Below are 112003 nucleotides of genomic sequence, written 5' to 3' on the forward strand. Positions count from 1 at the left end.
GGCATCTCCCGCCACTGGGCGCTGCAGCGGAACCGCCAGATCACGCCCTCGAACTGCTCCCGAAGCCGCTCGGGGTATGGTCCGAACCTCCCGATCGGCAGATAGGGCTCGATCAACTTCCACTGCTCGTCCGTCAGTTGCCTACGCGTCACGACCAACCGTTCTACCGGGTTCTGCCCTCAGGTGAGGGCAGAACCCGAAGACTGATCGCAACCTCACACAGGCCCTAGCACTGCGACCGCGATCGTTCGCCCGGGTTGCTTGATCACGCGGCGAGGACGGGCCTGCCGCCCCGGCGCAGGCCCTTCTCGCCGCGGATGCGGGCTCGCCCCTTGTGTTTGGGCGGCCGGGACGTCGTGGTGGCGGGCGTTGGCGTCGCGCCACCGTAGACAGGCGGGCAGCACACGGCTCTGGACCGTGTGGTTCGGGTGACTGGAGTTCGCCAGGGCGAACTGACGCAGTGCGCCCTCACCGGATGATCGGCGGCGTGCGGCGCCACCACGTGTGCCGGGGTCCAACGGGGTCTACTCAGGGCGCTGATCGCGCGCCACGCATACGGCTGCCGCCTGCACCGCCTCTTACTCCCGCTGGTTCGGTCCACTTTGCATCCCACGGGGATTAGGTGTCATTCCGAAACGTAAGCAAAGGACTTGGCACGTTGGCCTGATTGCGCCTTGGGATTCCCTTGAGTTTCCGGAGAGACTGCCCATGGCCCGGCAAGTCCCGTGCTCGATGAGGCGGCTACGAAGGACGGTTCCGCGGTGCCGGAAGGGCACCGGCGGGTTCCGCGGGCGTGCCGGGCGGGCGGATTTCCTTCCGAAAGGGGTACGTCATGAAGAGGCTCACGGCGGTACTGGCAGTATTCGGTTCAGGGGCACTGGCGGTCCTCGGCGTTCCCGGCACGACCGCTGCCGCTCCGGCGGCTGTGTCGTCCTGGACCCCGTACAACATCCAGAACTACAACAGTGAGCGGTGCATTCTCGGGCCCGGCCATGGAAGCGAGACCGGCCTCGCACAGGTGGAGTGTGCCGGGTATGCGGACCAGAAGTGGGAGAAGCACCAGTACCTCGGCGAGAGCTATTACTTCCTCGCCAACGTGAACAGTCGGCTCTGCCTGCTCGCACGATCCCAACAAGAGGCACGCCAGATAGACTGCGGGGCCGCCGGAGCGGATGCCGACTGGTACATCGACACCATCAATGCGGCCGACCCGCAGTGGAAGCGTCTCGTGAACAGGGCGACAGGCACGTGTCTGGTCCCCCAGAACACGAACCTGAACGTCCCGATCCTGCAGGCCACCTGCGACTACAGCACCAACCCTCCTGCCGATCAGCGGTGGCGATTCATCAACTTCTAGGATCCGAGCCCTGTTTCGCGTCGAGGCAGGGCTTTCCTCCCGGTACTGCGGTGCCGGGTCCAGGAGAGGACGACGAGCGATGCGCACTGGATCATCCCGAACAGCCCTCCGTCAGTGGTCAACCAGGTTGAAGAGCGGCCTGGCCGCGGCGGGACTGGTGGCGGTGTCCTCGGTCGGGCTGCTGTCCGCTCCGGCCCAGGCGGAGTCCATGCAGTGCACCGAACTGGTGTGTCTGTTCGTCACCGGCGGCCCTGACGGGTACGCAACGCATGCCTACAAGCGCAGTTCGGCCGCCGGCGCCTCCACCTTCGAGGGCTTCTTCGCTTTCAGCGGCCCGGGGCTCCACGCCGACACCGAGACCAAGCGGTGGTACGACTTCGAGAACACGAGTACCTTCGGCGGCCGTGGCGCGGGCCTCGTGTGCGTCCAGATGATGTACAAGCATCCGGACGGGAGCTTCGGCTACGGCTCCCAGCGGTGTGACCGGGTCTACTGAGCCTCGGGGCCCAGGTGCTCGCCCGGCGTCCCGCAGGGAGGCGCCGGGCGCGCGCGTTCCGGAACCGTTGGCGTCGAAACTGACCCGGCCATCGATGAGGCTCAGAGACCGGAGGAGGCTCCGGTGCTCCGGCTGACATAGGACCTCCATACGGCGGTGGGGCGCGGTGGCGGTGACAGCCTGCCCGTCGCCCCGGGTGCCGGGGGCGCCGAAGGTGAACTCACCGCCGTGCTTGGGCGGATGGCCCCCGGCAGGGTTGGTCAGGGCGAACTCGCGCAGGCAGTTGGATGGCGGTGGCGGCAGCCGGATCAGCGCCGGCTCCGGTCGCACCGCGTCCAGGACCTGCGCGAACGCGTCGCGGGCCAGCGAGTTGGACGCCGCCCTCGGTCCAGGGGCGGGGCGGGTGCGGGGCCGCGAAAAATTTCTTCGAACCCGGCTGCAACCCCCCGGCGGGATGGACGTCTATCAGGGTGAGAGGCGGGGAGAGCGAGCCGGCGGAGCCGGGGGGCTCGGGCCGACTCCTCGGGGCGTGACAGTAGGCGCCCGCTCATTCGATCACCACCATCACCATGTCCTTGGGGGGACTGTCACATGAACGCGTCCGTTATCGCCCGTATTGCGAAGATCGTCCCGCTGGCCGTTGTCGCCGCCGTCGGCGTCACCGCCTGCGGCCCGACCGAGGGCGGGGCCTCCGTCGCGGCTTCCGCTCCCACCTCCGCCCCGGCCGTCACCTCCTCGGCCACCCCCGGTGCGGGCGCCGTCCCGGCCGTCCCCGCCCCGGCCGCGCCGACCGCCGAGGCGGCCCCGACCGCCGCCACCCCGGCCGGGCAGGCCCCCGCCGCCGGGGCCGCAACGGCCAAGACCGACGTCAAGGCCGCCGCGAAGGCCGCGGCCAAGCCCGCCGCGCCGAAGGCCCCCGCCCCGTCCGGCGGAAGCGGTATCGGCATCACCTTCGGCGGCCTGAGCGAGGGCGGGAAGATCGGGCTGAACGACCTGGTCCCCTTCACCGTCACCTGGAAGAACAACGACGCCACCGGCACCCGCAGCGTGGCCCCGGTGGTGGCCACCCAGCAGTACGAGGGCGCGCCCTGCACCATGGTGCTCGCGATGGCGGACGGCACCCTGGAGCGCAAGGACGCCTCCGGCTGGAAGACGCTGGACCACCTCAGCCAGGGCGGCGGGATGGACTACGCGGGTACCGCCGACGACGCGGCCTTCACCCTGGCCGCCGGCGAGAGCCGGACCATCGAGTTCCGGATGCGGTTGTCCCTGGCCAACCGCCCGGGGCAGATCACGATCGAGGCGGACGCCCCCGTGCCGCACTCCAAGAACTACCTGGACATGGCGAAGGCCGAGCTGAACGCCACGGTCGTCGACAGCCACAGCCCGGAGATGCTCTCGGTGATGCCGCCGGCCAAGGGCGTGATCACCACGGACCCGATCCCGTTCAGCTTCCGGGTCTCCTCGCCGGACGGCACCGCGGGCCTGCGCCCCCGGGTGACCGTCTGGAGCTCCGAGGGGCCGACCCCGAACGACGTCACGGTGGAGGCCCGGGTCGGCGACGTGTGGAAGCCGGTCGAGCTGAAGGACGAGTGCGGCCTGGTCACGGTCGACCCGAACGTGCCGGGCGTCCGCGACGGCAACACGGTCGAGTACACCTTCCGGGCCACGTTCAAGGAGGCCCCGAAGTACGGCGCCGACGTGGACATCCGGGTGAGCGCGGAGTCGAACGGCCACCAGTCCGTCCAGCGCTCCGTCTTCCTGCGCGACGCGCGCTGACACCGCGCACCCGCGCACCCGCACCGCACTACCGCCCCGGCCTCCCACCACTCGGGAGGCCGGGGCGGTGGCGTTGGGGAAGAGGCGCCGGGACGCCGATGTCCCGGTGAGCCGGAGGGCTGCCGGTACCAGTCGTCTCCGCCGTCGGCGAGTGAGCGTCCGAGGTAGTCCCGGAGACCGCCGGCCACCCAGCGGCGGCTGTCGGTCTCGTGCTCCCAGACGAAGACGTCCGGACTCCGCGGCGTCCGCACGAAGGCGAACTGGTCGCCGCCACCGTTGTCCCCGAAGAACAGGAGTGCGTCGAACGGCATGTACAGCCCAGCGAAGGAACCGTCCGTACGGAAGTGGAGGTTCTGCTCGGCGATCTGCTCGACGCTCCAGACGGTGTCCACGCTGGTCCGCCCGACGATTCCGTTGCTCTCCAGCAGCAACTGCCTGAGCTCGGAGGGCAGTTCCTCCCCCAGCTTGCGCTCGGCCTCCGCCAGGACCGACGCGTCGGCGGGCTCCGCGAAACCGGCGTCGGGGAACGCCTCGCGGGCCGCTTGTCTCCAGGTGGTCCGGAAGCGTAGCCGTCCCGGACGACACGCCCGCTCAGCCGGGACCGGGTTCATCGTGGATGGTCAGCGATCCGGCGAGGTCGAGGTCGGCGACGGTGCCGTGCGCCCCGGCGCGGACGAGCAGCACGGCGCCGAGCGCGGTGCTCCAGAACGTCCTGGCCTCCACGGCGAGCGGCCGGCGGGCCGCCCAGCCGCGGCTGTCGACGAGCTGGCCGACGAAGCATTCGGACTGCCGGAACAGCAGCTGGAGGTGGCGGTCGACCACGGGGGCGAGTTCGGGCTTGGAGATCCCGGCGGCGAGTGCCCGCGTGACGGACGGGAGCGAGGGCATGGCCAGGACGGCGCGGGCGATGTTGCGCCGGAACGTCGCCGCGTCGGGGGCCTGGCGGCCGATGCGCTCGATCCGTCGGGCGTCGTGCAGCAGGCCGAGGAAGGCGGCGTGCACGAGCAGTGAGTCCTTGGAACCAAAGTGGTAGGTGACCTGGTTGGGGAAGACACCCGCCGCGTTCGCGATCTCCGCGACGCTCAGCTCAGCGCCGGGCCGCTCCTTGCAGAGCTCCGCGGTCGCCTCGATCAGCCGGGTCCTCGTCGCGCGACCGCGGTCCCGCGAGCGGCCCGGGGCCGGTCGGGCTCCGGTTCGCTTCTTCTCCACGCGCTCCGTCTCCTCCACGCGCCCCTTCTCCACTCGCTCGTTCTCCATCCCGAAATTGTATGTGATACAACTTGCCCCACATTCACTTGTATCGCATACAAGAAAGGCTGAGGAGCATGAACCGGACCGAAGTCGTCGTGACCGGACTCGGCGCGATCACCCCGCTCGGGGCCGACGTGGCGTCCACCTGGGAAGCCCTGCTCGCCGGCGCGTCGGGCCTCCGCGGGGACGTCCTGCGCGGGCACGAGGGACTCGGCCTCCCCGACACCGTCGCGGGGACGATGGCGGTCGACCCCGCCACGTTGCTGCCGCCGGTACAGGCGAGGCGGCTCGACCGCTCGCAGCAGGCGGCCCTCGCCGCGGCGGCCCAAGCCTGGGCCGACTCCGGAGCCCCGGAGGTGGACCCGGACCGGCTCGCCTCCGCGATCGGCACGGGCATCGGCGGCGTGGGGACGCTGCTGAAGGAGGACGACGTCCTGGAGACGGCCGGAGCCCGGCGCGTCTCACCTCGCACGGTGCCGATGCTCATGCCCAATGCGGCGGCGGCGCTGATCAGCATCGAGTACGGCGCGCGGGCCGGGGTCTTCACGCCCGTCTCGGCGTGCTCCTCCGGGGCCGAGGCGATCGCCCTGGCGGCCCGTCTCATCCGGGCCGGCGAGGCGGACGTGGTCATCGCGGGCGGGACCGAGGCCGCGACCACCCCGATCACCGTCGCCGGGTTCGCCCGGGCCCAGGCACTGTCGGGGCACACCGCCGATCCCGCCTCGGCGTCCCGGCCGTTCGCGGCGGACCGCAGCGGATTCGTCCTCAGCGAAGGCGCCGCCGTCCTGGTGCTCGAAAGCGCCGAGCACGCCGCCGCCCGGGGCGCGCGCGTCCACGCGGTGCTCGCGGGCGCCGGCATCGCCGCCGACGCCCACCACATCACAGCGCCCGCCCCCGACGGTGCCGGTCAGGTCTCCGCCATGCGCAAGGCCCTCGCCCAAGCCGGTCTGACTCCCGGGCAGATCGGTCACATCAACGCCCACGCCACCGGAACGCCGGTCGGCGACGCCGCCGAGGCGCGCGCGATCAGGGAGGTCTTCGGCCGCGCCACCGTGACGGCCCCCAAGGCCGCGCTCGGCCACCTCTTCGGCGCCGCCGGGGCGATCGAGGCGCTCATCGCCGTCCTCAGCGTGGAGCACGGCGTCATCCCGCCGACCCGCAACCTCACCGCGGCCGGCATCGGCCCCGACATCGGTCTCGACGTCGTCGCGGAGCGACGGGACGTCCCCCAGCAGGCCGTGCTCAGCAACTCCTTCGGCTTCGGCGGGCAGAACGTCTCCCTCGTCGTCACCGGCGCACGGCACCGCGCGTCCCGTACGGCCCCGGCCGCGCCATGACGGACACGGACGATCGCTCCGGCTGCCACGGGACAACGGGGTACTACGGGGTGCTCCGGCAGGACGCCTGCCGCCCGAGCCAGCCGGTCGCGGCGGAGAGTGACGGATCCCCCTCCTTACGGGTGTCCACGGCCTCGTCCGGCTCGATCGGCCCCGCGTGGATCCGGCCCGTGCGGTCCGCCTCGGCGGCGCCCGTGAGCAGGACGACCGCACCGTCCGACAACCGGTGCGCGGCGTTGCCGGTGGGCACCCCGTAGGTGCGCGCGCCGAAGCTGCGGGTGTCCGGGCGGCCGATGAACGCGATGGTGACGGCCTCGCCCGCGCTGCCCGTCCCCGGGCCGGTGAGGACGGCGACGGGCGCGCCCGGCCACGCGTCCGCGCCGTCCCCGGGGGGCTCCGCCTGCGGGGCCCCGTCCAGGAACGGCACGCCCCCGCGCACCGACCAGACGCTGCGGGTGCCGTCCGCCGTGACGAAGGCCCCCACCGGACCGTCCCCGAGCAGCGGAGCCGCCACGGCCAGCGGCGCCCACATCCCGCCGCCGCTCTCCCGGCGGAGGTCCACCACCCAGCCGCAGGCGCTCGCCCCGGCGACGGCGGAGCGGCCGCGGGCGACGTACTCGGCGTAGGTGCGCTCCGAGCCGTTCACCGCCGGAAGGTTCAACCTGGCGATGCCGCCCGGAAGTTGTTCGACCGTCGGGGCGTCGACCGTCACGGGGTCGGCGTCCACGGCCGCCGCCTCGCCGGGCGGGTAGAACCGGCTGTGACCGTCCCCGAGCGCCGCCACCGCACCGCCGACCGCCCGATGGGTGTCGGCCGTCGTCCGCGCCCCGGCCGCCCGCGCGAACGCCTCGCCCCGCAGCTTCGGCCAGTCCACCGTCGCGGTGTTCAACGACTCCCGCTGCAACAGGTCCAGCGCCTCCGACAGGTAGCCGTGCGCCTGCGCCGACATCCCCCCGGACTCCCCGGATCCCCCGGAACCTCCTGAACCTCCCGAAGCGCACCCCGCGACCAGCGCCACCGCGCCCGCCACCACCACGGCGATTCGCGCCGCTCTCATCCGCACCCCTCCCCCGGTTCGTACAGCTCCCATTCCTACCCCACGAACCGGCGAGCGGCGACGGCCGGGAGCCGCCCACGACAGCCGCTGTCTGGGACCCGCTGCCGCCCCTGCCGATCCCCGATGCCGTCCCGCAGGCCCGCCGGGTCCCGCCCGGCCGAAAACCATCGTGTGCGCAGGACCCCCCTAGATATCTCGGATGGACAGGGCGTCAGGCCGCGCGCGAGGCTTCCGGGAGGTCGGACCGGAACCATTCCCCCTACCGGAGGGATCCCCTCATGACAGCATCACCCAGGCGCCGACGGACCGTCTTCACCTCGGGGTTGGCCGCCCTCTTCGCCGTCGCCGGGTTGGGCCTCACCGCCGCCCCCGCGCAGGCCGACGCACCGCCGCGCGCCACCTGCAACCCCGAGATCGAGCCGGTCTGGGACGACATCGTGACGGCCACCGTCACCCCGGTGGTCACCGAGTTCACGTCCTTCAACGTCGTCCCCGGGACGACGGGGCAGCAGCAGCAACGGCTCTCCCAGGTGACGATGATCACCACCAAGATCAACAACAGTGCCGATTTCAACCTCAGCTACAGCTCCGCCCTGGCGCAGGTCAGCTTCAAGACCGGGTTCCAGGTCGAGACCAGCCGGGCCAACACCCGGACCACGGACACCTCCCGGACGGTGAACATCAACGCGCCGGGCAACTACGGGATCTTCCGCGGGTTCCTGCGCGTCGACGGCGAGTGGACCCGCTACCTGTGCGCCCGCTCGGGCCAGGGCACCGGGTACTGGATCAAAGCCAACCCGAACGGCACCGGCTACTACACGACGTACGGGGCGGCGAGCGAGGGCGTGGTGCTCTGCTCGTACCCCGAGCCGGCGGGGACCGTCCGCGAGGCGGCCCGCCTCGAACTCTGCAAGCACTGACCCGTGACCGCGTCCCACCCAGGAGGGAAGACCATGGCGAAGTCCGGCAAGCGCTCCACCCACCGACTCGGAGCCGTGCTCGGCAGCGTCGCCTTCGTCGGCTCGCTGCTGACCGTAGCGGCGCCGGCCGCGCACGCGGCGAATCCGCTGGACGGCTTCACCTGCGAGAGCGGCGGGTACCGCATCTTCACCCCGTACACCTATGCGAGCGACCGGATGGTGCTCGGCTGGTCCCAGGCGTCGTGGGACAACGGCTCGATCATCCAGGAGCCGTGGCAGGACGCCGCCGACCGGCAGTGGACACTGTGCGAAGAGAACAATCCGACCCGGACCGACGGCAAGTACTACAAGCTGATGGACCATGCGCGCCACTGGTGCCTCGGCATCGACCGAGCCATGACCGACGACGGCAACTGGCTGATCGACGAGCCCTGCAACTACTCGCAGAGCGAGATCTTCTTCATCCAGCCGGTGCCGGGCACCAACCTGAAGGCGATCATGGCCAAGCACAGCAACCGCTGGCTCTCGGTGGACGGCTCCAACTCCGGATCCCACGTCACCCAGGGCTCCTTCAAGGCCGACCTGTTCGAGCTCCACAAGGTCTGGTAGGCACCCGCCCGAGCGCCCGTGGGGGCCTTCCGGCAACGGAACCCGGCCGGAAGGCCCCCACGGGCTGCACCGGAATCACCGTCGGCCGATTCGGCGAGCTCAACATCTTCACCTGCCCGAACGATCCTGGACATCCGCACCGCTGGAGCATCCAGTAGCCCACGGGAGGCGGCCCGTCGGCTCGGACCTCGAGCGGCGCCGCGCTGTCTGCTTCGTCACTCCGGATACAGCGCCGCCAGGTGTGGCAGCCGTCGGCTCAGCTGGTCACCGTCGCCGAAGTCGAAGTTCCAGGCCGGGTCCAGCGGCGGGTACGGAACGGTGAGGGCCTCGTCGGGGAGGTCCTCACCGGTGGCTTCCCGGTAGGCGCTCCAGGCGATGCTCAGGGCTTCTTCACATTCGATGTCGATCCCGTCGGCGGCGTACGCCTGTACGGCCGGGAGCGCGGCGAGCCGGTCCGGGTCGGTGATGACGCTGTCGAAGGTCGTGCGGCCCTGTGTGATCAGCCAACCCCGGAAGTAGTCGAAACCGTCGTCGGAGCAACCGCCGTTGATCAGGTAGGCGGCGCCCCACAGCGGAGCCCGGTACGAGTCGGCCATCAGGTTCCGCAGGACCTGCTCGGCGGCGACGATCTCCCCGGCGGGGCGGAGCGCGAGTAGCGCGCCGGCCCGGATCGCGACCGCGTGGCCGTTGTCCGGGGCCGGCACTCGCGAGCGGGCTTCCTCGATCAGGTTCCAGAACTGCTGGGTCTCCATGGTGGTTGAGCATCGCACCGGACTCTGACAGCACGGCCAGGAGACGGACCGTGCCCGCCGCGACGGACCGCCCAACCAGGAGCGGACGCCTCTCCAAGGGCTCGAAGCCGTCCGGCCGGGCGTCCGGCTCCCGACGTCACGGGAGGCCGGCTCGTGAATCTCCGCCCGGTCCTGAGTCGTTGGCGACTCCACACCAGTGCCGCGTTGGAACGCTCCTTCACAGGCGGGGTGATGATGGCATGGCGCGGGTGGCGAGGTGGACCATGAGGCGCCCGGGCTACGGGTCGAGCCGCCGCTCGTACGGGCCCGCTCCGCCGGCGGGCGTCAGCGCAGTGCAAGGACCTGGCCGGGCAGGAGCAGGTCGGGGTCGTCGCCGATGGTGTCCTGGTTGAGTTCGTAGAGGGCGGGCCAGCCGCCGTCCGTGGCGAAGGCCTCGGCGATGCCGCCGAGGGTGTCGCCGGGTTCCACGGTCCAGGTGTCCGGGCAGTCCTCGTCGTCGTCCGTGCAGACCGGAGCGGGGGCGTCGGCGTGGGATGGCGGGGTGGCGGAGGCATGGGGCCGGGTGTGCGCCGGCCGGTGGCTGCCGGTGTGAGCGGCCGGGTGGTCGCCGCTGTGTGCGGCACGGGCTCCGCAGGCCGGCCACGGGGTCAGGCCGCGGCGCTCGGCGAGGTGTTCGGCCACGGCGATCTGCTGTTCGCGGGTCGCCCGGTCCGCGCGCGGCGCGTAGGCGAGGCCGCCGTTCGAGCGCCAGGTCCCGCTGTCGAACTGCAGCCCCCCGTAGTAGCCGTTGCCGGTGTCGGCCTGCCAGCGCCCTCCGCTCTCGCACCTGGCGACGGCATCCCAGTCCACTCCCGTTCGGACCCCCGCGCTCGCCGCGGCGGCGGACGCTGTTGCCGTACCGCCGGCGATGGCGACGGCGAGCAGGGACAGCAGAACGACGACCAGGCGACGGGCCACGGACAGCGGTGACATGAACGCTCCGTACTCCGGGAACAGGGACCGGGCACCGAAGTGCCCCTCCCACCCATGCACCTGACGCCCTCGACGAGCAGGAGCGCAGCGCCGATCTCGCTCGACCGGCGGCTCGACACCACTCGAACGCGCGACCAGGCTACCGGGCTACCGGGCTACCGGGCCGAGCGATCGCCCGAGGGGGGCCCGGAACGCCACCTCGGGCCGTCCGGGTGGGCCACTCGTGATCCACGGCGGGGCTCCGACCCGCGGCCGCGCCCTTGGGGCCAAGGACGGGGGCAGCGGTCGGGAGCCGGGCGCCGCCCGGGGCTCGGCTCTGCGGTCGGGCCCCGGGAACGGTGGATAGCACTTTTGCTGGCTATCCGTCAAAACCCTGACGCATTGGGCTTGTTCGGGCTCGTCGTTTACGCTGGGCGGCGGTTCGATCACGCAACTGGTGTGTCTGAGGGGGCTGAGACGATGGCAGGGTTCCGAGTGAATCCGCAGGACCTGCGCGACGCGTCGAAGAGCGGCTACGCGGTGGCGAAGGGCATCCAGCAGGACTGGGCGGAGGCGTTCGGCCACGCGCCGCCGGCCCTGGGCCTGCCGAACTGGTCTTTCGAAGGAGCGGCCCAGGCCGCCCTCCACGACCTGGGCGAGCACATCGACCGCATCACCACCAGAACCCTGGCGGAGGCGGCCGGCAACCTGTCCATCATCGCCAGGAGTTACGAGAACACGGACAACGGCGCCGCCTCGACGGTCGACGGCGCCGGTGCGCAGACCGGGACAGGGGGGCAGGGCTGATGCCGCACTACTGGGGAATGATCAAGGAAGCCGATGTCGGCACGCTCAGGACGGCCGTCCAGGTCCTGACGACCTTCGAGGGCAGGTACAAGCAGCAGGTCACCGCCTGGCAGACGATGCAGCGCACCCTCGCCTCCTCGTCCTGGCACGGCCAGGCGTCGGACGCGACCACCACCGCGCTCCAGAACCGCACCAACCAGCTGCTGCTCGTCGACCAGTTCATCGAGGACCTGCGCCGGATGCTGACCGACGGCATCGACAGCGTCCTCCTCCTGCAGGCACGCCAGCAGACGCTCATCACACGGGCGACCGGCAACTGCCTGGAGATCGTCGCCGCCGACGTGAACGCCACACCGGTGGTGCGCGTCCTGCCGCCCGACCAGCACTCCCGCAACGACCCCGAGTGGCGCAAGGAGGTGGAGGCCGCCCGGGACCGCCTCGTGACGGACATCGACGCCCTGTGCACCTCCGCCCGGGGCGACGACGACCGCCTCGCCCGTGCCCTGGCCGCCTTCGACTACATCGCCAAGCAGGACGGGGACTACTACCCGGAGAAGGTCGCCGAGATCACCAAGGCCGTCGCCGAACTCGACCGGATGCCGGGCGGCGGCGTAGGGAGCGGCGGCGGCAACCCCGAATCCAACCGGGCGTGGTGGGACTCCCTGCCCGAGGCCACCCGGCAGCAGCTCATCCAGGACCGCCCCGGCTGGATCGGGTCCCTGGACGGCGTGCCCGCCGAGGTCCGTGACCAGGCCAACCGGGCCTGGCTGCCCCAGCTCCGCGAGGAGATGGCGCGAGAACTCACCGGCCCCCCTTCGCAGAACATCACCCAGGCGAACCTGGACGGCCTCGACGCCCTCCAGAAGCAGATCGACACCCCCGGCGTACCGCCCCAGCTCCTGCTCAGCGTGGACGACCCCCGCTCGGTGTCCCACGTCCCGGGCGCCGTCCTCGCCTACGGCAACCCCGACACCGCCACCCACATCGCCGCCTACGTCCCGCCCAACCCGGCGGTGGGGACCCTTCCCGCGGACGCCACCGCCGCACGCAACCTGGCCGTCGCAGCCGGGAAGGCGGACCCGACGAAACCGACCGCGAGCATCGTCTTCACGAACCTCGGCCCGGCCGGCGACCCGTACCAGACCCCCACCGCCTCACTCAGCCCGCTGCGCGACGGCGGCCAGACCATCCACGGCACGTACAACGGACTGCGGGCCTCCCACCGCGACGGCAACGCCACCCTGAGCGAGGTCGCCGCCCCCGCCGACGGCTCCGGGTTCGCCGTCGCCAGCACCCCCCTCGCCGACACGGGCAAGCCCGGGTGGAACTTCACCCCCGACTCCATCGTCGCCAGGACACCGGGCGGCCCCGACGACCCGTCCTCCCGCCACACCGCCGCCAACGCCATCGTCGGGCGCCGGTAACGGCCCCGGGAACAACGGCCCGGGTGTCACACGGTCCGCCTATCCTCGCGGTATGAGCTTCAGGGGGTACTGGGTCGTGATGCCGGTGCCCGTCGACGTGGTCGCCGACGTGGCCCCGGTGTTCACGCCCCTGATCGACGCCCAGGCGGCGGCAGGCCGCGAGGGGCTGGAGCGGTGGCGCCACGAAAGCCCGGGACGACCGGACGTGACGGAGCTTCACGACCTGGCCGCCCCCTACCTCCTCGACGACCACCTCGACGTGCTCTTCGGGATCTGGGGCACCCACGAGGCGGCCGGCCCGTTCCTGAAGTCCTCCTGCCGCAAGGGCTACCCCGCCGTCGGCCTCGCCCACGCGCTCCGAGCCGAGCGGTTCCTCGCCCTGCCCGGCTGGTTCGGCCACTTCGTCCTCACCCTGCAGGAGGTCCGCGCCACGCTCCCCGCCGTCCAGGCCGCACTCGACCTGACACCCGACCAGCGCAGCACCGTGGAGCAGCGCCTGTACGACATCCTGGACGAAGTCTCGGAAGAGGACGCCGCCGCCCTGCTCGACGACCTCGTACCGGTCTGGCGAAGAGCCGCCGCCACCGGGCAGGGCCTCATCGGCGCCCAGGCCGTCCCCTGCTGAACACACCTGCCACCACCGGCTGTTGACAGGATCGGGCCGCATGAGCCACATGCGGTGCGGAGAAGGCCGCAGGCAAGCCTCCGCACTGGCGGGGCCGATGGGGCGTCGTGGTCGGTGCGGTGTGCGGACCGGCGGGCCACAGGTCCGCGCTGGCGCGCACCGCGGCGGGAGGGCCCGGCAGCGGTGCTGAGCCGCAGTCCGCCGACGGGCGCCTGTACCGGCAGCGGCATTCGGGGTCACCCGAGATCAGAGGTCGCCGCCGTAGATCGCGGCGTCGCCGGACCCCTCGTACGGGCCGTAGTCGCTGCCGGTGCGGGCGACGGTCTCCCGGGCCCCGCGCCCGCCGAGGAGCGCGGCCCGGGCGGCGAAGTCCGGCAGCAGCAGGCGCAGCGCCCGGCGTCCGTACAGCGCGGTCAGCAGCCCTGCCCCATCGGGCCCCGACGGTGTGCCACCTGGCGCTGCCGCCCCGTTCAGGGGGTGCCGGCGGCGCAGCTCGCGAAGCAGCCTGTGTCCGGCGAGGGTGCGGGCCGGAGCGCAGAGCAGCATGAGCGGTAGTACGGCCATGGGCAGGCCCGTCCACCAGGTACCCCGCGCGGTGGCGAGCGCGCCCATGGCGCACGTGGCAGTGGCCAGCACGCTGGATGCGGCCAGCCGGGCCGGACCGCAGCGCAGGCCGCGGCGGACCAGGTCGGTGCGGGTCTCCTCGCGGGCCCGCCGCACGGGTGGGGTGGTCACGGCGTCGGCCCAGGACAGGTCCCGGCCGAACGCCGTCCGCGCTGCCCGGTGCAGTGGAGTTGCGTCCTGCCCTGAGTGGGCGTGCACCACCCGCCGCAGGCGGCCGCGTCGGTCGGTGTCGAGCACCCCCGCGAGGTGCAGTTCGACGACGACCACCACCAGTGCGGCCTTCGATCCCCCACGGACCCCCGCGATCGCCGCGGCTGCCAGGCCGTCAGTCCTCCCCCGGGCCGGGTGCCATCGCAGCAGCGCCGCCCCGAGGAGCGCGGCCACCGCGCACACCACACCGACCGATCCCATCAAACCCCCCTGAAGCACGGACCACCCGACGGCCCTCCCCCGGCCACCGTTCCCGCAGGATGACAGAGCGGGAAGGCGACGCCAAGCGGCCGACCAGCCCGACCGCCATGCCACCGGAGCGCGATGAGAGCGCGGACGGCGATCCCGTCGAGCGTGCCGACGGCCTTCGTCTGTCCATGGGCCAGGCGGACGCGTGGAAGTCCCAGGGGTCGACGTCCTCGGTTCGGGCCACCCCGCGCAAGCGGAGCGAGCGATCGTACGGCGGGTGCACGCTGGAGATCGGCTACTTCCTCGGCCGGCGGCACCGATCCGCGGACGCCGGATCAGGGACGCCGGATCAAGGGCGCCGTCCTTCGGGAGGGCGCCCTCACGCCACCGCGCAGGTCCCCGCCGGACCGTGACCCGGCCTCAGCCGGTCCGCTCCGCTGCCCTGGCCTCCCCGCGCGACGGTGTCGTCGCCTACAGTGAGAGCTTCTTGCGGGCGGGGCCTGGTGGCGGCACGAGCAGGGAGGGGGCCGGAATGGAGCGACGCGTACGTCGGACCGCGGCGGCCGCGCTGTCCTGGGCGTTCCTCGCGGCCTGGGCCGTCTGCCAGGTCCTCCTCGGCACGGCGACGGGCGCGGCGCAGCCGGCCCCCGGCACGCCGCCCGCCGTCGCCGCCCCGGCGGCCCCCGCCGTCGCACGGCTCGGCCCGGCGGGCGCGGAGGTCCGGCGCGCTGCGGACCGCCCCCGCCACGACGTCGCCCAGCGGCAGACGGCCGCCGCCGAGGCCGGTGTCCGGCTGCCCGCGCTGCCGCCGGTCGCGCTCCCGTCCGCCCGGACGGACGCCCCCCGGCCCCGGCCCGGGATGTACGCCCCGGGGCCGCGCCAGGAGCGGGCGCCGCCGTCCGATCGCTACGACCCCCGCCACACCCGCGGTCCCCCTTCCACCCGGTCCAGCTGACGTTCCACCGCGCCCGCCGACCCGGGTGCCGCGGCCTGCCCGCGGCCCGGACGGGAGGGCTCCGGCCACCGTGCCCGGAGCGTTCCCGGCGGCGCGCCGTCCCCTCGCGTCCGCCCGTCCCGGGTGCGGCGTCCCCCTGCGGACGCCCGGCTCCCGCGGACCGCCCGTGGAGTACCCATGCCTATTCGCCGTGCCGCGTTCTGGCGCGCGCTCGTCGCGCTCGCCGTCGTCGGCGTCTCGTTCTACGTCGCCCTGACCACCCCGCCCCGCCTCGGGCTCGACCTGCGCGGCGGCACCCGGATCGTCCTGGAGACCCAGGACTCGCCCACTGTCCGCGCCGACGCGGACGCCACCGACCGGGCGCTGGAGGTGCTGCGCCGCCGGGTCGACGGTCTCGGGGTCGCCGAACCCTCGCTCGCCCGCGCCGGGGAGCGGCGCATCGTCGTCGAACTCCCCGGCGTCCAGGACCCCCGCGAGGCCGCCGGGGTCATCGGCCGCACCGCCCAGCTCACCTTCCACGCCGTCACCGCGACCGCCGACGGCCCGGCCGGCCCCCCGGCGGCGGACGGCTCCCGGGTCCTCGCCGACCCCGGCCTCCCCGGCGGCCACCTGCGGCTGGGGCCGCCGGTACTGACCGGCGACGGCGTCAAGGACGCCTCGGCCGTCCTCGACACCCGGACGGGCCTCGGCTGGAGCATCGACCTCTCCTTCCGCGGCTCGGCCGGCGACGCCTGGGCCCGGCTCACCGGGGAAGCCGCGTGCGCCGCGCCGGCCGACCCCGCCCGCCGGGTCGCCATCGTGCTCGACGACCGCGTCCTGTCCGCCCCCGGCGTCCAGGACAGCGTGCCCTGCGGGCAGGGGATCACCGGTGGTTCGACCCAGATCACCGGCGGTTTCTCGGCCGACGAGGCCCGCGATCTCGCCGCCCTGGTCAAGGGCGGTGCCCTGCCCGTACCGGTGACGGTGATCGAGCAGAGCACCGTCGGCCCCACCCTCGGCGCCGAGGCGATTCGGGCCAGCGCCCTGGCAGCGGCCATCGGCCTGCTCTGCACCGGGGCCTTCGTCATCGCGGTGTACCGCCTGCTCGGTGTGCTGGCCACCGTCGCCCTCGCCCTCTACGGACTGATCTCGTACGCCGCCGTGGTCGCGCTCGGCGCGACGCTCACCCTGCCCGGGCTGGCCGGCTTCGTGCTCGCCATCGGCATGGCGGTGGACGCCAACGTGCTGGTCTTCGAACGGGCCAGGGAGGAGTACACCGCTCCTCGGGCGGCCAGCCCCGGCAGGGAGCGGGACCTTCGGCGCCCGCTGCGCGTCGGGTTCGCGAAGGCATGGAGCGCGGTGGCCGACTCCAACGTGACGACGCTGCTCGCCGCCGGTCTGCTCTTCGTGTTCGCCACCGGCCCGGTCAAGGGCTTCGGGGTGACGCTCTCGATCGGCGTACTGGCCTCGATGTTCTCGGCCATGCTGATCACCCGGCTGCTCGCCGAGTGGGCGGTGCGCCGGCCCGCCGTCGCCCGGCGGCCCGCCCTGACCGGCATGGCCACCGTCGGCCGGCTCCGGACCCGGCTGACCCGGCGGCCGCCCCGGCTGATGCGCCACCGGCGGCGCTGGCTGGGCGCCTGCGCCGGGCTGCTGCTGCTCGCCGTGGCCGGGATCGGCGGGCGCGGCCTGGACTTCGGCGTCGAGTTCACCGGCGGTCGGGTGGCGCAGTACACCGCCGCGCAGCGGGTCGACGCGGACGCCGCCCGCGCGGCGGTGGTCGGCGCCGGGTTCCCGCAGGCCGTGGTTCAGACCACCGGCGACACCGGGGTGTCCGTCCGCACCAAGGAGACCGGCGACGACCAGCAGCAGCGCATCCGGGAGGCACTCACCGGCGTCACCGGCGAGCTGTCCGTGGAGCGCGACGAGCTGATCGGGCCGAGCCTCGGCAGCGAGCTGCGCGGCTACGCGCTGGCCGCGCTCGGGCTCGCGGTCGCCGCCCAGCTGCTCTACCTCACGATCCGCTTCCGGTGGGCCTTCGCGGCCGCAGCGGTGATCGCGATGGCGCAGGACCTGCTGCTCGTCCTCGGCCTCTTCGCCTGGCTGGGCAAGCCGGTGGACAGCGTCTTCCTCGCCGCGCTGCTCACCATCGTCGGGTACTCGGTCAACGACACGGTGGTGGTCCTGGACCGGCTGCGCGAGCTGCGCCGGACCGGGACGAAGGCGAGCTGGGCGGATCTCGCGGACCGCGCCGTGGCGCAGACCCTCCCCCGGACGGTGAACACCGGCATGGGGGCGCTGTTCGTCCTGGTGGCCCTGGCGGCCTTCGGCGGCGACTCGCTCGCCGACTTCTCGGTGGCGCTGCTGGCCGGGGTCCTGCTGGGCACCGCGTCGACGGTGTTCACCGCGATGCCGGTGGTCGTCCTGCTCCAGGAACGGTTCCCGGACCGGCCGCAGGAGGCCGAGGAGGCACCGGCACCTCACGCGGCGGGCGCGGCGCGGGCGCGCGACCACAACGGGGCGGTGGTCTGAACCGCGCCGTATCGACGGACTGAGGTCCGGCCATGACCGACTCGACTGGGGAATCCTCCGATCCGGACGGCTCAGCAGGATGCGAACGGGCACTGCTCCGTTTGCCTACCGACCGGCGATGGCTAGGTTCGCGCGACCAACAAGCGTGTGGTGCGACCGCCGACGTGCTCTCGCACTGCTGAGCCAGGCCCGATGAGGTCGGGGCCGGGGCTCGCTCCTATGCTTGCGGCACCGATGAAGGAGGACAGTGGAGTTCACCGCGCCAGTTCCGGAGCGAAGGCTTGGGCCGTATCCGTTGGACGAGGACGGAATCACGTCCCTGCTGACGCGTTATGGGTTCGGTGACTCCTGTCTCCGTCGCGTCATCCTTGATCAGGAATACGGTGCCCGGGCGGTACGAGGACGGGCCGTCAGGCTTGTGATCGATGCCAGGGTTGTCAGCGATGATCTGCGCTGGGAGCCCGTGTGCCTGGATCTCGTGGACGTGCGGCGGTTTCGCATCGACGAGAGCATCGGGTTCAGCTGGGTGCTCTACGACCCACCGCAGTTCACACACTTCGATGGACGGTTGCAGGTGGATCTCTGCTCCGAGCGTTTCGGCGCGCTGCGGCCGGCGAGTTCCGAGGAGGTCTTCGAGGGATCGGCACTGGTCTTCGAGGCAACCGGCGGCGCCTGGAGCGTCCTGCAGCCGTGGAGTCGGTGAGACCGCTCTCCAGGGCCTGTGTCGGATATCCGGCGCCAGCCGCGATTCAAGCGTCCGGCTGCGCCTGAGGAGATCTCGGTGCTGGGCGGGGCAGGCACCGGCGGCACACCAACTGCGGGGCATGCCCCGCCCGCGAAGCTGCCGCCCCGCCGCCCCGGTGTGACGACCAGGACGGCGGGGCGGCAGCAGTCACACCGCGCTCGGGGCGCCGTCGGGTCTCAGGGGCGGGGGGCGATCTTCAGGTCGCCCCGGGTGACCTGGCGGATGTGGGGGCCGGCCAGCAGGTCGTGCGGGTAGCCGAGTTCGATGCGGCCGGCCTCGTCGAGGCGGTCCGACTGGGCGGCGCTGAGTTCGACCTCCAGGGCGCCCAGGTTGTCCTCCAGCTGCGTGAGCGTGCGGGCGCCGACGACGGGCGCCGTCACGCCCGGCCGGTGCAGCGTCCAGGCGAGCGCGACCTGCGCGGGTGTGCGGCCCAGTTCGGCGGCGACCTCCTTCACGACCTCGGCGACGGCGAGGGCGCGTTCGGTGACCATGCCCAGCCCGGCGTTGAAGCTCCTCCGGGTGCCCTCCCCCGCGCCGGCGGCCGCCGCGGTCAGGTCGGCGCGGCCGTACGTGCCGGTGAGCAGGCCGCCCGCCAGCGGGGAGTACGGCAGCACGCCCAGGCCCATCTCCCGTGCCATCGGGACGAGATCGCGTTCCGCCGCCCGGTTGAGGAGGTTGTACTCGATCTGCAGGGCGACCAGCGGGGACCAGCCGCGCAGGTCGGCGACCGCCTGCATGCGCGAGACCTCCCAGGCCGGGACGTTGGAGACCGCCACGTACAGGACCTTGCCCTGCCGGACCAGGTCGTCCATGGCGCGCAGGATCTCCTCGACCGGCGTCGTGAAGTCCCACACGTGCAGGTACAGCAGGTCGAGGTAGTCCGTGTTCAGCCGCCGGAGGCTGGACTCCACCGAGGCGAACATGCTCTTGCGGTGGCTCCCCGTGGAGTTCGGGTCGCCCGGCCGGCGCAGCGTGGTGTACTTCGTCGCCAGCACCAGGCCTTCGCGGCCACCCCGGGTGAACTCGCCCAGCTGGCGTTCGGAACTGCCGTCGGTGTACGTGCTGGCGGTGTCGATGAAGTTGCCGCCGCGCTCGACGTAGGCGTCGAACAGCCTGCGCGCCTCTGCCTTCTCCGCGCCCCAGCCGAACTCGGTGCCGAACGTGGCCGTGCCCAGCGCGAGCGGTGAGACCCGCAGTCCGGAACGGCCCAGCAGCCGGTAGCTGTCGAGGGTGAGTGCCATGGTGACCTCCCGTGTTCGTGATCCGTCGTCGACAGCGAGTCTGCGGCGGCGACGGGGCGCGGATAAGGGAGGGGACTTCCTGGGAACATCTGTCCTACCCTGGCTGTTGCGCCGGTCATGACGACCTCCGCGCCGGACAGGACCCAGACCCAGGAGCTGGCCGCGTTCCTGCGCAGCCGGCGCGAACGCCTGGATCCCCGGGACGTCGGCCTGCCGGCGCGCCTCCGGAACCGCCGCACCCCGGGGCTGCGCCGTGAGGAGGTCGCCGAACTGGCCGGGGTCAGCGTCGACTACGTCGTCCGGCTGGAACAGGCCCGCGGGCTGCGTCCCTCCCCCGACGTGCTCCAGGCCCTGGCCCGGGCGCTGCGCCTGGCCCCCGACGAGCGCGCCTACCTCTTCGACCTGGCCCTGCGGCGGCCCCCCGGCGCCGACCGGCCCGCCACCGCCGCCGCGCCGCCGCTCGCCCGGCTGGTCGCCGACCTCGCACCGCTGCCCGCCATGCTCCTGAACCACCGCTACGACATCCTGGCCTGGAATGCCGAAATGGCGGGACTGATGGTGGACTTCGACGCCCTGCCGCCCCCGCAGCGCAACGCGATGTGGCTGTGCCTCATGCATCCGCGGGTGCGGGAGTTCTACCTCGACCGCGAACGCGTGGTGCGGGAGGGGATCGCCCACCTGCGCGCCGCGTGGGCCGCCTACCCGGAGGACCGGGCCCTGAGCGGCCTCATCGCCGAATTCACCGCCGGTGACGAGGAGTTCGCGCGCCTATGGGCGGAGCGGGACGTCCGGGTCAACGGCCGCGGCCACAAGGCGCTGCGACACCCCGAGGCCGGCGTGCTCACCGTGCAGTTCGAGACCCTCAGGCCGCTCCAGGACCCGGACCAGCTACTGGTGATCTACCGTGCGGCGGACGCGGAGAGCCAGGCGGCCCTGGACCGGCTGCGCGCAGCTGCCGCCGGGCCGCGGCAGGGGCCTGACGGGCTCTCGCACGCGCCCGGCTCCTCGCACCGGCCCTGACCGTCGGCCGCTCACCACGGAGCGGCAGAGGCGGCACCTGTACGTGGAGTCAGCCGAGGTCGAACTGCCAGTACGCGGTGTCTCGGAACCCGGGCGACTTCGGGGCGACCTCCACCGTGACCGGGCCTCCCGCCTTGTCGGGCTTCACCCGCACCGGCACGGTGCGCTTCTGCTCCGTGCCGAGGGGCGGTGTGAGGGCGGTGACGGTCGCGGCCTGGTCCAGGAAGGTCATGCTCGCAGCAGGGACGGGGGCGGAGCCGTAGGCGGAAGGGGTGGACAGCGGGCCGGAGTCGATGGCCTTCCCCGCCCGGACCACGACGGCGGCGGCACCACCGGTCGTGCCGACGCCGGTGTCGGGGGACGTCCCACCGGGGCGCAACTCCTCACCCGTGCCGTTGTCGTAGGTGATCGTGAGGCTGTAGCTGCCGTCGGGTTCCCGGCGGGGAGGGCCCACGGTGATCCTCAGTCCGTCGTCGTAGCGGGCGGTCCCGCCGGCGCCCAGGGGCTCGACGACGCTTCCGGGGCCTTTGACGTACCCGTGCTGGGTCAGGGAGTCCTCGAACTTGGCCAGCGCCATGGCTCCCAGGACGACCAGGGCGGTGAGGACCGCCAGCGCGACCCCGAGGACGGTGGCCCAGCGCGGGGTGTCGGAGGGCCGGGGGCAGGCGGGAGCCGCGTTCGTGTCCATGCGGGTCACGGTAGGGAAACAGCTGGTCGGAACGCATGAGCGGACGTACTCAAGGGCCCCTGAGTAGGCCTACGCGGTGCAGGTGCGGTCGCGGGCGGGGAGGTGTCCGGTGGCGAGGTAGGTGTTGACGGTGGTGTCGACGCAGGAGCTGCCGTGGACGCCGTAGTTGGCGTGCTGGTTGGCGCCCGCGAGGGTGAGCAGGCGGGAGCTGGGGAGGCGGTCGTGCAGGGCGGTGCTGCGGGTGTAGGGGACGCGGGGGTCGCCGGTGGAGGCGACGATCAGGGCCGGGGTGTCGTGGCGGACCCGGACGGGGGCTTCGCGGGGGCGGTCCCAGAAGGCGCAGGGGGTGATGTTCTCGGTCAGCGGGGCGAACAGCGGGTGGGCGGCGCGGGCGCGTTCGATGTCGTTCCAGTACGTCTCGGGGTCGTGCGGGGCGGGTGCGTCTCCGCACAGGATCGCGGTCTGGGCGCTGCCGGTGCTGGAGCCGGAGGGGGTGAACACGGAGCGCAGGAGGTCGGCGAAGGCGGGCGGCAGGGTGGAGGGGTGGCCCTGGGCGGCCCGGGCGAGCAGGGACATCTGCTCGGCCAGGGAGGCGCGCGCCGGGTCGGTGTCATCGGCCATCCCCGTGAAGAGCAGGGCGGGGACCTGGCTGTCGTCGAGGCGGAAGGTGTCGGGGGCGGTGCCCACGGTGAGCGGTTCGCGGGAGGAGGCGGCGATGACGCCGTCGAGGGTGGCGCGTACCTCCTCCCGGGTGCGGCCGAGGCCGTAGGTGGTGTCGCGGGCGGCGGTCCAGTCGGCCCAGTCGTCGTACGCCTTCTCGTTCTCGGCCTCGGTTCCCTTCATGAGGCGGGGGTTGTAGCGGTCGGGGTCCAGGGCGCTGTCGAGGACCACCCGGTCATAGCGGGTGGGGAACATCTGGGTGTAGGCCGTGCCCAGGTAGGTGCCGTAGGAGTAGCCCAGGTAGGAGATCCTCCGTTCGCCGAGCGCGCCGCGCACGACGTCGATGTCCCGGGCGGTGTTGCGTGTCGTGACGTGCGGCAGGACGTCGGCGTTGGTGGCCCGGCAGCGGTCCGCGACGTCTCTGGCCCGGGCGGTCTGGCGGTCGAAGCCGGCCCGGTCGGGGCCGGCCGACAGCAGGCCGGGCCCGGAGGGCAGACCGCAGTCCAGGGGGGTGCTACGGCCGGTGAAGCGCGGGTCCATGCCGATCACGTCGTAGCGGGTGCCGGTTTCCTTCATCACGGGGCGCACGGTGAGCCCGATGCCGAGGCCTGGGCCGCCCGGGCCTCCGGGGTTGACCAGGAGGGAACCGATCCGGTGGCGGGTGTCGGTGGCCTTCAGGCGGGACACGGCGACGGTGATGGTCCTGCCGCCGGGGTCGCCGTAGTCGAGGGGTACGGTCACGTCCGCGCAGCGCGCGCCGGCGGCGTCGAGGGCGCGGCCCGTCCGGTCCTCCCCGCCCCGAGCGCAGCCGTGCCAGTCCAGGCGCTGCTGGTAGTAGCGGCCGAGTCCGGCGGCAGGGGCCGCGTCGACGGCGGCGGCCGGCGTCGCGGCGAGGGCGGCGGGTGCGACGGCCAGGCAGGTGGTGAGGCCCGTGGCGAGGACGAGCCCCACGGCCGAGGCGCGCCGGACGGTGGTGCCGGTGATGGTCATGCTGCTCTCTCCCGGAGGGGTGACGGACGCGTCCGGCCCGGAGGAGGTCCGGGCCGTGCCGGTCGAGCCTCTCAACGCACCTGCTCCGAAGACATCGCCCTGTGACACGAAGTGGCGGTACGTCAGACGCACCAGGGCGGGCCTTCGGCATACGACCGGCGTACCATTCCGCCCGTGCCTTCCGCAGGGCGGACGCGGTACCGGAACGCGTCGAGGGGGCCGTCGGAGTCGATAGGTAGTAGTCCCGCCCCCTGGACGACTTCGGCGCCTTCGGCATCGTCGAGCGGTGGTGGAGTCGACTCAGCGGGCCGTCGCGGGAACGAGGTGGTCGAGGCCCTGGGCACTTCCCGTCGCCGCCTTGATCGAGCGGGGCAGCATGACGCGCTCGTAGGCGCGGACGGCGGCGCCGACGCTGGATTCGGTGACGAGGGCGTGGGCGAGGTCGGCGCCGTCGAGCATGGCGAGGTTGGCGCCCAGTCCGACCGGGGGCATCAGGTGTGCGGCATCGCCGAGCAGCGTCACTCCGGGCACGTGCGTCCAGGCGTGCGGGACGGGCAGCACGTGCAGGGGCCGGTTGACGAAGCCGTGGTCGCTGTCGCGCAGGATCCGCAGCAGGCTGTCGTCCCAGCCGTCGAACATCTCCGACAGGTGCTCCCGCACGGCCCGTTGGTCGCCGAGGTCGAGTCCGGCGGCCGTGTGCCAGTCCTGCGGCTCGCGCAGCGCGAGGTAGCCGCGGATGTGACCGTTGCTGTTGCGCTGGGCGACCAGGGTCCGGCCGACGCCCTTCGCCAGCAGCGATCCGTTGCCGACCAGTCGGGCGAGTTCGGGGTGGCGGGTGTCGCACTGGTCGAAGCCGGTCTCGACGAAGGTGACACCGGTGTAGTGGGGTACGGCGGGTGACAGCGCCGGGCGGACCCGTGACCAGGCGCCATCGGCACCGACCACCAGGTCGAACTCCTCGGACGTACCGTCGCCCAGCAGCAGCCGGCACGTGCCGCCCGCCAGCGGGGTGACCCCGGCGGCGGCACGGTCCCACCGCACCGTGTCCGGGGCGAGCGAGTCCAGCAGCAGGCCGCGCAGTTGGCCGCGGTCGATCTCCGGCCGGCCCCCGCCCGCGGTCGGCCCCCGCTGCGCGAGGAGGGCGCCGGTGGCATGGTCGAGCACCCGCCACTCGTCGCCCTCGGGGCGGGCGAGGGCATGGAACCGGTCGAGCAGGCCTGCCGACCGCAGGGCGGCCTGGCCGGTGTCGGCGTGCAGGTCGAGGGAGCCGCCCTGCGGGCGGGCGTCGGCGTCGGCCTCACGTTCGAACACCGTGACGGCGCGGCCGTGTTGCTGCAGGATCCGGGCACAGGTCAGGCCGCCGGGGCCGGCGCCGACGATCGCGATGCGGGGGGCACGGGCAGTGGGCATGGGTGCGTCCTTCCGGTGGTGGGCGGGTCGCCGGTCGGCCCGACACCACCAAGAAAGCACACTCGCTAAATAAGTGCAATGACTACACTTTCAGAGTGGATGCACTTCGGGCTATGGTGGTCGGGTGACCGAAGCGATTGGGCGCCGCGAGCGCAAGAAGGCCCAGACCCGCCAGTCCCTGGCCGACGCCGCACTCGAACTCTTCCTCGAACACGGCTACGACCAGGTCGGTGTCAAGGACGTCGCCGACGCCGCGGACGTCTCGGTGACCACCCTGTTCAAGCACTTCACCAGCAAGGAGGCGCTGGTCTTCGACCAGGACGACGACCTGGAGGCGGCCCTCGTCGCGGCCGTGCGCGAGCGGCCCCCGGGCCGCTCGGTCCCACAGGCGCTGCGCGAGCACCTGCTGCTGACCCAGACCCGGTTCGCCATTCACGCCGCCGACCCGCGGTTCGCCGACTTCACCCGCCTGGTGCAGGACACCCCCGCGCTGCGCGACTACTCCCAACGGATGTGGACCCGCCACGAAACGGCCCTGGCGCGGGCCATCGCGCAGGCCGTGGACGCGCCCGACGACGACGTCAGCTGCGTCGCCCTGGCCCGGTTCGCCCTGGCGGCCCGCAGCCTGATCCTGCAGCACCCCGAACCGCGCCGGGCCGCCGACGAGGCCTTCGCCCTGCTCGAACACGGCTGGGCGGCCTCCCATCCGAGCAGCTGACCCGATCCGCGAGAGCCCCGATGCGCGCGTAGGCGCCGCGTGCTCCCGGCCGCGGCCCCGGTGATCCGCGGATCGCACCGATTGTCGCGAAGCCTTGACACTGCGCCACGGGCTGAGAACCCTGGTGCTGTACTCCAGGGACGCGAGGGACACGGCATGCCATGGGTTGACGAGAGCAAACGCCACCGGGGTTTCCCGGCGGCGGTGTTGGCGGACGGCAGCGAGCCGGAGCCGCTGCCGGACGGGCGCACCACCTGGTGGCTCTACAACGGTGCGGACGGCCCCCGGGCCACCGCGGTGCGCGGTGGTTGCAGCTGCGGCTGGCGGGGCGAGCAGGTGCACCGGTTGGACTTCGGCGACGACTCGGCGACCGAGGCGGTGGGCAAGGACACCGGGCCGTTCGCGGACTGGGAGTCGCACGTCGACCTGGCCGAGGGTGTGGTGCCGCGCGAGGTCGAGGACCTGATCGCGGCGCTGGTCGACCGGATCTGCGACCTGACGGAGAGCAGGCCGTACGCCGCCGCCCGTGCGGCCGGCCGGTTCGAGCGCGCCGCTGCTTCGACCGCGCTGCTGGCCGGCCGCAGGGCCCACCACAACCTGATGACCTGGGAGTACATCGGCCGCGCCTTCGGCTGTGGGCCGGCGGAGGCGCAGGAGCGGTTCGGCGAGACGCCGCAGGACGGCGACCGGGACGACGAGGTGTAGGTCGTCGGTCGTCACGCATCGGGCGGGCGGTGCGAGCACCGGTGCCGGCTGCGAGCACCGGTATCAGCTGCGAGCATCGGTATCAGCGAGGACACCGCCAAGCGGGTGCCCGCGTCACCACGACGGGCACCCGCTCCTCAACCACCCCCGGTCCTGCCAGGACCGGGCTCCCGCCCCGATGCTGCCGCACCCCTGCCCGCGCGCGCCAGCTCCACCCCCCGAAGGGGTGACAGGTCCCAACCCTTCCGATTTTTTCTGCTCCGCAGGAGTCCGCCCTGGGGCGTCCCGGCCTGGGGCATCCCGGCCTGGGGGCGTCCCGGCGTGCGGCGCGGACCGCTTCCGGTCAGGCCTCCGGTCAGGCGTCGAGGACCTGGCCTTCGCGCTTGACGACCGGTCCTTCCGTCGACCACGGGAACTCGATCCAGTCGTCGGTCCGCTTCCACACGTACTCGCACTTCACCAGGGAGTGCGACTTCTCGTAGATGACGGCGGACCGGACCTCGGCGACGTGGTCGAGGCAGAAGTCGTGCACGAGCCGCAGGGTCTTGCCCGTGTCGGCGACGTCGTCGGTGATCAGGACCTTCTTGTCGGTGAAGTCGATCGCGGCGGGAACGGGCGCCAGCATGACGGGCATCTCGAGGGTGGTGCCCACGCCCGTGTAGAACTCGACGTTCACCAGGTGGATGTTCTTGCAGTCCAGCGCGTACGCCAGACCGCCCGCCACGAACACCCCGCCGCGGGCGATGCTCAGGACGAGGTCGGGCTCGTAGCCGTCGTCGGCGATCGTCTGCGCGAGTTCGCGCACCGCCCGCCCGAAGGTCTGGTAATCCAGGGTCTCACGCACATCAGTCACGACGATCAGTGTCCTTGGCCGTCGGCCGGGCCGCGAGTTCCGGCACGCTCTGGACCGGAAGTGTGGTGCTTCACACGTCGGCCGAACGCTCCGGTCCCCGGGCACGACGGCCGGCCTGCGGGGAGCCGGGCGGGTGCCGTCAGGTCCGGCGGGCGTGGGAGGCCAGGCGGTCGGCGAGGGCGGTAACGAGGGTGCGCAGTTCCTCCGGGCGCTCGATGACGAACGGCCGGTCGATCGCGGCGAGGACCGGCGGCAACCAGTCGAGGCGCTCCGCCCGCAGCTCGACGCGCAGCCAGCGCTCGGCGGTCGGGTCCCCGTCCGGTGTCGGTGCCGGGTCGTGGTCCTCCAGTGTCGCGACGCCGGCGGGCAGGTGGGCGCGGATCTGCTCGGCCGTGCCGTGGATGCGCAGCGTCACCTCGTGCCGGTAGTCGGCCGTGGCGAAGCCCGACAGCAGGCGGTCGGCCGGGTCGGGGCCGGCGGGCGCCTCGAACGTGCCGGGCAAGGCCCTCGCGTCCGCGACGCGGTCGAGCCGGAAGGTCCGGTCCTCGCCGATCTTGGGGTCCGCGCCCGTAACGTACCAGCGGTTCGCGTGGGCGACGATCCCGTACGGGTGCAGCGTGCGTTCGCTGGGCCGGCCGTCGCGGTCGGTGTACCTGAGGGAGACCGGCCGGCGGTGGCGCACCGCGTCGGCGAGGGTGAGCAGGATCCCGGCGTCCGGGGCGGCGTCCCCGCCTGAGCCGTCCGTGAAGGAGAGGGCGTCCAGGAGCGCGTCGAGCCGGGCCGCCACGTGCCGGGGCAGCACCCGGCGGATCTTGGCGGCCGCGGTCTCGCCCGCCGTGCGCTCGGCCGTCGCCAGTCCCGTCCGGCGTCCGGCGAGCAGTCCGAGCAGCACGGCGAGCGCCTCGTCCTCGCCGAGCATGAGCGGGGGAAGGCGGTAGCCCGGGGAGATCCGGTAGCCGCCGTACCGGCCGCGCACCGACTCCACGGGCACGTCGAGGTCGATCAGGTGGTCCACGTAGCGCCGCACGGTGCGCCCGTCGACGCCGAGGCGGTCGGCCAGTTCGGCCAGCGTCCGGGTACCGCCCGACTGCAGCAGTTCCAGGAGGGTCAGCACACGGCCGGTGGGTCGGGACATGTCCACAGCCTAGGCGGATAGTGGACAGGTTCTGTCCACTATCCCTCCTAGTCTGCGGAGCGCACGGCCGCTCAGCGGCACCAGCACTCAACCGCGCGACCGCGGGCGGCTCCGACCCCGTCCCAGGAGGACACCATGGACTTCGTTTCGATCCGCATCATCACCGGCGACGTCGCACGCCTGGTCGAGTTCTACGAACGCGCCACGCAGGTACGGGCGGAGTGGGCCACCGAGGACTTCGCCGAGCTCCGGACCGCGGGCGCCACCCTCGCGATCGCGGGCACCCGCACCGTCCCGCTGTTCGCCCCGGGCTCCGCCCGCCCGGCCGCCAACCAGAGCGTCATCACCGAGTTCCTCGTCGACGACGTGGACCGCGTCCACCGCGACCTGACCGGATTCGTCACGGACTTCGTCACCGAGCCCACCACGATGCCCTGGGGCAACCGCTCCCTGCTGCTCCGCGACCCCGACGGCAACCTCGTCAACTTCTTCACGCCCGTCACCCCGGCGGCCATCGCGAAGTTCACCCGCTGACGGGGCACCCCACCGCTACGCCTTCCCCGCCCGCCGAAGCAGGTCTTCGTCACCCGCGGCGCCCGCAGCACCGACGGCCGCCGCGCCGCGGGGCTCGCCGGTGTCCGTGCCCAGCCCCGCGAGCAGGCGCAGTCCGTCCTCGGCGGGGCTGCCGGGGGCCGCGGACAGCACCAGCAGCTCGATGCCCGGCTCGTCCGGCAGTGCGAAGTTCTCCTGGTGCAGTTCCAGCGGTCCGACCAGGGGGTGCCGGTACGCCTTGCGTCCGTGGGTGCGGGCGCGGACGTCCGCGCGGGCCCAGAGGCGACGGAAGCGCTCGCTGCCCATCGCCAACTCGCCGATGAGCGAGGCCAGTCGGGGGTCGTCGGGGTACTGGCCGGCGGCCAGCCGCAGGTGCCCGACCACGTCGAGGGTGCAGTTCTCCCAGTCGGCGTAGAGGCCGCGGTCGGCCTCCTCCAGGAAGATGTGCCGGGCGGTGTTCAGGCCCGGCATCGGGCGGCCGAGGAGGAGGCCGGCGAGGCGGTTCCCGGCGAGGACGTCCAGGCGGTGGTTCATGATCAGCGCGGGTGCGCCGGCCACCAGGTCGAGGACGCGCAGCAGTTCCGGCCGGACCCGGCTGCCCGGCGCCGTCGCACGGCGGCGGCGCTGCCGCGCGAGGCGGTAGAGGTGCCCGCGTTCGGTCTCGTCGAGGTCGAGGACTCGGGCGAGCGCGTCGAGGACCTGCTCGGAGGGCTGGGTCGCGCGGCCCTGCTCCAGGCGTACGTAGTAGTCGACGCTGACGCCGGACAGGTGCGCCACCTCCTCGCGGCGCAGCCCCGCGACCCGGCGGCGGCTGTCGGTGGGGATGCCGACGGTGGCCGGATCGACCCGGGAACGCCTGGTCCGTAGGAAGCCCGCGAGATCGTCCATGCCCCTCAGTATGGCCGCGGCGGGCGCCCGTTCGGCCGGCTCGGGTGCCCGTGAGGGTGGCCCTGCCGATACCAGGAAGTCCGGTCCGACGGAAACGGCGCCCCTGAACGCCGGGCGCCGCGGTGTCCAGGATCGGAGGCATCCGATCCGAAGGAGTCCCCCGTGAAGACGCTGATCGTCCACGCCCACCCGGAGCCGAAGTCGCTCAACAGCTCGCTGAAGGACCTCGCGGTGTCCACCCTGGAGACCGCCGGGCACGAGGTACGGATGAGCGACCTGTACGCGATGAACTGGAAGGCGGTCGTGGACGCCGCGGACTACGGCCCCGAGGCCTCGAGTCCTCTGAAGGTCGCCCTGGACTCGGGCCGGGCCTTCGAGGCCGGCACGCTCTCCCCGGACGTCCGCGCCGAGCAGGAGAAGCTGCTGTGGGCCGACACGATCGTCTTCCAGTTCCCGCTGTGGTGGTACACGATGCCCGCGATCCTCAAGGGGTGGGTGGACCGGGTGTTCACCTACCGCTTCGCGTACGGCGTCGGCGAGCACAGCGCCACCAGGTACGGCGAGCGCTTCGGCGAGGGCACCCTCGCGGGCCGGCGGGCGCTGCTGTCGGTGACCGTCGGCGGCCCGGAGTCGCACTACGCCGCTCGCGGGATCAGCGGCCCCATCGACGACCTGCTGTTCCCGTTCCAGCACGGCGTCCTCTACTACCCGGGCATCGAGGTGCTGCCGCCGTTCGTGCTGTACGGCAGCGACCGGATGACCGACGAGGACTACCCGGCCGTCGCCCGGGCCTGGGAGCAGCGCCTGCTCACCCTGGAGTCGACCGAGCCGATCGCGTTCCGGCGGCAGAACTTCGGCGACTACGAGATTCCCTCGCTGCACCTGAAGGAGGGGCTGGAGCCCGCGGGCCGCACAGGGTTCGGGCTGCACGTGCGCGGCTGAGGGCGGTCGACTCGGTCCCCCGACTCGGTCTGTCAGCTCGGTCTACCGACTCAGTTGGTCGGCTCGGTCCACCGACTCGGACCGTCGGCTCGGTCTGCTACTTCAGTCCGCCGGCTGGGTCGGACAACCCAGTCCGGCGGCTGGGTCGAGCAACCCAGTCCATCGGCTGGGTCGAACGACAAAGTCCGTCGGCTGGGTTGAACAACCCAGTTCTCCGACTCAGTCCGCCGGCGACCGCTCCGCGGGCCCCCGGCGCCGCGGGCCCCGGGCGGGACCGCCTCGCTGCTCGTACGTCCACACCGCCAGCTGCGTGCGCGAGGCGAGCCCCAGTTTGCCCAGGATGCGTTCGACGTGGTTCTCGGCGGTCCGCTGCGCGATGGTGAGGCGCGCCGCGATGTCCTTGTTGGTGAGGCCCTCGGCGACCAGTTCCGCGACCTGGCTCTCGCGCTTCGTCAGTCCCGGGACCCCGGCCGGGTCGTCGAGGACGTGGGCCATCGCCTCGTCCACGGTGGCGCGCGCTCCACGGCGGAACTCCCGGTCGAAGGCGGCCGCGCCCAGCGCCTCCCGTACCGCGGCGTCCAGGCGCAGGTGCTGGGTGCGCATGAACGGCGCCGCGCCGAGCCGCCCGCCCAGTGACTCCCACAACAGGTGCAGCACGCCCAGGAGCCGGGCAGTGCGCCGCGGGTCGTTCCGGGTGCTCCAGGCGATGACCTCCACGCACATGGCCACGTCCCACCAGTCCTGGAACGGGCGCAGCCGGGCGATGGCCGCCCTGGCGTGCGTGGTCGCGTCGGCGGGCGCGTCCGCGCGCAGGGCCAGCAGGGCGCGGGCGAGCAGGGCCATGCCGTGCAGCCATGACTCGCCGTGCGTGCGGGCGGCCGCCTCGACCTCGCCGCACGCCTCCTCGGCCACGGCGGCCTCGCCCCCGCAGGCGTGCGCGATGGCGAACTTGACCCGGCACTCGAGGGCCGCGTCGAGGCAGCCCAGCGCGCGGAACTCGGTGCGCGCCCGCGCGAACAGTTCGGCGGCGCTCGCGTAGTCCTCGCGCCAGACGGCGAGGATCCCGTGGTGGTGCCACACCCACGCCGACTCCCGCCGGTGGCCGCCCTGTTCGGCCGCCGCCTCGCACGCGGCGAGCGCCTGCCGTACGTCGGCGTCCGGGTCGCCCTGCAGGATGCGCAGGTACGTGTCGGTGACCCGGGCGTGGACGCGGACGGCGGCATCCGGGCCCGCTGTGCCGTCACCGTCGCCGTCACCGCCGTCCTGCGCGTGGTCGGCGGCGAGCAGCTGCGACAGCCAGTGGCGCCCCTCGGACAGCAGGCCCGCGGTCATCCAGTAGTGCCGGGGCGACACGGCCAGGGCCAGACCGGCTCGGGCCTGCCCGGGCCGCTCCAGGCAGAAGCCCAGAGCGGCGCGCAGGTTCGGGTGATCCAAGCGAAGGCGCGTGAACCAGTCGACCTGCCGGGGCCCGAACCACTCCCGCCCTGCTCGTGCGGTCAGTTCGGCGTACCGGTCCCGGTGACGGCCGCGCAGGGCGTCGAGCGAGCCGGACGCGGCCAGCCGCTGGTGCCCGTACTCCCGTACCGTCTCCAGCATGTGGTAGCGCGAACGTCCCTGCACGTGGCGGCAGTTGACGATCGACCGGGCCACCAGGCCGTCGAGGGCGTCGAACAGGGCGGCGGGCGGCAGTTCGGCGTCCGCGCAGACCCGTTCGAGGCTCTCCAGGTCGAAGCCGCCGCGGAACACCGAGGCTCGCGCCCAGAGCAACCGCTCGCGCCCCGTGCACAGTTCGTGGCTCCAGTCGATCAACGCGCGCAGGGTGCGCTGCCGGTCGGCGGCGACGCTGCTCCCGCCGGTGAGCAGCGCGAACCGGTCCGTGAGCCGCTCCAGGATCTCCTGCGGCGTCAGGCTCCGGATGCGGGCGGCGGCCAGTTCGATCGCGAAGGGCAGCCCGTCCAGGCGGCGGACGAGCTCGGCGACGGCGGCGGCATCCGGCCTGGTCAGGGTGAAGCCGGGCAGCACGGCGGCGGCCCGGTCGACGAACAGCGCGACGGCCGGATTGCCGTTCAGGTCGCGCAGGCCGTGACCCGCCCGCGTGTCCGGCACCGGCAACGGCTCCACGGGGAAGACCTGTTCGCCCGCGATGCCGAGCGGCTGCCGGCTCGTCGCCAGGACGCGCAGTCCGGGCGCGGCCCGCAGCAACGCGTCGGTGAGGCGGGCGCACGCGTCGACCAGGTGCTCGCAGTTGTCCAGGACCAGCAGGGCGCGCCGCTCGCGCAGCCGGGCGGCGAGGACGGCCGCCGCGTCGGCGCCGGGGTGCCCCGGATTCGCCACGTCGAGGGTGCCGAGGACGCTCGACGCGAGCAGCTCCGGGTCCCGGAGGTCGGCGAGTTCGGCGACGTACACGCCGTCGGGGAAGGCGGAGCGCGCCGCGTCCGCCGCCACGCGCAGCGCCAGCCGGGTCTTGCCCACGCCTCCGGTGCCGCTGAGCGTCACCAGACGCGCGCCGGACAGCAGCCGGGCGATCCGGGCCGTGTCCGCCCGCCGCCCGATCAGCGGCGTCAGTTCGGCGTCGAAGCCGCCGAGGCCGGCGAACGTCCCCGCGGCTGCCCCCGTTCCCATGGGTGGTCATCCTACGGACGCGCGCTGACGGTACCGGCACGGAAAGCGTGCGGGAATTGAGTAGTTCTCCCGTTGTCCCCCGCACGCACCCGCCCGAGACTCGACGACGCGGTATCGGACGGCTATGCGAGGTGTGTGGTGACGGCAGGCACGGCGGCGGGGTCGGAGCGGAGCGGGCGGCTGCTGGGGCAGCGGGTGTGGACCTACCAGGGGGCCTACGTACGCAGGCCGACGACCGCGCTGGTCGTGCTCCTCATCCTGTTCGGCGTGCTGTGCTCCCTCGTCGGCAAGTACTACGACGAGGACTCCTCGTTCCGCCTCGCGTTCTGGGCCCTGCCCGTGGCGGCCCTGGGGTGCCTCGCCCTGTGCGTGCGGCACGCCCGGATCCGGATCCGGGAGTACGAGCACGGCTTCGAGCTGCGCCGGCCGGGGCGCCGCACGCTGCGGTACGCGTGGCAGGAGATCGCCTCCGTCGAGTCGACCCGGGTGTCCGTCCACTTCAACTCGGCGCACTCGCACGACGTGCTCAAGACCGTGATCCGCCCTCACTCGGGCGGCCGGATCCGCCTCCGGGGCCTGGACTACATCAGGGTCCAGGAGGAGTGCGGCTTCTGGCGGATGATCACGAAGGCGCACCCCACCACCGGCGCGCGCTTCGTCTCGGACGCGACGCAGTCCGTCGCCGTGGCCCGTGCGCAACGCCTCCTGGACGAGCTCGGCGCGGGCGGGTCGTTCCGCTGGGGCGCCCTGACCTTCACCACCGAGGGGATGACGCTCTCCCCCTTCCCTGCCCCGATCGCCTGGTCCCGGATCGCCCTCGTCTCCGCGCGCCCGGCGGACGGTGTCCGGCTCGACGTCCGGGGACTGGCCTCGCACGTCGGCAGCCGGGCCCTGTCGGGGCGCGCGACGAAGGCAGGCTACCGCACCGAAGGGGACCGGCTGGAGGTGTTCGTGCCCGTCCGCCGCCCCGGATCGGACTACGTGGCGCTGAGCGTCCTGCTCGCCCACGGAGCCGCCCTGCAGAGCGGGCAGGACGAAGGACACGAGGGATAGCGAAGGCGGGCCGAGCCCCGGGCGGTCTACGGCCGGCGGCGGGTGGGCCCGGGCCGCAGGGCCTCGGCGGCGGCCGCCGCGACGGCCTCGGCGACCGTGGACAGGGCGGGCGAGTCCAGCTTCCACTGCTGCCAGTACAGGGGGACGTCCATCGGCCGGGCGGGTGCCAGCTCCACCAGCCGCCCGGAGCGCAGCAGCGGCTCGGCCTGCGGCTCGGGCACCAGGCCCCAGCCGAGACCGGCGGCCACCGCGTCCCGGAACCCGTCCGAGGCGGGCACCAGGTGGCGGATCCGCCCGGCGCCCGACCGCCCCCGGGTGAGGGACCGGACGAACTCGTCCTGGAGCTCGTCGCGCCGGTCGAAGGCCACGGTGGGGGCCCGGCCCAGATCCTCGGCCAGGTCCCTGGTGAGATGACGGGCCGCGAACTCCGGTGTGGCCACGGCCAGGTAGCGGGCCAGCCCGAGCCGCCGCACGGTGCAGCCGGCCACCGGGTCGGGCGAGGAGGTGACGGCGGCCATCACCTGGCCCTCGCGCAGCAGGGCGGTGGTGTGGGCCTCGTCCTCCCGGTGGAGCTCGAAGCAGATCGGCGGGTCCTGCGGCACCCGGGTGAGCGCGGGCAGGAACCAGGTCGCGAGGGAGTCGGCGTTGACCGCGATCGGGACCCGGGCCGGGCCCTGCTCGGCCGCCAGGCCCAGTTCGGCGCGGGCGTCGCGTTCCAGCCGGGCGAGCTGGCGGGCGAACCGGACCACCACCTCGCCGGACTCGGTGGGGCGCACCGGCTTGGTGCGCATCAGCAGGACCCGCCCGGTGCGCTGTTCCAGGGCCTTGACGCGCTGGCTGACGGCGGAGGGGGTCACGTGCAGGGCGGCGGCCGCGGCGTCGAAGGTGCCCTCGTCAACCACCGCGAGCAGGGTCCGGACCTGGTCCAGGGGAAGCTCGTCCATAAGTACGGCTAAGGTTACTTTAGAATCTTTAGCTGTACTCATCTATACGCGGTCCATACGGTCGGACCCATGACCAGCAGCACCATCGCCGCCGCACTCGCCGGATTCGGTACCGGACTCTCCCTCATCGTGGCCATCGGGGCCCAGAACGCGTTCGTCCTGCGCCAGGGCGCCCGCAGGCACGCCGTCCTCGCGGTCGTCGCCATCTGCGCCGTCTCGGACGCGGCGCTGATCGCGCTCGGCGTGACGGGGGTGGGCACGGTGGTCACGGCCTGGCCCGCGGCGCTGACCGCGGTGGGCCTGGTCGGCGGGGCGTTCCTGCTCTGCTACGGCTTCCTGGCGGCCCGACGGGTGCTGCGCCCGGATCCGGCGGCCGCGCTCACCGGCGGCGGACCGGAGACCGGGTCCGTCCGGCGAGCGGTCCTCACCTGCCTGGCGATGACCTGGCTGAACCCGCACGTGTACCTCGACACCGTGCTCCTGCTGGGCTCGCTGGCCTCCGACCGCGGCGACCTGCGCTGGGCCTTCGGCGCGGGCGCGGCGCTGGCCAGCCTGTGCTGGTTCGCCGCCCTGGGCTTCGGCGCCCGGCTGCTGAGCGGCGTCCTGTCCCGGCCGAGGGCCTGGCGGGTGCTGGACGGACTGGTCGCGGCGACCATGCTGGCGATGGGCGGGATGCTCCTCGCCGGGGCGTAGGGCGCCCTGACCTACCGGCCCCGGCTGCCACCCGCGTGGGTGGCCGGCCATGGTGGCATCCGACCCGACCAGGCCGGATGCCACCATTCGTCCGACGCCGCGCGGACCCGCGGGCGTACGCGCGGGTTCACGACGCGGGGCCGGGGCCGTGCCCGGGGGTCAGGGCTGCTGCGGGTCGGTCCGCGGGTCGGTCCGCGGGCCGAACCGGCCCGTCAGTCGGACCGCCGCGAGGGCGACCGCGTACCCGATGGTGAACAGCACCACCAGGAACAGGACAGCGGTCGCGTTCATGACGTAGTAGCCCGTCAGCGTGGGGGCGACCACGGGCGGCACCCCCAGGACGACGGCCGTCAGGGCCGCCGAGCGGACCGTACGGGTGGTGCAGGCGACGGCCGCGCCGACGACCACCGGGGCGACGAGGGGGAATCCGGTCCGGAAGAACACTCCCTCCCCCGGGCCGGAGACCAGGACGAGGGCGACGTCCGAGGCCGTGGTGGTGAACACGACCGCCCACGGTACGGCGGAGCGCGGTCGCGTGGTGCGGTCCGGCGGGGCGGCCAGCAGCACCAGGGCATTGAGGGCGAACAGCACCGTGTCCGGGCCGACCAGACCGTAGGTCAGCGGGCCCCGCGCGTGCGCACCGGGCAGTTCGGGGCCGGCGAGCAGGACGAGCAGCGGGGCCACGACGGTGGCCGCCGCCAGGGCGCGGGCCGCCGTCCAACGGCCGGTCAGCGCCGCGACGGCCATCAGCACCGCCGGGACGAGCAGCGCCATCGTGGCGCCGAGCGACCCGACGCGCATCCCGCCGTCCGGGTCGGTGGCGGCCCGGACCGCCCAATAGAGGTGCACGGCCGCGTAGCCGCCGGCCAGTGCGGCGGCGAGCGGGGCCGCGGTGGCCAGGGCCCGGCCCGCCGGCCGGTGGGAGACCAGGCCGAGCCGGACCCGGACCCCGTGCCCCGCCACATCGGCCACCTCACGCAGAGCGGCGAGCGGACTCGCGGTTCGGACGCGGCGCTCGGCGTGATCGGCGACCTCCGCCAGCGCGTGGGTGCCGTAGGAGGCCGGGTAGAGGGCGAGGGCGCGGCGCAGCAGGTGGGTCGCCAGGCGACCCTCCCTGCTCTGATCCTGGTGATTCTGGTGGTCCTGGTGCGCGGTCATGCCGGGCCTCCCGCGAGCCTGTTCCGGGTGATGGCGAGGCGGCGGTCGGCCTCGCGGAGGGTGGCCCGCAGCCGCCGGCTCTCGTCGGTGAGGGCCTGGGTGCCGGTCGGGGTGAGGGCGAAGACGCGGCGGGGTCGCCCGTCGACCGTCTCCTCCCGTTCGACCCGGATGAGGCCTTCGGCGAGCAGTCGGTCGAGCGTGCCGTACAGGCTTCCGGCGCCGAGCCGGACCCGGCCGTCGGAGATCGCGGCGACCTCGTCGCCGAGCGCGTAGCCGTGCCGGGGCTGGTCGGCGAGGGCGGTGAGCAGCAGGAAGGTGGGCTCCTGCATGGAGCGTTTCTTCGTCACGCCGATCACCATAGTACGGTCACCGTAGTGTCTGGAAGAGCGGGTGCGATCGAAGGCGAGGAAGGGGCGCGCACCGCCCATCCGCCAGGACCAACGCGCACCCGGGTAGCCGGTAAGGCTTGCCTTGCCATCGAGTCGGGCCCGCCTCTATGGTGAAGTCCTCAGAGGACCTGAAGACCTGGGGACCTGAGGACTACTTGGGGAGAGTGATCATGTCAGACCTCCATGCCCTGACGCTGGCCGAACAGGCGGCGGCGATCCGCGGGCGCACCGTCTCGCCGACCGAACTCGTCGACCACCACCTGCGCCGGATCGAGGAACTCGACGGCGTGCTCGGCGCCTACCGCACGGTCGACGCGCCCGGCGCCCGTCGGGCCGCCCGTGCGGCCGAGGCCAGGCTGGCCGCCGCCGGGGACGGCCCCGGGACCGGGGACGGCGCCGGGCTGCCGCCACTGCTCGGCGTGCCGCTGTCGGTGAAGGACACCTGGCCGGTCGGCGGGCTCCCGTTCACCGCGGGCTCCGCCGCCTTCGACGACCGCACCGCTCCGCAGGACGCCGCCGTGGTCGGCGCCCTCCGGGCCGCGGGCGGCGTACTGCTGGGCACCACCACGGCCGCCGAGTTCGGCTGCTCCGCCTACACGGAGACGGTCCACGCCACCGCGCGCAGCCCGTACGACCCCGGCCGCGGCGCCGGGGGTTCCAGCGGCGGGGCGGCCGCCTCGGTCTCCGCCGGCCTGGCCGCCGGGGCCCTGGGCAGCGACGGCGGCGGCTCGGTCCGGATCCCGGCCGCCGCCTGCGGCGTGGTCGGCCTCAAGCCCAGCCGGGGCCGGGTGACGACCGCCCCCGGCACGGACGCCTTCGGGCTGGCCACCGCCGGCCCGCTGGCCCGGACGGTACTGGACGCGGCCCTCCTGCTGGACGTCATGGCCGGCAGCGTCCCGGGCGACGGCAGCACTCTGCCCGCCTCCCCCGCCGGCCACTTCAGGGCCTGCGCCGAACGCGAGCCCGGCCCGCTGCGGATCGGCGTCCTGCCCCGGACGGACGGGTGGCACCCGGAGGCCGCGCTGGCCTCCCGCCGCACCGCCGACCTGCTCGCCGACCTCGGCCACCGGGTGGAGGAGGCCCCGCCGTTCGACCCCGCCGAGTACGTGCCGGACTTCACCGTGCTGTGGAGCGTGCTGGCCGCCGCCGTGCCCGTCCGGCCGGAGCGGGAGGACCGGCTGCTGCCGCTGACCCGCTGGCTGCGCGCCCGGGGCAACGAGCACAGCGCGGTCCGGCTGGCCTCGGCGATGGCCTCGCTGACCGCCACCGCCCGGACGATCTGCCACCGGTACGACCGATTCGACGCGGTGCTGAGCCCCACGACGGACCAACCGCCGCTGCCGGTCGGGTCGTTGGCCGACCCGGACGACCCGGAGCGGACCTACGCCCGGATGCTCGCCGTCACCCCGCGCACACCGGTGGCGAACCTCACCGGCCGACCGTCGATCAGCCTGCCGCTGCACTGGACCCCGGACGGACTGCCGATCGGCGTGATGCTGACCGCCCGGCTCCACCAAGAGGGCCTCCTGCTCTCCCTCGGCGCCCAGCTGGAACGGGCCCGGCCCTGGCACCACCACGCCGCCCGGCAGGCGGCCGTACTGGAGCGGGCGACCGGGCAGAACACGGCGCGGCCCGAGCGGGGGACGCGGTGAAGCGCGGACAGCTGGCCTTCCTGACCGGCACCCACATCGTCAACGACCTCTACCAGGGCGCCGTCCCGGCCCTGCTGCCCTTCCTGATGTCCCAGCGGCACTACAGCTACACCGCCGTCTCCGGCATCGCCCTGGCCGCGAGCGGCCTGTCCAGCGTGGTCCAGCCGCTGTTCGGCCTGCTGGTCGACCGCCGCCCCCGCGGCTGGCTCATCCCGGCCGGCTTCCTCACCGCCGCGGCCGGGATCACCGGCGCCGCCCTCGCCGACAGCTACCCGCTGACCTGGCTCTTCGCCGCGCTGGCCGGCATCGGCATCGCCGCCTACCACCCGGCCGCCACCAACCAGGCCCGGGTCGCGGGGGGACAGTCCCAGCGGGCGATGAGCCTGTTCTCCGTCGGGGGCACCCTCGGCGCCTCGCTGGCACCGGCCCTGGTCACCCTCGTGGTCGGCGCGTACGGCCTGGGCGGCAGCTGGCTGCTGGCCGTCCCGGCGCTGGTGACGGCCCTGCTGTGGGCCGCGCAGGGCCGCTGGCTGCGGTACCGCGGCCACACCCCGGCGACCCCGTCGGCCGCCCGGGGTGCGGCGACGAGCGCCCACCGCGACGACTGGCGGGCGTTCGGACGCCTCGCCGCGACCACCGTCGCCTGGTCGATCCCCTACGTGACCGTCACCTCGATGCTCGCCCTCCACATCCAGCGCGACCTCCACGGCTCGACGGGAACCGGCGCCGCGGCGCTGACCCTGCTCACCCTCGCCGGGGCGGCCGGCACCCTGCTCGGCGGCTGGCTCGGCGACCGGCACGGACGGATGACCCCGATCCGCACCGGCTACCTGCTGGCCGTCCCCGCCCTGGCCGCCGTGGCCTTCGCACCCTCCGTCGCGGTCGCCATGGCCGGCGCGGTGGCGTTCGGACTGGCCATGTTCCTGCCCTTCGCCCCGCAGGTGACACTCGCCCAGGACTACCTGCCCACCCGGCCCGGCACCGCCAGCGGGCTGACCCTCGGACTCGCCATGTCCGTGGGCGGCCTCGCCGCACCGGCGCTCGGCGGCCTGGCCGACGCCCACGGCCTGCGGACCGTCCTCGCCCTGGTCCTCGGCGTGCTGGCGCTCGGACTCGGCTCCGCGCTGCGGCTGCGCGACCGCGTACTGCCGGAGGCGGGGCCGGAGCAGGGGCCGGACCCGGCCCCGGAACGGGTGAACGAGCAGGCCGCCACGGGTGCGGCACCCGGAGGACGATAGGGTCGTCCTCATGACTGTTCGCCCGGTACGCCATCGCTCACTGGTGGAGGAAGCCACGGCCGAGCTGCGCCGACTGATCGGCACGGGCGAGTGGCCGGTCGGCAGCAAACTGCCCGGTGAGGTGGAGCTGAGCCGACTCCTCGGAGTCGGCCGGACCACCTCGCGCGAGGCCGTCCGGGTGCTGATCGCCGACGGCCAGCTGCGCGCCCGTCAGGGCTCGGGCACGTACGTGGCCGCCGCCGCCCCGGTCTCGGAGTTCGACCGGGAGCTGCGGCGCTCGGAGGTCTTCGACGTGTACGAGGTCCGGGCGGCGCTGGAGGTGGAGGCGGGCCGGCTGGCCGCGCAGCGGCGCACCGAGGCGGACGTCGCCGCGCTCCGGGCGGCGCTGGCCGCCCGCGACGCGGCCGCCGACCCGGCCGAGCTCGTCGAGACCGACCTGGAACTGCACCGCCAGGTCGTCCGGGCGGCGCACAACCCGGTGCTCATCCGCCTCTTCGACTCCTTCGTCGACGCGCTGCGCGAAGCGGCCGGCCACGTGGTGGCCGACAACCGGCTCCACGACGGCGTCGAAGCGGAGGGCATCACCCACGCGCACCGCACCCTGGTCGAGGCGATCGCCGCGGGTGACCCGGACGCCGCCGTCGCGGCGACCCAGGCCAACCTGGACCACACCCTCGACAGACTGCGCGCCACGGGCACCGGGCCGCGCTGAGCCGGCCGCACCCGCGCCCGCCCGCCTCGGGCCCGGAAGTCCCGTGTCCGGTCGTGCTGTCGTACGGCCCCCGGGTCCGGCGGTTCCTACCGACAGGAGCCGCCGGACCCGTCCTCGTCGCCGGGCCGAACCTGGCTCCCCCCTGAGGAGTTGCCCACCGAGGCCAGGTAGGCGGCGGTCAGCTCGGGGGTGGCCAGCCAGGCGGCGTAGTCGCGCGCTTCGGCGTAGGTGTTGGCGAGCCGGCGGCCGACCTCCGGGTGTTCGGCGGCGGCCGCGAACACCCCCTGGAGGTGGTCCGGCACGGTCAGCATCGCAGCGGTGAACTCGACGCTGTGGCGGGCCTGTTGCTGCCAGAACCGCTCGGCGGTGCGGCACATCCAGTCGGCCGTGTACGGGGCGTCGCCGTGCTCCACGACGGCCCGGCGGTAGGCCTCGGCGGCCCGGGCGGCGTTGTTGGCGCCCTGCCCGGCGATCGGGTCGGTCACCACCACGGCGTCGCCGAGGCCCAGCACGTGGACGGCGTCCACGCCCGAGCCGAGCTCCGCCACCGCGCGCCGGACCACCGGGGTGACCGCGCCGAACAGCCCGGCCCCGGCGTCGGTCGGCTCGGCCTCCGTCCAGAGCTCCGCCTCCCAGGGCAGGTACTCGGCCAACAGCTCGCGGATCCGCGCCAGTTGGACATCCGGCGGCGGGGCGTCGCCGAACGCGTCCAGTGGTCCGCCGGGCAGCGCCTCCCAGAGCAGGATGTCGCAGGAGCCGGAGAGGGTGAGCGCCGGCTGCAGGTACAGCTCGCCGAGGCCGGGCAGGGCGTTCATCCGGGCCCTCGGCCCGGCGGCCGGGTCCGGCGAGCCGACGCCGTGCGCGTACAGGCAGGACAGGGCCCGCTGCGGCCCGTCGAACGGCGAGCGGCCGGCGTCGCGTTCGAAGATCCCGGACAGGGCGCCGCGGCCGGCCGCGACCACGGTCAGCTCGTGCCGACGGGCCAGCTCGTGCAGCCCGCCGCGGTCCAGCGTGCGGTACTCGACCACGCCGCCGCGCTCGGCCAGCAGTTCCAGCCAGCCGGCCAGCTTGAGCCGCTGGTCCACCGACTGGGCGGGCTCGTCCAGCGTCATGGTGTACTCCAGCGCCCGCACGCCGGGGGGCGCCGCCAGCACCGCCTCCACCGAGGAGACGGCCGGCGCCTGCTCCGCCCAGAGGTCCAGCCCGGCCGCCGCCTCGATCCGCAGGGCGGGGCCGAACATCGCCTGGGTGGACAGCACCCGGCCGCCGCGCAGCTGCTCCGGGGTGCGCTCGGCGACCAGCGTCACCCGGTACCCGTCCGCCACCAGCCCGAGCGCGAGTTGGAGGCCGGCCTGGCCCGCTCCGACGACGGCGATCCGGCGCACGCTGCCTCCTGGTGGTCTGTTGACGGTCCGTCAAGCAGGCACAGTAGTCGAGCGGGCGCGCTCCGGTCACCGGTGGCGGGCGCATCCGTTCGAAGGAGGCGGCGGCGTGCGGACCGCGCCGCCGCCCCGGCCACCCGGGGTGCCCCGGGCCGGCTCAGCCGCGCAGGTGCGCGGTGAGCACCTCCACCACGTCCTGGGTCCGGTCGGCCAGGTAGAAGTGCCCACCCTGGAAGACCCGCAGGTCGAAGGGGCCGGTGGTGTGCCGCTCCCACTGGCCGACCTGGTCGACGGTGGCGTGCGCGTCGGACTCCCCCGCCAGGGCGGTGATCGGCAGCGACACGGTCGCGTCCGGGGTGCTGCAGTAGGTCTCGACGGCCATGTAGTCGGCCCGCAGGCTCGGCAGGACCAGCTCGCGCAGGCCGGGCACGGCGAAGATCCGGTCGTCCGTGCCGCCGAGCGCGGAGATCTCGGCGAGCAGTTCGTCGTCCGGCAGCTGGTGGACCCTGGTCGTCCGGGGCAGCGAGGGCGCGCGGCCGGCCGAGACGACCAGCCGGTCCGGTCCCCGTACGCCGTCGCGCTCGAAGCAGCGGACCGTCTCGAAGGCGACGGCCGCGCCCATGCTGTGCCCGAAGAAGGTGAGCGGCCGGTCCGCCCACTCCCGCAGCTCCCGGGCGAGCTGCTCGGCGAGGCCGGTCACCGAGCCGATCGTCGGCTCGCCGATGCGGTTCTGCCGGCCCGGGTACTGGACGGCGAGCACATCGGCGTGCGGCGCCAGCGCGTTGGCGTACTCCAGGTAGTAGCTGGCCGAGCCGCCGGCGTGCGGGAAGATCACGATCCGGGCGGGCGCGGAGTCGGACGGGTTGAATCTGCGGAACCACGGATTCTCGACGACGGCGCTGCTGGACATGCGGGGTGCGACCTCTCTCCGTGACGGACTCTGCAGGCCCCAGTCTGGCAGTGCCGGGCCCCGCCGCGGGGGCGAAGTGACGATCATGACCCTCCGGCAGGCCGGTTCTCGCCGGTGCCCCTCCGGCCGCCCGGGCCTGCCTGCCAGGAGGTTCAGGCCCGGACACCGGTCGCGGGGTCCGGGTCGGTGACCCAGCCCGCGGCCAGGAGCAGACCGGAGGTGCGGTGGACGGCGACGAAGCCGAACGGCCGTCCGAAGCCGGCCCGGACGATCCGCCGCAGGTACGACGGGCGCGGGCGCGCGGCGCCGCTCCCGGCGACTCCGAGGGCGGTCACCGAGGCGGCCCGGAAGCCGTCCGGGCCGAAGGTCGCGGTGGCGCGCTGCCGGGCGCCGTCGATGAACAGCGGTTCCGCTCCGCCGAGCCCGGGCAGGCGGTGCTCAGTCTCCGAGCGGGTCCCCAGTGTGGCCAGGCCGAAGAGGTCGGGGCGGGCGAGCAGATCGTGGTCGGCCCCGACGGTGAACCGCGGGACGTCCACGGCCAACAGGTCCTCCGGCTCGTACCGCCGGATTAGGTCGATCGTCAGGCCGGGGCCAGGGGCGCCGACGGGCAGGCGGTCGGCGGTGGTCCGGCGGTGGCGCCCGCTCAACGCCTCGATGCCGGTGGCCAGCACCCGGCCGGGCGACGCGCCGGGCTCGCCGAGCAGCAGATGGACACTGATGTCCCCGTACCCGTGCACCCGCACTTCGGTGACGAGCCCGGTCGGTGACTCCAGCACGGCGGCCCGGTCCAGCAGGCAGGTGTACCGCGACAGGTACCGGACGGGCCTGCCCCAGGCGTCCGCCGGACCCTCCGGCGGACCGTCGATCTCGTCGAACGGCCGGATCCAGTCGGTCCGGACGGTGAGCGCCGCGGCCAGCACCAGGCGGGTCTCCCGGTCCAACCGCACCGGCATGGCGTCGATCAGACCGCCGGTGGCCCGGGCGGCCCAGGCGTCCAGCCGCGCCTGGTCCTGCCGGACGTCACCGGAGAGCCGCCCGTGTACACCCGCTGGCAGCCCGGCCGGCCACTCCGGGCGCAGCCGCAGCCGCTCACCCGTCCAGAGCCCGAGGGCCGAGCCGACCGCCGGGATGCCCTCCAGCAGACCGAGGAGTTCCCGGGCCCGCTCGGCGGCAGCCTCCGGCGGCAGACCCAGGGCCTGCGTCAACTCGCCCTGGACGGCGGGGCTTCCGGCCGGCGCCAGCAGGCCGAGCAGCGGCCAGACACCGGCCGGCATCAGGACCGTCCCACCCTCCGGGTCGACCTGCCCGACCCAGCGCGCGCCCAGCGTGTTGACCACCCTCACGGCCTCGGCCTGGCTCATCCGCCCCCCTGCGCTCGATCGTCCGGCACGCCGCCGAGGGTAGGCCCGGGCCCGGGTGGGAGGCGACCGGTTTAACGCCACTCCCGGCCGCCAACGCCCGCCCGGCGAAGGCGGGTTCCGCCGCCCCGACTCCTTTTCCACTGCCGACCCGATCCGATCCGTGTCAGCATGGCCGCATGAGCGAACCCGACGACTGGATCACCATCGCGGCGTACGAGAATCTGCCCGGCCGCCCGACCCCGCCGGCCGCCCTCCGCGCTTGACTGCGCGACCGGGGCATCGACTGGATGCCCATCGCCGCGGAAGCGGTACGCAGTGACCTGCTCTGCGGGGTCGGACCGGACGGCCGTTGGCACGGCTGGTTCGAGGTCCGGGTCCACGCCGACGCCCTGCGGACGCTCGGGCTGCACCCCGAGCAGGCGTCCGCGGTCGTCAACGGACCTTCCCCGCCCGGCTGGTGGCACGCCGAGGCCGAGCGCCGGGCCCGTCGGTGACGGCGGCCGCCGGCCCGGATCAGCCCGCCGCGCCGAAGCGGACCGTCTCGGCGCGGGAGCGGGAGGCCGCGTCCAGCAGCAGGACGGACGAGGCCTCCGGGGTCGGCATCGGGCCGCCGGCGCGCACGTGCCGGGTGAAGGCGGCCAACAGCCGCTCCAGGCCGCGGCGGTGGCGGGCGAAGACCCGGCCGGAGGCGTGCCGGCCGCGGGCCCGCTGGCCGTCCAGCGCGGTGGCGGCGCCGACGTCCAGCAGCACCAGGTGCAGTTCGCGGCCCCGGCGGGCCGCCTCCCGGGCGAGCCAGCGCCGCATCCAGGCGCGGCTGCCGCAGTCGTGCACCAGCAGCGGGCCGCCACCGCGCACCGAGGAGCGCAGCAGCCGGAAGTGCTCCAGCCGGGCCCACGGCCGGTACACCGCGTACGGCAGGGCGGCGGGCATCACGGCCTCGCAGGCCTCGTGCACCGTCCGCGGGTCCACGGCCCGGACCGCCGCCCCGGACCAGCGCCGCAGCAGCGTGCTCTTCCCGGCCCCCGGCAGCCCGGACACCACCACGACGGCGTCGGCCGGGTAGGCGGTGACGAACCCCGCCCCGGCCTCGCCCCGCAGATCGACCACGCCGCGCGGCGCCACGACCGCATCCACCCCGCCGCCCACCAGTCCGAGCCCCCGTTCACGTCCGACCGGGAACCCTAACAACAACGCCCGGCCGGCCGCTCGGCGGATCCGGCCGGACCGGGCCTCGGCGTCGGGCGTGCGCGCCTCGCGGAGAGGAAGCGGGGGCGCCCTCCGGCCGGGGGCCGAGGGGACCCCGCAGGCCCGCACCGGTCCGTCGGCGCCCACCCGCACCCGTCGGGACTCCTGGGCCCCCGGCGACCGCAGTGCACCCGTGGGCCCGCCGTCCACTAGGCTGACGAGCCGTCAGACAGGAGGACGGGCCATGGCGGAGGCGGCTCCGACGTACACCGCGCTGGTGCTGGACGGGCTCGCCCGCGATCCCGCCCGGGTGGCGCTCCGGTACGGGGACGAGGAGTGGACCGGGCAGCGCTGCCTGGACCTGGTGCACCGCGCCGCCCGCGCGCTGGAGCGGGCCGGGCTCGGGCGCGGGGACGGGGTGACGGTGCTGGCCGGAAACCGGCCGGAGGCGCTGCTGGTGCGGCTGGCCGCGAATCTGCTGGGCTGCCGGGTGGCGATGCCGTTCCCGGACGGGCCGGTCGCCGAGCAGGTGGCGCTGGCGGAGTTCGCCGGGACGTCCGCGCTGGTCTTCGACCCGGTCCGGTGCGCGGCGGCGGCCGACGGGGTCGCGCGGGCCGTGCCGTCGGCCGTCCTCCTCTCGCTGGGCCCGTCGCCGCTCGGGCTCGGCACGGACCTGCTGGACCTCGCCGCGGCCCGCTCCCCCGCCCCGCTGGCGCCCCGTTACCGGCCCGAGGACGTGATGGCGGTGCGGTTCACCGGCGGCACGACCGGGCGCCCGAAGGGGGTGCTGCGCCGCTTCGCCCGTCCGCCGCGCCCGCCGCTGCTGGCCGGCTCGGTCTTCCTGCTGTGCACCCCGCTCTGCCACGGCGGCGGCACCACGGCGGACCTGGCGCTGGCGGCGGGGGGCACGGTGGTGATGCAGGACGGGTTCGACGCCGGGGCCGTGCTGGCGGCGGTCGAGCGGCACCGGGTGTCCCGGATGTACCTGCCGCCGCACCTGCTGTACCGGCTGCTGGACCACCCGCTGCTGCCGACGACCGACACCGGCAGCCTGCGCCGGGTCGGCTACACCGGCTGCGCGCCCTCGCCGCGGCGGCTCGCCGAGGCGACCCGGCGGCTGGGCCGGGTGCTGCACCAGACCTACAGCCTGACGGAGTGCGGGCCGGTCGCCCGGCTGGGCCCGGACGAGCACCTGGCACCGCGGCTGCTGACCACCGCGGGCCGCCCGTACCCGGACACCGGGCTGCGCGTCCTGGACGAGGACGGCGCCGAGCTGCCGCCGGACCGGACCGGGGAGATCTGCGTCCGGACGCCGACCGCGATGGCCGGCTACTGGCGCGATCCGGAGCTGACCGGGCAGGTGCTCCGGGACGGCTGGCTGCACACCGGCGACCTGGGCAGCCTGGACGCGGCCGGCTATCTGACGGTGGCCGGGCGGCGGGACCCGATGGCGGTCGTCGAGGGGCACAATGTGTTCCCCCGCGAGATCGAGGAGCCGCTGCGCACCCACCCGGAGGTCCGCGAGGCGGTGATGTTCACGACCACCGACCCGGACCGCCTGGAGCGGGTGCACGCCGCCGTCGCCCTCGTCCCCGGCTCGCGGCTGACGGCCGAGCAGCTGCACCGCTGGGCCCGGGCGCACGGCCTCGGCCGGTGCGCCCCGGACTCACTCCTGCTGCTGCCCGCGATCCCGCTGAACGGTCTCGGGAAGCCGGACCTCGCCGCCATGCGGGCCCAGGTGGACGCCGGGAGCGGACGGGCGGCCGCCACCGCGGGGGCGCGCGACGGGGTGTGACGCGCCCGACGAGTGCATCGAGCGCCTACGCGGGCGACCTCTCGTGCGCCACCCGGCGGGAAGAACCGTCCGTGGGCACTCGATCGTGCGGCCCGACCTGCCGATACATCCCCGGCAGCGCCGTGCACGTCGCTGTGGGCCGCACCGTCCCCCCAGGAGGCACTCCCTTGACCTGGCTACGCGTCCTGACCGCACTGGGCATCCTCGCCGTGGCGGCCAGTGCCCTGATCGTCTTCGCCCTCTGCACCGCCACCTCGCGCGGCGAGCGCGCCGCGGAGGAGGCGCCGCCCGACCTCCGGGCGGACGCCGAGGGCAGCGGCCTCTTCCAGCGGATGGGCGGCGACAGCTGACGCCGCGCCGCCCACCGCCGGTCAGTGCCCGGCGATGTCGTCCGGCCGGACCTCGATGTGGTCGGCGGCGAGATCGACCGCCACCCGGTGCTCCATGCCGAGCGACTCCAGGAACTTGACCGGCAGCTGCACCCGGCCGCTGCGGTCCAGCATCACGTACTCGCGCTCGTTCACCGACTCCTCGCCGTGCTCGTCCGTCACGGTGCGGCGCAGCACCTCGCTGGCGGTCCGCCCGTCCCGGATCGCGACCGTGCGACGGACCTCGCCCGCGACCATCGGGTCGTGGGTGACGATCACGACGGTGGCGCCCAGTTCGCGGTTGACGGTGCGGAAGGACTCGAAGATGATCCCGGCGGTCTCCGAGTCCAGCTCACCGGTGGGCTCGTCGGCGAGCAGCACCGGCGGGTTGTTGGCCATCGCCACCGCGATCGCCACCCGCTGCTGCTGGCCGCCGGAGAGCTCGTTGGGCTTGCGGTGGGCGAGCTCGCCGATCTCCAGCGCCTCCATCAGCTCCGCGACCCGGGCCGCCTGCTGCCGGGCCCCGCCGGCGCCCGAACGACGGCCGCGCAGCTGCATCGGCAGGGCGATGTTCTCGGCGGCGGTGAGGAAGGGCAGCAGGTTGCGGGCGGTCTGCTGCCAGATGAAACCGACCACCTCGCGCCGGTAGCGCAGCCGCTCCTTGACCGACATCTCCAGCAGGTCGCAGCCGGCCACGGTGGCGGTGCCGGCGGTCGGCACGTCCAGCCCGGCGAGGATGGTGAGCAGCGTGGACTTGCCGCTGCCCGAGGCGCCGACCAGGGCGACCAGGTCGCCCTGGCGGATGGTCAGCTCCAGGCCCTGGAGCGCCTGGACCTCGACCCCCTCCGCGCTGAAGATCCGGACCAGCCGGTCGCAGACGATGGCCGCTCCCTCGCCGTACGCCTTGGGCGAGGCGGCGGCGAGGGCCCGCTGCTGGAGCTCCTGGAGGCTGGGGGCCTCGGTGACCGTCCGCTCCTGGGGAGTGCTCTTCACCGGTGGTCTCCTGTCTCGACTGTCTGCTTCATCGCACCGCTCTCCACTGTCCCGGCGGACCGGGCCGCTGTCACGGCCCGTGCACCGCCCCCGCCCGCCGCTCCCGGCGGGTCCGCCGCTATCCGTGCCGGCCTCATTGCCGTTCCCCCGCTCGCAGTTCGGTGGCGATCTGGCGCCGGCCGGCGACCAGCGTCTCCAGCACCACCCCGAGGCCGACCACCAGGGCCAGACCGGCGGTGGGCAGCAGCACCGGCAGCACCGCCGGGGCCAGGGTCTCGCCGACGGTGGCACCGACCAGCGCCGAGAGGTCGAAGGCGCCCCCGAGCAGGGCGACCGCGGCCAGCGCGACCAGCCCGCCGCCGACGGCCGCCGCCAGGGTCTGCGGCAGCGCCTCGGCGATGATCAGCACCAGGCCCTGCCGGGGCCGCAGGCCCATGGTGCGCAGCCGGGCGAGCACCGCCGTACGGTCCGGCGCGGCCCGCAGCAGCGTCAGCAGCACGGCCAGCAGGGCGAAGCCGGCGGCGGCGAAGCCCGAGTACCAGAACAGCCGCCCGGCGGCGTGCTGCACCGGGTCGCCGGCCAGCTCGGCGATCTTCTCGCGGCTGCTGTGCACCACGTAGCCGGGGGGCAGGCCGGCGGTGGTCTTCCCGGCCGCCGTGGCCTCCGCGTCGATCAGCTTGGCGACGCGCCCCAGGAGCTCGCCGCTGCCGATGGCGCGCTCCCGCAGCAGGGCGCGGACCCGGTCCGGATCGACGTCGCCGACGGCGAACCACTTGTTCACCCGGTTCGACCGCTTGAGCTCCGGCAGGTGCTCCGCGGCGGGGCCGGCCGGCACCACGACGAAGGGCTTGCCGGGGTCCGGGAAGGCGGGCGTGGCGGTGACGATCCCCGCGACGCTGGTGGCCATCTGGCTGCCGGAGGGCGTGCGCACCTGCGGTGCGCCCGAGTCCAGGTGCGCGGCCAGGTCCCGGCTGAACAGCGCGGGGACCGGGCCGTCCTTGCCGCCCGGGGCGGCGGTCAGCCTGGCCGGGTCGTACCCGCCGACCCCGACGGTGCGGGAGATCTCCGCGTAGGCCTCGGGCTCGACCACCACCAGGACGGCCTCGGCGGTCTCCCGGTCGGCGCCGACGAAGGTGGCCCGCTCCTCGATCCACGCGCCGGTCGCCGCCCGGACGCCGGGCAGTTCGCCGGCCGTCTTGGTGAAGGCCTCCGGCAGGTTGGCGTAGAGCGGGACGGAGACGGACACATCGCCGCCGGTGGAGAGCCGCGCGGCACGCGCCCGGGAGTGGTCCACCGTGTCGAGCACGGTGGCCCCGAAGCCGGTGGCGGTGACGGCGATCAGCAGGGCGAGCAGCGGCAGCGCGGAGGGCCGCCGCCGGCCCGAGTTGTCGCGGGCGGCCCGGACCAGGCCGAGGAAGCCGACCAGGCCGCGGCCGCGGCCGGCGAGTGCGGCCAGCCAGCCGACCACGACCGGCTCGATCCTCGCCAGCAGCAGGCCGCCGGAGACGGCGAGCAGCAGCGGGGCGGCCACCAGCAGCGGGTCGACGCCGCTACCGGGGTGGCCGACGCCGCGACGTCGGACCTCGGCCACGGCCGCGGCGGTGACGGCCAGCACGGCGAGTTCGCCGACCATCCGGCGCCAGCCGCCGGCCGCCCGCGGGCGCGCCCAGAGCAGCGCGGCCCGGACTGGGAAGACCAGGATCGCGAGCAGGGTCACGGCGAGCGCCAGCAGCACCGGGGTACCCCAGCGCGGGGTGGGCAGCAGCACCAGCGCGAGGGCCGTGCCGAGCACGGCGGCGGGCAGCACGGTCACCGCGCCCTCCCCGAGCAGCCGCAGCAGTACCCCCGTGCGCGAGCCGCCGCGGGCCTGGAGCAGCCGGATCTCGGCCGTGCGCCGGTCCGTGCTGAGCGCCGCGGCCAGGCAGAGCACCACGACCGCGACGCCGGCGACACCGGCCGGCCCGATGGCGCCGAGCGGGGCCGCGGCCTGGTAGCGGGCGGTGGCCCGGGCGAGGACGTCCGGCATCAGCGAGGTGGCGTGCAGGTCGGCCCGGAGGGTGGCGTCGATCAGGGCGGTCATGCCGGGGCCGGCCGTGTACGAGCCGAGGACCTCGCGGGTGTGGTCGAGCTCGTCGGCGCGCAGCGAGCCGGGGTCCACGGGCAGCCGCCAGAAGTTCTGGCCGCTCGAACCCCAGCGGGCCAGCGCGGTCAGGCTGCCGCCGTCGACGAAGCCGCTGGTCCAGTACCACGCGTCCTCGCCCTTGACGCCCAGGCAGGCCCTGGACGGGCAGCCGAGTCCCTCCCAGAACGGGTCCTGGGGGTCGTTGACCCGGTAGAGGCCGGTCACGGTGGTGCGCAGCGCGACCGGTCCGTCGGTGCCGCTCTCGATGACGTCGCCGACCTTGATGTTGATGGCCTCGGCGGCCTGCTGGCTCAGCGCGATCGGCAGCGGGCCGTCGACCGGGGCGGGGCCCGGCCAGGTGCCCGCGGTCAGCGTCGCCCGGTCGGCGAGGCCGTGCAGGTAGAACAGGCCGAGCCCCGGGACGGCCCGGTCGGAGAGCCGGGTGAACCCCGGGTTGAACATCTTCCGCTCGGTCTTGATCCGGGTGCCGTGGACCTCGGCGGACGCGCTCAGCGGCAGCTGCCGTCCGATCTGCGCGTCGAACTTCCGCTGCAGGGCTTCGAGGGCGGCGCCGTCGTCGCCGGGGGCCAGCCCGGAGGTGACCTCCAGGTTGGTGACGTTGGTGCCCAGGCCGCGCGTGAACTCCTGGAGCGCGCTGTCCGCGTTCCGGTCCGCGATGCGCGGGAAGGCCGCCGCCAGGAAGACGGTGACGAGCGCGAGGGCCGCCGTGAGCAGCGCGGCCAGCGGCATCGCGCGCAGCCGGGTGCGGACCCAGGGCGCGGGCCGGTGGGCCCGCGCCGGTTCGGGCGCCGGCGGCGGCGCGGAGGTGGGCACGGTGGTGCCGGCCTTGGTGGTCACATCTCCTCCACGTGGCGCAGCCGCGCGGCCACATCTCGGCGCCGGCGGCCGATCAGGAAGGCCGACAGCAGCGGGACGACGGCGATCGCGCCCGCGAACAGCAGCGCCTGACCGAACGGCAGCTCGACCAGGGCCTCCGGCACCGGGCGGCGGGCCGCCGGGGTCAGCACCACGAAGGGCACGATCAGCCGGACGAGCAGGGCTCCGAGGGCGAGGCCGACGATCCCGCCCAGGCCGACCAGCACCGCGTTCTCGGCGGCGACGGTCCGGGTGACCTGCTTGCGCGGGGCGCCCAGGGCGAGCAGCAGCGCGGAGTCCCGGGAGCGCTCGTGCGCCGAACCGGCCACCGCGGCGGCGAAGCCGATCGCGGCGAGCACGGCGGTGACGATCGCGATGGCCATCAGCGCGCTCTGCGGGGCGGCGCCGACCGGGTCGCCGAGGAGGCCCTCGGAGACCTCCTCGTAGAGCGCGAGGTCCTGGCTGCCGGGCGCGCCGCGCAGGGCGGCGGCGGCCTCGGCCGGGATGCGGTCGCCCGGCCCCGTGGCGGGCAGCCACCACTCGGTGCGGGACGGCAGGTTGCGGTCCTGGACGGACAGCATCCGGGCGACCGAGCCGAGGTCCAGCAGCAGCGCCCGCTGGCCGGCCACCGGGAGGGCCTCGACCGCGCCGGTCACCTTGACCGGGACGACGACCCCGCTGAACGGCACCTGGAGGGTGTCGCCGACGGAGGCTCCGACGGACTTCAGGTAGTCGTGGGTGGCGACGCCGTTGACGGCGGCCGGCAGGGGCGCCCCGGTCGGGCTCAGCACCGCGCGGATCGGGTCTCCGATGCCGCCCGCGGGGTGGTAGCGGACCGTGAACAGGCTGTCGGCGGCGGCCGCTTCGGAGGCGAGCGCGGCCACCGGCGAGCCGCCCGCGCCGTTGCGGGACTCCGGCGGCTTGATGGTCCAGCCGGCACCGGACGGCACCGGGACGGCGGTGGACGGTCCGTCGGCGGTGTCCGAGACGGCCAGGTTCCGCAGGGTGACCTCGCCCTCGCTGCGGTCGCCGAAGGCGACGTTCGCGCCGACCACGGTCAGCGGGGCGGCGACCGAGCCCACCGGGGCGTCGACCAGCGCGCCGAGCCGGATCGAGGAGTGGACCTGGCCGTTCATCGGGAGCTCGCCGAACGGGACCTTGTGGACCAGGCCGAAGCGGTCGCGCAGCAGCAACCGGACCTCGGGCTGGATCGGGACGCTGGTGAACCGCGAGTTCTTCGGCTCCTGCTGGCTCACCGCGATGTCCGCGTCGATCCGCAGCGGGCTGCCGGGCAGCGGGATGCCGGCGGGGGCGGGGGAGGCGAGCGAGCCGAAGACCTCCGTGCCGGTGCGGCTGTCGAGCAGGTCGGAGCGGACCGGGACGCGTTCGGCGAAGGCGGCGGCGTCCACGGCCATCAGCTGGCCGGAGCCGCCCTGCAGCGGCTGCTCGTCGCGCACCACCGCGACCAGCCGGTCGCCGCCGGGCAGGCTGCCGTAGCGGCCGCCCTGACCCATCGGCGCGTTGTGCGAGCCGGAGATGCGCAGGCCGCCGGCCGTGGCGAAGGCCGCCTGGTCACGCTGGGAGGCGGTCCAGGTGGCGTGCTGACCGAGCGCCAGGACACCGGTGGCCACGGCCATGACGAGGAGCAGGACGGGGCCGGTGGCGCGGCCGGGCCGGCGGGCCAGCTGCCAGCCGACCATGGCGGGGCCGAGGCCGCTGCCCCGGGCCGCCGCTCGGGCGCCGAGCCGGGCGACGACCGGCAGCAGCCGCAGCACCACCAGGGTGCCGGCGCACAGGGCGAGGGTCGGGGTGGCGACCAGCAGCAGGTCCACGTCCAGCCGGCCGGTGGAGTCGGGGGACAGCCCGCCGCCGTACTGGTCGAGCTGCTGGTAGGCGAGCGCGGCCAGGGCGAGCACGGCGATGTCGCCGCCGTTGCGGGCGACGCCGGAGACCACCGCCTGGCGGCGGCCGGCCCGGCGGCGCAGGGCGGCACCGACGCCGCGCACCACGCTCGGCACGGTGGCCAGCAGGATGCAGGCGAACGCGCAGACCACGGCCACCGGCCAGAGCGACCAGCTGATGCCGGTGTCCAGGGAGACCTGGTGGGCGCTGCCGAGGCCGGCCAGCGCGCGGACCAGGAACGGGGTCAGCAGCGGCGCGAACACCGCCGCGGGCAGGGCCAGCAGCAGCGACTCCAGGGCGGTGAAGGAGCCGAGCCGGACGGCCGAGGCGCCGCGCGCGGCGAGCATCTCGTTCTCGGACTCCTGCCGCGCGGCGATCAGGTGCACGACCAGCAGCAGGGCCGCCGCGGCGAGCACCGCCAGCTGGAGGGCGCCGATCAGCAGGGTGGACCGGGCGACCACCATGCTGTCGGACAACTCGCGCATGATGTCGGGAAGTTCGGTCTTCGCGGCGAGCGAACCGGAGGTCCGCAGCTCATCGGAGAGGCGCTGGGCGCGGTCGCCGACGGCCTGTGCGGCGGCCCGGTCGACGCCGGAGAAGTCGGCGTCCAGCGACCAGCCGCGGCTGCTCTGGACCAGGCCGGCCGTGGTGAAGGCGCTCTGGTCGACCATCATCGGGCCGAAGGTGGTGAAGCCGGCGACCTCGATCTCGTGACCGCCGACCGGGTCGATCCGCCAGTACGGGGCGGCCGGGTCGGTGGCCCGGTAGACGCCGGTGATCCGGACGGTCAGCGGCTTGCTGTCGTTCCGGTCGACGAGCCGGACCTCGGCGGGCAGGGCCTGCTCGGTCAGGCCGAGCCGGCGCAGCAGGCTCTGCGGGACGGCGGCCTCCGGGGCGGCGGACTGGGCCGGCCCGGTGGCGGCGCCCGGCCAGGCGCCGGCCACCAGTTGGACCCGGCCGCGGTCGAGGTCGGCGAGGACCGTCAGGTCGAGCTGGGCGCCGGGGGCCTGGCCGGCGGAGGCGCCGGCTGCGCCGGTGCCGCTCGCCGGGCTGCCGGTCGCCGGGCTGCCGTTGGCCGCGGTGCCGTTGGCCGGGCTGCCGTTCGCCGCACTGCCGTTCGCCGCGCCCCCGGAGCCGGGCAGGCTGTAGGAGCGGCTGCGCATCACGCTGTCGGTGTGCACGGGCAGGTCGCCGAAGAGCTTCTGCCGGTAGGAGGCGAGCGCCTCCTCGTCCTTCGTCCGCTGGTCGAGCCCGTGCTCGCCGGTCACCGTCACCGTGGTCCGTGCGTGACCGGGCCCTTGGAGCGCCTGTCGCAGGCCGGCCTCGCCGACACTGCTGTTGAAGGCGACCAAGGCGGTCAGCACGGATGTGGTGATCAGCACCGCGAGCAGGACGGCGGCAGCCAGCGGCACTCGTCCGCGCAGTCGGCGCACGACGAAGCCGAGCATCAGGTTCCTCCCCCGGACTTACGTCCCCGGTTGCATCCCCGGGCCCCGCTCGTCGGTCCGATCCGAGTGCCGATCCGCGTGCAGATCGGTCACAGATGGACACACCGCGGGCACACCGGCGCATTGATCACCGGCTATCGGTCGCCGGATAGCGGACGATGCTGTCAGATTCGATCCAGGAACGGAAGGGACTTGCGCGAATCAAGTAAGCAGTGAGCAAATTCCTTTCATTGGTAGCATCCCGGCCGGGGATGCCCTACTTGAAATGCCATGAACACCTCACAAATCCGGCTTCGGCGCACTCCTTTGGCCCGGGACACCGACTTCTCGGATTCCCGCCCGGGAACGTGAACCGCCGGAGCACTCATATCCGTAGAACCGGACGGGACCCGGATGGAACCGGGCCGCCACGCCCACAGGGGGACGCCGCATGACGCAGCCTCAGGCCGCCACCGCCGACACCACCACCCAGCCGATGGTGGCCGTCACCGACCTCCGCCGGAGCTTCGGCACCGGCGAGCGGACCGTGCACGCCCTGCGCGGCGTCTCGTTCACCGTCGGCCGTGGTGAACTCACCGCGCTCAAGGGCCGGTCCGGCTCCGGCAAGACCACCCTGCTGAACCTGGTCGGCGGCCTGGACGCACCGACCGGCGGCAGCATCGCGCTGGACGGCATCGACCTCGCCTCGCTGGACGAGGACGGCCGGCTCGCCCTGCGGCGGGAGCGGATCGGCTTCGTCTTCCAGTCCTTCGGGCTGATCCCGATGCTCACCGCCGCCGAGAACGTCGGCGTGCCCCTGCGGCTGCGCAAGGCCCCGGCCGCCGAGCGCGAGGAGCGCGCCCACACCCTCCTCGCCCTGGTCGGCCTCGCCGACCACGCCAACCAGCGCCCTGGCGAGCTCTCCGGCGGCCAGCAGCAGCGCGTCGCCATCGCCCGTGCGCTGGCCAACCAGCCCAGCCTGATCATCGCCGACGAGCCGACCGGTCAGCTGGACTCCGAGACCGGCCGCTCGATCATGGAGCTGCTGCGCGCGGTGGTGCGCAGCGAGGGCGTCACCGTGCTGGTCGCCACCCACGACCCGACGCTGATGGGGCTCGCCGACCGGGTGATCGAGGTCCGGGACGGACGGATCGTCGAGGAGGAGGCGGAGCAGGCCGCCTAGCGGAACGGGCCCGGGCCCGGGAGTTGGCGCCGGGGTGAGTCCCGGATGCGCGCGACAGGACTGCTTTACGGGGGTGGGGATGCGGGGTGCCTCCCCGCCCCCGTGGGGCGCCGGCGCTCGGACTCAGGGCCCGGCCGGGATGATCGATTGGGCGTGGTGGAACACCTCCTCCCCGTCCCAGTAGGCCTTGGTGCGTTGCAGCCGTGGGTAGTTGCCCTTGTAGTAGAGGCGCGGGTAGTCCGGGTCGGGCTGGTCGGCGGTGCCCAGGTCGGTGTCCGGGTAGTTGACGTAGGCACCGTCCGTCGCGGTGTCGACCTCCGGGACACCGCCCGTCTCCCGGTAGACGTCGCGGTACAGCCCGCTCAGGTAGGCGAGGTGCTTCTCGTCCTCGGCCGGGTCCGTCCAGTGCGTCTGGTACTGCAGCTTCATGATCGAGTCGCGCTGCGGGACGGCCGTCTCCTCGGGGCGGCGGGCGTTGATCCGGCAGCCGTAGGAGTCGATCTGGACCACCGTGTTCGAGAGGTCCGCCCCCTCGACGTCCCGCGTCAGCCAGTCCCAGAAGGCGGCGATCTGCGCCGGGGAGAACGGCTCCCGGTGGTAGGCCGACTTGTGCTTGCCCCGCTCGTTGTCTCCCGAGGGGTTGAGCGTCATGGTCGCCTGGAACCACGGCATCCGGCGCCGCTTGTCCGGGTAGGGCAGGAACAGCCCGCCGGCCGAGCGGGTCTGCACTACCGGGCGCGTCGTCATCCCCTGTTCGACGGCGGCCACGAAGGCGTCGAGCGGGGCCGGGTCCGCTCCGTCCCACTGGCTGAACAGGACGACGTTCCCGTTGGAGTGGTGGGTGAGCTTGAGGATGGCGAACAGCCCCTGGTACACCGCCTCCCGCGGGCCGCTGTGCTCGGCCATGAAGGCGCCGAAGTTGGCCACCAGGGTCTCGAAGTCGGCCGGCCGCCGGAGCAGTTCGGCCCAGGGCCAGGCCACGCTGCTCAGCCAGACCCGGGGCGGCGGCTGGGGCACGTCCGACGCGAAGTGGTACCGCAGCACCACCCCGAAGTTCCCGCCCCCGCCGCCGGTGTGGGCCCAGAAGAGGTCCTGCTCGGGCGAGCCCGGCGCGTCCTCGCGGTGCGCCTTCGTCACCACCGCCCGGCCGCCCCGGACGGTGACCACGTCGACCTGGACGAGGTGGTCGACGGTGAGCCCGTGCCGCCGGGAGAGCAGGCCGTACCCGCCGCCGCAGACGTGCCCGCCCGCGCCGACCGAGTAGCAGGACCCGGCGGGCAGGGTGACGGCGTACTCGCGGAACAGCGTGGTGTAGACGTCCCAGTTGGTCGCGCCGCCGTCGACGCCGTAGGTGGGCCGGCCGAACTTGTCGGTCGAGGCGGCGACGCCGCGCATCGTGCCGAGGTCGAGGATGACGCCCTGGTCGTTGTCGACGAAACCCTCGTAGCAGTGCCCGCCGCCGCGGACCGTCGGCCGTAGCCCGGCGTCCAGCGCGCGGTTCACCTCGGCGACCGCGTCGGCCTCGTCGCCCACCAGCCGGATGTAGGCGGGACTGCTGCTCCACCGCTGGTTGAAGCCCTGGGCGAGGGTCTGGTAGCGGGGGTCACCGGGGAGCACCGACCGCCCCTTCGGCGGCTCCCGGCGCGCGCCCTCGGCCGCCGCCGCGCCCGTGGAAGCGACGGTGATCCCGGCGGCCGCCGCGCCGGCACCGCCCAGGAATCCCCGCCGGGAGAATTCGTACCGCATGTTCCGTCCCCACTTTCCCGAGTCCGAGAGAAGCCGGCGGCCCGCACGCTAACACGGATATCCGGCCACGGGAATCGGTTAATGGAAAGTGTGACAGTACGTCATTCCTGCTGGTCCAGCCTGGTCTTGACCGTCGCCGTGACGCCGGAATCCCATTGTCAGTGGCATGGACTATGGTCGCCGACAAATCGCAGGAATCCGCTCCATGGGAGGTTCGATGACGATCCGTCTCCGCGTTCTCCGTGTTCTCCGGGCCCTCCCGGCCCTCTGGGAACTCGCCCGGAAAACACGGTCGTGGTGGCCGGCTGCACCGCCGACCACCACGACCGTCAAACCCTCCCCCGGATCACCGGGGGCCGTTCCGTCAGACCGCCGGGAAGATCTCCGCGTCCGGCTTCAGCAGCTGGCCGGCCGCCGGCGCGGTGCCGTCGACCAGGTAGCGGGTGACCATCTTGTTCAGCGCCTGGCTGCGGCCGACCGCGCAGTGCTCGATCGAGTCGACGCTGACCAGCACCGCGTTGCCCAGCTCCTGCTGCATCCGCTGGGCGAACTTGTACTGGGTGGCCGGGTCGTAGAGGTTGCCGATGACCATCACGGTGTTGGAGGTCTTCTTGTTCCACGGGCCGGAGAAGCGCTCGGCGTCCCGGGCCGGGGCCGGCCAGCTCGCGCACGCGGGCGCGTCGAAGGCCTGGTAGCGGCCGAAGGTCGGCATCTCCTTCTCCCAGGCCTTGGCCGCGTTCGCGAACACCCGGTCGTTGGAGGGGTACGGCTTGTCCTGGCAGTTGACAGCCATGTAGGAGTCGTCCGCGGTGTACTCGGAGTCGACCGGGGCCTCCCGCAGCGCCGTCCGCGGGACGTCCACCGAGAGCAGGTTGGCGTCCTCGTCCGAGACGTTCGTCTGCGGGGCCAGCAGGGCGGCCGCGGCCGGCTTCTGGAACACCTGGTAGGTCGCCTGGAGGGACTTGGCCAGCGGGGCCAGCTTGGCCTGCGAGTACAGGGCGCTGGCCACCTCGCCGGTGAAGCTGCTCAGCGTCACCTTGGAGCCGTTCGGCAGCGTGATCGGGCTGGTCCGCAGGTGGTCGCGGAGCTGGTCGAACTTGGCCCGGGTGTCGCCCTCGCCGAAGGCGCAGCGCGGGGCGCCGGCGGTCTGGCAGCGCTTGAGGAACTCGTCCAGGGCCAGCTCGAAGCCGTTCGCCCGCTGGCGATCGTACTCCAGGCCGTTGTGCAGGCGCAGGTTCGGGTCGACGTTGCCGTCGACGATGATCGCGCGGACCTTGTTCGGGTACATGTTGGCGTACGTCGAACCGATCAGGGTGCCGTAGGAGAACCCGGCGAAGGTGAGCTGGGCGTCACCGACGGCGCGGCGCATCCGGTCGAGGTCGCGCACCACGTTGATGGTCGACATGTGCTCGATCAGCGGGCCGGCGTTCTTGCTGCACGCGTCGGTGTAGTCCTGGTCCGCGTCCAGCGTCTCGTTGATCTCGGCCTTGGTGACCGGCACGCCGACCATGCGGTTGGTGACCGCGTCGGCGTCCTCCTGGGTCTTGAAGCACTTGAGCGGGTTGCTCCGGGCCACGCCGCGCGGGTCGAAGCCGACCAGGTCGAACTTCGACTGCACCTCGGTGCCGAAGCGGGCGGTCGTCGCCCACAGGTAGCCACTGCCGCCCGGGCCGCCCGGGTTGAGGAACAGCGAGCCGATCCGCTTCGACGGGTCGCTCGCCCGCCGCCGCATCATCGCGATGCCGACCTTCTCGCCCGACGGCTTGTCGTAGTCCAGCGGCACGGGGTAGACGGCACAGTCGTAGATGCCGGGGTCCGGCTTGGTCGGGTCGGGGTTGCACGGCGTCCAGGCGACGGGATCGACCTTCGCCTCGGCCAGGCTCGGGGTCTGGTCAATAGGCGCTGCCGAAGCGGCGGCGGCGGTGCCGGTGACAAGTGCGAGAGCGCAGGTGACCGCTCCGGCCAGCGTGGATATGCGGGACAAGGAACCTCCTCCGTACTGAAAGGGCGGCCCCAGCCTGTCAGTCGGAGATCTCCGTGGGAAGACCTGGGAGCGGCGTAAATCATCCACCTGTCATGTGACACATCGCGAAATATTCTGTGAATGAACCAACTTGACGGTTGATTGACCTGAGATTTCGTCATCCCGCGTTGCCGATCGACCGTCGGCCGTCCGGGTTCGGTGGGGGCGGGCGGCGTCCGGCGGGGGGCCTGCGCAGCCGACAAGGGCGCGGATTTCCCGCGCGGCCGAACACCCAGGGGCTCCCGCTATTGCGCGATCGGCATCGAGGGCACGGCGCTCCCCGCCGGTGCTCGGCGGCCCGTGGACGGGAGATGGTCCCACGCCTCGCAGGCGCGAGCCGGGTCGCGCCGGCGAGGAGCGGCACGCCTCAACTCGCGGCCGCTCCCCGCAGGGCGGCCGCCACCAGTCCCTGGATCGCGTCGACACCGGGCTCGCCGCCGCCCACCAGGTGCTCGAAGACCAGGCCGTCGACGCAGGCCAGCAGTGTGGTGGTCCGCCCGTCGGGGTCGCTCACGCCCTGGTCGGCGAGGAACGCGCGAACGGCGGCGCGCCCGGCGTTCTCCCGCGGGACGAGGATCTCGCGCAGCTCGGGATCGCGCACGCTCTCCACCGCGCAGGCGTACCGGGCCAGCGAGCGCCGCCGCCCGTCGCCGGACAGTCGTTGCCGCATCAACTCGGCGATGCCGTCGGCCAGTTCCTCCGACGAACGGACCGGCACCCGCTCCCCCATGGCGTGCAGCTCGCCCTGGTCCAGCTCCACCAGCCGCCGCACCAGCGCGGTGAGCAGGGCCTGCCTGGTCCGCAGGTAGGCCGAGGTGGTTCCGACCGGCAGCCCGGCCGCCGCGTCGACCGCCCGGTGGGTCAGTCCGCGCACCCCGAGGTCGGCCAGCACCCCGATCGCGGCGTCCGCCAACACCGTCCGGCGGTCCGGCCGCCCCGCATCGTCCCGTTTCTGGCCCTCGTGTCGCCGCATCCCTCCTTTCTACCGGGGCCGCGGCACCCGGCGCGCACCACCTCGGTCCGAGCCGACCGCCGACCGCCACCCCACCACCCCGAACCGCCCCGGCGGACCCCGTCGGACCCGCCCCCACCCCCGTCCACCTGCCGACAGCCCCGTAGTACGCTCCTTCTACAGATGTAGAAAGCGGCGCGGCAACACGGGAAGGACCGGGCATGAGCAGCAGCAGCGCGGTGGTGGTCGGGGGCGGCATCGGCGGACTGGCGGCCGCGATCGGGCTCCGACTGGCGGGGTGGGACGTGACCGTGGTCGAGCGGGCGGCCGTCCTGGACGATGCGGGCGCCGGCATCTCGCTGGCCGCCAACGGGATGCGCACGCTCGCCGCCCTGGGGGTCGGCGAGGCGGTCGAGGCTGCCGCCCGCCGCCAGTACACCGGCGGCACCCGGACGCCGGACGGCCGCCGGCTCGCCGCGATGGACGGTGCGGCACTGGAACGCGAGCTGGGCGCCCCGATCGTCGGGATCCCCCGCGCTGCTCTGCACCGCATCCTGCGCGAGGCGCTGCCCGCCGAGTCCCTGATCGTCGGCGCCGAGGTGACCAAGCTGGACACCACCCGGCCGTTCCGGGTCCGGGTCGGGTTCGGCGGCACCACCCCGGCGACCGACACCCAGCAGGCCAACCCCCGGCAGACCGACCCCCGGCACGCCGCCCCCCAGCACTCCGACCGCCCGAAGGCCGACTTCCTGGAGGCCGACCTCCTGGTCGCGGCCGACGGCATCAACAGCCGGCTCCGGCGCCGCCTCTTCCCCGACCACCCCGGGCCGGTCTACAGCGGCTCGACGGTGCTCCGGGCGATCACCGAGCGCCCGGTCGACGGGCTGAGGGCCGACTTCGAGATCACCTGGGGGCACGGCGCCGAGTTCGGCCACATCGCCTTCCCGGACGGCACCGCCGAGTGGCACGCGGTCCTGAACGCCCCGGCCGGGGTCCGCTACCGGGACCCGCTGGCCGAGGTCCGCCGCCGCTTCGCGCCCTGGCACGAGCCGATCCCCTCGCTGCTGGCCGCGACCCGGCCGGAGGCGGTGCTGCACCACGACATCAACGAGCTGACCACCCCGCTGCCCTCCTACGTCTCGGGGCGGGTCGCACTGCTCGGCGACGCGGCGCACGCCATGACGCCCCACCTCGGCCAGGGCGCCTGCCAGGCCCTGGAGGACGCGGTGACCCTGGCGGCGGCGCTCGCCGAGGCCCGGACGGTCGAGGGCGCGCTCGCCCGGTACGACGCGGCCCGCCGTCCGCGCAGCCAGACCGTGGCCCGGGACGCCCGCCGGGCCGGCCGGATGGGCCAGCAGCTCGCCCACCCCCTGGCGGTCGGCCTGCGCAACGCCGCGATCCGGCTCACCCCGCCCGGCGCGATGGTCCGGACCGTCCTGCGGCACGCCGACTGGACGCCGCCGCGGATCGCTCCGCGTGCCGCCTAGGCACAAGCCCATCGTCCCGCTTGACGCGGAATCAAGTTAGGCGCCATATTACTTCTCGTGACCCAGTACTCCGAGGGCGGTCCCACCGCCCCCAGCCTCGACCAGGCGCGCCGCCAGATCGCCCGCTACGGCCTCTCGGCCGATCCGCAGGCGATTCTGGTCGCGACCCGGCTGATGGCGGCGGGCGCCCGGATCAACCAGGCCGGCGAGGTGCACTTCGGCCGCTTCGGCCTCTCCACCGGCCGCTACCGACTACTGGCGGACCTGGAGGACCACGGCGGCGAGAAGTCGCCCTCCCAGCTCGCGGCGAGTCTCGGCGTCTCCCGGGCGACGGTGACCGGCCTGGTCGACGGCCTGGAGCGGGAGGGCCTGGTGGCCCGCCGGCCGTCCACCGAGGACGGCCGCGGCAACGTGGTGATCCTCACCGCGCGGGGCGCCGACCGGCTGCGGGAGCTGGCGCCCGAGCACTTCGCCCGGATGCAGGCGCTGGTCGGGGGGCTCTCCACCGAGGAGCGCGCCACCTTCCTGGACCTGCTGGGCCGGGTGGTCGCGGGCATGGACGCGCTCACCGAGGACTGATCCACACCCAGGCGGGCCGCCGTTCGGTGGCCCGCCTCCTCCCAGCCCCAATAGTTAGGCACCTAAGCACAAATACTTAGGTGCCTAACCACAAACGAAAGGACATCCGCTCCGATGAGCAAGAAGGCCCCCGGCGCTCCCCCGCCCTTCGTCCTGTGGCGCGAGGTCCTGCTCGCCTACGCCATGCCCGCCGCCATGGCCGGGGCCGGTGGAGCCGTCACCGGCCAGCCCCAGCTGGTGGCCGCCGCGCTCACCACCATCGGCGGCACCTCCGCCCTGGTGGCCGCCGCCCTCGGCGCCGCACTGCGCCGCCGCCCCGTCCGCACCCGGCCGGCCCGGACCCCGCGCGCCCTCGCGGCCGCCGCCCTCGGCCTGGCCGGAGCCGCGCTCGGCCTGGCTGTCGGCCTCGCCGCCGCCCACTGGCTGCCGCAGGTCCCCCGGCTGGCCGACAGCCCGTGGCCGCACCGGCTCCCCATCGACCTGCCGGTCTCCTCGGCGATCGCCGCCACCATCACCACCTGGCACTGGCGCGGCAGCCGCCCGGCCCGCACGGCACAGCACCGACTCCCCACCGCACCCCTCCCCGAAAGGCAGACGTCATGATCGTCATCATGGGCGCCGGTGGCGCCACCGGCGGCGCCACCCTGCGCAGCCTCGCCGCCCTCGGCGCACCGAGCCGCGCCCTCAGCCGCGAGCCCGCCCGACTGGCCGCCGCACTCGACGAGCGCACCCTCGCCCGCACGGCCACCCTCCCGGCGGACGCCGCCGACCCGGCCTCCCTGCGCGCGGCCTTCCACGGCGCGCACCAGCTCTTCCTCACCATGGCCAACGGCCCGCAGCAGGTCCGGTACGAGCTGAACGCGATCGAGGCGGCGGTCGACTGCGGCGTGGAGCACATCGTCAAGGTCTCCGCGCCCGCCGCCGAGCCGGACTCCCCCGTCGCCGTCTCCCGCGGCCACCACCTGATCGAGGAGCGGCTGCGCTCCTCCGGCATCACCACCACCGTCCTGCGGCCGTACGCGTTCATGCAGAAGCTGCTGCTCCTGGCGCCCGGCATCGCCGCCGCCGGGATGGTGCACGGCGCGCTGGGACAGGCGCGTTGCAACTACGTGGACGCCCGGGACATCGGGGACGCGGCGGCCGAGGTGCTCACCCGCCCCGAGCTCGCCGGTGGCACCTATCCGCTCACCGGCGGGCGGGCCTACAGCTACCCGGAGCTCACCGCGCTGCTGGGCGAGCTGCTCGGCCGGCCGGTCCGCTACCTCGACCTGGGCCCGTCCGAGCTGCACGCCCACCTGGTCGGCCGGGCCGGGATGCCGGACTGGCTGGCCACCCACGTGGTGGAGATCCAGCAGCTCGCGGTGGTCCGCAAGGAGACGCCGGACGACACCTTCCTCCGCCTCGCCGGACGCGCTCCGCGCACCCTGGAGGCCTTCCTCGGCGAGAACCTGCACCGGTTCCGCTGACCGCCGGGCCGTACGGCGGGCCGGGGCCGGACCGAGGGGACCGGAGCGCGAAACCCGGCCCGCCGACGGCCCGCCACCCGAAGGGAGCAGCATTCGCTGTGGCGTGGATCACGGTCGAAGAATCGATCTGACGATCCGTCAACTTCACTGACACCTCGTCACATGGGTTCCAACGGTGCTCAGTTATTGACTGACGAAGCGTCAGATTCGGCCACTCCGGCGCCAGTTGGGCCGTGCGTCCGCTCCTGCCGGGTCGCCGCGCCGGGGCTACCATCGGTCGGGTTGTCCGCTCCGGCCCCGGAGTGGGGTCACCCGATCAGGCGGTGCCCCCACCGCCCCAGGGGCCGGGCATCGGTCGGAACGGGGCGAGGACGAGGAGCGCACGGCTGCCATGACAGCTGAACCGAGCCACCCGGAGCAGTACCCCACGCCACCGCAGGATCCGACGCCCCACGCCGAACCCGTCCAGGGGTCCACGCCCCACGCCGAACCCGCCCAGGCGCCGGTGCCGCAGGCCGAGCCGGCCCTCGCCCTGTTCCCCGGCCGCCCGGCCGCCGCCCCGCGCACCCTGGTCGACGTGCTGGACGCCACCGTGTCCGCCCACCCCGACGAGCCCGCCCTGGACGACGGGCGCACCGTGCTCAGCTACCGCGCGCTGGCCGCCGAGGTCGAGCAGCTGCGCCGCCGGTTGGCCGCCGCCGGGATCGGCCCGGGCGACCGGGTCGGCGTGCGCGTGCCCTCCGGCACCAACGACCTGTACGTCTCGATCCTCGCGGTGCTCGCCGCCGGGGCCGCCTACGTCCCGGTGGACGCCGAGGACCCGGACGAGCGCGCCGAGCTGGTCTTCGGCGAGGCCGCCGTCGCCGCCGTGCTCGGCGCCGGGCGCGGCCTGGCGACCACCGGCGAACGCGCTCCCGCCCTGGAGCGCCGCCCCACCCCCGCCGACGACGCCTGGATCATCTTCACCTCCGGGTCGACCGGCAAGCCGAAGGGCGTCGCCGTCACCCACCACAACGCCGCCGCCTTCGTGGACGCCGAGGCCGCACTCTTCCTCCAGGAGGAGCCGATCGGCCCCGGCGACCGGGTGATGGCCGGCCTCTCGGTGGCCTTCGACGCCTCCTGCGAGGAGATGTGGCTGGCCTGGCGGCACGGCGCCTGCCTGGTGCCGGTCCCCCGCTCCCAGGTGCGCAGCGGCGCCGACCTCGGCCCGTGGCTGGCCGAGCAGGAGATCACCGTGGTCTCCACCGTCCCGACCCTGGCCGCGCTGTGGCCGGCCGAGGCCCTCAACGAGGTGCGGCTGCTGATCTTCGGCGGCGAGGCCTGCCCGCCCGAGCTGGTGCAGCGCCTGGTCACCGAGGGCCGCGAGCTGTGGAACACCTACGGCCCCACCGAGGCCACCGTGGTCGCCTGCGCCGCCCTGCTGACCGGCGAGGGCCCGGTGCGGATCGGCCTGCCGCTGGACGGCTGGGACCTCGCCGTGGTGGACGAGGCCGGCCTGCCGGTCGCCCCCGGCGGCACCGGGCAGCTGGTGATCGGCGGGGTGGGCCTGGCCCGCTACCTCGACCCGGAGAAGGACGCCGAGAAGTATGCGCCGCTGCCCTCGCTGGGCTGGGAGCGCGCCTACCGCAGCGGCGACCTGGTCCAGGCGGACCCGGCCGGCCTGCTGTTCCTCGGCCGCACCGACGAGCAGATCAAGCTGGGCGGCCGCCGGATCGAGCTCGGCGAGGTCGACGCGGCCCTGCAGGCCCTGCCCGGCGTGGCGGGCGCGGCGGCCGCCGTCCGGACCGCGCGCGGCGGCAACCAGCTGCTGGTCGGCTATCTGGTGGTCCAGGACGGCTTCGACCGCGAGCAGGCCGTCGAGCGGCTGCGCGCCGAGCTGCCCGCCGCCCTCGTGCCGCTGCTGGCGACCGTCGAGGCCCTGCCCACCCGGACCTCCGGCAAGGTCGACCGGGCCGCCCTGCCCTGGCCGCTGCCCGAGCTGGAGAACGCGGGCCCCGGCGAGGAGCTGTACGGCACCGAGGCCTGGCTGGCCGAGCAGTGGTCGGAGATCCTCGGCGTGCGGGTCGGCGGCCCGCGCGACGACTTCTTCGCGATCGGCGGCGGCAGCCTGGCCGCCGCCCGGCTGACCACCCTGCTGCGCACCCGCTACCCGAGCGCGGCCGTGCTGGACATCTACCAGCACCCGACGCTGCGCAAGCTCGCCCGGCACCTGGAGCGCTCCGCCGGCGAGAGCGCCGAGGCCCGTACCGTCGCCCTGGTGCCGACCAGGGCCAAGCTGCTCCAGCTGCTCCTGCTGGTCCCGCTGTTCACCGTCGTCGGCCTGCGCTGGACGGTCGCCCTGCTGGCCGCCGGGAACCTGCTGACCCACCTCGGCGACTACCCGTGGGCGCCCACCGCCTCCTGGTGGTGGGTCGGCGCGGGCGCGCTCGCGCTGTACACCCCGGCGGGCCGGCTGGCCGTCGCGGCGGGCGGCGCCCGGCTCCTGCTGCGCGGGGTGCGCCCGGGCAGCCACCCGCGCGGCGGCTCCGTCCACCTGCGGCTGTGGACCGCCGAGCGGCTCGCCGAGCTGAGCGGCGCGGACTCGCTGTCCGGCGCCTGGCTGACGCGCTACGCCCGGGCGCTGGGCGCCAAGGTCGGGCCCGAGGTGGACCTGCACTCGCTGCCGCCGGTCACCGGGATGCTGAAGCTGGGCCGCGGCTGCGCGGTCGAGGCCGAGGTGGACCTGTGCGGCTACTGGCTGGACGGCGACCGGCTGCTGATCGGCCAGGTCAAGATCGGCTCCGGTGCCGTGGTCGGCACCCGGTCGACGCTGCTGCCCGGCGCCCGGGTCGGCAAGCGCGCCCAGGTGGCGGCCGGCTCCAGCGTCACCGGGCAGGTGCCGACCGGCCAGCGCTGGGGCGGCGCGCCCGCCGTCAAGCTGGGCCGCACCGAACGCGCCTGGCCCAAGGAGCGCCCCGCCCGCCGGGCCCGCTGGGCCTCGCTGTACGGCGCCAGCGGTGCCGTGCTCGGCCTGCTCCCGGCGCTGCCGGCGCTCGCCGCGCTGGCCGTGCTGTCCCGGTTCGTCGACCAGGGCGCGGCGCTCGGCCCGGCGCTCGGCGGCGCGCTGCTCGGCCTGCTGCCCGCCACGCTGGCGTTCGGCGCGGTGTACGCGACGCAGCTGGTGGTGCTGGTCCGGCTGCTGAGCGCCGGCCTGGTGCCCGGGACGCACCCGCTGCACGGCCGGGTGGGCTGGCAGGCGTGGACCGTCACCCAGCTGATGGACCGGGCCCGCGAGGTGCTGTTCCCGCTCTACGCCGGGCTGGTCACGCCGCTGTGGCTGCGCACCCTCGGGATGCGGGTCGGCCGGGGCGCGGAGGTGTCCACGGTGCTGGCGCTGCCCAGCCTGACCACGGTCGGCGACGGCGCGTTCCTGGCCGACGACACCCTGATCGCCCCGTACGAACTGGGCGGCGGCTGGGTGCGGCTCGGCGAGGCGAAGGTCGGCGAGCGGGCGTTCCTCGGGAACTCGGGGATGACCGCGCCGGGCCGCTCGGTGCCCAAGCGCGGCCTGGTGGGCGTGCTGTCGGCGACACCGGCGAAGGCGAAGAAGGGCGGCTCGTACCTGGGCATGCCGCCGATGCGGCTGCCGCGCTCGGCGGACCTGGCCGACCAGAGCCTGACCTACGAGCCGCCGGCCCGGCTGCTGTGGGCGCGCGGGCTGGTCGAGGTGGCCCGGCTGGTGCCGGTGCTGGCCTCGGCGGCGCTGGGCCTGCTGACCGCGGCGGCGCTGTCCTGGCTGGCGGCCGGCTCGCCGCTGACCGCCGCGCTGCTGTCGGGCCTGGTGCTGCTGGCGGCCGGCGCGCTGGCCTGCCTGGTCTCGGCCGCCGCCAAGTGGCTGCTGGTCGGACGGTTCCGGGCGGTGGAGCACCCGCTGTGGAGCGGCTTCGTGTGGCGCAACGAGCTGGCGGACACCTTCGTGGAGATGCTGGCGGTGCCGTGGCTGGTCGGCGCGGTGCCGGGCACCCCGGTGCTGAACCTGTGGCTGCGCTCGATCGGCGCGCACGTCGGGCACGGGGTCTGGTGCGAGAGCTACTGGCTGCCGGAGGCGGACCTGGTCACCCTCGGCGACGGGGTCACCATCAACCGGGGCTGCGTGGTGCAGACGCACCTCTTCCACGACCGGATCATGCGGATGGATACTGTGGTCCTCCGCGAGGGCGCCACCCTGGGCCCGGGCGGCATCGTGCTGCCCGGCAGCACGGTGGGCGCGCGCAGCACGCTGGGCCCGGCCTCGCTGGTGATGCGCGCCGAGTCCGTCCCCGCCGACACGCGGTGGCTGGGCAACCCGATCGAGGCGTGGCAGAGCACGCCGTGACCACCTCCCCGTCCCCCCGTCCCGGCCCGCAGGAAGCGCACGTCCCCGTGAAGCCCAAGCACGTCCCGGCGGCCGCCGGCGCCCCGGACCCGTACTTCCCGAACAGCGGCGACCACCGCTACCGGGTGCACCGCTACGAGCTGGCGCTGGACTACCGGCCCGGGCCCAACCGGCTGGCCGGCTCGGCCCGGCTGAGCGCGGTCGCGGACGCGGCGCTGGCCGAGTTCGCGCTCGACCTGGCCGAGTTCCGGATCGGCCGGGTGCTGGTCGACGGCAAGGCCGCCCGCTACACCCACCGCGGCGGCAAGCTGCGGATCCGCCCCGCCAGGGCGCTCGCGCCGGGCGCGGCGTTCACCGTCGAGGTGCACTACGCGGGCAACCCGCGCCCGGTGCGCAGCCCGTGGGGCGGCCTGGGCTGGGAGGAGCTGACCGAGGGCGCGCTGGTGGCGAGCCAGCCGGTCGGCGCGCCGTCCTGGTTCCCGTGCAACGACCGCCCCGCCGACAAGGCGACCTACCAGCTGGCGCTCACCACGCCGTCCCCGTTCACGGTGGTGGCGAGCGGCCGGCTGCTGACCCGCACCACCCGGGCGTCCAGCACCACCTGGGTGTACGAGCAGAGCGCGCCGACCCCGACGTACCTGGTGACGGTGTCGATCGGGCACTACCGGCCGGTGCCGTTGGCGGTGCGCCCGGCGGTGCCGCAGACCGGCTACGTGCCGGAGCGGCTGGCCGCCGCCTTCGCCCGGGACTTCGCCCGGCAGCCGGAGATGGCGGCGTACTTCGGCGAGGTCTTCGGCCCGTACCCGTTCGGCGAGTACGCGGTGGTCGTCGCGGACGAGGAGCTGGACGTCCCGGTGGAGGCGCAGGGCGTCGCCACCTTCGGCACCAACCACCTCGGCGGCGGCTGGGAGCGCGAGCGGCTGATCGCCCACGAGCTGGCCCACCAGTGGTTCGGCAACAGCGTCACCATCGCCGACTGGCGGCACATCTGGCTCAACGAGGGCTTCGCCAAGTACGCGGAGTGGCTCTGGTCCGAGCACGCCGGCGGCCCGGGCGCGGCCGTGCACGCCGCCGCCGCGCACCGGCTGCTGGCCGGGCTGCCGCAGGACCTGACACTCGGCGACCCCGGCCGCAGGCTGATGTTCGACGACCGGCTGTACCAGCGCGGCGGGCTGGTGGTGCACGCGCTGCGGCGGGCGCTCGGCGACGACGCGTTCTTCGCGATGCTGCGGGACTGGACGGGCGCCAACCGGCACGGCGTGGTCGCCACCGCCGACCTGCGCGCGCACGCCGCCCGGTACACCGCCGCGCCGCTCGGCCCGCTCTTCGAGGCCTGGCTGGAGCGGCCGGAACTGCCGCCGCTGCCGGGCTGATCCGGTCACCGGGCCCGGCCTGATCCGGTCACCGGGCCCGGCCTGATCCGGTCACCGGGCCCGGGCGCGGGGTTATGGGGCCCGTGCGCGGGATTATTGGGTCGGCGTCGCGGCCGGGCTGGACTACTGTCCGTGCACATGTCGATGAGTCCAGAAGCCCACATGACCGACCTCCCCTCCGAGCTGCTGCCCGCCACCCGCCGAGCCCTGCTGCACCGGCTCGCCGTCGCCCAGGCCGAGGGGCGCACGCCCTCGATGGTCGCCGGAGTGCTGCGCGACGGGCGGCCGGTGTGGAGCGGCGCCCGCAGCATGGTCGACGGGCACGCGCCGACCCCGGACGTCCAGTACCGGATCGGCTCGCTCACCAAGACCTTCGTCGCCGTGCTGGTGATGCGGCTGCGCGACGAGGGCCTGCTCGACCTCGCCGACCCGCTCTCCCGCCACCTGCCCGGCACCCCCGCCGACGACGCGACCGTCGCCCAACTGCTCGCGCACTCCTCCGGCCTGACCGCCGAGACCCCCGGCCCGTGGTGGGAGCGGACCGAGGGCTCGCTGCGCCCCGGCCTCGACGACGTCCTGGAGGCCGACCGGCCGCTGAAGCACCCCGCCGGGCGGGTGCACCACTACTCCAACCCCGGCTACGCGCTGCTCGGCGCCCTGGTCGCGAAGCTGCGCGGCGAGCCCTGGGGCGAGGTGCTGCGCCGCGAGGTGCTGGCCCCGCTCGGCATGGACCGCACCACGCTGCTGCCCGAGCACCCGCACGCCGGGGGCTTCGCCGTCCACCCCTGGGCCGACGTCATGCTGCCCGAGCCGCTCACCGACACCGGGCTGATGGCGCCGGCCGGCCAACTCTGGTCCACCATCGCCGACCTGGCCCGCTGGGCGGCCTTCCTGACGGCCGGCGACGACAGGGTGCTGTCCGCCGACACCGTCGCCGAGATGCGCCGCCCGGCCGTCGCCCCGGACGACGCCGAGTGGACCAGCGGCTACGGCCTCGGCCTGCAACTGCGCCGCGACGAGGGCCGGCTGCTGTACGGGCACACCGGCTCGATGCCCGGCTTCACCGCGGGCCTGTGGATCAGCGAGACCGACGGCCTGGCCGCGTACGCCCTCTCCAACGCCACCAACGGCGCCAGCGCCCCGTCGCTGGCCGCCGAGTTGATCGCGCTCACCGCCGACCTGGAGCCCCGGCTGCCCGAACCGTGGCGCCCGCTCGCCGAGGTGGACGCGGAGCTGCTGGAGCTCACCGGCCCCTGGTACTGGGGCGCCGCGCCGGCCGCCCTGCGGCTGCGGCCCGGGCGGGTGCTGGAGCTCACCCCGCTCACCGGCCGCGGCCGGGGCTCGCGCTTCCGGCCCGAGGCGGACGGCACCTGGACCGGTGTGGAGAACTACTACGCGGGCGAGACCCTGCGGGTGGTCCGCCACCCCGACGGCACGGTCAGCCACCTCGACGTCGGCTCCTTCGTCTACACCCGCGAGCCGTACGGCCCGGCCGGCGCCGTCCCGGGCGGGGTCGACCCGGAGGGCTGGCGGGCGTTCTGAGCGGCGCGCCGCGATCGTCACGACAGCGGCACGTCGGATCGTCACGACAGCGACGTGACGCGAGCGGCGTGACGGCGCGATCGTGACGACAGCGGCGTGACAGCAGCCGCGTGACGACCGCGGGGTCGCGACAACGGGGGCGTGCGGTGCGGCCGTACGCCCCCGTGGTGCGTGTTGTCCACCCCCCGCGAACGAGCGCCCGGTGCCGGGCAGATGACCGCCGGGCCACGGGTGGTGCCATTCAACAGGTGCACATCTGCGGTCCTCCGGGCCGCAACATGAATGCCAACCGATTCGGAGAGAAACACGGGGACCGGTTCGCGTCCATGCCCAACCGCCTGCGGACCGGGACGGTGCCCTGGTGATCCACGGCACCGCCGATCGTGCTGCCCTGGAGGGTCCGCCATGACCACCGTCCCCACGTACGCTCCGTCCGCAGTCACCACCACCCACGACGCCCCGGCGGTCCCCGCGCCCCGCCCCCACCGGCCCGCCGCCCCGGCCTCGTACACCGTCTCCCTCGCCCGCGACGAGGACGACGTGCGCGCCGCCCAGCGGCTGCGCCACCAGGTCTTCGGCACCGAGCTGGGCGCCGAACTGCACAGCCCGGTCGCGGGCCTGGACGTCGACCCGTTCGACGAGTTCTGCGACCACCTGCTGGTCCGCGAGGGCGAGCGGGGCACCGTCGTCGGCACCTACCGGCTGCTGCGCCCCGAGGCCGCGCGCCGGGCCGGACGGCTGTACTCGGACGGCGAGTTCGACCTCTCCGCGCTCGCGCCGGTCCGCCCCGGCCTGGTCGAGCTCGGGCGCTCCTGCATCCACCCGGACCACCGGGGCAACGGCGCCGTCATCAACCTGATGTGGGGCGGCATCGCGCGCTACCTGGCCGACACCGGCAACACCTGGGTCGGCGGCTGCTGCTCGATCGAGCTGGCGGACGGCGGCGCCACCGCGGCCCGGGTCTGGGACACCGTCAGCGCCAAGCACCTGGCGCCCGAGGAGTACCGGGTCACCCCGCACCGTCCCTGGGACGCCACCGGGGTGGCACGCGCCGAGCGGGGCGCGCTGCCGGCCCTGCTCCGCGGCTACCTGCGGCTCGGCGCCTGGGTCTGCGGCACGCCCGCGTACGACCCGGACTTCGACTGCGCCGACCTGTACGTGCTGCTGTCGCTGGAGCGCACCGACCCGCGCTACCTGCGGCACTTCCTGTCCGGCGGACCCGCCTCGGGCGCCTCGTCGTGAGCGTCTGGCTGCCCACCGCGACCTGCCGGCCCGAGACCTGCCTGGCCGACGTCCCGCCGAGGGTCTCCCACCCCCGGCGGGCGCTGCGGCTGACGGCCTGTCTGGCGGCGGTGCTGGCCGGGGTCGTGCTCCTCCCGCCGGTCCGGCTGCTCCGGGACCGCGCCCGGAACCGGCTGGCCCGGCTCTGGGCCCGGGTCGTGCTGCGCACCCTCGGGGTGACGGTCCACCTCGCCGGGCCCGACGGCTGGGGGCCCGGCGCGGACGGCGGGGTGCTGGTGGTGGCCAACCACGTGTCCTGGCTGGACATACCGCTGCTCGCCGCCGGGCGGCCGGGCCGGTCGCTGGCGAAGACCGAGGTCCGCCGGTGGCCTGTGCTCGGACCGCTGATCGCCTTGGGCGGCACCGTCTTCCTGGACCGCGACCGGCTGCGGACGCTGCCGGACACCGTCGCGACGGTGGCCGAGGTGCTGCGCTCCGGCCACCCGGTGATCGTCTTCCCGGAGGGGTCGACCTGGTGCGGGCGGGAGAGCGGCCGGTTCCGGCCCGCGCTGTTCCAGGCGGCGGTGGAGGCGGGTGCCGACGTCCAGCCGGTGACGATCCGCTACCGGCTGGCGGACGGACGGCCGACCAGCGTGCCCGCCTTCATCGGGGACGACGGGCTGCTCACCTCGCTCGCCCGGGTGGTCGCGGCCCGCGGGCTGGTCGCCGACGTGACCTTCCTGCCGCCGATACCACCGCCCGGGCCCCGGCCCGGGCGGGCGGGCGCCCGGCGCGAACTGGCCCGCACGGCGCAGGCGGCGGTGGAAGGGATCCGCTGACCTCGCGCGACCTCCTGTGACCTTCCCGGCCTTCCGCGACCTCCCGCGACCTCCTGACAGCACCTCACCGGTCGGTCCCGGCGGCTCAGGCGACGCCCGCCCCGGCCAGGTCCTCCGGCCGCGGCTCTTCGGAGGCCGCCGGGGCGAGCGGGCGGGCCCGGCCGACCAGGACGGCGACCAGGACCGCGGTGACGGCGAGCACGGCCGAGCCGCAGCGCAGCGCGAGGTGGATGCCGTCGACGAAGGCCCCGTCCACCGCCTGGCGCACCGGCTCGGGCAGTGCGCCGGCCGCGCCGCCACCGCCGTGGGCCGCGCCGGTCGGCGCGTCCGCGATCGGGCCGACGGCCTCCGGCGGGACGCCGAGTCGGTGCAGGGCCGAGGTCAGCCCGTCGGTCATCCGGTTGGTCAGGACGGCGCCGAGCACCGCGATCCCGAGCACGCCGCCGAGTTCGCGCAGGGTGTTGACGGTCGCCGAGGCCATCCCGGTCTGCGCCGGGGCGACCCGCTGGAGCACCGCGACCGAGACCGGGGTGAAGGTCAGCCCCATGCCGAAGCCCATCGTGAACAGCGTCCACAGGTACTCCGGGTAGCGGGCGTGGTCGCCGTACAGCGACAGCCCGCCGAGACCGAGCGCGCACAGCGCGAGGCCCAGCACCATCGGCGGCCGGGGGCCGTACCGGGCGGCGAATCGGCCGGACAGCGGCCCGGCGACCACCAGCATCGCGGTCATCGCCAGCCCGGCGTACCCCGCGCCGGACGGGGACCAGCCGAGCACGCCCTGCATCATCAGCGGCAGGAAGAACAGCGCCCCGAACATCCCGAAGCTCACCATGAACCCGCTGAGCAGCGCACCGCTCAACGCGCCGTCCCGGAACAGCCGCAGCTCCAGCATCGGCTCGGCCAGGCGCAGTTCGAGCAGCAGGAAGGCGGCCAGCAGGACGGCGGCGGCAGCGCCGCAGCCGGTCACCCGGGGGTCGGTCCAGCCTCGCGTGGGGCCCTCGATCAAGGCGTAGACGAGCAGGCCGAGGCCCGCCGCCGAGAGCGCGAACCCGCCGAAGTCGATCCGCCGGGCGCGCGGCGGGATCTCCGGGAGGACCTTGGCGGCGAGCAGGACGCCGGCCACGCCGATCGGCACGTTGATCCAGAACACGCTGGCCCAGCCGAAGTGTTCGACCAGCGGGCCGCCGATCACCGGGCCGATCGAGAGGCCGATCGCGGACACCCCGGACCACACGCCGATCGCCTTGGCCCGCTCGCGCTCGTCGGTGAACACGTGCCCCAGCAGGGTCAGGCTGCCGGGGGTGAGCAGCGCCGCCCCGACCCCCTGGACCATCCGGCCCGCGACCAGCACGCCGATCGTTCCGGCGAGCGCGGCCACGGCGGAGCCGAGCGTGAACAGGCCGAGCCCCAGCACGAACATCCGGGTACGGCCGTGGCGGTCACCCAGCGCGCCGCCGGTCAGGACGAGTGCGGCGTAGACCAGGCTGTAGCCCTCCGCGACCCACTGGAGACCACTGATCCCGGCGTCCAGCTCCTGCCCGATGCGGGGCAGGGCGACATTGACGACGACGTTGTCCAGCATGGCCATGAACATGGCGATGCAGAGCGTGAGCAGCGCGAGCCGTTTGCGGCGGGCGCTCGACTTCTCCATGGGTTCCCTTCCGATCATGAGCCCCTAACAGTGTTAGGGGTCGGCGTGACAGCCACAGAGTGCACCTAACGGTGTTAGATTGCAAGCGGGAATCGACCGCACCACCGGAGGCGTCCGCACAGCCATGCCGCAGAACCACACCGACACACCCGGAACCGACGACGCGACACCCGCCCTGACCAGGGAGGCCCTCGCCCAGGCCGCACTGCGCGTCCTGGAACGGGACGGCCTGGCCGGGCTGTCCATGCGCAAGGTCGCCGCCGAGGTCGGCGTCAAGGCGGCCTCGCTGTACTGGCACGTCCGCAACAAGCAGGAACTCCTCGACCTGCTCACCGACGCGGTGATGGGCTCCGCCGAGCCCCCGCCGCGCGAGGGCGACTGGCGCGAACAGTTCCACGCGTACTGCTGGCGCTACCGCCGCCTACTGCTCGGCACCCGGGACGCGGCCAAGGTCGTCGCCGGCCGGCTCGCCCCCGGACCCAACCTGCTCGGGCTCATGGAGGACCAGCTGGACCGGCTCCGCGCGGCCGGCTTCACCGACGCCGACGCCGCCATGGCCAGCTACCTGCTCGGCGCCTTCGTCCAGGGCTTCGTGCTCCAGGAGCAGTCGCCGATCTCGGCCTCCGAGGTCCTCGGCACCAGCCGCCGGGACATCGCCGACGCCGCCGGAGACCTGTTCCGCGCCCTGCCCGCCGAGACCTTCCCCAACCTGGTCGACCTCGCCGACGACCTCACCGAGCCGAACATGGACGCCCGCTTCGAGTTCGGCGTCCAGCGGATCCTCGACGGCCTCGCGGCCCTGCTGCCGCCGGAGCGGCGCTGAGCCCGGGGCCCGGGGCCGGTCCTCCCCGTCCCGGGCCTCCATCCACGCCGCCTCCTCGGGCCGGACCCCGGCCTCCGGCAACGGGTAGGCTCACCGGGCCCCCGCCCGTACGACCACGGAGGAGTCACCGATGCCCGAGCCGTACCCCCTCTACGAACCCTACGCACAAGGCCTGTTGGACGTCGGCGACGGTCAGCTGATCCACTGGAACGCCTCCGGCGACCCGGCCGGCAGGCCGGCCGTGGTGGTGCACGGCGGGCCCGGCTCCGGCCACAGCCCGGGCGCCCGACGGTACTTCGACCCGGAGCGCTACCACCTCGTCCAGTTCGACCAACGCGGCTGCGGGCTCAGCCGGCCGCACGCCGCCGACCCGTCGACCAGCCTGGAACACAACACCACGGCGCACCTGATCGCCGACATGGAGCGGCTGCGCGAGCACCTCGGCATCGACAAGTGGCTGCTGTACGGAGGCTCGTGGGGCTCCACGCTGATCCTCGCGTACGCGCAGGCCCACCCGGAACGGGTCTCCGCGATCGTGATCTGCGGGGTCACCATGACCCGCCCCGAGGAGACCGACTGGCTCTACCGGGGTGTGGGCCGCTTCCTGCCCGGGCCCTGGGAGGAGTTCCGGGACTTCCTTCCGCCCGCCGACCGGGACGGGGACACCTCCGAACTGCTCGCCGCCTACAGCCGGCTGCTCAACAGCGCCGACGAGTCCGTCCGCCGGGCCGCCGCCAACGCCTGGGCCACCTGGGAGGACGCGGTCATCTCGCACGAGTCGCTGGGCAAGCCGAACGCGTACACCGACCGCCCCTCCGAGGCGCTGATGGGCTTCACCCGGATCACCGCCCACTACTTCTCGCACCAGGCCTTCCTGCCGGACGGCCAACTGCTGCGCGACGCCGGACGGCTGGCCGGAATCCCCGGCGAGCTGATCCACGGCCGACTGGACCTCGGCGGACCGCTCGCCACCGCCTGGCAGCTGGCCAAGGCCTGGCCGGACGCGCGGCTCACGGTCATCGACGAGTCCGGGCACACGGGGAGTCCGCGGATGCGGGAGGCAGTCCTGGCCGCGATCGAACGCTTCGCCTGAGCGCTCCGCAGCCCTGGGGTCGGGCCGGTCCGATCAACGGCCCGACCCTACGGCGACCGTAGAATACGGCGCATGATCGCCTATGCCCCAGCCGCCCTGTTCTTCGTCCTGTTCGGACTCGGGGTACTACGCGACCGTCGCCAGTTCAGCAACGCCATCCTGCTCGGCATCGCCGTCTCACTGCTCTCCCTCGCCGTGCTCGCCGAACTGCGCAGAGCCCCCACCCTGGTGGTGGAGATCGCGATGGTGGCGATCTTCCTCCTGCCGACCGTCGGGACCGTGGCCCTGATCTGGTTCCTCATCGCCAACGGCCTGACCATGATCCGCAAGGAGGGCAGACGGCCGGCCAACCTGCTCTCGCTGCTCGCCGGGCTGGGCATCGTCGCCGTCATCCTGATGCTGTTCGTGGCCCTCGCCCTCCGCTCGGCCCGACTGGGCATCGTGGTCGGCACCCTGCTCCTGGTGATCGGCTACGTCTCCTTCCTCTTCACCTGCTTCATCGGCTACGCCTTCCTCTACGGCCGCCACCGGCCCCGCCAGGACGTGGACTTCGTGGTCGTACTCGGCTCCGGACTGATCGGCGGCGAGCGCGTCCCGCCGCTGCTCGCCAGCCGGCTGAACCGGGGCCGCGAGGTGTACGAGAAGCAGGCCGCCCGCGGCAACCCGCCGGTGCTCATCACCTCCGGCGGCCAGGGGCCGGACGAGAAGCTGCCGGAGTCCCACGCGATGGCCGACTACCTGGTCGAACACGGCTTCCCCGCCGAGCACATCGAGCGGGAGGACCGCTCGCGCACCACCGAGGAGAACCTGCGGTTCAGCAAGGCCATCATGGAACAGGCCAAGCCCGACTACCGCTGTGTCGTGGTCACCAACAACTTCCACGCCTTCCGGGCCGCCCTGCTCGCCCGCGAGACCGGCGTCAACGGCCACGTCTTCGGCTCCCCCACCGCCCGCTACTACTGGCCGAGCGCGACCATCCGCGAGTTCGCCGCGATCTTCCTGTCCCACAAGCTGGTCAACTTCGGCATCTGCGGCCTCATCGCCCTCTGCGGCCTGCTCGGGGCACTCTGAGCGGCTCCTACCGCTCAGACCCCTCCGGCTGCTCCGAGTGCCAGGTTCGGGCCCCGGTCGCCACAGCGGCCGGGGCCGGCCCGTTCCGGGGCGGGTACGGCGGCCGCCCGGCCGGGCCACCCGCTCGGTCAGGACTCTGGGCGGTCAGGCCTCCGGGCGGGGGCCAGGATCGCGCAGGTGGTGGTGGCGTGCGCGTAGAGCTTGCCGTTCTCCGCGCCCACCACCCTGGCCTCCGCCGTCGCCATCGTCCGGCCCAGGTGCAGCACCACGCCCTCGCAGCGCAGCGTCCCGGAGTCGGCGAACAGCGGGCGCAGCATGTGGACGTTGAGCTGGGTGGTGGTGTAGCCCACCCCGGCCGGCAGCCTGCTCAGCACGGCGCAGCCGAGGGCCGAGTCGAGCAGGGCCGCCAGGTAGCCGCCGTGCACGGTGTTCATCGGGTTGTGGAGGTGGTCTCCGGGTTCGCCCCGGAACACCGCCGTTCCCGGCTTCACCTCGGTCAGGTGAAAGCCCATGGTGCCGCAGATCGAGGGCTCCGGGATCCGCCCGGCGATCCACTCCAGCAGGATCTCCTCTCCGCTCAGGTGGGTGAACTCGGCGATCGGCGGGCCGGGCGTCCAGGTGTGGGTCCGGGTCCGCCGCTCCGGGCCGTTCGTGGGCTGGGGGCCTTCGGCGGCGATCTCATCGGTGGTCATGGGATCAACCTGCCTGGTCCGGCCGCCTGCCTCAAGTGCCTTACGGCGCGCGGTGGGTACGGGGCCGCGGCCGCCGGACCATGGCGGCCCGTGCCATGCCCGGGCGGCGGACCCCGGATGACCGCCACATGGCACCGGGGCTCCTGGCGCGCCACGCTGCACGGGACCGGCCCCCTCCTCCCCCACCCAGGAGTCCCCATGCCCCTGCGCCCCACCGCCGCGGCGCTGTTCACCGCCGCCGTCCTCGCGCTCGGTACCGCCGCACCCGGCGCGGCCGCGGCCTCCGACACGGTTTCCACCCTGCCGTCCGCAGCCGCAGCCGCAACCGCGACTGCGAGCGGCAGCTTCCAGCAGGTCACCGGGTTCGGCACCAACCCGGGCAACCTCGCAATGTACACCTACACCCCCGCCGGGCTGCCCAGCGGCGCTCCTCTGGTGGTCGCGCTGCACGGCTGCGTCCAGAGCGCCACCGACTACTACCGCAGCTCGGGCTGGACCAAGTTCGCCGACCAGTACGGCTTCGCGGTGGTGTTCCCGCAGACCAGCAGCGTCAACAACAGCCTCTCCTGCTTCAGTTGGTTCGACGCGGGCAAGGCCGCCCGGGGCGTCGGCGAGGCCAGGTCGGTGGTCGAGATGGTCACCAAGGCCGAGTCCCTGTACGGCTCGGACGCCCGCCGGGTGTTCGTCACCGGGCTCTCGGCCGGCGGCGGGATGGCCGCCGACCTGCTGGCCGACTACCCCGACGTGTTCGCCGGCGGGGCGATCGACTCCGGACTGCCGGCCCACTGCGCCGCCACCCAGGCCGCCGCCTCCGGCTGCCAGAACTCCGACCAGGGGCTCACCCCGGCCCAGTGGGGCGACAAGGTCCGGGCCGCGTACCCGGGTTACACCGGACCGTGGCCCAGGGTGGCGATCTGGCAGGGCACGGCCGACACCGTGGTCAGGCCGGTGAACGCGACCGAGCTGCGGGACCAGTGGACGAACGTCCAGGGCGTCGGCCGCCAACCGACCGGCACCCGGAGCCTCCCCGGCGGCACCACCCAGGAGCTCTACGCCGACGCGAGCGGAAAGCCCGCCGTGGCAGTGTTCACGATCAGCGGGATGGGCCACGGCCTGGCCGTCCACCCGGGCTCCGGGGCCGACCAGTGCGGAGCGACCGGCGCCTACTTCCTCGACACCATCTGCTCCGGCTACTACACCGCGCAGTTCTGGGGGCTGGACGGTGGTTCCGGCCCCACCGACCCCGGGCTGCCGGCCCCGACCGGCCTGACGGCGAGCGCGACCGCCGGTTCGATCGCCCTCGGCTGGCAGGCCGTCAGCGGCGCGGCCTCCTACCAGGTCTTCCGCAACGGCGGCCAGGTCGGCACCGCGACCGGCACGACCTTCACCGACACCGGACTCGCGGCCGGCACCACGTACGGCTACACCGTGGCGGCGGTCGACGGCTCGGGCACGGTCGGCGCCCGCTCGGCGGCGGTGACGGCGACCACCCCGGGCGGGGGCGCACCCCAGTGCTTCACCGCCAGCAACTACGACCAGGTCCTGGCCGGCCGTGCCACCCAGAGCGGCGGCCTGACCTTCGCGCTGGGCTCGGGCCAGAGCATGGGGCTCTGGAACACCTTCGTCACCCACACCCTGAAGCAGACCGGCCCGGGCTTCTACGTGCTCGCCGACGGCCAGTGCTGAACGGACGGCAGCCCGCACGCCACCGAGCAGCACCACGACCACCCGCCCCACAACGGCCCACAGCGCGACGGCCCACACCACGACGGCCCGCGCCACCACGCCGACCGTGAGGCTCATCCCACCCCCACCTCCACCTCCACCTCCACCCGGAGCCCGGCGAACAGGTCGGTCTCGATCCCGCCCGCCGCGGCCGCCGCACCGGCCTCCGGCAGCAGGCTCCGGGCGAGGTGGTAGTCCTCCGTCGGCCAGACCTCGCGCTCGATGTCCCGCGGGTGGGCCATGAAGGCCACGCCCGGCTCCACCTGGGTGGCGTGCGCCAGCATCGCCGCGTCCCGTACGGCGAACTGCTCGGCGCACGCGATCCGGGTCGTGGTGGCCAGGGCGGGCGGGGTGTCGGGCCAGCCGGCCAGCAGCTCGCCCATCTCCGAGGGGACTCCGCGTTCCGTCATGGCCGTGTGCAGCGCCTGGAACCAGGCCCGGGAGAGCGCCAGGTGGTAGTAGAGCTTGGACACCTGCCAGGGCTCGCCCTGCCCGGGGTGGCGCTGCGGGTCGGCGGCGGCTTCTACGGCCGCCACGGTGACCTGGTGGGTCATCACGTGGTCCGGGTGCGGGTACCCGCCGGTCTCGTCGTAGGTGACGACCACCTGGGGGCGGAACTCCCGGATCAGCGCGACCAGCGGCGCCGCCGCCAGCTCCACCGGCCGGGCCGCGAAGCAGTCCTCCGGGAGCGGTTCGCCCGGCCCGGGCATCCCGGAGTCGACGAAGCCGAGGAACCGCTGGCGCACACCGAGGATCTCCCGGGCGGCCGCCATCTCCTCGCGGCGGACGCGGGCGATGTCGGCCCGGACCTCGGGCCGGTCCATGGCCGGGTTGAGCACCGAGCCGCGCTCGCCGCCGGTGCAGGTGGCGACCAGGACGTCCACGCCCTCGGCCGCGTACCGGGCGAGGGTGGCCGCGCCCTTGCTGGACTCGTCGTCGGGGTGCGCGTGCACGCTGAGCAGGCGGAGAGCGCCGGGGTGACGGGTGGACACGGGTACCTCCATGTTTGGGTGGTCGGAAGCCGCTCGGCGGTCAGCGGGACGGGCGGGTGTTCGGGTAGAGCAGTGCCGGGGCGATGGCGAGTGCCGACAGGGCCAGCACCCACCAGAAGGTCTCGCCGAAGGCCGCACCCGGCTGGTCGGGGTGCCCGCCCTGCGCCTGCTGGAGCGCCAGCGTCAGCACCGCCGTGCCGAGCGCCCCGCCGAGCCGGTTGAGCACGTTGACCGCGCCCGCCGCCGCCGGCACCTGGGCCTTCTCGACGCTCCCGTACACCGCCGCCAGGCCGGGTATCGCGATCAGCCCCATGCCCGCGCCGCGCAGCGCCAGCGAGCCGACGATCAGCCAGGCCGCCGGTTCGGAGCCGCTGCCCAGCCGGGTGAACGCGAGCATGCCGGCCAGGGAGCAGGCGATGCCGATCATGATCAGCGGACGCGGCGCGAAGCGGTCGGTGATCCGGGCGGCCAGCATGGCGGTGACCGCCGTACCGAGGGCCTGCGGCGCCAGCAGCAGACCGGCCTCCACCGCCCCGGCGTGCTTCACCTGCTGGTAGTACAGCGGCACCAGGAACATCGAGCTGTAGAGCGCGGCGCCCTGGAGGAAGCTGTTCGCCGTCGCCACGGAGAACCCGCGCCGGGCGAACAGCCGCAGGTCGATCAGCGGCGCCCGGCCGACCTTGCGGCCCACCCGCAGCGCGTGCCAGCCGTAGACCGCCACCAGCACCGTGCCCACCACCAGCGCGACCCAGCCGGCCGTCGCGCCGTCACCGATCGTCGAGAGCCCGTAGACCAGCCCGGTCAGACCGGGCGAGAGCAGCACCAGCCCCGTCACGTCCAGCCGGGGCTTCGGTATGTCCGACGCCTCGTCAGTCGGCAGCCAGCGGGCGGCGAGCAGCAGGATCACCAGCCCGACCGGCACGTTCAGCAGGAACATCCAACGCCAGTCGAAGTGCTCCAGCACCAGCCCGCCGAGGATCGGCCCCAGGACCGGGGCCAGACTGATCGGGAGCATCAGCGTGCCCATCACCCGCCCGACCCTGGACGGCCCGGCCGCTTGTATGATGATCGCCTGGCCGAGCGGTTGAATCATCCCGCCGCCGATCCCCTGCAGCACCCGGAAGGCGATCAGACTGCCCGTCGACCAGGCCAGGCCGCACAGCGCCGATCCGAGCACGAACAGGACGACCGAGGCGAGCCACGCCCGCCGCCCCCCGAAGCGGCCGGCGGCCCACCCCGAGAGCGGCATGGTCAGCGAGATCGCCAGCAGGTACCCCGTGGCCACCCACTGCATCTCCGCGATCGAGCCGTGCAGATCGCGGCCGACGGAGTCGATGCCGACGTTGACGATCGTGCTGTCCAGCAGCGCGAGCACCGGCCCCAGCGCGAGCACCGAGGCCATCTTCCACAGGCCCGCCGGAATCGGCTCCGGCGCCCCCTCCCGGACTCCTCCCGGCTGGTCCTTCGCGGCGACGGATGTCGTCATGCGCCCCTCCCCTAGTCGCAGTCGGGCCAGCGCCCCCCGAACCCGCGTGCGGCACCCCGACGCTCGCTCGGCACACTCTCGGACGCTCACCCGGGCAGCCGCTCCGGCCGCCCGAGAAGAACTTAGGCCGGACCCACTGATTGGGTCAAGCCTAATTCCTGTACCCGACCCAGCAACCTGCGCTACGCTCCCGGCATGACCGAGAACGCGACCACGCCGAGCCTGCGCGAGCTCAACAAGCGCCGCACCCGCGAGGCGATCTCGCACGCCGCGACCAGGCTCTTCATCGAGCAGGGCTTCGACCGCACGACCATCGCCGAGGTCGCGGCCGCCGCGGGCGTCGCCAAGATGACCGTCACCAACCACTTCCCGCGCAAGGAGGACCTCTTCTTCGACCTGCACGAGGAGCTCGTCGTCCGGCTCGCCGCGACCGTCGCGGGGCGCGCGCCGGGCGAGTCCGCGCTCGCCGCGCTGCGCCGCGACTGCCTCGCCGGGCTCGACCGGCACGACGCCCGGCTCGGCTTCTCCGGCCCGGAGTTCGCCCGCACCGTCTTCGACAGCCCCGCCCTGGGCGCCCGGCTGCGCGAGCTGCACGAGCAGGGCGAGACGGCGCTCGCCGAGGCGCTGGCCGAGGCGGTGCACGAGAGACCCGTCGGCTTCGAGTGCCGCGTCGCCGCCGCGCTGCTCGCCGCCGTCGACCGCGCTGTGTTCGCCGAGGTGTTCCGCCGCACCCTGGCGGGCGAGGAGCAGGCGGCGATCGCCACCGCCGTCCGCCCCTCGGCGGTCCGGGCCTACGACCGTCTGGAGGGCGCCCTCGGGAGCTTCGCCGTACGGGAGGCCTAGGCCGCGGGCCCGGCCTCCGACCAGGGGCTGAACCACGTGTCCGGGCCGGAGCACCCTTGACGAAAGGTTGACCTGCTCACGGCAGAAGGTTGGCGATGGCCGCCTCTATCGTCGGCCCATGCCCTCACAGCCCATCAGGCCCACCACCCTGCCGGTCCTGCCCTACCGCAAGCCCACCCGGGGCCGGGACTACTGGGTCCTGGACAACGTGCTGCCCGACCCGGACGCCGTCCGGGAGCGCTGTCTGGCCCGCGGGGACTGGACCGAGGGCTACCCGCACCGCCCCGAGACCTGGCCAGGGCTGCGCACCATGCCGGGCCTGGAACCCGGGGAACTGGCCCGGGTCGAGTCGCTGGTCCGCAAGGCCACCGGCGCCTCCCGGCTCTGGGTGCGGAGCACCCCGGGCGGCGGCACGCTCAACCACAACTGCGTCCAGGTCGTCGGCGCCGGGGAATCGGAATCCCGCCCCCACACCGACTCCCGCGCGCTCTGCCGCTACGCCGCCGTCCTCTACCTCAGCCCCGGCGCCCCGAAGGACGCCGGCACCAGCTTCTACCGCCAGCAGTTCCCCGGCGGCCGCCTCGGCGGCAACCTGGTCAACGCCCCGCACACCAACCTGGTCGAGGCACTCGGCACCCGCCACGTTCCCGGCGACCACTTCACCGAGGACGTCCGCGTCCCCAACCGCTACAACCAGCTGCTCCTCTACCACGCCAACCTGATCCACAGCGCCACCGGCTACTACGGCACCGACCTGGCCGAGCGGCGGATGACGGCGGTCTTCTTCTGGATGGCGTGACCCCCACCTACTCTCCGGACGACCCGCCCCTCAGCCGGCGCCCACGTGCGCCAGACTCGCCCTGGTCAGCGCCGCCGCCAACCGGGCCTGGTCCGCCGGCCCGAACAGCGCCCCCAGTGCGGCCGGTTCACCCGGCAGCCCGAGCGTCCGGGCCTCCGCCAGCACCCGCTCGTCGAAGTAGGGCCGCAGCGAGGACCAGACCGCCTGCGCCTCGCGCCGGCCCCCTCATGCCCTCCATCCACGCTTGCCCGGATTCGGGCACCCCGCACCCGGGGAGGCTGGCCGCATGAACGAGCGAATCATCGGACGACATGCCCAGGCGAATGCCACGGCCGCACGAAGCGAGGCGGGCGCATGAGTCGTGACACCGTTCCCGCGACCGAGACCATCCGCCCCGAGTGGGCCGCGATCGACGAGTTGCCCACGGTCGAGCTGCTCCGGCTGATGAACGCCGAGGACCGCACGGTGCCCGAGGCCGTCGCCGGGGAGTTGGAGCGGATCGCCGCCGTGGTCGACGCCGTGGCCGTCCGGATGGCGCGTGGTGGCCGGCTGGTCTACGCGGGCGCCGGGACGGCCGGGCGGCTCGGCGTGCTGGACGCCGTCGAGTGCCCGCCGACCTTCGGCACCGATCCGGCGCTGGTCGTCGGCCTGATCGCGGGCGGGCGCCCGGCCGTCACAGCGGCGGCCGAGGGTGCCGAGGACCGCACCGACCTCGCCGAGGCCGATGTGGCCGCGCTCGCCCTCACCCCCGCCGACACCCTGGTGGGCGTCTCCGCCTCCGGCCGTACGCCCTACCCGCTGGCCGCCGTCCGCGCCGCACGCGCGGCGGGGGCGCTGACCGTCGGGCTGGCGTGCAACCGCGGCTCGGCGCTCGCGGCCGCGGCCGAGCTGGGCATCGAGGTGGAGGTCGGCCCCGAGGTGCTGGCCGGATCGACCCGGCTCAAGGCGGGCACGGCGCAGAAGCTGGTGCTCAACCTGCTGTCCACGGCGGTGATGGTCCGGCTCGGCCGGACGTACGGAAATCTGATGGTCGACCTCCGCGCCACCAACGACAAGCTGCGCGACCGCGCCCGACGGATCGTCGCCGAGGCGACCGGCGCCGACGGGACCGCGGTCGACCGCGCCCTGAGCGCGACCGGCGGCCGGGTCAAGGACGCCATCCTCTCCCTGCTCGCGGACGTGGACGCCCCCACCGCCGCGCGCCTCCTCACGGCCTCGCAGGGACGGCTGCGCGAAGCCCTCCGCCTCGCCCGGCCGTAACAGCCCTGCACCGCGCCCGGCCAAAACCCCGCCCGGCCGTAGCCCCGTCCCCCGCCGGCTCACCCCAACCGCACGTCCGCCACCACGACGACCTCGCCGAGGCGCGGGAAGTCCAGGTCCACCGACGCCCGGTGCTCCTCCGCCGTGAGCGCGGCCATCGCGTCCTCGACGAACAGCAGCCGGTACCCGTGGTCGCCGGCGGCCCGGGCGCTGGACTCCACGCCGAGGTTGGTGGCGATCCCGGTGAACACCAGGGTCTCCACGCCCCGCGCCCGCAGCAGCCCGTCCAGGCCGGTGCCCTGGAAGGCGCCGATGGTGCGCTTCACCACGACCTCGTCGGCCACCGCCGCGACCTCCGCGACCAGCCCGCTCCCGGGCGGCTGCTCGGCGACGTTCGGCCGCTCGACCCGCACCGCGACCACGGGCGCGCCCGTCGCCCGGAACTCCCGGGCCAGCTCCAGCGAGGCCTCCACCACCTCCGAACCGGTGCGCGGCGCGAGCGGGTTGGCGACGATCCGGTCCATCAGGTCGATCAGGACCAGGGCCGTACTGCGGGGATCAAGGGTGGTCATGGACGTCACGCTAGTCCAGTCACGCCGGCCCGTCCGACGACCGGCCCTCCTGCGCCCGGCCCTCCGAGGCCCGGACCTCCGACACCGGAGCGCCCTCCCCCGTCACCGGAGCGCCCTCCCCCGCCTCCCGCGCGATCTCCGCCCGGAACCCCTCGATCAGCACCCGCAGCCCGTACTCGAAGTCCGCGTCGTGGTCGGTCATCCGCAGCACGTCCACCGCCTCGCGCAGCAGCGGCAGTTCGCGCAGCGCCTCGTCCGGGAACGGCGGCCGGTCGCGGTCCGCGGTGTCCTGCCGCCAGGCCTGCTCCTCGGTGACCCAGCCCATGATGTACCGGTCGACGGTCAGCAGCAGCCGCAGCGCCGTACGCGGGCGCAGCCCGGCCCCGCACAGGGCGGCCAACTGGGCCTCGACCGCCGGGAGTTCGTCCTCGCTGGGCAGGGTGCCGGCGTGCACCCGGGCGCCGTCGCGGTAGGCGAGCAGGGCGCCGCGCTTGGCGCGGGCGTCGGCGGCGATCCACTCAGGCCAGTGCGCCGGGTCCGGCTCGCGGTCGGGCGGGAGGGCCTCGGCGAGCATCGCCTCGGCCATCAGGTCGAGCAGTTCCCGCTTGTTCTTGAAGTGCCAGTACAACGCCGGTGACTGGACGCCGAGTTCACGGGCGAGCCGGCGGGTGGTCAGCCCGTCGATGCCCTCCTCGTCGAGCAGGCGCAGCGCCGTGCGCACCACCTCGTCGCGTTGCAGCGCCATCCGATCGCCCTCCTGGGTTATCCGCTTGCCAGACCCACCTTATCGCCGATAAGTTCCCGAGCTGGAATTTATCAGCGATAAGGACGGCCGTCGCGACGCCGACGACCGCGAAGGGATCCCACCCCTCGTGACCTCCAACCCGAACCCCACCTCCGGACCCGACCCCACCTCCAGCCCCGACCGCCCCTGGTCCCGCCTGCTGCCGAACACCGCCCCCTGGCGCTCCTCCCGGGACTTCCGGCTGACCTGGACCTCCGGCACCGTCACCCTGCTCGGCTCGATCTTCACCATGACCGCGATCCCGCTCCAGATCGCCGACCTCACCGGCTCGCCGCTGGCCGTGGGCGCGGTCGGCGCGGTCGAGCTCGTGCCCGTCATCCTGTTCGGCCTCTACGGCGGCGTCCTCGCCGACCGCGCCGACCGCCGCACCGTCGCCCTGGCCACCGAGGTCGCCCTGGCCGCGCTCAGCGCCTTACTGCTGGCCAACGCGCTGCTCGGCACCCCCGCCGTCTGGCCGCTCTACGTCGCCGCCGGGGTGGCGGCGGCGATCCAGGGCATCCAGCAGCCCTCGGTCGAGGCGATGGTCCCCCGCCTGGTGCCCCAGGACCAGCTGGTGGCGGCGGGTGCCCTGCTGTCCCTGCGCTGGAGCATCGGCGGCGTGGCCGCCCCGGCGGCGGCCGGCCTGCTGATCGCGACCGCCGGCGTCCCGGCGGCCTACCTGGTCGACCTCGGCACCTTCCTGCTCTCGATCGCCCTGCTCGCCCGGGTCCGGCCGGTCCCCTCGGAACGGGACGCCGAGGCGCCGCGGCTCACCGAGTTCCTCGACGGCGCCCGGTACGCGGCCCGGCGGCCCGATCTGGTCGGCACCTACCTGGCCGACCTCGCGGCCACCGTCTTCGCCCTGCCCACCGCGCTCTTCCCGTTCCTGGCCGCGGAGTTGGACGCCACCTGGGCGCTCGGCCTGCTCTACTCGGCCGGTGCGGCCGGCAGCCTGATCGCCGCCGCGACCGGCGGGTGGGCGGAGCGGGTGCACCGGCACGGCCGGCTGGTCCTGCTCTCCGCGGCGCTGGTCGGCGCGGCGACGGCGGCGGCCGCCTTCGCCCCGGGCCTGTGGGCCGTCCTGCTCTGCCTGACCGTCGCGGGCGGCGCGCACTGGGTCGGCGACACCTTCCGCAGCGCCATCTGGAACCAGTCCATTCCAGACGAACTCCGGGGCCGAGCGGCCGGGTTGGAGATGCTGATCGGCTCCGCCGGGCCGGCCCTGGGCGACCTGCGGGCGGGCGGGCTCGCGGCCCGCCAGGGCATCCGGGCGGCGCTGCGCACGGGGGGCCTGCTCTGCCTCGGCAGCTCGGCCGCCGTGTCCGCCGCGCTCCCCGCGCTCTGGCGCTATGACCGGCGGGCGCACCGCACCGGGCCGGCCGCGCCGGAGCCCACCCCGTGACGCGCCCGCCGCACCCACCCCACGACTGCTCAGTCCCGGACGAGCGCCGTCGCGTGCCGGTCGATCAGCTCGTCCAGCCCCCGGAGGTCGTCGACCCCGCGCTTGGGCAGCATGGTCAGCACACCGGTCTCCTCGCTGCCCTTCAACAGCAGGAACAGCCGGGGCGTCTCCAGGTAGTACCGCTGCTCCGACCAGGCGAACTCGGTGACCGAGGCCTCGGTGCTCACGACCACCCCCTGGTCGTCCAGCAGGACCCTGAACTCGCCCTTCTCCCTCGCCGTCCTCGTCACCCGCCGCACCCGCGTCGCGGGCCCCGCGAGAACCACGAGCAGCACGACCGCCACCAGCAGGGCGACCAACCGCAGCACCGTCCCGCCGAGGACGGCGAGCAGCCCGACGACCGCCGTCCCGCCGACGGCCACCGTGTACACGGCCCGCCGCGACCGGCGTCCGGCCGCCGTGCACCGCTCCCACGCCGCGAAGGCCTCCCGGAAGTCCTCGGCCGTCGGGGTGTAGCGGACCTCGACCGACGTCACCGCCCGCTCGTCGGAACCCACGTCCCACACCCTCCGACCCATGCACGCACAACTCCTGACACCAGCTTCGCCGGATCGTAGCAAAGACCGTACGTACCCGATGCGACCGCGTCCACGGCCTCCCGGCCCTCCGGCGTGAATGCGCCGCTCCCGGCACCCACCCGTTGACCGACCACCCCGCCCGGCGGTTGGCTCACCCCGAGCCGGCCGCCGGGGAGTTCGGCGTCCACCGCCGACGCGGCACGGCCCGATCCCAGGGGAGGGAACCCGATGACCCGCATCCGCCGCCCACTGCGCGCGGCCCGCACCCTCGCGGCCGCCGCACTGGCCGCCGCCGTCTCCATCACCGTCGCCGCCCCCGCCCAGGCGGCCCCGTCCACCACACAACCGTCCACCACACGACCGTCCGCCTGGCCGGGCGGCACGGGCACCGAACGCGTCTCCGTCGGCCCCGGCCAGGCGCAGGCCACCGGCGCCTCGCAGGCCCACGGCCTGAGCGCCGACGGGCGCTACGCCGTCTTCACCTCGGAGGCGGCCGACCTGGTGCCCGGCGACACCAACGGTGCCGTCGACGTCTTCGTCCGCGACCTGTGGACCGGCCGCACCGAACGGGTCGACACCGGTCCGGGCGGCGTCCAGGCCGACGGCGCCGCCCACCACGCCGCGATCAGCGGCGACGGCCGTTACGTGGCGTTCGGTTCCAGCGCCACGAACCTCGCCCCCGGCGCCAACCGCGGCTACCAGGACGTCTACGTCCACGACCGCCGGACCGGCGAGACCCGGCTGGTCAGCGTCGGCAAGGCGCCGGGAGCCCCGCAGACCGACCGGGTGTCCGACGTCCCCTCGATCAGCTGGGACGGCCGCTACGTCGCCTACCAGTCCAACCGCAGCGACCTCGCCCCCGGCACGGTCACCTGGTTCGGCGGCAACATCTACGTCACCGACCTCTGGACCGGCGACACCCGCCTGGTCAGCGTCGGCGCGGACGGCAAGGAGGCCGACGCCTCCTCCGCATCGCCGGAGATCAGCGGCGACGGCAGCACGGTCGTCTTCATCTCCAAGGCGACCAACCTCATCGGCCCGGGCCGGCCCGACACCCTCTCCCCGGCCGCCGTCGCCGAGCTCAGGGCCGGCTCCGACGAGGAGTTCGCCGCCGACTCCCTCCGCCCGGAAGCCCGCTCAGACTCCCGCCCGAACGCCCGCCCGGACACCCGCGCAGAGCTCCTCAAGCCGCGCCTCTACCCGCTGTACGCCCGCGACCTGCGCGCCGGGCGGACCAGCCTGGCCTCCTCGGCCCCCGACGGCGGCTACAAGGGCGCGGCCGACCCGTCGATCAGCCCGGACGGCCGCTACGCCGTCTACTCCTCCTGGGTCGTCCACGGCGACACCTCCTGGGACCGCCACTTCGAGCTGTACGTCCGCGACCTCCGGCAGGGCACCGAGACACTGGTCAGCGTCGGCCTGCCCGGGACGAAGACCACCCTCGACTCCTTCGGCGGCCGACTGACGGCGGACGGCCGGTGGGTCTACTTCAGCTCGGCGGCGGAGAACCTCGTCCCCGGCGACACCAACAACGCCGAGGACGTGTTCCGGCGCGACCTGTGGACCGGCCGCACCGAGCGGGTCAGCGTGGCGGGCGACGGTTCCCAGACCACCGGCTCCTCGTACGCCCCGTTCCCCGACGCCTTCGGCACCGCGGTGGTGTTCACCTCGTCCGACAGCACCCTCGTCCCGGGGGACACCAACAACGCCGAGGACGTGTTCCTCCGCCGCCTCCCGCTGTTCTGACAGCGAACTCCCACACCGACCCCCGACCGGCGCGGGTGCTCCCGGTCTCACACCGTGAGCGCCCGCGCCGAGGCCCGGATCGGCGCCGGCAGTTCCGTCCACCCCCGCAGGTACCGGTCCACCGCCGCGGCCACCGCCCGCCCCTCGGCGATCGCCCAGACGATCAGCGACTGCCCGCGTCCGGCGTCCCCCGCGACGAACACGCCCTCCGCCGCCGTGGCGAAGCCGTCGTCCCTGGCCAGGGTGCCCTCCGGCCCGGTGGCGAGGCCGAGTTGGGCGAACAGCGGCCGGTCCGGGTCCGGCCCGGTGAAGCCCAGCGCGAGCAGCACCAGCTGCGCCGGCAGCCTCCGCTCGGTGCCCGCCCGCGGGCTGCGGTCGGCGGGCTCGGCCTCGGCGAAGCGGACGGCGGCCAGCCGGCCGTCCGGGCCGGGCTCGAAGCCGACGGTGGCGGCCGCGAACACCCGGGGCCCGGCCTCCGCCGCACCGGACTCCTCGTGCGAGGTGGTCTCCCGGTACACCTTCGGGTACACCGGCCAGGGCTGCCCGTCGGCCCGGTCCCGCGGCGGCCGCGGGTTGATGTCCAGCTGGGTGACGGAGGCGGCGCGCTGGCGCAGCGCCGTCCCCAGGCAGTCCGCCGCCGTGTCGCCGCCGCCGACGATCACCACGTGCCGCCCCTCGGCGGACAGCGGCGAGACCGGGCAGTCGCCCTCGTCCACCCGGTTCGCCCAGGTCAGGTACTCGATCGCCTGGTGCACCCCGGTCAGCTCCCGCCCCGGCACCGGCAGCTCCCGGCAGGCGGTCGCGCCCACCGCGACCACCACCGCGTCGTACCCGGCCCGCAGTTCCTCGCCCGGGACGTCCCGGCCGACCCACACCCCGGTGCGGAAGTCGGTGCCCTCGGCCCGCAGCTGGTCCAGCCGGCGCTCCAGCCGGTGCTTCTCCAGCCGGAACGGCGGGATGCCGTACCGCAGCAGCCCGCCCGCGCGGTCGGCCCGCTCGTACACCGTGGTGGCGTGCCCGGCCCTGGTCAGCTGCTGGGCGGCGGCCAGCCCGGCCGGGCCCGAGCCGATCACCGCGACCCGCCGCCCACCGGAGCGCTCGGCGCCGTCGGGCGGCCGGGGCCCGTCCCAGCCCGCGTCCAGCGCCCGGTCGGCGATCGCCAGTTCCACGTTCTTGATCGTCACCGCCGCGCCGTCGATGGCCAGCACGCAGGCGCTCTCGCAGGGCGCCGGGCAGAGCCGCCCGGTGAACTCCGGGAAGTTGTTGGTCGCCAGCAGCCTTGCCGCGGCCGCCCGCCAATCCGCGCCGGCCGCCGCGCCGACCTCCGCTCCGACGTCCGCGCCCGCTCCGGTCCCCTCCCCGGAACCCGTCCCCGACTCCGCCACCAGCCGGTTCCACTCCGGCACCAGGTTCCCGAGCGGACAGGCGCTGTGGCAGAACGGCAGCCCGCAGTCCATGCACCGCCCCGCCTGCCCGCCCACCACCGGCAGCAGCGGGCCGGGCCGGTACACCTCCCGCCAGTCCCCCAGCCGCTCCCGCGCATCACGCCGCACCCGCTCTTCGCGCGGGGTGGTGAAGAAGGCCATCCGGTCTGCCATCGCGGCCTCCGGCAGGGCGTGCCGACTCGGATCAGGCGGCCCACCCGGCGGCGCGCCACCGTACGGCCACCGTACGCCCGCGAAGCACCGCGCGACAGCCCCGGCCGTCACGGACCGCCCCGGAGCGGCCGCGGAGCGGGCCCGGACACCCCGCCCCCGCCCGAAACCGCCGTGAGCACGCCAGGGAGAATCTCCGCCATGACCCACACCGTGCTGATCGCCGAGGACGACCGGGCCATCCGCGACTCGCTCGCCCGCGCGCTGATGCTGCAGGGCTACCGGGTGCGGGTCGCCGCCGACGGCACCCAGACCCTGGCCGTCCTCGCGGAGCAGCGCCCGGACGTCCTGGTGCTCGACGTGATGATGCCCGAGCCGGACGGCCTGGAGGTCTGCCGCCGGCTGCGCGCGGCCGGCGACCGCACCCCGGTGCTGATGCTCACCGCCCGGGTCGAGGTGCCCGACCGGATCGCCGGCCTCGACGCGGGCGCGGACGACTACCTGGTCAAGCCCTTCGACGTGGACGAGCTGTTCGCCCGCCTGCGCGCCATGCTGCGCCGCCGCCCGCCGGAGTCCGCCACCGAGGTGCTGACCGTCGCCGACCTGCGGATCGAGCCGCCCGCCCGCCGGGCCTGGCGCGCCGCCCAGGAGCTCGAACTGTCCCGCACCGAGTTCGACCTGCTGGAGCTCCTCGCCCGGCACGCCGGCGCCGTCCTCGACCAGGCCACCCTGTACGAGCGGATCTGGGGCTACGACTTCGGCCCCGGCTCGAAGAACCTCGCGGTGTTCATCGGCTACCTGCGCCGCAAGCTCGACCGCCCCGGCCTGGCGCCGCTGATCCACACCGTCCGCGGCGTCGGCTACACGCTGCGCGAGCCGTGACCGGCCCGGCCCGCCGCCTCCCCCGGTTCCCGCGCCCCGGCCTGCCCACCACCTTCGCGCTGGCCTTCGCCGCGATCGCCGCGCTGGTCGCGGTGCTGATCGGCGCACTCGGCTACGACGCCGCCGCGCGGCTGATCCGGGACGACGAGACCGCCGACTTCGGCGCCGCCGTCGACTCCGTCGGCCGCCAGGTCCAGCGGGAGGTGCTCTTCCCGGGCGACTTCGCCGGCCCGAGCGGCCTGAGCGCCGACCTGGTCCGCCCGATCCGGGTCACCACCCAGTCGCTCGACCCCGACGGCGCGGTGCTGCCCGGCACCGCCCGGCTCGACCTGCCGCCGAGCCCGTCCGACCACGAGCTCGCCCACGCCGACCAGCCGGGCCGCACCTCGATCGGGCTGCGCCACGAGCACCGCGAGGCCTACCGGGTCGGCGTGGTCTCGCTCGGCGGCCGACGCGGGGCGGTCCAGATCATCCAGCAGGTCGGGCCCACCGAGAAGCTGCTGACCACCCTGCGCACCCGTACGGTCGCCCTGGTGGCGATCGTCGCGGTGCTCGCCGGCGGGGCCGGCCGACTGCTCGCCCGACGGATCACCCGACGCCTGGTACGGCTCACCCACGCGGCCGAACTGGTCGCCGCCAGTGGGCGGTTGGACGTCCCGGTGCCCGCCGCCGGTACGGACGAGGTGGGCCGGCTCGGCCGGGCCTTCGACCGGATGCTGGGCCGGCTCGCCACCGCCAAGGAGAACCAGCGCCGACTGGTCCAGGACGCCGGGCACGAGCTGCGCACCCCGCTGACCAGCCTGCGCACCAACCTCTCGGTGCTCCCCAGCCTGGACCGGCTGCCGCCCGCCGAACGCACCGCGCTGATGGCCGATCTGGTCGAGGAGACCCGCGAGTTGACCCAGCTGGTGGAGGAGCTGGTGGCGCTCGCGGCCGACCGCAGGGCGGACGAGCAGCCGACCGAGGTACTGCTCGCCGACGTGGTCCGGCAGGCCGCCGCCCAGGCCCGGCGGCGCGGCGACCGGGAGGTCGTGGTGGACGCGGACGCGACCGTGGTCACCGCCCGGCCGGACGCGCTGGCCCGCGCGGTGGGCAACCTGCTGGACAACGCCGCCAAGTTCGACCCTGCCGGGACGGGCCCGATCGAGGTGGTGGTGCGCGGCCCGCGGGTGGAGGTGCGCGACCGCGGCCCGGGCATCGACGCGGCCGACCTCGACCGGGTCTTCGACCGCTTCTACCGGGCCACCGCCGCCCGCGGCCTGCCCGGCTCCGGCCTGGGCCTGGCCATCGTGCACGAGGTGGCCCGCTCGCACGGCGGTACGGCCTTCGCCGCCAACCGGGAGGGCGGCGGCGCGGTGATCGGCTTCACCCTCGGCGCCGACGGAGCGGACGGGCCCGCCGGCTGAGCACGCGGACGGGCCCGGCGCGTGGCAGCGCCGGGCCCGCGGTGGAACCGACCGTCAGACGGCGGCCAGCAGCCCCCGCCCGAGCCAGTCGGCCTCGTCCTTCACCCCCGGCAGGACGAAGAAGTAGCCGCCGCCGGTCGGCGAGATGTAGTCCACCAGCGGCTCGCCGATCAGCCGGGTCTGGGTGGCCTCGAACTGCCGCACCACGTCCTGCTGGTAGCAGCAGAACACCAGACCCATGTCCAGGTTCCCGGCCCGGTCGACGCCCCGGTCGTAGTTGAAGCCCCGGCGCAGGATGCGCGAGTTGTCGGTGTCGGCGGTGCGCGGGTTGGCCAGCCGGATGTGGGCGTCGAGCGGGATCGCCTTGCCGTCCGGGTCCTTGGCGTAGTCCGGCGCGTCGGTCTCCCGGGCGCCGTCCAGCGGCGCGCCGGTGTCCCGGCGGCGGCCGAACATCTTCTCCTGCTCGGTGAGGGTGACGCGGTCCCAGAACTCGATCAGCATCCGGATGATCCGGATCACCTGGTAGCTGCCGCCGGTCGCCCAGGCCGGCTCGCCCGTCCCGTCGGTGACCCAGACCAGCCGGTCCATCTCGCGCGCGGAGCCGGTGTCCGGGTTGACGATGCCGTCCTTGAAGCCGAGCAGGTTGCGCTGGGCGCCGTCCGGGCGGGACTGGTTCTGGAAGCCGTCGATCCGCCAGAGGATCTGCAGCGCGCCCCGGGTGTGCCGGGTGATGTCGCGCAGCGCGTGCAGCACGGTGTCCTGGCGGTCGGCGCAGATCTGCAGCGAGAGGTCGCCGTGCAGTTCGGCGGCCTGGAGGTTGTCGTTCGGGAAGGTCTTCATCGGCGCGAGCCTGACGGGCTTGGCCTTGGCCAGCCCGTAGCGGTCGTCGAAGAGCGACGCGCCGACGCCGACCGTGACGGTCAGGTGGTCGGCGGGGACGGTCGGGCCGAGGATGCCGCTGTCCGAGGGCGGCGCGCCGACGCCGAGGTCCGGCGGGGTGCCGCCGGCGGTGAGGAAGCGGATCCGCTCGGTCAGGGTCCGGAACAGCGTTTCGAGGCCCTTGCGGTCCTGGGCGATCACCTGGCAGGAGACGAAGGCCGCGAAGCCGGGGGCCGCCGTGGTGACGCCCGCCTGGTGGGCCCCGTGGAACGGCACCGCCCCGGCCTTCTCCTGCGTGCCGTCCCCGGCGGCGGCCGGTCCGGCGGCGAGGGCGAGGCCGCCGCCGGCCAGCACGGCCGCTCCGGCGCCCGCGCCGAGCGCGGCCCGGACGAAGCTGCGCCGGGCCGGTCCGGCCGGGCAGCCGCCCTCCCCGACGGCCTCGGCAGCGGCAACGGAGGCGGCGGCAGCGGCGTGCGGGAACGGGCAGGACCCGGTGGCTGCGGTGTGGTCGGTCATCAGGCGGCCTTCCGGATCTCGAGCAGGGCGGGGACGGGGGCGAGGTCTTCGAGCAGTTCACCGGTGGCGCCGTTGAGCTGTCGGCGGGCGTCGGCGGGCAGCCGGTCGACCGGGGTCCAGCCCTCGGGCCGGTGGGCGGCGGCGACCAGGTCGCCGACCCGCTTCATCCCGGCGTTCACCTTGACGAGCACCTGCGGGTCCCGCTCGTCGAGCAGCGGCTGGAGCAGGGTCAGCAGCTCCTGGGTGCCGGTCAGGTTGGCCTGGGCGGTGGCCAGGTTGGTGCCGCTGCCCATGTCGGTGTCGCCGGTCAGCTCGAACTGGAGGGTGTTCTCCAGGATCTCGTGGGCGCGCAGCGGCAGGTCGCCGGGGGCGAAGTCCTGGCCGGGGAAGTCGTGCGCCAGCTTCTCCACGTTCTGCGCCAGGTCGTCGGCGACGGGCGTCAGCTCGGCGGCGGACTGGTCGTGCCAGAGGCCGTACTCCAGCCGCAGGAAGCCGGTGAAGCCCGGGTCCCGCTCCTTCTCGGCGAGTCCGTCCGGGCGGCCGTCGATCTTGCCGTCGAGGTCGGCGAAGGTGCCGTACGCGGCGCCGAGCGAGGCGTACTGGAGGTGGGCGGTGAGCCAGTCGGCCTTCGCCGTGGCGAGGTCCCCGGAGCGCACGTCGGCCTGGAGCTTCCGGCTCTCCGTCACGAGCGTCGCGAGGCCCTGGTCGACGTACTCCTTGTAGCTGTCCAGCGGGGCCTTGAGGTCCTCCTCGGCGACCGGCTTGACGGCCTTGACCACGGCGGCGCCGCTGACGTGCACGGCGGCGGAGGTGACGGACTTGCCGCCGGTGGGCACGCAGCGCCAGGCGTAGTCGCCGGAGCCGATGGTGGCGGTCAGGGCGCGGGTGGTGCCGGGGGCCAGGCCCTCGATCTCCCCGTAGACCGCGCCGCTGCCCGGGTCGACGAGGTAGACCTCGGCGACCTTGTCGCCGGTGTTGCGCATCTGGAACACCTGCTGGCCGGGCCGCGGGTCGGCGAAGCCCTTGCCGCACTCCTGCTCGGAGACGGCGACGGTGGCGGATCCGCCCTGCTTGCCCTCGCTGACCGCGATCACCACGCCGGCCACCACCACCGGCACGGCGATCGCCGCGGTCGGCAGCACCCAGCGCGGCCGGCCCGCCCGCACCGGTCCGGCCGTACCCCCGCCCTCGCCCTCGGCCCCGCCCGCGGCGGGCTTCGCGTCGGCGGGAGCGGCGGGAGCGGCGGCCGGGGCCGCCTGGGCGCGCCCGCCACTGCGGACCCCCTCGACGAACAGCGTCATCACGACGCCCAGGTACGCGACGTAGCCGACGACCTGGAGCACCGTCATGGTGACGGTCAGGTTGAGGGTGCCCTGGACCAGCGTCGCGTACCAGGACGAGGCGTCCAGGTGCCCGCTCAGGTCGAAGGCGTACGAGGTGCCGCCGCCGACCAGGCCGGACTCCTGGAGGTCCCGCAGGCCGTAGCCGAGGACGCCCGCCGCGACGACGATCAGTCCGACGCCGGTGATGGTGAAGAACCGGGTGAGGTTCATCTTCAGGGCCCGCCGGTACAGGCCCCAGCAGAGCCCGGCCGAGAGCACCAGGCCGACGGCCGCGCCGATCAGCGGCCCGGTGGACTCCCCGGCGGTGCGCACGTTGGTCCACAGGAAGAGCGAGGTCTCCAGGCCCTCGCGGGCGACCGCGAGGAAGCTGGTGAGCACCAGCGCGCCGGCGCCCATCGCCAGCGAGGCCTGGACCTTCTCCTTGATCTCGGCGGAGAGGGTGCGCGCCGAGCGCCGCATCCAGAACACCATCGCGGTGACGAAGCAGACCGCGATCAGGCTGAGCACCCCGCCGAACGCCTCCTGGGCGTGGCCGGAGAGGTTGGCGGCGGTGAAGGTGAGCACCGCGCCGAAGCTCAGGCTGAGCGCGACGGCCGCCGCGACGCCCGACCACACCTGGGGCAGCCGGGCCTTCTGGTCCGCCCGCACCAGCGTGGCGACCAGGATCGACACGATCAGTCCGGCTTCCAGGCCCTCGCGCAGACCGATCAGGAAGCTGGGAAACGCCTCATCCCACATGCGGCGGGCTCCTCCCCCGGGCCGGCCCGGGTCGTTCACCTGTCCTCGACCCCGCCGCGGTGGCGGCGGGGCGGCACAGCCGAACGCCCCGGACACTGCGGTCCAGGGCGCCACGGCTTAGCTTAGGCAAACCTTAGAGCCGCGCAGGTCAACCGCACCCCCGGTTCGGGTAAGGGTTCGGTATGAGCTCGCCCTCGTGTTGACCAAACCCGCAGGCCGGAGGGATCGTCAGGAGCCCCCGGTCACCCCCACCACTGCTCCGGCACCGCCTCCGGTTCGGGCGACTCCGGCACCGTCACCGGTTCGGCGCAACGCACCAGGAGATCACCCTCCTCCGTTCCGGCGACGAGGTAGCCGCACTCGCGCAGCACGACCGCGGCCGCGCCGCTCAGCGCCGCGAGCGCCTCCCGGGAGGGCGGCCCGCCCGGCTCCGCGCCCGGCGTCCAGCCGACCACCACGCCCTCGGGGTGGCGGTCGATCCACAGCGGTGAGGGGCCCGGTCCGGTGTCGAACCCGGCGCGGGCCAGGGCCTCGGTGACGTCCTCGAAGAGTTCACGGTGATCCACCATTGGCGCAGCGTAGGCCCCGGACCTCGCGACCCCCGGACGCGGCGCGCGCCGAAACGCTTCAGCGGCACCCGACCGCAGCATCGGCACCCGTTGGGCCGAGCGGCGGCCAGCCGATCGGGCGTCAGGAACCCCCGTCCGGCCCGACACGCACGGCCGGACGGGCCGATGGACGTGCACAGTCGGCCCCCTGCCGACAGCATGACAGAGTAAGCGCTCCATCACCCTGAGCAACGGGCCCAGCGGAACAGCTGGTCCGCGCGCCGGTCCCGCCGGCGGGCCCGTATCGAGAGGTCCCATGATCACAACACTTCGCCGGCCGCCGTTCCCGCCGGCGGGCCTCCGGCACGGTACGCCGCGGACGCCGGGGAGCCCGTCGTGAGAGCCGACCAGCAGTCGCAGCCGGGACCGGTGACCACCACGCGCGCCGACCCCGCCAACAAGGCCGAGGCGCTCGCCGACTGGGCGGACGGCCGGCTCGGCATCTACTCCCTGGCCAAGGCCAACCTGCGCAAGATCTTTCCCGACCACTGGTCCTTCATGCTGGGCGAGATCGCGCTCTACACCTTCGTCATCATCATCCTCACCGGCGTCTGGCTCACCCTGTTCTTCGTGCCGAGCATGGGCGAGGTCGTCTACGACGGGTCGTACGTCCCGCTCAGGGGCATCCCGATGTCCGAGGCCTTCTCCTCGACCGTCAAGATCAGCTTCGACGTGCGCGGCGGCCTGCTGATGCGCCAGATCCACCACTGGGCCGCGATCGTGTTCGTCGCCTCGATGCTGACCCACATGATGCGCGTCTTCTTCACCGGCGCGTTCCGCAAGCCGCGCGAGATCAACTGGGTCTTCGGGGCGCTCCTGCTGATCCTCGGCATGTTCGACGGCTTCATGGGCTACTCGCTGCCCGACGACCTGCTCTCCGGCACCGGCATCCGCTTCATGGAGGGCGCGGTCCTCGCCGTCCCGATCGTCGGGACGTACCTGCAGTTCTTCCTCTACGGCGGCGAGTTCCCGGGGCACGACATCATCCCCCGGCTGTTCACCGTCCACGTCCTGCTGATCCCCGGGATCATGGTGGGCCTGCTGGCGGCGCACCTGATCCTGGTCTTCTACCACAAGCACACCCAGTTCGCCGGGCCCGGCCGGACCAACACCAACGTGGTCGGCATGCCGCTGCTGCCGGTCTACACCGCCAAGGCGGGCGGCTTCTTCTTCCTGGTCTTCGGCGTGGTCTCGGTGATGGCGGCGATCGCCACCGTCAACCCGATCTGGATGTACGGCCCGTACCGACCGGACCAGGTGACCACCAACGCCCAGCCCGACTGGTATATGGGCTTCTCCGAGGGCCTGATCCGCGTGATGCCCGGCTGGGAGATCAGCGTCTGGGGCGGCCACACCCTCAACCTCGGGGTGTTCGTCCCGCTGATGGTCTTCCCGACCGTCCTGCTGGCCATCTGGTGCTACCCGTTCCTGGAGGCCTGGATCACCGGGGACCGGGGCGAGCACCACATCGCCGACCGGCCGCGCAACGCCCCGGTCCGCACCGCCTTCGGCGCGGCCTGGATCAGCCTCTACCTGATCCTGCTGGCCGGCGGCGGCAACGACCTGCTGGCCACCCACTTCCACCTCTCGATCAACGCGATCACCTACGCGGTGCGGATCGGCTTCTTCACCGTGCCGGTCGTCGTGTTCGTGATCACCAAGCGCTGGTGCCTGGGCCTCCAGCGGCGGGACAAGGAGAAGGTGCTGCACGGCCGGGAGACCGGCGTCATCAACCGCCTCCAGCACGGCGAGTTCGTCGAGGTGCACGCCCCGCTGCCGAAGGGCCGGCTCTACACCCTCACCTCGCACGACCAGCCGCAGCCCTCCGAGCTGCCGCCCGAGGTCGACGAGAACGGCGTGGCCCGCAAGGCCGGGCTGTGGACCCGCGCGCGGGTCAAGCTCTCCCGCGGCTTCTACGGCGAGTACAGCCAGATCGCCAAGCCCACCGTCGAGGAGCACGAGGAGATCGGCAGCGGCCACGGCCACCACTGACCCCCTCCCACACCTGGAAAGGGCCCGCCGCACCGGGAACGGTGCGGCGGGCCCTCGTCGTGCCGGGGCCCGTCGACGGCGGGCCCGGGCCGCTCAGCCGCGCAGGACGGCCGGGACCACGGCGAACAGCGCCGCCGTCACGGTGACGGAGAGGCAGAGCGCGGCCCAGCGGGCGCAGATCCGGCGGCACTCGACGCGGTACCGGGCGGCCAGCCGGCGGCAGCGCTCGACCGCGCGGTCGACGACCTCCTCGGCGTAGCGCAACCGGTCGGCGGCGTAGGCCTGTTCGAGGCTCTCCCGCTCCGCCGCCGGCAGCCACGGGAACTGCGCGGCGAACGCGCGGGCGTCCCGTTCGGCCGCCGCGACCTCCGCCTCCCAGGCCAGGAACCCCTCGATGCGGGCGAACTCCGCCCGGGAGTTCACCCGGGCACCGACGCCGGCGGGCCTGCCCTGACGGGGCGTCCGCGCTCTCGGCGGACGCTGTCTGCCACCCATGACCGCTCCTCCAGTCCTGTCGAGTCGTCCCGCCGGAAAGCCTGCGGGGTCGGGCTCCCGACGGGGATCGCTCCGCGACCAGGCAACTACTACCAGCGACAAACCGCAGGTGGCGGGCGGCTCGCCACAGCCCGCGCGGCCGGGAAAAACTTGCGTGCCACGCACTATTGCGCGTCGCGCACCTTTCGCGGGACAGTGGTGGCCATGACGAAGGACCAGCCCGGCCTGCGGGAACGGAAGAAGGCCGCGACGCGGGAGGCACTGGGCTGGGCCGCACTGCGGCTCGCGGTGGAGCGGGGGCTGGAGAACGTCCGGGTGGAGGACATCGCGGCCGCGGCCGGGGTGTCCCCGCGCACCTACAACAACTACTTCTCCAGCAAGGCCGAGGCGATCGTCTCCCGGCACCGCGACCGGGTCCTGCAGGCCGCCGGGGAGCTGCGGGCCCGCCCGGCGCAGGAGCCGCTGTGGGAGGCGCTGACCCGCTCCCTCGTCGCACCGTACGTCGGCGCGCCCGAGGGGCCCGACCCGCGCTGGACCGCCGCCGTGCGGCTGCTGCTGCGCGAACCTGCGCTCCAGGCCGAACTGCTCCGCGACAGCGCCGGGGTCCGGCGGGAGCTGGCGGCGGCGGTGGCCGCCCGGACCGGGACCGACGCCGACCGGGACCTCTACCCGAACCTGGTCGCCTCGGCCGCGCTCTCCGCGCTGCAGGCCGCCAACGAGCACTACCTGGCCGCCGACCCGGTGGTGCCGTTCCAGCCGCTGCTCACCGAGGCGCTGCGCCAGCTGGCGGCCGGGCTGCCCGATCCTTCGTCACGGTGAACCCACCGCATCCGAGGGGGATTCGACATGAACGGGGACTTGAGATGAACAGCGATGTCGTCATCGTCGGCGCCGGCCCGGTCGGGCTGTTCCTGGCCGGCGAACTGGCGCTGGCCGGAATCCGGCCGGTGGTCCTGGACCGGCTGCCCGCGCGCTCGGGCGAGCAGAAGGCCAACGGGCTGGTCGGCCAGGTGCTCCGGCTGCTCGACCACCGCGGCCTGTACCAGCCGCTCAGCGGCGTCCCGGGCGCGCCGCGGCCCGTACCGCGCTTCGTGTTCGGCGCCTTCCCGCTGGAACTGCACCGGCTCGACCGGAACCCGCTGCACGCCGTACCCGTACCCCAGCACCGGATCGAGGAGGTACTGGAGGAACGCCTCCTCGACCTGGGCGTCACCGTGCGCCGCGACCGCGAGGTCACCGGCCTGCGCCAGGACCCGACCGGGGTGACCGTCGACGTCCAAGGCCCCGACGGCGCCGGACAGTTGCACGCCCGCTATCTGGTCGGCGCGGACGGCGGCCGCAGCACCGTCCGCAAGCTCGCCGGGATCGGCTTCCCCGGCGTCACCTCGCCCGACCCCGTCTCCCGCATCGCGCACGTGCTGCCGCCCGAGGGGGTGCGCACCACCGACAACGGCGACGTCCTGCTGCCCGGCTGCCCGACCCCGTTCCGCGTCTTCACCCACACCCGCACCGACCACGGCGTGTTCGTCATCTCCCCGTTCGGCCCGGACGCCGTCATGATCGCCACGATGGAGTGGGGCGGCCCGCCGGTGGACCAGCGGACCCCGCTCACCCTGGACGAGCTGCGCGCCAGCGTCCGCCGGGTGACCGGCGCCGACCTGCCGCTCGCCCCGGCCCGTACCGCCGGACCGTTCACCCCGCGCCGCACCGTCGGCCACAACACCCGGCTCGCCGAGCGCTACCGCGACGGCCGCGTCCTGCTCGTCGGCGACGCCGCCCACGTGCACGCCGCGACCGGCGGCCCGGGCCTCAACCTCGGCCTCCAGGACGCCGCCAACCTCGGCTGGAAGCTCGCCGCCGACCTGCACGGCTGGGCCCCGCCCGGCCTGCTGGACAGCTACCAGAACGAGCGCCGCCCGGTCGGCGAGCGGGTGTTCATGCACTCCCAGGCCCAGACCGCCCTGATGGCCCCCGGCCCCGGGACCACCGCGGTGCGCGCCCTGTTCGACGAGCTGCTGGCGCACCCGGACAACCTCGGCCGGATCGCCGCGCTGATGGCCGGCAGCGACGTCCGCCACGACGTCGGCTGCCCGCACCCGCTGGCCGGGCGGTTCGTGCCGGAGCTCGCGGCGACCACCCCGAACGGCCCCGCCCGGATCGCCGAACTCGCCCGCACCGGACGCCCGTTGCTCGTCGACCTCACCGGCGGCCGGCTCGGCCTCGCGGACCCGGCGGCGGGTTGGAAGGACCGGGTCGACCTCGTCACGGCCGACTGCCCGCAGCCGCCGGCCGGCGCCCTGCTGCTGCGCCCGGACGGCTACGTCGCCTGGGCGACCGGGCCCGACCGGGCGGACCGGGAGGGGCTGGCCCGGGCGCTGCGCACCTGGTTCGGCGCCGCCGCCTCCTGAGGACGGGCACCCGCGGACGGGCACCCCGGCGACGGGTTCCACGACGACGCGGACGGGCCCGTACCCGCCGTCCGCGGGGCCGCCGGGGAGGCGCCGGACGGGTGGGGGAGAATGGCGGCATGTCCCGACGTCGTTCCGCGCCCCGCGCCGCCGCGCCCCGGCTGCTGCCCTCGTCCCCCTGCCCGTGCGGCCTGCCCGCCGCCTACGGCGACTGCTGCGGCCGGCTGCACCGGGGCCAGGCGGCGGCCACCACCGCCGAGTCGCTGATGCGCTCCCGGTTCAGCGCCTTCGCCGCGCAGGACGAGGCGTACCTGCTGCGCACCTGGCACCCGGACACCCGGCCGGCCGAGGTCGACTTCGACCCGGGGCTGCGCTGGACCGGGCTGGAGGTGGTCGACACCACCGAGGGCGGCGCCTTCCACGCGCAGGGCACCGTCGCCTTCCGGGCGCACTGGACCGAGGGCGGCGAGGAGGGCGTGCTCAGCGAGAACAGCCGCTTCGTGCGGCACGAGGGCGCCTGGGTGTACCTGGACGCCCTCTCGCTCGGCTGAGCCACCCGACTCGCGGTGGCCGCGGTCGGATGGCCGCTCCGGGCCGCCGCTACAGGTAGTCGTCCAGCCGGGCCAGCGCGAAGCCCTGCGCGGTGACGTCGTTGACGACCTTGCGCAGCAGGTCCGGCATCGAGGCCTTCCAGATGTCGGTGCCCCGGAAGTGGGTCAGGATGATGTCGCCCGGGTGCAGCTTCCGGTCGTCGTAGCGCCACTCCATGTGGTCCGGGAAGGCCTCCTCGTTCCACATCGGCACCGCCTGCACCCCGCAGGAGGCCGCCGCGCGCAGGGTGTCGTCGTTGTACTCGCCGTACGGCGGCCGGAACAGCCGGGGGCGGACGCCGATCTGCTTCTCCAGCTGGTCCTGCTGGGTGCAGATCTCCTCGCGCTGGGTGTCGTAGTCCAGCACCTTCAGGTTGCGGTGGTTGATCGTGTGGTTGTTGATCTCCACGCCCTGGGCGTGCAGGTCGCGGAAGTAGCCGTAGTTCTCGCGGGCGAGGTAGTCGGAGACGTAGGTGCTGAGCGGGATGCCCAGGTCCGCGGCCATCCGGGAGAACTCGGGGTCCTTCTCGTCACCGTCGTCGACGGTCAGGAAGACCACCTTGTCGTCGGTCGGCACCCGGAAGACGACGGGCGGGCGGCCGTCCGCGAGCTTGACGCCCTGCACCGGGGTGAGCTCGGGCTTGGTCGCCGGACGCGGCGGAGCCTTCAGCGGCGGGCGCTCCAGGCCCCAGTGCTGCGCGGCCGCCTCCTGACGGGCCACGGCCTCGGCGCCGTTCGCCTCCTCCGCCAGGGGCGGGGCGCCGGCGTGGTCGGCGTCCGGGGCGGCGGGCGCCGCGTTCGCCTCGGGGGCCGCGTTCGCCTCGGGGGCCGGGACGGCCTTCGGCCCGGCGGGAGCGGCCGGAGCGGCGCAGCCGGCGAGGACGGCGGAGAGGCAGACGGCGGCCAGCAGGCCGGTCCGTACACCGCCCCGGTGGTGCTGGCTTCCCCTCAAACCCCCATTATTACGACAAACTGATGGTCTGTTCATGGGTGCACTGCTCCCCTGCCGTGCACCACCGCCAATCCCCGCGTCACCCGTGCGGGGCAGCGACGCACCGGGTCCTTGCCGTTCCTTTGCCCGGGTGGCGGGGCGACCGGGTGACCGCCGGTCCGACGGCCGGGGCGGAGCGGGCCGGGCGGGGCCGCCGGGAAAACCGATTGCGGCGACGGCCCCCGAATCGGATCATGCGCGCATGACGAACACCGCGCCCCGCCGCTCCGACCTCTGGACCGTCACCACGGCCGACGTGACCGCCCCCGAGGCCCTGGACCTGCTGCGCGAGTACTACTACGACGTGGCCAACCGCTACTACCGCCTGCACTTCGACCGGGAGGGCACCCCCGAGGAGCTGGAGTCCGGCCTGGCCGACTCCCCCAGCGACGACCTCGCCGCCCCGGACGGCCACTTCCTGATCGGCCGCCACGACGGCGCCGCCCACTCCTGCGCCGGCCTGCGCCGACTAGACGCCGCCACCGTCGAACTCACCCGGGTCTTCGTCCGACCCGGCCTGCGCGGCACCGGCGGCGGCGCCGTGCTGCTGGCCGCCGTCGACCGGGCCGCCCGCTCCCTGGGCGCCGAGCGGATCGTCCTCGACACCCGCCTCGACCTGGTCGAGGCCCGCGCGCTCTACCTGCGCAACGGGTACCGGGAGATCCCCGCCTACAGCAGCGGGCCGTACGCCCAGGTCTGGTACGGCAAGGACCTCGCCCCCGTCGAGTAGCGGCGGCGGCCCGGAGGGAACGGACCGGGTTCACACCGCGCCGACGCGCCGGGAGGGCTCCGGTCAGTCCGCCAGGGCGGCCGCGAGTTCGGCCGCCGAGGGCGGGTTGGCGCCCGGGCGCGCGACGGTCAGCGCCGCCGCAGTCACCGACTGGGTGAGGCAGACCGCGATATCGGCGCCGGACGCGTGGGCGTGCAGGAAGGCGGCCATGAAGGCGTCGCCGGCGCCGACCGTGTCCGCGACCGGTACCGGGAGAGCCGCGGCCTCGGCGCGTCCGCCCCCGGCGGTGCGGGCGAACGCGCCCTCGGCGCCGAGGGTGACCGCGACCACGGCCGGGCCGAGGGCCAGCCAGCGCTCGGCGACCGCCTCGGGCCGCTCGCCCGGGTAGAGCCAGTCCAGGTCCTCGTCGCTGACCTTGACCAGGTCGCTCAGCGCCACCCAGCGCTCGACCCGGCGGACGGCCCCGGCCCGGTCGCCCATCAGCGCCGGGCGCACGTTCGGGTCGTAGCTGATCCGCGCGTGCCCGCGCCAGCGCTCCACCAGGGCCAGCACCGAACCGGCGCCGGGCTCGGTCACCGCGGCGATCGAACCGAGGTGGATCGCGGCGGGCGGCTCGGCGAGTTCGGTGGGCGGGAGCGTCCAGTGGATGTCGAAGGTGTAGCGGGCCCGCCCCTGCCCGTCCAGCTCCACCACCGCCGAGGGCGTCCGGGCGACGTCGGCGGCCCGGACCCGCACCCCCGCCGACTCCAGGTGCCGCCGGATCAGCCGGCCGTTGGCGTCCGGCCCCAGCTCGGTGAGCAGGGTGGCCGGTCGGCCCAGCCGGGCGAGGCCGTACGCGACGTTCGCGGGGCTGCCGCCGGGGTGCACCCGGTCCGGGACGTCACTCGTTCGGACGATGTCGGCGACGCACTCGCCGATCACCAGAACGGGCGAGGCTGGGCTGGTCACGGCGGCTCCTGGCATCCGGTACGCGGGCGTCGTCTCGACCGCCAAGCCTACGGGGTGCGTCCGGGCGCACGGCGCCCGGGCAGGAAAGTACGGCCGCCGGACCTGGCCAGGTTTTCCGACGGCCGTGGCTCGTCCGTCAGGGGACGATGCACTCCTGACGTTAGACCGCGTACGGGCGCCGCGCCATCACCGTGGGCCGTCCGGGGGACACGGTGTGTCGCCGGGGCCGTGATCCGCCGTCGCACCACGCCGCGCCGTCGGACCGCACCGATCGCGCCCGCGCCGGCCCGACGGTCCACTAGCATCCGTGGGCCAGGCTCTCCCCGCCCCGGGGGCTCCGCCTCCGCTCCCGCTCGTGAAGTGCGGTGATCACCCTTGTCCAGGCCCCTCGGCCTCCTCAGGCTCTTCAGGCCCCGCGCCCGTCTCGTCCCGTCACTCGCGCTCAGCGCGGTGCTGCTGTCCGCGAGCGTGCCGACGGCCGGCGCCGCCGACGGGCTGGGCGATCCGGTCTTCCCCTCGCTCGGGAACACCGGGTACCGGGTGCTCGGGTACGACCTGGCCTTCGACTACCGGGCCGGGCCCCGGACGGTGGACGGCACAGCCGTGCTCACCGTCCGGCCCGACCGCACGCTCGCCCGGCTGGACCTGGACGCGCTCGGACTGGCCGTGCGCGCCGTCCGGGTCGACGGGCGGCCGGCGGGCTTCGCCGCCCACGACGAGAAGCTGACGGTCACTCCGGCCAGGCCGTTCCGCCCGGGCGCCGTCGCCCGGCTGACCGTCGAGTACACCGCCGACCCGCGCGCCGCGCTGCCGCACACCGGCTGGGTCCCCACCCCGGACGGCTTCGCGGTGGCCGGCCAGCCGAACAGCGCGCACACCGTCTTCCCGTGCGACGACCACCCCAGCGACAAGGCCCGGTTCACCATCTCCGTGACCGCCCCGGACGCTCTCCGCGGCGTCGCCAACGGCGAGTTGACGGCCACCGAACGGCGCGGCGACGGCCGCACCACCCGCCGGTACGTGTCCCGCGAGCCGATGGCCACCGAGCTGGTCCAGGTCTCGGTCGGCGACTACACCGTGCGCGAGCGCACCGGCCCGCACGGCCTGCCGCTGCGCGACGTCGTACCGACCGCGCGCGCCGCCGAACTGGAACCCGCGCTCGCCCTCACCCCCGGCCAGCTCGCCTGGGCCGAAGCGCACCTGGGGCCCTTCCCGTTCGAGACGTACGGGCTCCTGCCGGCCAACACGGACGATCCGGCCGCGTTCGCCTTCACCGGCCTGGAGACCCAGACGCTCACCCTCTACAAGCCGAACTTCCTGCGGCAGGCGGAACCGGCGATCGGCTCGCACATGATGCACGAGCTGGTCCACTCCTGGTTCGGCAACAGCGTCTCCCCCGCCAGGTGGTCCGACCTCTGGCTCAACGAGGGCCACGCCGACTTCTACGGACTGCTGTACCGCTACGAGCGCGGATGGCCGGACGCCTGGGGCTACACCACGCTGACCGACCGGATGCGCTACCTCTACGGGCTGGGCGACCAGTGGCGGCACGACTCCGGGCCGGTCGCCTCCCCCACCGCCGCCGACCTCTTCGACAGCCAGCGGTACACGGGCGGCGCGCTGGTGCTGTTCGCGCTCCGGGAGAAGGTCGGGGCGGCGGCCTTCGACCGGATCGAGCGGGCGTTCCTGCGCACCTACCGGTCCGGGAACGCGACCACCGAGGACTACGTGCGGACGGCCTCGGCGGTGTCCGGGCAGGACCTGCGGGGCTTTCTCGACGACTGGCTGTACGGGCTGCGGACGCCGCCGATGCCCGGTCACCCGGACTGGGTGGTGGGCCCGGTGGGCCTGGCGGGGGCGGCTCCGGGGGCTCCCGGGGCACCGGTTCCCGGGGCGTCGCTCTGGGAGGGTGGGGCCGCGGAGGCGGGCGGGCCCGCGGTGGCGCGGGGCTCCGGAACGCTCTGACGGCGCGGCTGGGACTGCTGGTGCACGCCCGGCGCGCCGCCGTGCGTCCGGTCGCGGCTCGCACGCCCCTGACCGGCAGGGGCGGGTGGGGCCATGGTGGTTCCCACGGCCCGCCCGCCGCCCGGCAGAGTCCCGGTCGGCTCGCGGGCCGTCCAGGGTTACGCTGCCGGCATGTCCGATCAGGGAAGCTACCGCCGCGAATCCGCCCGTGTCCTGTTGATCGACGAGCTGGACCGCCTGCTCCTGCTGAAGTTCCATGTCGACCCGGACGCTCCCGAGAGCGGTCACGGATGGTGCACGCCCGGCGGTGGTGTCGAGGACGGGGAGACCCTGGCAGAGGCGGCAGCCCGCGAGCTTCGCGAGGAGACCGGCCTGTCCGTGGAGCCGGAGGCCTTGCGGTCAGCCGTCGCGGAGACCTCCGGATACGCGGATGTCGGCTGGGCCGAAGGGATCTTCCGGGACGTCTTCTTCCGGCTTCGCGTCACGGGCCACCAGGTCGACGTCAGCGGCCAGGAGGCGAACGAGCGCACGTACCACGCCGGCCATCGCTGGTGGTCCGTCACCGACCTCGCGGCCACCGGCGAGACGGTCTACCCGCTCGGCCTGGCCGGGTTGGCGGCCGAGCTGGTGGCCGGGCGTGTCCCCACTGATCCGGTTCAGCTGCCCTGGCATCACTGAGGACCGCCGCTCGGGCACGCCGCGCCGTAACCCTTCCGGCGCAGCGTCGTTGGACCGGCCATGAAGAAGCGCAGCATGCTTGCCGTCGCCTCGATCGCCGTCGGTGTCGTGGCCTCCCTCACCGCGCCGAGCGCGCACGCCAGTGCCGTGGGCGGGCAGGAGGGACTGCCCGGGCCGCTGAGCAGCGCTCCGGACCTGGTGCCCGGGCAGGTCGGTGACGCGGGCGGCGTCCTCGGGGATGCCACGGGCTACGTGACCGGGTCGGCGAACGGCCTGGTGGCGGCCACTCCGGCGTAGTCCCCGCCGATGGCTCAGGACATCGGGGCTCCGAGGTCCTGGGTCCAGTAGGGGGTGCCGGCCGCGTTGGTGGCGAAGCCGACGCCGATGTCCTTGAACCCGCAGTCGAGCATGTTGGACTGGTGGATTCCGCCGTCCATCCAGCGGGCGAAGACGGCGGCCGGGGTGGTCGGGCCCCGGTCGAGGTTCTCGCCCCACTGGGACCAGCGGTAGCCGGCGGCGGTGATCCGGGCCTCGGTCCGGACGCCGTCCGGGTTGACGTGGTCGAAGAAGCCGCGGGTGGCCATGTCGTCCGCGTGCTTCTGGGCCGAGCCGTGCAGCCGGGGGTCGATCCGCAGCGGGGCGCAGCCGGCCCTGGCGCGTTCGGCGTTGACCAGGTCCACCAGCTGGCGTTCCGGGTTGGGCTGCGGTGTCGCGGTGGCGGTGCGGGTCGCGGTCGGTGTGGCCGTCGCCGTGGGCGTCGGGCTCTCCGCGGGCAGCGGGGCCGGCACCGGTGTCGGGGCGGTGGCGGCGGGTGCGGCGGCGGCCGTCGGGACGTCCTGGGCCGCGGCCGGGGCGGTGGATTCGGGTGCCGTCGGCTGCGGCGGCTCGCCGGCCTGCGGCCAGACCAGGGCGAGGGTGGTCACGGCGACCGCCGCGGCCGCGCCGCTCACCAGGACGGCCTTGCGGGCCGCGGTGCCGGCCCAGCCGCCGTGCCCTCCCGCCGCCGCGTGCGCGCCGGTACCGGTAGAGGCCCCGGCTCCCGCGCCCGAGCCCGCTCCGGTGGCGGCCGAGGAGGCGACGGCGGCCGCCGTGTGCTGGAAGTGGAGCAGCACGGGCGAGCCGAGCGGGATCGGCACCAGGGCGAGGCCGGCCAGCAGTCCTTCGGCCGGGAACAGGTCCCGGCCGAGGCCGCCGCAGTCCGCGCAGTCCCGGATGTGACGGGCGATGCGCTTGCGCCAGACCGAGTTCGGGGTGCCGTCGAAGCCCGCGGTGAGCTCGGTCAGTCCGGGGCAGCGGGGGTAGGCGCAGAGCGCGCGGACGACGATGCGGCCCGCTTCGAGCTGCTTCTTCATCCGCTGCACGCGCACGGCGGTGTGCTGCGGGCTCAGGTCGAGGGCCTCGGCGAGTTCGGCGCGGGTCAGATCGCCGGCGGCCTCCAGCCACCAGAGGGCGAGCAGCTCGCGGTCGTCGGGGTCCAGCCAGCGGGTGGCCTCGGCCACCTCGCGGCGCTGGCCGGACAGGCCGAGGCGCAGGATGGTGAGGTCGGTGAAGTCGGCCCGGGGGTCGGCGACCTCCCAGGTCTCGTCCAGGCCGCCGACGGTCGGCTGCTGCTGACCGGCGGCGTGCCGACGGCGCACCTGGTTCATGGTGATGGCGACCAGCCAGGACCGGAAGGACTCCGGGTCGCGGAGCCCGTCCAGGCCGTCCAGGGCCCGGATCATGGTCTCCTGCGCGACGTCGTCCACGTCGGCGTGGCCGCCGAGGGCGCGGCCGG

The 112003-nt window shown here is 74.4% G+C and carries 97 protein-coding genes and 2 pseudogenes (1 of these 99 cut by a window edge); 54 read left to right on the forward strand and 45 right to left on the reverse strand.

Going from position 1 to position 112003, the window contains the following annotated elements; genetic code table 11:
- Positions 1-152 (reverse strand): transposase (locus ACLWS4_RS22335; RefSeq protein ID WP_416875102.1); only part of this gene is annotated, 152 nt, incomplete at its 3' end.
- A 113-nt stretch (positions 153-265) separates the two neighbouring features.
- A pseudogene (locus ACLWS4_RS22340) lies at positions 266-467 on the reverse strand (IS630 family transposase); the annotation flags it as partial.
- Positions 468-832: 365 nt separating this feature from the next.
- Here ACLWS4_RS22340 and ACLWS4_RS22345 point away from each other — a divergent pair.
- The 3 genes from ACLWS4_RS22345 to ACLWS4_RS22355 all read left to right on the forward strand — a co-directional run bounded on the left by ACLWS4_RS22345 (position 833) and on the right by ACLWS4_RS22355 (position 3632).
- Positions 833-1357: an RICIN domain-containing protein gene (locus ACLWS4_RS22345; RefSeq protein WP_416875019.1), complete on the forward strand. Its 525-nt coding sequence runs from the start codon at positions 833-835 to the stop codon at positions 1355-1357.
- A gap of 127 nt (positions 1358-1484) precedes the next feature.
- On the forward strand, positions 1485-1853 hold the full coding sequence (locus ACLWS4_RS22350) for a hypothetical protein (RefSeq protein WP_074003555.1): 369 nt from the start codon (positions 1485-1487) through the stop codon (positions 1851-1853).
- A 591-nt stretch (positions 1854-2444) separates the two neighbouring features.
- A complete protein-coding gene (locus ACLWS4_RS22355) occupies positions 2445-3632 on the forward strand; it encodes a hypothetical protein (RefSeq protein ID WP_380777074.1) in 1188 nt (395 codons plus the stop codon).
- A gap of 170 nt (positions 3633-3802) precedes the next feature.
- Here ACLWS4_RS22355 and ACLWS4_RS22360 read toward each other — a convergent pair.
- Both ACLWS4_RS22360 and ACLWS4_RS22365 read right to left on the reverse strand, forming a co-directional pair.
- Positions 3803-4243, reverse strand: a pseudogene (locus ACLWS4_RS22360) (SMI1/KNR4 family protein); the annotation flags it as partial.
- Positions 4224-4889: a TetR/AcrR family transcriptional regulator C-terminal domain-containing protein gene (locus ACLWS4_RS22365; RefSeq protein WP_416875020.1), complete on the reverse strand. Its 666-nt coding sequence runs from the start codon at positions 4887-4889 to the stop codon at positions 4224-4226. The gene ACLWS4_RS22365 and the pseudogene ACLWS4_RS22360, both read right to left, overlap by 20 nt.
- Positions 4890-4957: 68 nt before the next feature.
- Between ACLWS4_RS22365 and ACLWS4_RS22370 the strand changes: the two genes are divergently transcribed.
- Positions 4958-6220 (forward strand): beta-ketoacyl-[acyl-carrier-protein] synthase family protein, encoded by a 1263-nt coding sequence (locus ACLWS4_RS22370; RefSeq protein ID WP_416875021.1) that lies wholly within the window; start codon positions 4958-4960, stop codon positions 6218-6220.
- A gap of 43 nt (positions 6221-6263) precedes the next feature.
- Here the strand turns inward: ACLWS4_RS22370 and ACLWS4_RS22375 are convergent, their stop codons facing one another.
- The gene (locus ACLWS4_RS22375; RefSeq protein ID WP_416875022.1) at positions 6264-7169 is read right to left on the reverse strand and encodes a S41 family peptidase; all 906 of its coding nucleotides are present in this window, start codon (positions 7167-7169) and stop codon (positions 6264-6266) included.
- Positions 7170-7555: 386 nt separating this feature from the next.
- Between ACLWS4_RS22375 and ACLWS4_RS22380 the strand changes: the two genes are divergently transcribed.
- Both ACLWS4_RS22380 and ACLWS4_RS22385 read left to right on the forward strand, forming a co-directional pair.
- Positions 7556-8197 (forward strand): hypothetical protein, encoded by a 642-nt coding sequence (locus ACLWS4_RS22380; protein ID WP_143204585.1) that lies wholly within the window; start codon positions 7556-7558, stop codon positions 8195-8197.
- Positions 8198-8230: 33 nt separating this feature from the next.
- On the forward strand, positions 8231-8806 hold the full coding sequence (locus ACLWS4_RS22385) for an RICIN domain-containing protein (protein ID WP_049653595.1): 576 nt from the start codon (positions 8231-8233) through the stop codon (positions 8804-8806).
- Positions 8807-9021: 215 nt separating this feature from the next.
- On the opposite strand, the gene ACLWS4_RS22390 is transcribed toward ACLWS4_RS22385, so the two are convergent.
- Positions 9022-9558 carry a DUF4240 domain-containing protein gene (locus tag ACLWS4_RS22390; protein ID WP_416875023.1) on the reverse strand — a complete coding sequence of 179 codons (537 nt, stop codon included), beginning with the start codon at positions 9556-9558 and terminating at the stop codon, positions 9022-9024.
- A gap of 324 nt (positions 9559-9882) precedes the next feature.
- A complete protein-coding gene (locus ACLWS4_RS22395) occupies positions 9883-10530 on the reverse strand; it encodes a transglycosylase family protein (protein ID WP_387971264.1) in 648 nt (215 codons plus the stop codon).
- A gap of 459 nt (positions 10531-10989) precedes the next feature.
- Here ACLWS4_RS22395 and ACLWS4_RS22400 point away from each other — a divergent pair, with 459 nt between their 5' ends.
- From ACLWS4_RS22400 to ACLWS4_RS22410, 3 genes are read left to right on the forward strand one after another with little or no spacing between them, the layout of a single operon-like run.
- Complete coding sequence (locus ACLWS4_RS22400) at positions 10990-11316, forward strand: hypothetical protein (protein ID WP_159028505.1); 327 nt, start codon at positions 10990-10992, stop codon at positions 11314-11316.
- Between the two features lie 17 nt (positions 11317-11333).
- Positions 11334-12740, forward strand: a complete 1407-nt coding sequence (locus ACLWS4_RS22405; protein WP_416875024.1) for a hypothetical protein — start codon at positions 11334-11336, stop codon at positions 12738-12740.
- A gap of 52 nt (positions 12741-12792) precedes the next feature.
- Positions 12793-13365: a hypothetical protein gene (locus ACLWS4_RS22410; protein WP_416875025.1), complete on the forward strand. Its 573-nt coding sequence runs from the start codon at positions 12793-12795 to the stop codon at positions 13363-13365.
- 246 nt (positions 13366-13611) lie between these two features.
- On the opposite strand, the gene ACLWS4_RS22415 is transcribed toward ACLWS4_RS22410, so the two are convergent.
- Positions 13612-14400 carry a TIGR04222 domain-containing membrane protein gene (locus ACLWS4_RS22415; RefSeq protein ID WP_416875026.1) on the reverse strand — a complete coding sequence of 263 codons (789 nt, stop codon included), beginning with the start codon at positions 14398-14400 and terminating at the stop codon, positions 13612-13614.
- A gap of 520 nt (positions 14401-14920) precedes the next feature.
- On the opposite strand from ACLWS4_RS22415, the gene ACLWS4_RS22420 reads away from it, so the two are divergent.
- The 3 genes from ACLWS4_RS22420 to ACLWS4_RS22430 all read left to right on the forward strand — a co-directional run bounded on the left by ACLWS4_RS22420 (position 14921) and on the right by ACLWS4_RS22430 (position 18557).
- On the forward strand, positions 14921-15343 hold the full coding sequence (locus tag ACLWS4_RS22420) for a hypothetical protein (RefSeq protein WP_416875027.1): 423 nt from the start codon (positions 14921-14923) through the stop codon (positions 15341-15343).
- Positions 15344-15520: 177 nt separating this feature from the next.
- A complete protein-coding gene (gene secD / locus ACLWS4_RS22425) occupies positions 15521-17854 on the forward strand; it encodes a protein translocase subunit SecD (protein ID WP_416875028.1) in 2334 nt (777 codons plus the stop codon).
- 247 nt (positions 17855-18101) lie between these two features.
- Positions 18102-18557 carry a hypothetical protein gene (locus ACLWS4_RS22430; protein WP_416875029.1) on the forward strand — a complete coding sequence of 152 codons (456 nt, stop codon included), beginning with the start codon at positions 18102-18104 and terminating at the stop codon, positions 18555-18557.
- Between the two features lie 218 nt (positions 18558-18775).
- On the opposite strand, the gene ACLWS4_RS22435 is transcribed toward ACLWS4_RS22430, so the two are convergent.
- Positions 18776-19840, reverse strand: coding sequence for an aldo/keto reductase (locus tag ACLWS4_RS22435; protein ID WP_416875030.1), 1065 nt, complete (start codon positions 19838-19840; stop codon positions 18776-18778).
- 117 nt (positions 19841-19957) lie between these two features.
- Between ACLWS4_RS22435 and ACLWS4_RS22440 the strand changes: the two genes are divergently transcribed.
- The gene (locus tag ACLWS4_RS22440) at positions 19958-20860 is read left to right on the forward strand and encodes a helix-turn-helix domain-containing protein (protein WP_416875031.1); all 903 of its coding nucleotides are present in this window, start codon (positions 19958-19960) and stop codon (positions 20858-20860) included.
- A gap of 49 nt (positions 20861-20909) precedes the next feature.
- On the opposite strand, the gene ACLWS4_RS22445 is transcribed toward ACLWS4_RS22440, so the two are convergent.
- The 3 genes from ACLWS4_RS22445 to ACLWS4_RS22455 all read right to left on the reverse strand — a co-directional run bounded on the left by ACLWS4_RS22445 (position 20910) and on the right by ACLWS4_RS22455 (position 24608).
- On the reverse strand, positions 20910-21548 hold the full coding sequence (locus ACLWS4_RS22445) for a hypothetical protein (RefSeq protein ID WP_416875032.1): 639 nt from the start codon (positions 21546-21548) through the stop codon (positions 20910-20912).
- Between the two features lie 69 nt (positions 21549-21617).
- The gene (locus ACLWS4_RS22450) at positions 21618-23198 is read right to left on the reverse strand and encodes an alpha/beta fold hydrolase (protein WP_416875033.1); all 1581 of its coding nucleotides are present in this window, start codon (positions 23196-23198) and stop codon (positions 21618-21620) included.
- Positions 23199-23498: 300 nt separating this feature from the next.
- A complete protein-coding gene (locus ACLWS4_RS22455; protein ID WP_416875034.1) occupies positions 23499-24608 on the reverse strand; it encodes an FAD-dependent oxidoreductase in 1110 nt (369 codons plus the stop codon).
- A gap of 124 nt (positions 24609-24732) precedes the next feature.
- Here ACLWS4_RS22455 and ACLWS4_RS22460 point away from each other — a divergent pair, with 124 nt between their 5' ends.
- Together ACLWS4_RS22460 and ACLWS4_RS22465 are read left to right on the forward strand one after the other, a co-directional pair.
- Positions 24733-25326, forward strand: coding sequence for a TetR/AcrR family transcriptional regulator (locus ACLWS4_RS22460; RefSeq protein WP_416875035.1), 594 nt, complete (start codon positions 24733-24735; stop codon positions 25324-25326).
- Positions 25327-25482: 156 nt separating this feature from the next.
- On the forward strand, positions 25483-26031 hold the full coding sequence (locus ACLWS4_RS22465) for a hypothetical protein (RefSeq protein ID WP_143204589.1): 549 nt from the start codon (positions 25483-25485) through the stop codon (positions 26029-26031).
- 355 nt (positions 26032-26386) lie between these two features.
- Here the strand turns inward: ACLWS4_RS22465 and ACLWS4_RS22470 are convergent, their stop codons facing one another.
- Complete coding sequence (locus ACLWS4_RS22470) at positions 26387-26884, reverse strand: phosphoribosyltransferase (RefSeq protein ID WP_049651192.1); 498 nt, start codon at positions 26882-26884, stop codon at positions 26387-26389.
- A 139-nt stretch (positions 26885-27023) separates the two neighbouring features.
- A complete protein-coding gene (locus tag ACLWS4_RS22475) occupies positions 27024-28019 on the reverse strand; it encodes a helix-turn-helix transcriptional regulator (protein WP_416875036.1) in 996 nt (331 codons plus the stop codon).
- Between the two features lie 135 nt (positions 28020-28154).
- On the opposite strand from ACLWS4_RS22475, the gene ACLWS4_RS22480 reads away from it, so the two are divergent.
- The gene (locus tag ACLWS4_RS22480; RefSeq protein WP_380775195.1) at positions 28155-28553 is read left to right on the forward strand and encodes a VOC family protein; all 399 of its coding nucleotides are present in this window, start codon (positions 28155-28157) and stop codon (positions 28551-28553) included.
- Between the two features lie 15 nt (positions 28554-28568).
- Here ACLWS4_RS22480 and ACLWS4_RS22485 read toward each other — a convergent pair whose 3' ends face one another.
- Positions 28569-29459 carry a helix-turn-helix transcriptional regulator gene (locus ACLWS4_RS22485; RefSeq protein ID WP_375874950.1) on the reverse strand — a complete coding sequence of 297 codons (891 nt, stop codon included), beginning with the start codon at positions 29457-29459 and terminating at the stop codon, positions 28569-28571.
- A gap of 162 nt (positions 29460-29621) precedes the next feature.
- On the opposite strand from ACLWS4_RS22485, the gene ACLWS4_RS22490 reads away from it, so the two are divergent.
- On the forward strand, positions 29622-30401 hold the full coding sequence (locus ACLWS4_RS22490) for an NAD(P)H-dependent oxidoreductase (RefSeq protein ID WP_416875037.1): 780 nt from the start codon (positions 29622-29624) through the stop codon (positions 30399-30401).
- A 219-nt stretch (positions 30402-30620) separates the two neighbouring features.
- Here ACLWS4_RS22490 and ACLWS4_RS22495 read toward each other — a convergent pair whose 3' ends face one another.
- Complete coding sequence (locus ACLWS4_RS22495; protein WP_416875038.1) at positions 30621-33023, reverse strand: ATP-binding protein; 2403 nt, start codon at positions 33021-33023, stop codon at positions 30621-30623.
- A gap of 138 nt (positions 33024-33161) precedes the next feature.
- Here ACLWS4_RS22495 and ACLWS4_RS22500 point away from each other — a divergent pair, with 138 nt between their 5' ends.
- Positions 33162-34076: a hypothetical protein gene (locus tag ACLWS4_RS22500; RefSeq protein ID WP_416875039.1), complete on the forward strand. Its 915-nt coding sequence runs from the start codon at positions 33162-33164 to the stop codon at positions 34074-34076.
- A 26-nt stretch (positions 34077-34102) separates the two neighbouring features.
- Here ACLWS4_RS22500 and ACLWS4_RS22505 read toward each other — a convergent pair whose 3' ends face one another.
- Complete coding sequence (locus tag ACLWS4_RS22505; protein ID WP_416875040.1) at positions 34103-35020, reverse strand: LysR family transcriptional regulator ArgP; 918 nt, start codon at positions 35018-35020, stop codon at positions 34103-34105.
- Positions 35021-35089: 69 nt separating this feature from the next.
- On the opposite strand from ACLWS4_RS22505, the gene ACLWS4_RS22510 reads away from it, so the two are divergent.
- Positions 35090-35713, forward strand: coding sequence for a LysE/ArgO family amino acid transporter (locus tag ACLWS4_RS22510; protein WP_049651185.1), 624 nt, complete (start codon positions 35090-35092; stop codon positions 35711-35713).
- A 159-nt stretch (positions 35714-35872) separates the two neighbouring features.
- On the opposite strand, the gene ACLWS4_RS22515 is transcribed toward ACLWS4_RS22510, so the two are convergent.
- Together ACLWS4_RS22515 and ACLWS4_RS22520 are read right to left on the reverse strand one after the other, a co-directional pair.
- Positions 35873-36871: a hypothetical protein gene (locus tag ACLWS4_RS22515; protein WP_416875041.1), complete on the reverse strand. Its 999-nt coding sequence runs from the start codon at positions 36869-36871 to the stop codon at positions 35873-35875.
- Positions 36868-37200 (reverse strand): PadR family transcriptional regulator, encoded by a 333-nt coding sequence (locus ACLWS4_RS22520; RefSeq protein ID WP_416875103.1) that lies wholly within the window; start codon positions 37198-37200, stop codon positions 36868-36870. Before ACLWS4_RS22520 ends, ACLWS4_RS22515 begins: the two co-directional genes overlap by 4 nt.
- A 230-nt stretch (positions 37201-37430) precedes the next feature.
- Here ACLWS4_RS22520 and ACLWS4_RS22525 point away from each other — a divergent pair, with 230 nt between their 5' ends.
- Genes ACLWS4_RS22525 through ACLWS4_RS22535 form a run of 3 tightly spaced genes read left to right on the forward strand, consistent with a single transcriptional unit; the run spans position 37431 to position 40862 of the window.
- Positions 37431-38912: an amidase gene (locus ACLWS4_RS22525; protein WP_416875042.1), complete on the forward strand. Its 1482-nt coding sequence runs from the start codon at positions 37431-37433 to the stop codon at positions 38910-38912.
- Entirely contained in the window at positions 38909-40150 is a 1242-nt protein-coding gene (locus tag ACLWS4_RS22530; protein ID WP_416875043.1) for an MFS transporter, read from the forward strand. The genes ACLWS4_RS22525 and ACLWS4_RS22530 overlap by 4 nt, the downstream gene beginning before the upstream one ends.
- A gap of 10 nt (positions 40151-40160) precedes the next feature.
- Positions 40161-40862: a FadR/GntR family transcriptional regulator gene (locus ACLWS4_RS22535; RefSeq protein WP_049657443.1), complete on the forward strand. Its 702-nt coding sequence runs from the start codon at positions 40161-40163 to the stop codon at positions 40860-40862.
- A gap of 86 nt (positions 40863-40948) precedes the next feature.
- Here the strand turns inward: ACLWS4_RS22535 and ACLWS4_RS22540 are convergent, their stop codons facing one another.
- From ACLWS4_RS22540 to ACLWS4_RS22550, 3 genes are all read right to left on the reverse strand, one after another.
- Positions 40949-42247: a styrene monooxygenase/indole monooxygenase family protein gene (locus ACLWS4_RS22540; RefSeq protein WP_416875044.1), complete on the reverse strand. Its 1299-nt coding sequence runs from the start codon at positions 42245-42247 to the stop codon at positions 40949-40951.
- Positions 42248-42401: 154 nt separating this feature from the next.
- On the reverse strand, positions 42402-43154 hold the full coding sequence (locus ACLWS4_RS22545; protein ID WP_375874958.1) for a thioesterase II family protein: 753 nt from the start codon (positions 43152-43154) through the stop codon (positions 42402-42404).
- A 152-nt stretch (positions 43155-43306) separates the two neighbouring features.
- Positions 43307-44515: a proteinase inhibitor I4 serpin gene (locus tag ACLWS4_RS22550; protein ID WP_416875045.1), complete on the reverse strand. Its 1209-nt coding sequence runs from the start codon at positions 44513-44515 to the stop codon at positions 43307-43309.
- Positions 44516-44802: 287 nt separating this feature from the next.
- Here ACLWS4_RS22550 and ACLWS4_RS22555 point away from each other — a divergent pair, with 287 nt between their 5' ends.
- Positions 44803-45009: a hypothetical protein gene (locus tag ACLWS4_RS22555; RefSeq protein ID WP_416875046.1), complete on the forward strand. Its 207-nt coding sequence runs from the start codon at positions 44803-44805 to the stop codon at positions 45007-45009.
- A 19-nt stretch (positions 45010-45028) separates the two neighbouring features.
- Here ACLWS4_RS22555 and ACLWS4_RS22560 read toward each other — a convergent pair whose 3' ends face one another.
- Positions 45029-45649: an AAA family ATPase gene (locus ACLWS4_RS22560; RefSeq protein ID WP_416875047.1), complete on the reverse strand. Its 621-nt coding sequence runs from the start codon at positions 45647-45649 to the stop codon at positions 45029-45031.
- A gap of 295 nt (positions 45650-45944) precedes the next feature.
- On the opposite strand from ACLWS4_RS22560, the gene ACLWS4_RS22565 reads away from it, so the two are divergent.
- Positions 45945-47495: an AMP-binding protein gene (locus tag ACLWS4_RS22565; protein WP_416875048.1), complete on the forward strand. Its 1551-nt coding sequence runs from the start codon at positions 45945-45947 to the stop codon at positions 47493-47495.
- A gap of 167 nt (positions 47496-47662) precedes the next feature.
- Positions 47663-47845: a hypothetical protein gene (locus tag ACLWS4_RS22570; RefSeq protein ID WP_049658969.1), complete on the forward strand. Its 183-nt coding sequence runs from the start codon at positions 47663-47665 to the stop codon at positions 47843-47845.
- 21 nt (positions 47846-47866) lie between these two features.
- On the opposite strand, the gene ACLWS4_RS22575 is transcribed toward ACLWS4_RS22570, so the two are convergent.
- The 3 genes from ACLWS4_RS22575 to ACLWS4_RS22585 form a co-directional block, all read right to left on the reverse strand.
- Positions 47867-48856, reverse strand: a complete 990-nt coding sequence (locus ACLWS4_RS22575) for an ABC transporter ATP-binding protein (RefSeq protein WP_049658967.1) — start codon at positions 48854-48856, stop codon at positions 47867-47869.
- A gap of 133 nt (positions 48857-48989) precedes the next feature.
- Positions 48990-51836: a hypothetical protein gene (locus tag ACLWS4_RS22580; protein ID WP_416875049.1), complete on the reverse strand. Its 2847-nt coding sequence runs from the start codon at positions 51834-51836 to the stop codon at positions 48990-48992.
- Positions 51833-55204 (reverse strand): ABC transporter permease, encoded by a 3372-nt coding sequence (locus tag ACLWS4_RS22585; protein ID WP_416875050.1) that lies wholly within the window; start codon positions 55202-55204, stop codon positions 51833-51835. The genes ACLWS4_RS22580 and ACLWS4_RS22585 overlap by 4 nt, the downstream gene beginning before the upstream one ends.
- A gap of 430 nt (positions 55205-55634) precedes the next feature.
- Here ACLWS4_RS22585 and ACLWS4_RS22590 point away from each other — a divergent pair, with 430 nt between their 5' ends.
- Positions 55635-56366 (forward strand): ABC transporter ATP-binding protein, encoded by a 732-nt coding sequence (locus tag ACLWS4_RS22590; RefSeq protein ID WP_049656422.1) that lies wholly within the window; start codon positions 55635-55637, stop codon positions 56364-56366.
- 123 nt (positions 56367-56489) lie between these two features.
- Here ACLWS4_RS22590 and ACLWS4_RS22595 read toward each other — a convergent pair whose 3' ends face one another.
- The 3 genes from ACLWS4_RS22595 to ACLWS4_RS22605 form a co-directional block, all read right to left on the reverse strand.
- Positions 56490-58112, reverse strand: coding sequence for an FAD-dependent oxidoreductase (locus ACLWS4_RS22595; protein ID WP_416875051.1), 1623 nt, complete (start codon positions 58110-58112; stop codon positions 56490-56492).
- 364 nt (positions 58113-58476) lie between these two features.
- Positions 58477-60096 carry an alpha/beta hydrolase gene (locus ACLWS4_RS22600; protein WP_416875052.1) on the reverse strand — a complete coding sequence of 540 codons (1620 nt, stop codon included), beginning with the start codon at positions 60094-60096 and terminating at the stop codon, positions 58477-58479.
- A 406-nt stretch (positions 60097-60502) separates the two neighbouring features.
- The gene (locus ACLWS4_RS22605; protein WP_416875053.1) at positions 60503-61108 is read right to left on the reverse strand and encodes a TetR/AcrR family transcriptional regulator; all 606 of its coding nucleotides are present in this window, start codon (positions 61106-61108) and stop codon (positions 60503-60505) included.
- Between the two features lie 200 nt (positions 61109-61308).
- On the opposite strand from ACLWS4_RS22605, the gene ACLWS4_RS22610 reads away from it, so the two are divergent.
- The 9 genes from ACLWS4_RS22610 to ACLWS4_RS22650 all read left to right on the forward strand — a co-directional run bounded on the left by ACLWS4_RS22610 (position 61309) and on the right by ACLWS4_RS22650 (position 73948).
- Positions 61309-62574, forward strand: a complete 1266-nt coding sequence (locus ACLWS4_RS22610; RefSeq protein ID WP_416875054.1) for an FAD-dependent monooxygenase — start codon at positions 61309-61311, stop codon at positions 62572-62574.
- Positions 62575-62631: 57 nt separating this feature from the next.
- Positions 62632-63153 (forward strand): MarR family winged helix-turn-helix transcriptional regulator, encoded by a 522-nt coding sequence (locus tag ACLWS4_RS22615; protein ID WP_375874967.1) that lies wholly within the window; start codon positions 62632-62634, stop codon positions 63151-63153.
- Positions 63154-63267: 114 nt separating this feature from the next.
- The gene (locus ACLWS4_RS22620; protein ID WP_181970462.1) at positions 63268-63756 is read left to right on the forward strand and encodes a hypothetical protein; all 489 of its coding nucleotides are present in this window, start codon (positions 63268-63270) and stop codon (positions 63754-63756) included.
- Positions 63753-64619 (forward strand): NmrA family NAD(P)-binding protein, encoded by an 867-nt coding sequence (locus ACLWS4_RS22625; protein ID WP_416875055.1) that lies wholly within the window; start codon positions 63753-63755, stop codon positions 64617-64619. The genes ACLWS4_RS22620 and ACLWS4_RS22625 overlap by 4 nt, the downstream gene beginning before the upstream one ends.
- A 391-nt stretch (positions 64620-65010) precedes the next feature.
- Entirely contained in the window at positions 65011-68973 is a 3963-nt protein-coding gene (locus ACLWS4_RS22630) for a Pls/PosA family non-ribosomal peptide synthetase (RefSeq protein ID WP_416875056.1), read from the forward strand.
- Positions 68974-69020: 47 nt separating this feature from the next.
- Positions 69021-70346, forward strand: coding sequence for a M1 family metallopeptidase (locus ACLWS4_RS22635; protein ID WP_387824387.1), 1326 nt, complete (start codon positions 69021-69023; stop codon positions 70344-70346).
- A gap of 162 nt (positions 70347-70508) precedes the next feature.
- The gene (locus tag ACLWS4_RS22640; protein ID WP_416875057.1) at positions 70509-71888 is read left to right on the forward strand and encodes a serine hydrolase domain-containing protein; all 1380 of its coding nucleotides are present in this window, start codon (positions 70509-70511) and stop codon (positions 71886-71888) included.
- A gap of 405 nt (positions 71889-72293) precedes the next feature.
- Positions 72294-73130: a GNAT family N-acetyltransferase gene (locus ACLWS4_RS22645; protein ID WP_416875058.1), complete on the forward strand. Its 837-nt coding sequence runs from the start codon at positions 72294-72296 to the stop codon at positions 73128-73130.
- Complete coding sequence (locus ACLWS4_RS22650; RefSeq protein WP_416875059.1) at positions 73127-73948, forward strand: lysophospholipid acyltransferase family protein; 822 nt, start codon at positions 73127-73129, stop codon at positions 73946-73948. Before ACLWS4_RS22645 ends, ACLWS4_RS22650 begins: the two co-directional genes overlap by 4 nt.
- Before the next feature lie 85 nt (positions 73949-74033).
- Here the strand turns inward: ACLWS4_RS22650 and ACLWS4_RS22655 are convergent, their stop codons facing one another.
- Complete coding sequence (locus ACLWS4_RS22655; RefSeq protein ID WP_416875060.1) at positions 74034-75599, reverse strand: MFS transporter; 1566 nt, start codon at positions 75597-75599, stop codon at positions 74034-74036.
- 124 nt (positions 75600-75723) lie between these two features.
- Here ACLWS4_RS22655 and ACLWS4_RS22660 point away from each other — a divergent pair, with 124 nt between their 5' ends.
- From ACLWS4_RS22660 to ACLWS4_RS22670, 3 genes are all read left to right on the forward strand, one after another.
- Positions 75724-76422, forward strand: a complete 699-nt coding sequence (locus tag ACLWS4_RS22660) for a TetR/AcrR family transcriptional regulator (protein ID WP_074003603.1) — start codon at positions 75724-75726, stop codon at positions 76420-76422.
- A 130-nt stretch (positions 76423-76552) separates the two neighbouring features.
- On the forward strand, positions 76553-77515 hold the full coding sequence (gene pip / locus ACLWS4_RS22665) for a prolyl aminopeptidase (RefSeq protein ID WP_416875061.1): 963 nt from the start codon (positions 76553-76555) through the stop codon (positions 77513-77515).
- Positions 77516-77587: 72 nt separating this feature from the next.
- Positions 77588-78586 carry a YdcF family protein gene (locus ACLWS4_RS22670; protein WP_049654556.1) on the forward strand — a complete coding sequence of 333 codons (999 nt, stop codon included), beginning with the start codon at positions 77588-77590 and terminating at the stop codon, positions 78584-78586.
- Between the two features lie 128 nt (positions 78587-78714).
- Here the strand turns inward: ACLWS4_RS22670 and ACLWS4_RS22675 are convergent, their stop codons facing one another.
- Complete coding sequence (locus ACLWS4_RS22675) at positions 78715-79278, reverse strand: PaaI family thioesterase (protein ID WP_388049565.1); 564 nt, start codon at positions 79276-79278, stop codon at positions 78715-78717.
- A gap of 198 nt (positions 79279-79476) precedes the next feature.
- Here ACLWS4_RS22675 and ACLWS4_RS22680 point away from each other — a divergent pair, with 198 nt between their 5' ends.
- Positions 79477-80964 (forward strand): PHB depolymerase family esterase, encoded by a 1488-nt coding sequence (locus ACLWS4_RS22680; RefSeq protein WP_416875062.1) that lies wholly within the window; start codon positions 79477-79479, stop codon positions 80962-80964.
- Positions 80965-81077: 113 nt separating this feature from the next.
- On the opposite strand, the gene mca is transcribed toward ACLWS4_RS22680, so the two are convergent.
- Both mca and ACLWS4_RS22690 read right to left on the reverse strand, forming a co-directional pair.
- Positions 81078-82007: a mycothiol conjugate amidase Mca gene (gene mca, locus ACLWS4_RS22685; protein WP_416875063.1), complete on the reverse strand. Its 930-nt coding sequence runs from the start codon at positions 82005-82007 to the stop codon at positions 81078-81080.
- A gap of 28 nt (positions 82008-82035) precedes the next feature.
- Complete coding sequence (locus ACLWS4_RS22690) at positions 82036-83481, reverse strand: MDR family MFS transporter (RefSeq protein ID WP_416875064.1); 1446 nt, start codon at positions 83479-83481, stop codon at positions 82036-82038.
- 195 nt (positions 83482-83676) lie between these two features.
- Here ACLWS4_RS22690 and ACLWS4_RS22695 point away from each other — a divergent pair, with 195 nt between their 5' ends.
- Positions 83677-84324 (forward strand): TetR/AcrR family transcriptional regulator, encoded by a 648-nt coding sequence (locus ACLWS4_RS22695; protein WP_074003609.1) that lies wholly within the window; start codon positions 83677-83679, stop codon positions 84322-84324.
- Between the two features lie 118 nt (positions 84325-84442).
- On the forward strand, positions 84443-85123 hold the full coding sequence (locus ACLWS4_RS22700; RefSeq protein WP_416875065.1) for a DUF6445 family protein: 681 nt from the start codon (positions 84443-84445) through the stop codon (positions 85121-85123).
- A gap of 30 nt (positions 85124-85153) precedes the next feature.
- Here ACLWS4_RS22700 and ACLWS4_RS22705 read toward each other — a convergent pair whose 3' ends face one another.
- Positions 85154-85288 (reverse strand): hypothetical protein, encoded by a 135-nt coding sequence (locus ACLWS4_RS22705; RefSeq protein WP_416875066.1) that lies wholly within the window; start codon positions 85286-85288, stop codon positions 85154-85156.
- Positions 85289-85477: 189 nt separating this feature from the next.
- Here ACLWS4_RS22705 and murQ point away from each other — a divergent pair, with 189 nt between their 5' ends.
- Positions 85478-86383: an N-acetylmuramic acid 6-phosphate etherase gene (gene murQ / locus ACLWS4_RS22710; RefSeq protein ID WP_416875067.1), complete on the forward strand. Its 906-nt coding sequence runs from the start codon at positions 85478-85480 to the stop codon at positions 86381-86383.
- A 59-nt stretch (positions 86384-86442) separates the two neighbouring features.
- Here murQ and ACLWS4_RS22715 read toward each other — a convergent pair whose 3' ends face one another.
- Both ACLWS4_RS22715 and ACLWS4_RS22720 read right to left on the reverse strand, forming a co-directional pair.
- Positions 86443-86955 carry an isochorismatase family protein gene (locus ACLWS4_RS22715; protein WP_416875068.1) on the reverse strand — a complete coding sequence of 171 codons (513 nt, stop codon included), beginning with the start codon at positions 86953-86955 and terminating at the stop codon, positions 86443-86445.
- Positions 86956-86974: 19 nt separating this feature from the next.
- Complete coding sequence (locus ACLWS4_RS22720) at positions 86975-87700, reverse strand: TetR/AcrR family transcriptional regulator C-terminal domain-containing protein (protein WP_416875069.1); 726 nt, start codon at positions 87698-87700, stop codon at positions 86975-86977.
- Positions 87701-87827: 127 nt separating this feature from the next.
- On the opposite strand from ACLWS4_RS22720, the gene ACLWS4_RS22725 reads away from it, so the two are divergent.
- A complete protein-coding gene (locus ACLWS4_RS22725; RefSeq protein WP_416875070.1) occupies positions 87828-89141 on the forward strand; it encodes an MFS transporter in 1314 nt (437 codons plus the stop codon).
- 29 nt (positions 89142-89170) lie between these two features.
- Here ACLWS4_RS22725 and ACLWS4_RS22730 read toward each other — a convergent pair whose 3' ends face one another.
- Entirely contained in the window at positions 89171-89698 is a 528-nt protein-coding gene (locus ACLWS4_RS22730; RefSeq protein WP_416875071.1) for a YcxB family protein, read from the reverse strand.
- Positions 89699-89947: 249 nt separating this feature from the next.
- Between ACLWS4_RS22730 and ACLWS4_RS22735 the strand changes: the two genes are divergently transcribed.
- Positions 89948-91465, forward strand: coding sequence for a hypothetical protein (locus ACLWS4_RS22735; protein WP_416875072.1), 1518 nt, complete (start codon positions 89948-89950; stop codon positions 91463-91465).
- 47 nt (positions 91466-91512) lie between these two features.
- Here the strand turns inward: ACLWS4_RS22735 and ACLWS4_RS22740 are convergent, their stop codons facing one another.
- Positions 91513-93063, reverse strand: coding sequence for a glutamate synthase subunit beta (locus ACLWS4_RS22740; RefSeq protein WP_416875073.1), 1551 nt, complete (start codon positions 93061-93063; stop codon positions 91513-91515).
- Between the two features lie 198 nt (positions 93064-93261).
- Between ACLWS4_RS22740 and ACLWS4_RS22745 the strand changes: the two genes are divergently transcribed.
- Positions 93262-93942: a response regulator transcription factor gene (locus ACLWS4_RS22745; RefSeq protein ID WP_049654967.1), complete on the forward strand. Its 681-nt coding sequence runs from the start codon at positions 93262-93264 to the stop codon at positions 93940-93942.
- Positions 93939-95348: a sensor histidine kinase gene (locus tag ACLWS4_RS22750; protein WP_416875074.1), complete on the forward strand. Its 1410-nt coding sequence runs from the start codon at positions 93939-93941 to the stop codon at positions 95346-95348. The genes ACLWS4_RS22745 and ACLWS4_RS22750 overlap by 4 nt, the downstream gene beginning before the upstream one ends.
- 54 nt (positions 95349-95402) lie before the next feature.
- Here the strand turns inward: ACLWS4_RS22750 and efeB are convergent, their stop codons facing one another.
- The 3 genes from efeB to ACLWS4_RS22765 form a co-directional block, all read right to left on the reverse strand.
- Positions 95403-96743 (reverse strand): iron uptake transporter deferrochelatase/peroxidase subunit, encoded by a 1341-nt coding sequence (gene efeB / locus ACLWS4_RS22755; protein WP_416875075.1) that lies wholly within the window; start codon positions 96741-96743, stop codon positions 95403-95405.
- Positions 96743-98824 carry an iron uptake transporter permease EfeU gene (gene efeU, locus ACLWS4_RS22760; RefSeq protein ID WP_416875076.1) on the reverse strand — a complete coding sequence of 694 codons (2082 nt, stop codon included), beginning with the start codon at positions 98822-98824 and terminating at the stop codon, positions 96743-96745. The genes efeB and efeU overlap by 1 nt, the downstream gene beginning before the upstream one ends.
- Before the next feature lie 242 nt (positions 98825-99066).
- Positions 99067-99393: a hypothetical protein gene (locus ACLWS4_RS22765; protein ID WP_049657126.1), complete on the reverse strand. Its 327-nt coding sequence runs from the start codon at positions 99391-99393 to the stop codon at positions 99067-99069.
- A gap of 408 nt (positions 99394-99801) precedes the next feature.
- Between ACLWS4_RS22765 and ACLWS4_RS22770 the strand changes: the two genes are divergently transcribed.
- On the forward strand, positions 99802-101424 hold the full coding sequence (locus ACLWS4_RS22770; RefSeq protein ID WP_117491383.1) for a cytochrome b: 1623 nt from the start codon (positions 99802-99804) through the stop codon (positions 101422-101424).
- A gap of 93 nt (positions 101425-101517) precedes the next feature.
- Here ACLWS4_RS22770 and ACLWS4_RS22775 read toward each other — a convergent pair whose 3' ends face one another.
- Positions 101518-101919, reverse strand: coding sequence for a cytochrome C oxidase subunit I (locus ACLWS4_RS22775; RefSeq protein WP_143204590.1), 402 nt, complete (start codon positions 101917-101919; stop codon positions 101518-101520).
- Between the two features lie 204 nt (positions 101920-102123).
- Here ACLWS4_RS22775 and ACLWS4_RS22780 point away from each other — a divergent pair, with 204 nt between their 5' ends.
- The 3 genes from ACLWS4_RS22780 to ACLWS4_RS22790 all read left to right on the forward strand — a co-directional run bounded on the left by ACLWS4_RS22780 (position 102124) and on the right by ACLWS4_RS22790 (position 104878).
- Positions 102124-102738, forward strand: coding sequence for a TetR family transcriptional regulator (locus tag ACLWS4_RS22780; RefSeq protein WP_117486544.1), 615 nt, complete (start codon positions 102124-102126; stop codon positions 102736-102738).
- Positions 102739-102782: 44 nt separating this feature from the next.
- A complete protein-coding gene (locus ACLWS4_RS22785) occupies positions 102783-104327 on the forward strand; it encodes an FAD-dependent monooxygenase (protein WP_416875077.1) in 1545 nt (514 codons plus the stop codon).
- Positions 104328-104446: 119 nt separating this feature from the next.
- Complete coding sequence (locus tag ACLWS4_RS22790; RefSeq protein WP_049657121.1) at positions 104447-104878, forward strand: YchJ family protein; 432 nt, start codon at positions 104447-104449, stop codon at positions 104876-104878.
- A 49-nt stretch (positions 104879-104927) separates the two neighbouring features.
- On the opposite strand, the gene ACLWS4_RS22795 is transcribed toward ACLWS4_RS22790, so the two are convergent.
- Positions 104928-105869, reverse strand: coding sequence for a polysaccharide deacetylase family protein (locus ACLWS4_RS22795; RefSeq protein ID WP_416875078.1), 942 nt, complete (start codon positions 105867-105869; stop codon positions 104928-104930).
- 241 nt (positions 105870-106110) lie between these two features.
- Here ACLWS4_RS22795 and ACLWS4_RS22800 point away from each other — a divergent pair, with 241 nt between their 5' ends.
- Entirely contained in the window at positions 106111-106638 is a 528-nt protein-coding gene (locus ACLWS4_RS22800) for a GNAT family N-acetyltransferase (RefSeq protein ID WP_117486546.1), read from the forward strand.
- 63 nt (positions 106639-106701) lie between these two features.
- Here ACLWS4_RS22800 and ACLWS4_RS22805 read toward each other — a convergent pair whose 3' ends face one another.
- The gene (locus tag ACLWS4_RS22805) at positions 106702-107586 is read right to left on the reverse strand and encodes a carbohydrate kinase family protein (protein ID WP_416875079.1); all 885 of its coding nucleotides are present in this window, start codon (positions 107584-107586) and stop codon (positions 106702-106704) included.
- 375 nt (positions 107587-107961) lie between these two features.
- On the opposite strand from ACLWS4_RS22805, the gene ACLWS4_RS22810 reads away from it, so the two are divergent.
- The 3 genes from ACLWS4_RS22810 to ACLWS4_RS22820 all read left to right on the forward strand — a co-directional run bounded on the left by ACLWS4_RS22810 (position 107962) and on the right by ACLWS4_RS22820 (position 110526).
- Positions 107962-109551, forward strand: a complete 1590-nt coding sequence (locus ACLWS4_RS22810) for a M1 family metallopeptidase (protein ID WP_416875080.1) — start codon at positions 107962-107964, stop codon at positions 109549-109551.
- 171 nt (positions 109552-109722) lie between these two features.
- Positions 109723-110229: an NUDIX hydrolase gene (locus ACLWS4_RS22815; RefSeq protein ID WP_074003825.1), complete on the forward strand. Its 507-nt coding sequence runs from the start codon at positions 109723-109725 to the stop codon at positions 110227-110229.
- 60 nt (positions 110230-110289) lie between these two features.
- Positions 110290-110526 carry a hypothetical protein gene (locus ACLWS4_RS22820; RefSeq protein ID WP_049659354.1) on the forward strand — a complete coding sequence of 79 codons (237 nt, stop codon included), beginning with the start codon at positions 110290-110292 and terminating at the stop codon, positions 110524-110526.
- 14 nt (positions 110527-110540) lie between these two features.
- Here the strand turns inward: ACLWS4_RS22820 and ACLWS4_RS22825 are convergent, their stop codons facing one another.
- A protein-coding gene (locus ACLWS4_RS22825) for a sigma-70 family RNA polymerase sigma factor (RefSeq protein ID WP_416875081.1) crosses the window boundary here: on the reverse strand, positions 110541-112003 show its 3' portion. It continues 118 nt past the right edge of the window; 1463 of the gene's 1581 nt are visible here — the last part of the coding sequence; its start codon lies beyond the right edge, outside the window; its stop codon occupies positions 110541-110543.

The sequence above is a fragment of the Kitasatospora sp. SC0581 genome (genome assembly GCF_048159585.1).
Classification (GTDB): Bacteria; Actinomycetota; Actinomycetes; order Streptomycetales; family Streptomycetaceae; genus Kitasatospora.

What these genes read in the sequence shown, in the direction of transcription:
- ACLWS4_RS22590 (WP_049656422.1), top strand. Translation starts at nt 55,635, where the DNA reads ATGACGCAGCCTCAGGCCGCCACCGCCGACACCACCACCCAGCCGATG.
- ACLWS4_RS22565 (WP_416875048.1), top strand. Translation starts at nt 45,945, where the DNA reads ATGGCGGAGGCGGCTCCGACGTACACCGCGCTGGTGCTGGACGGGCTC.
- ACLWS4_RS22815 (WP_074003825.1), top strand. Translation starts at nt 109,723, where the DNA reads ATGTCCGATCAGGGAAGCTACCGCCGCGAATCCGCCCGTGTCCTGTTG.
- ACLWS4_RS22450 (WP_416875033.1), bottom strand. Translation starts at nt 23,198, where the DNA reads ATGACCATCACCGGCACCACCGTCCGGCGCGCCTCGGCCGTGGGGCTC.
- ACLWS4_RS22365 (WP_416875020.1), bottom strand. Translation starts at nt 4,889, where the DNA reads ATGGAGAACGAGCGAGTGGAGAAGGGGCGCGTGGAGGAGACGGAGCGC.
- ACLWS4_RS22695 (WP_074003609.1), top strand. Translation starts at nt 83,677, where the DNA reads ATGACCGAGAACGCGACCACGCCGAGCCTGCGCGAGCTCAACAAGCGC.
- ACLWS4_RS22440 (WP_416875031.1), top strand. Translation starts at nt 19,958, where the DNA reads ATGACGACCTCCGCGCCGGACAGGACCCAGACCCAGGAGCTGGCCGCG.
- ACLWS4_RS22375 (WP_416875022.1), bottom strand. Translation starts at nt 7,169, where the DNA reads ATGTCGGCGCAGGCGCACGGCTACCTGTCGGAGGCGCTGGACCTGTTG.
- ACLWS4_RS22670 (WP_049654556.1), top strand. Translation starts at nt 77,588, where the DNA reads ATGATCGCCTATGCCCCAGCCGCCCTGTTCTTCGTCCTGTTCGGACTC.
- ACLWS4_RS22445 (WP_416875032.1), bottom strand. Translation starts at nt 21,548, where the DNA reads ATGGACACGAACGCGGCTCCCGCCTGCCCCCGGCCCTCCGACACCCCG.
- ACLWS4_RS22535 (WP_049657443.1), top strand. Translation starts at nt 40,161, where the DNA reads ATGACTGTTCGCCCGGTACGCCATCGCTCACTGGTGGAGGAAGCCACG.
- ACLWS4_RS22605 (WP_416875053.1), bottom strand. Translation starts at nt 61,108, where the DNA reads ATGCGGCGACACGAGGGCCAGAAACGGGACGATGCGGGGCGGCCGGAC.
- ACLWS4_RS22550 (WP_416875045.1), bottom strand. Translation starts at nt 44,515, where the DNA reads ATGAGCCAGGCCGAGGCCGTGAGGGTGGTCAACACGCTGGGCGCGCGC.
- ACLWS4_RS22595 (WP_416875051.1), bottom strand. Translation starts at nt 58,112, where the DNA reads ATGCGGTACGAATTCTCCCGGCGGGGATTCCTGGGCGGTGCCGGCGCG.
- ACLWS4_RS22780 (WP_117486544.1), top strand. Translation starts at nt 102,124, where the DNA reads ATGACGAAGGACCAGCCCGGCCTGCGGGAACGGAAGAAGGCCGCGACG.
- ACLWS4_RS22390 (WP_416875023.1), bottom strand. Translation starts at nt 9,558, where the DNA reads ATGGAGACCCAGCAGTTCTGGAACCTGATCGAGGAAGCCCGCTCGCGA.
- ACLWS4_RS22620 (WP_181970462.1), top strand. Translation starts at nt 63,268, where the DNA reads ATGAGCAAGAAGGCCCCCGGCGCTCCCCCGCCCTTCGTCCTGTGGCGC.
- ACLWS4_RS22410 (WP_416875025.1), top strand. Translation starts at nt 12,793, where the DNA reads ATGAGCTTCAGGGGGTACTGGGTCGTGATGCCGGTGCCCGTCGACGTG.
- ACLWS4_RS22475 (WP_416875036.1), bottom strand. Translation starts at nt 28,019, where the DNA reads ATGTCCCGACCCACCGGCCGTGTGCTGACCCTCCTGGAACTGCTGCAG.
- ACLWS4_RS22555 (WP_416875046.1), top strand. Translation starts at nt 44,803, where the DNA reads ATGCCCATCGCCGCGGAAGCGGTACGCAGTGACCTGCTCTGCGGGGTC.
- ACLWS4_RS22415 (WP_416875026.1), bottom strand. Translation starts at nt 14,400, where the DNA reads ATGGGATCGGTCGGTGTGGTGTGCGCGGTGGCCGCGCTCCTCGGGGCG.
- ACLWS4_RS22520 (WP_416875103.1), bottom strand. Translation starts at nt 37,200, where the DNA reads ATGCAGGAGCCCACCTTCCTGCTGCTCACCGCCCTCGCCGACCAGCCC.
- ACLWS4_RS22510 (WP_049651185.1), top strand. Translation starts at nt 35,090, where the DNA reads ATGACCAGCAGCACCATCGCCGCCGCACTCGCCGGATTCGGTACCGGA.
- ACLWS4_RS22525 (WP_416875042.1), top strand. Translation starts at nt 37,431, where the DNA reads ATGTCAGACCTCCATGCCCTGACGCTGGCCGAACAGGCGGCGGCGATC.
- pip (WP_416875061.1), top strand. Translation starts at nt 76,553, where the DNA reads ATGCCCGAGCCGTACCCCCTCTACGAACCCTACGCACAAGGCCTGTTG.
- ACLWS4_RS22610 (WP_416875054.1), top strand. Translation starts at nt 61,309, where the DNA reads ATGAGCAGCAGCAGCGCGGTGGTGGTCGGGGGCGGCATCGGCGGACTG.
- ACLWS4_RS22455 (WP_416875034.1), bottom strand. Translation starts at nt 24,608, where the DNA reads ATGCCCACTGCCCGTGCCCCCCGCATCGCGATCGTCGGCGCCGGCCCC.
- ACLWS4_RS22345 (WP_416875019.1), top strand. Translation starts at nt 833, where the DNA reads ATGAAGAGGCTCACGGCGGTACTGGCAGTATTCGGTTCAGGGGCACTG.
- ACLWS4_RS22625 (WP_416875055.1), top strand. Translation starts at nt 63,753, where the DNA reads ATGATCGTCATCATGGGCGCCGGTGGCGCCACCGGCGGCGCCACCCTG.
- ACLWS4_RS22585 (WP_416875050.1), bottom strand. Translation starts at nt 55,204, where the DNA reads ATGCTCGGCTTCGTCGTGCGCCGACTGCGCGGACGAGTGCCGCTGGCT.
- ACLWS4_RS22485 (WP_375874950.1), bottom strand. Translation starts at nt 29,459, where the DNA reads ATGGACGATCTCGCGGGCTTCCTACGGACCAGGCGTTCCCGGGTCGAT.
- ACLWS4_RS22640 (WP_416875057.1), top strand. Translation starts at nt 70,509, where the DNA reads ATGACCGACCTCCCCTCCGAGCTGCTGCCCGCCACCCGCCGAGCCCTG.
- ACLWS4_RS22385 (WP_049653595.1), top strand. Translation starts at nt 8,231, where the DNA reads ATGGCGAAGTCCGGCAAGCGCTCCACCCACCGACTCGGAGCCGTGCTC.
- ACLWS4_RS22680 (WP_416875062.1), top strand. Translation starts at nt 79,477, where the DNA reads ATGCCCCTGCGCCCCACCGCCGCGGCGCTGTTCACCGCCGCCGTCCTC.
- mca (WP_416875063.1), bottom strand. Translation starts at nt 82,007, where the DNA reads ATGGAGGTACCCGTGTCCACCCGTCACCCCGGCGCTCTCCGCCTGCTC.
- ACLWS4_RS22765 (WP_049657126.1), bottom strand. Translation starts at nt 99,393, where the DNA reads ATGGTGGATCACCGTGAACTCTTCGAGGACGTCACCGAGGCCCTGGCC.
- ACLWS4_RS22745 (WP_049654967.1), top strand. Translation starts at nt 93,262, where the DNA reads ATGACCCACACCGTGCTGATCGCCGAGGACGACCGGGCCATCCGCGAC.
- efeU (WP_416875076.1), bottom strand. Translation starts at nt 98,824, where the DNA reads ATGTGGGATGAGGCGTTTCCCAGCTTCCTGATCGGTCTGCGCGAGGGC.
- ACLWS4_RS22715 (WP_416875068.1), bottom strand. Translation starts at nt 86,955, where the DNA reads ATGACCACCCTTGATCCCCGCAGTACGGCCCTGGTCCTGATCGACCTG.
- ACLWS4_RS22820 (WP_049659354.1), top strand. Translation starts at nt 110,290, where the DNA reads ATGAAGAAGCGCAGCATGCTTGCCGTCGCCTCGATCGCCGTCGGTGTC.
- ACLWS4_RS22735 (WP_416875072.1), top strand. Translation starts at nt 89,948, where the DNA reads ATGACCCGCATCCGCCGCCCACTGCGCGCGGCCCGCACCCTCGCGGCC.
- ACLWS4_RS22690 (WP_416875064.1), bottom strand. Translation starts at nt 83,481, where the DNA reads ATGACGACATCCGTCGCCGCGAAGGACCAGCCGGGAGGAGTCCGGGAG.
- ACLWS4_RS22355 (WP_380777074.1), top strand. Translation starts at nt 2,445, where the DNA reads ATGAACGCGTCCGTTATCGCCCGTATTGCGAAGATCGTCCCGCTGGCC.
- ACLWS4_RS22775 (WP_143204590.1), bottom strand. Translation starts at nt 101,919, where the DNA reads ATGGGTGGCAGACAGCGTCCGCCGAGAGCGCGGACGCCCCGTCAGGGC.
- ACLWS4_RS22465 (WP_143204589.1), top strand. Translation starts at nt 25,483, where the DNA reads ATGCCATGGGTTGACGAGAGCAAACGCCACCGGGGTTTCCCGGCGGCG.
- efeB (WP_416875075.1), bottom strand. Translation starts at nt 96,743, where the DNA reads ATGACCGACCACACCGCAGCCACCGGGTCCTGCCCGTTCCCGCACGCC.
- ACLWS4_RS22660 (WP_074003603.1), top strand. Translation starts at nt 75,724, where the DNA reads ATGCCGCAGAACCACACCGACACACCCGGAACCGACGACGCGACACCC.
- ACLWS4_RS22370 (WP_416875021.1), top strand. Translation starts at nt 4,958, where the DNA reads ATGAACCGGACCGAAGTCGTCGTGACCGGACTCGGCGCGATCACCCCG.
- ACLWS4_RS22645 (WP_416875058.1), top strand. Translation starts at nt 72,294, where the DNA reads ATGACCACCGTCCCCACGTACGCTCCGTCCGCAGTCACCACCACCCAC.
- ACLWS4_RS22480 (WP_380775195.1), top strand. Translation starts at nt 28,155, where the DNA reads ATGGACTTCGTTTCGATCCGCATCATCACCGGCGACGTCGCACGCCTG.
- ACLWS4_RS22740 (WP_416875073.1), bottom strand. Translation starts at nt 93,063, where the DNA reads ATGGCAGACCGGATGGCCTTCTTCACCACCCCGCGCGAAGAGCGGGTG.
- ACLWS4_RS22720 (WP_416875069.1), bottom strand. Translation starts at nt 87,700, where the DNA reads ATGGCGCTGCAACGCGACGAGGTGGTGCGCACGGCGCTGCGCCTGCTC.
- ACLWS4_RS22655 (WP_416875060.1), bottom strand. Translation starts at nt 75,599, where the DNA reads ATGGAGAAGTCGAGCGCCCGCCGCAAACGGCTCGCGCTGCTCACGCTC.
- secD (WP_416875028.1), top strand. Translation starts at nt 15,521, where the DNA reads ATGCCTATTCGCCGTGCCGCGTTCTGGCGCGCGCTCGTCGCGCTCGCC.
- ACLWS4_RS22700 (WP_416875065.1), top strand. Translation starts at nt 84,443, where the DNA reads ATGCCCTCACAGCCCATCAGGCCCACCACCCTGCCGGTCCTGCCCTAC.
- ACLWS4_RS22675 (WP_388049565.1), bottom strand. Translation starts at nt 79,278, where the DNA reads ATGACCACCGATGAGATCGCCGCCGAAGGCCCCCAGCCCACGAACGGC.
- ACLWS4_RS22790 (WP_049657121.1), top strand. Translation starts at nt 104,447, where the DNA reads ATGTCCCGACGTCGTTCCGCGCCCCGCGCCGCCGCGCCCCGGCTGCTG.
- ACLWS4_RS22785 (WP_416875077.1), top strand. Translation starts at nt 102,783, where the DNA reads ATGAACAGCGATGTCGTCATCGTCGGCGCCGGCCCGGTCGGGCTGTTC.
- ACLWS4_RS22545 (WP_375874958.1), bottom strand. Translation starts at nt 43,154, where the DNA reads ATGTCCAGCAGCGCCGTCGTCGAGAATCCGTGGTTCCGCAGATTCAAC.
- ACLWS4_RS22495 (WP_416875038.1), bottom strand. Translation starts at nt 33,023, where the DNA reads ATGGGAACGGGGGCAGCCGCGGGGACGTTCGCCGGCCTCGGCGGCTTC.
- ACLWS4_RS22515 (WP_416875041.1), bottom strand. Translation starts at nt 36,871, where the DNA reads ATGACCGCGCACCAGGACCACCAGAATCACCAGGATCAGAGCAGGGAG.
- ACLWS4_RS22435 (WP_416875030.1), bottom strand. Translation starts at nt 19,840, where the DNA reads ATGGCACTCACCCTCGACAGCTACCGGCTGCTGGGCCGTTCCGGACTG.
- ACLWS4_RS22505 (WP_416875040.1), bottom strand. Translation starts at nt 35,020, where the DNA reads ATGGACGAGCTTCCCCTGGACCAGGTCCGGACCCTGCTCGCGGTGGTT.
- ACLWS4_RS22405 (WP_416875024.1), top strand. Translation starts at nt 11,334, where the DNA reads ATGATCAAGGAAGCCGATGTCGGCACGCTCAGGACGGCCGTCCAGGTC.
- ACLWS4_RS22420 (WP_416875027.1), top strand. Translation starts at nt 14,921, where the DNA reads ATGGAGCGACGCGTACGTCGGACCGCGGCGGCCGCGCTGTCCTGGGCG.
- ACLWS4_RS22800 (WP_117486546.1), top strand. Translation starts at nt 106,111, where the DNA reads ATGACGAACACCGCGCCCCGCCGCTCCGACCTCTGGACCGTCACCACG.
- murQ (WP_416875067.1), top strand. Translation starts at nt 85,478, where the DNA reads ATGAGTCGTGACACCGTTCCCGCGACCGAGACCATCCGCCCCGAGTGG.
- ACLWS4_RS22400 (WP_159028505.1), top strand. Translation starts at nt 10,990, where the DNA reads ATGGCAGGGTTCCGAGTGAATCCGCAGGACCTGCGCGACGCGTCGAAG.
- ACLWS4_RS22395 (WP_387971264.1), bottom strand. Translation starts at nt 10,530, where the DNA reads ATGTCACCGCTGTCCGTGGCCCGTCGCCTGGTCGTCGTTCTGCTGTCC.
- ACLWS4_RS22630 (WP_416875056.1), top strand. Translation starts at nt 65,011, where the DNA reads ATGACAGCTGAACCGAGCCACCCGGAGCAGTACCCCACGCCACCGCAG.
- ACLWS4_RS22380 (WP_143204585.1), top strand. Translation starts at nt 7,556, where the DNA reads ATGACAGCATCACCCAGGCGCCGACGGACCGTCTTCACCTCGGGGTTG.